The sequence below is a fragment of the Aureimonas ureilytica DSM 18598 = NBRC 106430 genome (assembly GCF_000382705.1).
Lineage (GTDB): Bacteria > Pseudomonadota > Alphaproteobacteria > Rhizobiales > Rhizobiaceae > Aureimonas > Aureimonas ureilytica.
This window is the reverse complement of sequence record NZ_ARQE01000003.1, coordinates 54,382-168,729: the sequence shown is the minus strand read 5'-3', so window position 1 is coordinate 168,729 and position 114,348 is coordinate 54,382. Positions and strand designations below refer to the sequence as shown.

The window sequence follows — 114,348 nt, the reverse complement described above, 5'->3', positions numbered from 1 at the left end:
TCATGACGTCGTCAAATACATCAAGAGCATCGGCGTCACCTCGGTCGAGCTTCTGCCAATCCACGCCTTCGTGGACGACAGCTATCTCGTGGAGAAGGGCCTTCGGAACTTCTGGGGCTACAACACGCTCGGCTTCTTCGCGCCCGACCCGCGCTACATGTCGACGCCCTTCGTCAACGAATTCAAGGAGTTCGTCTCGACCTTCCACCATGCCGGGTTGGAAGTGATCCTCGACGTCGTCTACAACCACACGGCCGAAGGCAACGAGAACGGGCCGACGCTCTCCTTCAAGGGCATCGACAACGCCTCCTATTATCGCCTCCTGCCCGACAACAAGCGCTACTACATCAACGACACGGGCACCGGAAACACCGTCAACACCTCGCATCCGCGCGTCATGCAGCTCGTGATGGACAGCTTGCGCTACTGGGCGGGCGAGATGCATGTGGACGGGTTCCGCTTCGATCTCGCGACCATCCTGGCGCGCGAGCCGACCGGCTTCTCGGAGGAATCCTCCTTCCTCCACGCCACGATGCAGGACCCGCTGCTCGCGCGCACCAAGCTCATCGCCGAGCCCTGGGACTGCGGTCCGGGCGGCTATCAGGTCGGCCGCTTCCCGCCGGGCTGGGCCGAGTGGAACGACGGCTATCGCGACACGGTGCGCGCCTACTGGAAGGGCGACCAGGGCAAGATCCCGGCCATCGCCTCGAAGATTTCGGCCTCGGCCGACCTCTTCGACAAGCGCGGCCGCCGGCCCTGGGCCTCGGTGAACTTCATCACCGCCCATGACGGTTTCACGCTGCACGACACGGTCTGCTACAACGACAAGCACAACGAGGCGAATGGCGAGGACAATCGCGACGGCCATTCGCACAACCTGTCCTACAATTACGGCGCGGAAGGCCCGACCGAAGACAAGGCGATCAACGAGGTCCGCTTTCGCCAGCTTCGCAACTTCTTCTCCACGCTCCTCTTCTCGCGCGGCACGCCGATGATCCTGGCGGGCGACGAGTTCGCGCGCACGCAGGGCGGCAACAACAACGCCTATGCGCAGGACAACGAGATCGGCTGGGTCGACTGGAACGTGACGGAAGAGGGGGTCGAACTCGCCGAGTTCGTCCAGAAGCTCATCATGCTGCGCCAGTCGCTGCCGATGCTGCGCCGGGGCCGTTTCCTGCATGGCACGTTCGACGAGGAGATCGGCGCCAAGGATGTGACGTGGATGTCGCCGTCCGGCAACGAGATGCAGGATGCCGAATGGAACGACGCGGGCGCGCGCTGCTTCGGCGTGCTGCTCGACGGCCGCGCCCAGTCGGAAGGCATCAAGCGCCTCGGCTCCGACGCCACGATGCTGCTCGTCCTCAACGCGCATGACGACGTTGTGAACGTGAAGCTGCCCTCGGCGCCGGGCGGCAAGCGCTGGGCCTGCATCATCGACACCAACCTGCCCAATCGCGACGAACTCGTGCCCTTCGAATTCGGCACCGACTACATGGCGACGGGCCGCTCCTTCCTCGTCTTCCTTCTGGAGCCGGAAGATGGCGGCGCGGCCTCGGACGACGCGCATCAGGCCTTCGCCCATGTCGGCGAAGCCTTCCGCACCGCCGCGGTGGACCGGGTGCATTTCATCCGCCCCGAGGGGCAGGACTGAGGGCCGGGAGCTCCGGCTCGACGCCACGTGCACGGAACTGAACTGACGAGACCGCGCCTTCGGGCGCGGTCTTTTCGTTTGTGGAGATGGGAAAGCGTCCGAGCTGCGAGAGGCGGGCCGCGACCCGCGTCGCCACACAGCGTCGACCTTGCCTCGCTGCAAGGCTTGGCTTCGATGGCGGCTCACTCCCGCAGAACGCGCCTCGCGACGCCGGCGGCCAAAGAAAAGGCCCATCCGCGAGGATGGGCCTGATCGAGGCGTTGGGGAGAGGGGTTCGCGGCTTAGAGCCTGGGACAGAACCCTTCGGGTCGATCCGCCGGGTCTTTCCGTCCCCGATCATCGTTGCCGATGCTCGTCGATGCGCTGCATCGCCTCCGCTCGGCGCCTCGCCGGGAACGAAAATCCCTCGCCGGCTCTCCGCCGCAGGGTTCTGTCCCAGGCTCTAAAGCGCCACGGCGGAAGCTTCCGCCTCCACCCGGTTCGCAGGGACCGCCGGGGGCGGCGCGGGGCGAGGGGCGGGCGTCTGCACGCCGCGCTGGCCGGACATTTCGAGCGCGGCGGCGAGCGCCTTGTTCAGCGTCGTCACGAGAGCGTCGGCATGGACGCGGCGTTGCAGTTCCTGCAGCATGGCCGGGTCGCGCTGACGCCAGATGCCGATCATGATCCGGGCCTTGGGCGCGACGCGATGCACTTCGCGCACGGCCTGTCGCAGATGCACGGTGGAGAGCGGCTCGATGAAGGACAGGACCACCAGCGCCACGCCCTCGGCATCCTTGCGCGCGGGCGGGTTCTTGCGCAGCTCCGACAGGGAGATGTGGCGCGCGCCGAGCCCATGGCGTTCGAGCACCTGCACCAGCATCGTGGTGACGGCGGGGTCCAGCGCATTGTTGCCGGACAGGCAGACCACAGGCGTCGGGCCGCGCCATTCGGGAGCGAGGTCCTCCTTGCGCTGGACGATGCGTGTGACCTCCTGATCGGGGCCGACCGCGTCGACGGCGGCGGCGGCCTCGGCGGTCAGATGGGTCTTGCGGCGGCGGCGCGAGGGGCGCAGCGTCCCGACATCCTCGACGAGTTCCAAGGTCGCGGCGCGCAGCGTTTCCAGCCGCTCGCCCTTCACCGCGAAGCGCGCGACGTCCTCGTGCGCGATGCGCAGGCCCTCCAGCGCCACCTCGTCGTAATAGGTGGCGAGTTCGCGCTCGCGCAGGAATTCGCGGGCCTGATCGGCCGCTTCCTGCGGCGCGCCGGCGAGCATGCGCTGATAGAAGATCTGCGGCGGCGAAAGGGCCGGGCGGTCGCCGAACATCACGTCGATAAAGGCGAGGCGCGGCACGTGCCGGCCCATGACCACGAGGCAGATGGTGAGCGGCGTCGCCAGAATCAGGCCGACCGGCCCCCAGAGCAGCGCCCAGACGGTGGCCGCGAGCAGGATCGCGACCGGCGAAAGCCCGGTGGAATGGCCGTAGAGCACGGGCTCGACGACATTGCTGAGCAGCGCCTCGGCGCCGAGATAAAGAACCGCCGTCCAGATCACCATGGACCAGCCCGGGTCCACCGCGAAGGCCAGGAGCATGGGCAGGCCCGCGCCGATGAAGCCGCCGACATAGGGGATGAAGCGCAGGATGCCGCCGAGAATGCCCCAGAGAACAGGGCTCGGCACGCCGAGCAGCCAGAGGCCGAGCGCCGTCATCGCGCCGAAGGCGGCGTTGACGCCGAGCTGGAACAGGAGGAGCTTCGACAGGCGCTTGGCCGCGTCGTCGATCGCGGCGGTGGTCTGCTGGAGATCGTCCGTTCCGGCGAGGCGGATGAAGCGGTTTCGAAGGTCCTCGCGCTGGAGGAGGATGAAGATCGCGAAGATGATGACGACGCCAAAGGTCGCGATGGGCGACAGGAGCGGCAGGGCCACCGCGCTGATCGTCTGGAACAGGCTGCTGGAATCCTCCACCGTCACGAGAAGGGGCTTGGGTGCGTCGGCCGCGCCTTCGGCCGGGGCGGCGATGGTCTGGATGTCGGCGGCCATCTCCTCCAGCGCCACGGCGGCGCGGCTGAACGGGCCGCTTCCTTGCGACTGCGCCGATTCCGACAGGGAGCGCAGCTTGCCCTCGACCGTCGAGCGGTAGGACGGAATTTCGCCGACCAGCGCTGTCACCTGCGTCGCGATCAGGAAGCCGAGGCCGAGAATCACGACGGTGGCGACGAGGATCGCGCCGGAGATGGCGAGAATGCGCGGCACGCGGTGTCGCTGCAGCTTGATGACGATCGGGGCGAGGATGAAGGAGAGGAGAATTCCGAGCGCGAAGGGCACGAAGATTTCGCGCCCGAGATAGAGGATCGAGGACACGGCCAGGATCAGCACCGTGACCGCCAGTGCGGTGAACAGGGGCAGCGCGCGCCGAAGCATTTGCGAGGTGACGATATCCAAGGCAGCATCCTTCGGTCGCGCGAAACCGTTCGCAGCGTCAACCTCGCCGAATGCCGGAAACGGGGCGAGGTTCCTTGGCCGGCTCGAAAATCGCTCGGCAGCCTGCGATGCCTGCCATTCGGTGCGGCTCGCGCTCCTGTTAATCCGCTGAAAGCATGGCCCAGCGTCCCGTCTGGTGCCGGGCTGAGGGGGCGGGCTGTCGCGCTGGTCTCGATCGCCGGGAGCCGTCCCGATCTGCCGCTCGGATGGCAATGGCTCGGTGGATCGTGAGGGGGAAGGGCTCTGTCGTGGAGGCTGAGAACCTCTCTCTGTTTCCGACGAGGAAGCGACATCCCTCGGCATGCCCTGCCTGCGAAGCCCCGATCCTCCCCGGTCAGCCGGCCGTTCCGATGAAGGAAAGGCTTTCTTCACCAATGTCGAAGGACCTACATCGTGCTCACCACGCGGAGAAGCATGGCTTGAAGCAAGATCGGCGTGGAAACGCAGCGAATTCAAACGATTTGATCCAACGTGCCCGCCAGGTCTCTCATTTCTGCATGGCTCCCTCGCCTTGGCGCCTCTTCTAAGCGCGAGGCGAAACGCCCATCTTCATCTCAACAGATCGAGGAGAAGAGTGATGAGCCAGATGTCCCGCATGCGCCAGTTCGGTAGCCAGATCCGCAGCTTCACCAACACGGTCAGCGGTGCGGTCGCCTGCGCCGCCGCCGCCGAGGCCGGCAAGCGCCCGAGCCGCGCGGCGCTCCAGTCCGTCGGCATCGACCCGGAAGCCTTCTACGGCATCAAGCGCGGCTGAACGGCCTCACACCTTCCCGAAATGAAAAAGGGCAGCCCCTCGCAGGGCTGCCCTTTTTGCATGGCTTCCATGTGGGAAGCGATCAATCCTCGTCGGAGGCCATCGCCGCCAGGAGCTTGCCCCGGCCCCGCGCGCGCAGGATCATCGGCACCACCAGCGCCAGAACCGCGAGGGTCAGGAGCGTCACGGCCAGAACCGAGTGCACGAGGACGCTCGGGTCACCCTGGCTGATCGCCAGCGCGCGGCGCAGCTGCTGCTCGGCCATGGGCCCGAGGATCAGGCCGACCACGACCGGCGCGATCGGATAGCCGAAGCGGCGCAGCATGTAGCCCATCAGGCCGAACAGGAGCAGCATCCCGAGTTCCACCGCCGACGGGTTGGCGCCGATGCAGCCGAGCGTCGCGAAGACGAGGATGCCCGCATAGAGCCAGGGACGGGGGATGGTGAGGAGCCGCACCCAGAGGCCGATCAGCGGCAGGTTGAGCACCACCAGCATCAGGTTGGCGATCAGAAGGCTGGCGACGAGGCCCCAGACGATCTGGGGGGAGGTGATGAAGAGAAGCGGGCCGGGCTGGAGCCCGAACTGCTGGAAGGCGGCGAGCATGATCGCGGCCGTGGCCGAGGTCGGCAGGCCAAGGGTCAGCAGCGGCACCAGCGTGCCGGCGGCGGACGCATTGTTGGCCGCTTCCGGACCCGCGACGCCTTCGATCGCGCCCTGGCCGAACTCTTCGGGATGCTTGGTGAGGTTCTTCTCCATGGAATAGGAGAGGAACGTGCCGATCTCCGCGCCGCCCGCCGGCATGGCGCCGATCGGGAAGCCGACCGCCGTGCCGCGCAGCCAGGGCTTCCAGGAGCGCTTCCAGTCTTCCTTCGTCATCCAGAGCGAGCCCTTCACGGCCTCGATCGTGTCGGGCGTGCGGCTGGCGGCGGCCGCGACGACCAGCGCCTCGCCGATGGCGAAGAGCGCGACGGCCAGCGTCGTCACCTCGATGCCGTCGAGGAGATTGGCCGAGATGCCGCCGAAGAGCGAGGACAGGCTTTCCCAGAGCGAATGGAGCGGCGCGGCCGGGTCGGCGGCCAGTTCGCGGAAATACTTGGCGACCGGGGTCAGCGTCAGGCGCGCCTGTCCGGTCTGGAGATCGATGCCGACGAGGCCGAGCGTCAGGCCGAGCGCGAGGCTGGTGAGGCCACGCAGCGCCGAGTCGCCGAAGGCCGCCGACACGGTGACGAAGGCCAGGATCATCAGAGCGAAATATTCCGCCGGGCCGAAGGAGAGCGCGAAGGAGACGATGATCGGCGCGAGGAAGGCGAGACCCAGCGTCGCGATCAGGCCGGCGACGAAGGAGCCGATGGCGGCCGTCGCCAGCGCGGGGCCGCCGCGCCCCTTGCGGGCCATCTTGTTGCCTTCGAGCGCCGTGATGATCGAGGCGCTTTCGCCCGGCGTGTTCAGGAGGATCGAGGTGGTCGATCCGCCATACATGCCGCCATAGTAGATGCCCGCGAACATGATCAGCGAGCCGGCCGCGTCGAGCTGGTAGGTGACGGGCAGAAGCAGCGCGACGGTCAGCGCCGGGCCGATGCCGGGCAGGACGCCGACCGCGGTTCCCAGCGTCACGCCGATCAGCGCGTAGAGAAGATTCATGGGCTGGGCGGCCGTCAGAAGGCCTTGTCCCAGAAGCGCGAATGTATCCATCGGCAGAACCAATGCGAAAAAGGAACGAGCCGCCCGAGGCGGGCGAAGGCGAAGCGGGGCGATGGCCTTCGCGCGGGGAAGGCGAGCCCTTCGGCGCGTCGAACCCCCATCGGGGGTCGGCTCACGCCGTCAGAAGAACAGGCGTTCCAGCGGTCCGGCCGGCAGCGACAGGCGCAGGACCTGCGAGAACAGGACCCAGATCGCGAAGCTGATCAGAATGCCGAGCGGTATCGAGACGTAGAGCCGGCGCTTGCCGAAGGCGCGCGCGGTGGCCGCGAAGAGAAGGCCCGTCGCGATCGAGAAGCCGGCCGTGTTCAGGAGCAGGAGCTGCGCGGCGAGGCCGCCGACGATCCAGACGATTGGTCCAGTTTCGTCATGGTCGCGCTCGGGAAACTGGCCCCGCCACGCTTCGATCACGGTCCAGACCGACAGCGCCAGCAGAACTGCCGCGATCACGTAGGGAAAGGTCGCCGGTCCGATGCGCGCATAGGAGCCACCGCCGATGCCGCGCGCGTCGAGCCCGACCAGAAGGCCGAGAATGCCGAGCGCGACGCCGATGGCAAGCGCCGCCCAATCGGGGCGGCGCGCGGTTTGCGTGGAGACGCTCATTACTGGACGAGACCGATCGCCGTCAGCACCTTCTTGGTGTCGGCGATGTTCTTGGCGAGTTCGGTCTGGAAGGCGTCACCGGCCAGGAACGTGTTGGTCCAGTTGTTGCGCTGGAGCACCGCCTGCCATTCCGGAGTGGCGACCATCTTCTCGAGATTGGCGATCAGCGCGGCCTTCTGCTCGGCCGTGATGCCCGGCGCGCCGGCGACCATGCGCCAGTTCTGCAGGGCCATGTCGATGCCCGCTTCCTTCAGCGTCGGCGCTTCCGAGCCCGTCACGCGCTTTTCGCCGGTGGTGGCGAGAAGGCGCAGCGTTCCGGCCTTCACCTGGGCTTCGAACTCGCCATAGCCCGAAATGCCGGCCGCGACCTGCTGGCCGAGAATGGCCGCCAGCGCCTCGCCGCCGCCCGAGAAGGCGATGTAGTTGATGGCCTTGGGGTCGGCGCCGACGGCCTGGGCGAGGAGGCCGGCCGCGATGTGGTCGGTGCCGCCGGCCGAGCCGCCGGCGATGGCGACCGCGCCCGGGTTCTCCTTCATCGCCGCGGCGAGATCGGCGATCGTCTTGTAGGGCGAGGAGGCCGGCACCACGATGGCCTCGTCCTCACCCGTCAGACGGGCGAGCGGCGTCACGTCGTCGAGGCTGACCGGAGAATTGTTGGTGAGGATCGCGCCCACCATGACATAGCCGCCGACGAGCAACGCGTCCGGGTTGCCGGCCTTGGAGGCCGTGAACTGGGCGAGGCCGATCGTGCCGCCGGCGCCCGGAACGTTGACCACCTGCACGTTGCGGGCGAGCTTGGAATCCTGAAGCGTGGCCTGCATGGCGCGGGCCGTCTGGTCCCAGCCGCCGCCCGGCGAGGCCGGCGCCATGATCTCGTAGGCCGGGGCGCTCTGCGCCAGGGCCGAAGTGGAGGCGAGGGCGAGGGCGACGAAAGCGCCGACGATCAAGGACTTCATGCTGGGTTCCTCCCGAAAGCGAAAATAGGCCGAAAGCGACAAGGCGGCCTGCGACGAGGCCGATGCTTCTTGGGCCGGGGCGTGACACGACACGCTTCGCGGGGGGATAGAAAAACGGAACGGATCGCGGGACGGTCTGCCGGCGTGTCCCTCCAGACACCGCGCGGACGGGCGCACGCGCGCTCCGCCAACTCTCCCAAAGATGCGCCTCAAGCCTCCCCGGCCATCCCCAGCAGACTAGACCGGACGACCTGTCAAAAACCTGTCAGGAGGCCGCCGCCTTGAGAAATCGTTCATCTTTGATCCGTGGCAGCGCAGCATGAACCTTGCGCTCGCCGGGGTTGGAATGCATAGGGAAAGCACAATCCTAGAAGAAGGCGCCGCGCCGCCATGCCCGCAAACAGCCGTGCCGATGACCTTCGGAGCGCCATCGTTGAACTCGTGGAAGCTGAACTCGGCTCCGCCGGTATCGAGAGTATCGACGTGATCGAGACCGAAGACCACGATGGCGACCCTGCGCTTCTCGTCGAGATCCACTATTCGGGCGATGACTCGGCGTTCGATCCCAAGCGCGCGTCCACGCTCGTGACCAAGCTGAATGATCGTCTGTTCGAGTTGGGCGAGAAGCGCTTTGCCTATGTCGAATACGGCGCCTCGGACGCAGACGTGGCATCGTCGCCGGCCTTCTGATGAGTGACGATTTGCTGGGAACCGCGCGGCGATTGGCGAAGGCAAGTCCCAAGAAGCCTCGTCAGGCCGATCTCAAACGCTCGATCAGCACAGCGTATTACGCTCTGTTCCATGCCGTAGCGCGCGATTGCGCTGATCGACTAGTCGGGACTGGCCAAAATCGCGCCGATAAAGCTTGGCGCCAAACCTATCGGGCGCTCAATCACGGCGAGGCGAAGACGGCTTGTGCGCAACTTCGCAATCTTGGGTTCCCGCCCGACCTCACCCAAGTCGGCGACGCCTTCAGGACGCTGCAGGAACAGCGGCACAAAGCGGATTACGATCCTTTCCACCGCGTTAATCGAGCGACCGCTCTGACTGCAATCCAATTGGCCGAAACGGCGATCAGCAATCTGCGAGCGGCCGGCTCGAAGGACCGGATTGCGTTCGCTATTCAACTCTTACTGAAACAGCGCCCCTGACGCATGTTTCCCTTTCAGTGCGGCGAGACGATTTCGCGCCAGGTGGCGAGGAAGCGTTCGCGCCGCTGCCGATCGAGGCCGACGAGAAGCGAGGGGCTGAAGCGGATGGGCTGCACCGCGCCCTGGCCGAGGGCGGCGATGCGCTCCGCCGTCCAGCGCCCGTCGCCGCCGAGCAGGGCGCCGAGCGCGGCGGGGCCCGCCAGCACCGCCTGACCGGCGGGAGAGAGCGTGAAGTCGATGAAGGCTTCGGCGAGATCGGGCCGGGGCGCGCCCTCCGGGATCAGGAAGGAGCGCGAGAAGACGAGCACGTAGTCGTCCGGCACGATGATGCCGATCGGCGCTCCGGCGTCCTGCCGCGCGAAGGCGTAGGAGCCGATGATGTTGTAGCCGATGGCGAGCTCCCCGGTGACGAGCCGGTCGAGGATCGCGGGGCTGGAGGCGGTGAGCTGCACGTCGATGCGGCCGAAGGCGGCGGCCAGACGCCAGAAATAGGAGGAGATGGCCTGATCCTGCGTCGCCAGGAGATAGCCGACGCCGCTGCGCGCCACGTCGTAGGTGCCCACGCGCCCCGTGAAGCGCCGGGCCTCGCGCTCCAGAAGCTCGGCGAGCTGAAGATGCGTGCGCGGCGCTTCGGCCTCGGACACGAGATTGCGGTTGTAGACGATCACGGCGGGCTCGAAGCTGAAGCCGAAGACCTCCGAGCGCCAGCGCGCCCAGTCCGGAATGCTGGCGAGCCGCTCGGGCGCATAGGCGCGCGCCAGTCCCTCGTTGACGAACTTCACCTGAAGGTCGGAGGCAGAGCTGACCACGAGATCGGGCGCGGCGGCGCCGGGCCGGACGAGCCGGTCGTAGACGGCGCGGGTCTCGTCTTCCTCGTAGATGACGGCGACGTCCGGCCGCTCGCGCTGGAAGGCGCGGATGAGATGGGAGAAGAGGCCGGTGTCCGTCGCGCCGGCAATCCGGAGGGTGGCCGCCGCCGGCTGCCGGCGCGCGGCGAACTCGGCCGCGGCCCGCGCGCGGCGGGGGAGGGCGAGCGTCGCCGCCGTCAGCGCCAGCCCCGACAGGACGTGGCGACGCCCGAGCGCCTGTCCCTGCTTCGGCGGCGCGCCGGTGGGAAGGCGCAAGTGCACGTCGAGCCCGCCGCCCGGCCGGTCCAGAAGCCGAACCTCGCCTCCCTGCGCCTCTGCGACGCGCGCGACGATCGCTAGCCCCAGGCCCGATCCGCCCCGGTCGCGCCGCGTGCCCGTTTCGCCGCGCCGGAAGCGGCCGAAGACGAGCGGCTTCTCGTGGTCGGGAATGCCAGGCCCCCGGTCCATGACGCGAAGAACGAGCGCGTCGTCGCCCCGCTCGACGCGGATGTCCACGTCCTCGTCGCTGTAGCGCAGCGCATTGTCCACGAGATTGCGGATCGCCTCGCGCAGCACCACGCGGTCGACGCTGAGCTCGGCCTCCGCCGCGTCCGGCGCGATGGCGAGATGCACCCGCTCCGACAGGTCGGGGCTGAGGCGGCGCACGACTTCCTGCGCGAGCGGCGCGACGGGGGTCGGCTCCGGCTGGTTTTCGAGGCGATGCGTCACGGTCGCGTCCATCAGAAGCTGCGAAACGAGCTGGCTCGCCTGCACCGCGCCCTCGTGGATGCGCTCGACATCGCGGCGCAGCGCCGCCGGGTCGCGCTCGGCCAGCGCCAGCTCGGCCTGGGCGCGCAGCGAGGCCAAGGGCGTGCGGACCTCGTGCGCGGCTTCCGCCACCAGCGCTTCCAGCCGCTCGCGCGCGAGCTTCAGCCGGGCGGTGAAGCCGTTCAGGGCGCCGACGAGCTGCGCGGTTTCGAGGGGGGCGGGCAGATCGACCGGCGAGAGATCGTCCGGCGAGCGCCCGCGCAGATGCCGCTCCAGCGTCAGAAGCGGGGCGAAGACCCGGCCGATGCCGACCCACAGAAGCAGCAGCGCCAGAAGCGTCATCAGGAGAACGGGCAGAATGGCGTTGTTGAGGATTTCGCGCGCCAGAGCGTTGCGCTCGCCCCGCGTTTCGGCGACGCGGATCGTCACCCAGCCCGTGCCCTCGGCGGTGGAGACGAGCCGCCCGACGCTCGCGACCCGCACCGGCTCGTCGCGATATGGCTTGTCGGCAAAGACCGGATCGCTCGCGCTGGCGGGCGGCAGTCCGGCGGACAGATCGGTTTCGCCCGTGACATTCTCGCCGAGCGGCGATTCCACGGCGTAGAAGATGCGGTCCTCGCCCGAAAACATGGCGAAGGAGGCGAGCGGCAGTTCCACGGTGACGCGGCCGTTCTCGAGCTGCACCGCGCCCGCGATGGTCAGCGCCGAAGCGCCGAGCAGCCGGTCGAAGGCGCGGTCGGAGGAGCGCTCGGCATAGTCGCGAATGAAGAAGACGAGCCCGACGGCGGCCAGGAGCAGCAGCGCGCCGGCAAAGACCAGAATGCGGCGGCGGATCGAGACGGGCCGGCGGGCTCGGTCGGCCGGCCGCGCGGCGGGCGGCGCGGGCGCGTCCATCAGGCGTTTTTCCGGTCCTCGGCCGGTTTGGCCGGACCGGAATCGTTGATGCGCGCGACATAGCCGGCGCCCCGCACGGTGGCGATCTCGACGGAGGCGCCCTCCAGCTTGCGGCGCAGGCGCGAGACGTAGAGCTCCAGGGCGTTGGTGGAGACCATTTCGTCATAGGAGAAGAGCTGCGCCATGAGCTGCTCCTTCTGCACGACGACGCCCGGCTTCGACAGGAGGATTTCCAGAAGACGGAACTCGCGCCGGCCGAGATCCACCGCCCGCCCGCCAACGGTCACGAGATGGCCGGCCATGTCCATCTCGACATCGCCGACGCGCGCGACGCTCGTGGTCTGCCCGGCCGGGCGGCGCAGAAGCGCGCGCAGCCGCGCTTCCAGTTCGCGCAGGTCGAAGGGCTTCACGAGATAGTCGTCGGCGCCCTGATCGAGAAGGCTGATCTTGTCGTCGATCTCGGCCCGCGCGGTGACGACGAGGACGGGAACGGTGGAGCGCCCGCGCCTGAGTTCGGCGATCACGGACAATCCGTCGCGCCCCGGCAGATTCAGGTCGAGAATGACGGCGTCGAAGGGCTCGATCTGGAAGGCCTCCAGCGCGTCCTCGCCCGAGCGCACCCATTCCACGGAATGGCCGGCATTGCGCAGATGCCGGTTGACCGCGTCGCCAAGGCCCTCATTGTCTTCCACCAGAAGCATGCGCATGGCGAGGGGTGCCTGTCCGATCCCTGTGACGTCGGTGTGAGCATAGGGAGCGCCCGGCGCTTTGCAAACGGGCGCGCGTCCCCCTTGCCGCAGGGTGCGATGCGCCGCTTGCGCGCAAGGAGGTTGATCCCGAACGGCAAGACCCCTTATCCCCGCCCGAGGCCGCGTCGCTCGGACGGGCAGGGATGAGAAGGAATCGGCCATGGACCGGATCGCGCGGGTGGGCCTTGCGGCCGAACTTCTGGCCTATGCGGACGAGCGGGGCCCGGTCACGGTGGGTCTGGCCGGCGCCGGCCAGATGGGCACCGATCTCATGGTGCAGCTTCTCCTGATGCCGGGCGTCCGGCTCGGCGCGGTGTCCACCTCCAAGGCCGACCGGGCGCGCGAGACCTTGCGCTTTGCCGGCTACGAAGACGGCGCGGGGCGCTCGGCCGACACGCCCGCCGCTGTGGATGCCGCGATCGAGGCCGGCGCGGTCGCGATCGTCGAGGATTTCCGCACCTTCTGCGCGGCGGGGCGGATCGACGTCGTGATCGACGCGACGGGCAGCCCGAGCGCGGGCACGCGCATCGCGCTCGACGCCTTTCGCAACGGCAAGCATGTCGTCATGCTGAATGTCGAGGCCGACATCACGATCGGCCGCTATCTCAAGGCCGAGGCCAAGCGCGCGGGCGTCGTCTATACGGGCGCGGCCGGCGACGAGCCGCAATCCACGATCGAGCTGATCGGCCTCGCCCAGTCGCTCGGGCTCGACATCGTCTGCGCCGGCAAGGGCAAGAACAACGCGCTCGATTTTTCCGCCGTGCCCGAAGATTACGAAGCCGAGGCGATCCGGCGCAACATGAACGCCCGGATGCTGGTGGAGTTCGTGGACGGCTCCAAGACCATGGTGGAAATGACCGCCATCGCCAATGCGACGGGCCTCAAACCCGACGTGCCGGGGATGCACGGGCCGGACGCCTCGTCCGAGCGCCTTGCGCAGGTTCTCTGCTCCAAGGAGGACGGCGGCATTCTCTCGCGGCCCGGCTGTGTCGATTACACGATCGGCAAGGGCGTCGCGCCCGGCGTCTTCTGCATCGTGAAGCCCAAGCACCCGCGCGTTCTGGAGCGCATCGCCGATCTCAAGGTCGGCCCCGGCCCGTGCTTTGCGCTCTACCGCCCCTTCCACCTCACCTCGATCGAGGTGCCGCTGTCGGCGATCCATGCGGTGATGCGCGGCGCGCCGCATCTGGAGCCGCTCGACCATCCGGTCGGCGAATGCATCGCGGTCGCCAAGCGCGATCTCGCTCCCGGCGACACGCTCGGGCGCATCGGCGAAACCCAGTATCGCGGCTTCGCCATGACCTGGGAGGACGCCCGCGCCGCCGGCGGCCTGCCGCTGGGGCTCGCCGAGGGCGGCGTGGTGACGCAGGCCATCAAGGCCGGCGAGAAGCTGACCTATGCCAACTGCACGCCCGATGCCTCGCTGGAAGTGACGCAAATCCGGCGGCTCTTGGACGAGGCGGATGCGCGGTTCGTGGGCGCCGCGGCGTAAGCCACAAGCCGCCCCTCGCCAAGATCCGACCCCCTAGCCACTGATCCAGTCGTCTTGTAAAAGAGACGAATGGATCATTTGGTGGACGATTCGGAGCGCCGGCTGGCGCAGCATATTCGCGCCGAGCGCGAGGCGCGGAACTGGTCGCTGGCGGATCTCGCTGAGCGCTCGGACGTGTCCAAGGCCGCGATCAGCAAGATCGAGCGCGGCGAGGTCAGCCCGACGGCCGGCGTCCTGGTTCGGCTGGCCGAGGCCTTCGGCCTGACCCTTGCCGGCCTCCTCGTGCGCGCGGAAGGCGACGAGAAGCGCTTGCAGCGCGCGGGCGAGGAAGCCTGGTGGACCGACCCGGAAACCGGCTATCGCCGCCGACAGGCCTTCGCCCGCTCCTGGCACCCGGTCGAAATCGTGGATGTGGAACTGCCGCCCGGCGGGCGCGTCGTGCTGCCCGCCTCGTCCTATGCGCGCATCCGGCAGGTGGTTCGCGTCGTGGAAGGGCATCTGCGCCTGCACGAGGGCGGCGACCTGTTCGACCTCGGCCCTGGCGATTGCCTCGGCTTCGGCGCGCCCGGTGAGGTCATCTTTTCCAACGAGACCGACCGATCCTGCTTCTACTGCGTCGCCCTCACACGGAGCTGAACCCATGTCCGACTGGTGCATCCGTCCCATTGCCGCGACGCCCGCCGCGCTCGACGATCTCGCCTCGCTTCTGGTGGAAACGGTGGCGAGCGGCGGTTCGGTCAGCTTCCTCCATCCGCTGGCGTTCGAGGAGGCACGCGACTTCTGGACGGGCTCGCTGGAAGCGGCCGGGCGCGGCGAGCGCGTGGTCCTCGGCGCGTTCGAGGGGGAGCGGATCGTCGGGACGGTCACGCTGTTCCTCGGCTTTCCGCCGAACCAGCCGCATCGCGCCGAGATCGGCAAGCTCATGACCCGCCTGTCGCATCGCGGGCAGGGCATCGCCAGCGCGCTTATGGCGGCGGCCGAGACCTTGGCGTGCGAACGCGGCAAGAGCCATCTCGTGCTCGACACGGCCGAAGAGGAGGGCGCGGCCTCGCTCTACGAGCGGCTCGGCTTCGAGCGCGCCGGCCTGATCCCGCATTTCGCCTTCACGCCCCACGGCCGGATGTCCAGCACGATCCTGTTCTGGAAGCGGATCGCACCGCTTCCCGGTTCGCCGGCCCGCGCCAGCGCGCGTCGGTGATCGGCCTGCCGGGCCGGGCCGGTTCGGCAAGGGCGTGGCCATGGGCGGAAGCGCCCCCCGTGTCTCGTCACGGTCCGCGCGACGCGCGCCAGGGGCGTGACTATGGGCGCGGTCAGGCGGCCTGTCGGATCCGCGGACGCCCATCGCCGGGCCGGGTCACCGGTGAGCCGCCGTTCAACTTGTGAAGCGCCTCGTTGATCTGCTGTGCGCCGATATTCTGCTCACCGCAGGCGGACGAGATCTCGCGCACCAGCTCTGTGGTCTTGTCGATGTCGGGCATCAGATCCGCGAGCATCCGGCTGGCCTGTTCCGAGAGCTTGAGGGTTGTCGACGACAGGGTTCCGATATCGGTCGCGGCGACCTGCGATCGCTCCGCCAGCTTCCGCACCTCCGAGGCAACCACGGCGAAACCCTTGCCGTGCTGACCGGCGCGGGCGGCCTCGATGGCCGCGTTGAGGGCGAGAAGATCCGTCTGGCGCGCGATTTCCTGGATGATCCGGATCTTCTCGGCGATGATCCGGATCGAGCCGACCGCTTCGTTCACGGATTGGCGGGTCTGTTCGGCATTGCGTGAGGCATGGGCGGCCACCTTCTCCGTTCGGACCGCGTTGTCGGCATTCTGCGCGATGTTGGCCGCCATTTCCTCCATGGCCGAGGAGGCGGCGCTGGTGGCCAGCGTCTGCGCGTTGCGGAACGCCTCGAGTTCCATCAGCAGGCATTTCTCGTCGTGGAGGTCGCGAAGCGCGCCGCCCAGGCGAAGAACCTTGCCGGCCGCATCGCGCAAGGCGCCGCCGGTGGAGCTGAACCAACGATACGAACCGTCGCCGACGCGCAGCCGGAACGTCATGGTGAGACGAGCCTCGCCGGTCCGATCCGCGACGAATGCGCCGAGATCCGCAAAGGAACGTTCGGCGTCGTCGGGATGGATACTGTTCGTCCAGGAGGCCATACTGTTCGGAAACTCGGCTTCCGTGCGGTAGCCGAGCATTCGCCGCAGGTCCGAAGAGTAGCGCCATTGGCTGTTCGGGTCGGCGGGATCGCCTTCGGCGACTTTCACGTCCCAAAGCCCGATCCCGCCCTGCTCTTCGAGCAGGTGCAGCCGTTGTGCGTTGGATTCGATTTGTTCCGCATCGCTGACAAGGGTGCTTTTGGAGCGGCTTCGACCGAACATGAAAAACCTCTTTGAGCAGGTTTTATTCCATACCCGGCAAACAATTAAGTTGTCGTTTCACGCGGCTCGGCGGCTCGGCGGTCGGTATCGACCCGTATGGTCGCAAGTGAGAACGGAGCGATGTCTCCTCGCCAAATCCTGGCGCGCGAAAGCGAGCTCCGTCTTCTTTGTGTGTGGACGCGCTCCAGATCAGCTCAACGCTTGTAGGCGAGCGGCAAGGTCACGGATTTGCTGGCACCGGATGGCGGAGACGCGAACGGACTGGCGCGGCGCACGACGTCGAGCGCGGCCTGATCCAGAACCGGATTGCCGGACGAGCGCGCCACGCGGATGCCTGACGCCGTGCCCGATGGTCCGACCGTGAAGGACACCGTCACCGTACCCACTCCACCGCCGCGGGGCGTGCGCGTGAAGCGCATGACGCGCGCTCGAACCTGCGATTGCCAACGCGCCTCTTCCGAGGCGGAGGCCTGAGTCGCCCCTTGCGTCGATTGCGCGCTGGACGCCTGCGAGGCGCGGGAAGGGGGCGGCGCGGCGCGTTGCTGGCGCTGCGGCCGGGGTTTGGCCTCTTCGCGCGGACGCTCGCGGCGCGGGCGCTCCACCTTGCGCTCCGGCGGCTTTTCGGCGACGCGCGGGCGCGGCGGCGGCGTCGGGCGCGGCAGCGGCACGGGCGCATTCAAGGCCGCTTCCGGCGGCGCCTCCATCTTCGGCAGGTCCGGCACGGGCTCGGGCTCCACCACCGGCTCGGGCTCGGGCGGCGGCGGTTCGGGCAGAGCGGGCTCGGGCGGGAGCGGCGCCGGTTCGGGCGGCAAGGGGGCCGGTTCGGGGTCGGGTGCAGGTTCCGGCTCGGGCGGGGTTTCGGCGAGGGGCTCTTCGGTCGGCGGCGCCTCGGCGGCCGGCGCGCTTGGCGGCGGCGCGGGCGGGGCGAGGTCGATCAGGACGGCGGCTTCCGGCGTGCCCAAGGGCGGCGCGGGCGGCGGCGGAGGCATCTGCGAGACATAGAAGGCCGCGCTTGCATGAAAGGCGACGACGGCAAGCGCCGCCGCGCCCCAGCGCAGGGCACCGAGGCCCGATCCCTCGCGCTCGCCTCCCTGGATGTGAAGAAGCGTCATGGCTGCGTGGCGGGGGCCGTTGGGGCGGGTGCGGGCGTGGAGGTGGGCGCGGGCGCCGATTCCAGCCCGACCAGGGCGATCTTCAGATAGCCGGCCGAGCGCAGGAGGTTCATGACCTCCATCAGATCGCCATAGGCGACCGTCTCGTCGGCGCGCAGGAAGATGCGCTCGTCGCGCTTGGCGCCGGTCTTGGCGTCGAGCGCGGCCTGCAGCGCGCCGCGCTCCACCGGCTGTTCGCCCATCACGAGGTTCAGATCGTCCGAAACGGTGAGAAACAGCGGCTCGGTCGGTCGCTCCTGCGGCTGGGCGTTTGAGACCGGCAGGTCCACCGGCACGTCGACGGTGGAAAGCGGCGCCGCCACCATGAAGATGATCAGGAGAACCAGAACGACGTCGATGAAGGGCGTGACGTTGATGTCGGCGACTTCGCCGGTCTCGTCGTCGTCACCGCTGCGAAGGCTGACACCCATCTTCGCCTCACTCCGCCGCGACGCGCGCGGGGCCGCGCAGGACGGCGCCCGACTTGGCGCGGTCGAGATCGCGCGAGAGGTGCTGGAGAACGCCGGCCGAGGCATCCGCCAGAACCGCCTTGTAGCCGGCGATGGCGCGGGCGAAGACATTGTAGATGATGACGGCGGGAATGGCCGCGACCAGGCCGATCGCGGTGGCGAGAAGTGCCTCGGCGATGCCGGGCGCCACGACTGCGAGATTGGTCGTGTTGGCCTTGGAGATGCCGATGAAGGAATTCATGATGCCCCAGACCGTGCCGAACAGGCCGACAAAGGGCGCCGTGGAGCCGATCGTCGCCAGAAGCCCGGTGCCGCGCGCCATGCGCCGGCCGGCCCGCGCCTCGATGCGCTGAAGCGCGGTCGCGACGCGCTCCTTGACGCCCTCGGCCGGCAGGCCGCTGGAGCGCTCTCGCTCGGCGACGGCCGTGCGCACCATGTTGGCGACCGGGCCGCGCCGCCAGCCGGCGCCCTCCAGCCCGTCCGCCCCCGGCAGGCCGCTTGCCTCGCCGAGCCGCCGGACACCCGACTGCGCCCGGCGCCGCGCGCCCGCGAGCTCCAGAACCTTGGCGAGCCAGATCGTCCAGGTAACGACCGAGGCGAAGGCAAGACCCGCCATCACCGCCTTCACGACGATGTCGGCCGCCATGAACATGCCCCATGGCGACAGGTCGTGCGCGGGCGCTTCGCTGGCTGGCGCTTCGCTGGCCGGCGCGTCGCGATCGCCGGCGAAGGCGGGCAGGGTGGTTCCGCTGGCAGTGGCCGTGTCGGGCGCGGGCTGTGAAGCGGGGCTCGGCGTCGCGGCGGACGCGGCGGGCTCTGCCGCTGGCGCGGGCGTGCTCGGGGCGGCCGGAGCCGGCGTGGTGGACGCGGCAGGCGCCGTCGGCGCTGCGGCCGGCGCTGGCGCGGGGGACACGGCGGGCGCCGCCGGCGCGGCGGTCGTGGCTGCGGGCGCGCTCGGCGCGGGCACCGCGCCGCCGTCCTGCGCGAGGGCCGGCGCGGCGAGGAGGAGCGAGGCCAGAAGCGCTGCCGAAACGCGGCTGTGCCGCGCCGCGCCCTTGGCGCTCCGCGCGGCTGTGTTTCGAAGTCCGGTCATGGCGGGCCTTCCAATGCGGGACGCCGGCTTCGATCGGGTGGGAGGCCCCGTCGGCGGCGTGCGTCAATACATGATAAGTTATGTCATGTTTTCCATAGGCCAGGGATTGTGTCGTCGGCAAGTCCCTTTCTGAGCATGGATTTTCCTGTCCCCGCCCATCGACTCGCGGCGCGTGCGCCCCATCTCCGGGCTCGAGTTTCCGGTCGGCCGCAGCCTCCGCCCCTTTCGGGTCCTGCCCCCGTCCGCCTCCAAGCGTTTCGTCCCAACGACGAAGGATTTCGCCCATGAGCGCCCTCGAAAAGACCCAAGCCCACCCGAGCGACGGCTTCCCGCAACAGGTGATCGACACGATCCGAACCCTGTCGATGGATGCCGTGCTGAAGGCCCATTCCGGCCATGTGGGCGCGCCGCTGGGTCTCGCGCCGACCGCCTACACGCTGTGGTCGGAGTTCATGCGCTACGACCCGGCCGCGCCCGACTGGCCCAATCGCGACCGCTTCGTCCTGTCGGTCGGCCATGGCTCCATGCTGCTCTATTCGGTGCTGCATCTGGCCGGCGTCGAGGAGATCGACGCCGATGGAAAGAAGACCGGCCAGCCGGCCGTGTCGCTGGAGGACATCGAGCAGTTCCGCCAGCTCTCCTCCAAGACGCCGGGCCACCCGGAATATCGGATGACCACGGGCGTCGAGACGACCACCGGCCCGCTCGGCCAGGGCTGCGGCAATTCGGTCGGCATGGCGATCGCCGAGCGCTGGCTGGCCGCGCGCTACAACAAGCCGGAGGCCACGCTCTTCGACCATGACGTCTTCGTCCTGTGCGGCGACGGCGACATGATGGAGGGCGTGTCGTCCGAGGCCGCCTCCATGGCGGGCCATCTGAAGCTCTCGAATCTCTGCTGGATCTACGACAACAACCGCGTGTCGATCGAGGGCTTCACCGATCTCGCCTTCTCCGAGGACGTCGCCGAGCGCTTCCGCGCCTATGGCTGGAAGACGCTCCATGTCGCCGACGGCAACGATCTCGCCGCGATCCGCCGGGCGGTCGAGGAGTTTCGCGCCACCGACGACCGGCCGACCCTCATCGTGGTGGACACGGTGATCGGCTACGGCCTGCAGAAGCAGCAGGGCACGGCGTCGGCCCATGGCGAGGCCTTCGACGCCGAGGACGTGAAGGGCGCCAAGCGCTTCTATGGCTGGCCGGAAAACGAAAGCTTCCTGGTGCCGGACGGCGTTCTCGACGGGTTCCGCTCGGCGATCGCTGAGCGCGGCCGGCCGCTGCGCGAGAAGTGGGAAGCCGATTTCGCCCGCTACCGGCAGGCCCATCCCGACCTCGCGCGGCAGATCGACGCAATGCGCGCCGGCCGTCTGGTGGAGGGCTGGGACGCGGCGATCCCGAGCTTCGAGCCGGATGCCAAGGGCATGGCCTCGCGCGATGCCGGCGGCAAGGTGCTGAACGCCATCGCCGAGAACGTACCCTATCTGATCGGCGGCTCGGCCGACCTCGCCCCCTCCAACAAGACCAAGCTCGGCTTCGAGGGCGCGGGCTCCTTCGGGGGCGACGCCTATGGCGGGCGCAACCTGCATTTCGGCATTCGCGAACACGCGATGGGCTCGATCGCCAACGGCATGGCGCTGTCCTATGTGCGCCCCTACGCCTCCACCTTCCTCGTCTTCTCCGATTATATGCGCGCGCCCGTGCGCCTGTCGGCGATCATGGAGATCCCGGTGGTCTGGGTCTTCACGCATGATTCCATCGGCGTCGGCGAGGACGGGCCGACGCATCAGCCGATCGAGCATCTGGCGAGCCTTCGCGCCATTCCCGGCCTCAACACGATCCGCCCCTGCGACGCCAACGAGACGGCGGAAGCCTGGCGCATCGCCATGGAGCAGACGCACGAGCCGACCGCGCTCGTCCTGTCGCGCCAGCCCCTGCCGACGCTCGACCGCTCGAAATATGCCGCCGCCTCCGGGCTCAAGCGCGGCGGCTACGTGCTGGCCGGCGATCCCGGCGAGACGCCGGACGTGATCCTGATCGGCACCGGCTCGGAAATCGCACTCTGCCTTGCAGCCTACGAGACCTTGAGCGGCGAGGGCGTGAAGGCCCGCGTCGTGTCGCTGCCCTCCTGGGAACTCTACGAGAAGCAGGACCAGAGCTATCGCGACAGCGTCCTGCCGCCCGACGTCATGGCGCGGGTCGTCGTGGAGCAGGGCGCGTCGATCGGATGGGATCGCTATGTCGGCGCCAAGGGCGCCAAGGTCACGATGTCCACCTTCGGCGCCTCGGCCCCGCTCGCCAAGCTTCAGGAGAAGTTCGGCTTCACGCGCGAGGCCGTGGTCGCCAAGGCCAGGGAGCAGATCGCCGCCCGCAAGGGCTGACGGCGCTCTTCGTCCGGCCCCGGGGGACAACCTCGGGCCGGGCCGTTTCGCGACGGGTTCGGCCGAAGGGGAGGGCGGCCGGGCCTTCTTGTTTTCCCCAATTCTCGAAGAGACACCCATGCAGATCGCGATCATCGGCCTTGGCCGAATGGGCGGCAACATCGCCCGACGCCTGATGAAGCACGGCCACGAGGCCTTCGTGTTCGACCGCAATGCCGAGGCCGTCTCGGCGCTGGAAACCGAGGGCGCCAAGGGCGCCGCCTCGCTGGAGGCGCTGGCCGGGCAGTTTTCCGGCCGCCGCGTCTTCTGGGTCATGCTGCCGGCCGGCGAGCCGACCGAGGCCACGATCCGCGACCTCACCCCGCTCTGCCGCGAGGGCGACGTCATCATCGACGGCGGCAATACGTTCTACAAGGACGACATCCGCCGCGCGGCGGAGCTGGCCCCCCATGGCATCCACTATGTCGATGTCGGCACGTCCGGCGGCGTCTGGGGCCTGGAGCGCGGCTATTGCATGATGATCGGCGGGCCGGTGGACACGGTGCGCGATCTCGACGCGATCTTCGACGCGCTGGCGCCGGGCTATGGCGACATCGAGCGCACGCGCGGCCGCGACGCGCCGGACGACCGCGCCGAGCGCGGCTATATCCATGCCGGCCCGGCGGGCGCGGGCCATTTCGTCAAGATGGTCCACAACGGCATCGAATACGGCTTGATGCAGGCCTATGCCGAGGGCTTCGACATCCTGAAGTCGAAGAATTCCGAGAACCTGCCCGAGAACGAGCGCTTCGATCTGAACCTGCCCGATATCGCGGAAGTCTGGCGGCGCGGCTCGGTCATCTCGTCCTGGCTGCTCGATCTCACCGCCATCGCGCTGGCGGGCGACCAGAACCTGTCGCGCTTTTCCGGCAATGTCGCCGATTCCGGCGAAGGGCGCTGGACGCTGGAAGCCGCGATGGAAGAGGCCGTGCCGGTCAACGTGCTCTCGGCCGCGCTCTATGCCCGCTATCGCTCGCGCCAGGACGCGACCTTCGGCGACAAGATGCTGTCCGCCATGCGCTTCGGCTTCGGCGGCCATGTCGAGATTCCGCAATAAGCGATAATGGAGGCGGCGGGCCTTCCGGCTTGCCCAACCGCCAAGCCATCGGGGCGCGGCTTCGGCTGGACGGGGTCCAGCGCCGCGCCCTTCGTTCGTTCTGCCTTTCCAGAGGGTCCCATCGTGCTCGATCCCAAGCTCGCCGCCTCCATTCGCCTCGTCGTGTCGGATATCGACGGAACGCTGGTGCGCAACGACAAGAGCCTGTCGGAGCGCACGATCGAGGTGGTTCGGCGCGCGCGGGACGCGGGCATCGCCTTCACGCTGATCAGCGCCCGGCCGCCGAGCGGCCTCGGCGCGCTCATCGACCAGCTCTCGCTCGCCGGCCCGGTCGGCGCCTTCAACGGCGGCACCCTGTTCGAGCCGGGCGGGCGGATCGTCGAGGCGCATCGGCTCGAACCTCACGACGCGCGCCGCGCCGTCGCGATGCTGGACGAGGCGGGAATTCCGGTCTGGTTCTTCGCCGACGGCCTGTGGATCGCGCGCGACGAGACCTCGCCGCACACGGACTTAGAGCGCCGCGCGGCGCGCCTGGAGCCGACGCTGACGGAGGATTTCGAGCGCTGGTTCGAGCGCGCCGACAAGGTGGTCGGCGTCAGCGACGATCACGCCGCCGTCGCGCGGATGGAGCGCGAGATCGGAGCAGTGCTCGGACCCAGCGCCAATGTCGTGCGCTCGCAGCCCTATTTTCTCGATGTGACCACCGCCGTCGCCAACAAGGGGGCGGGCGTCGAGGCGCTGGCGCGCGCCTTCGGCGTTCCGCTGGAGGCGACGGCCGCGATCGGCGACATGCCGAACGACGTGCCGATGTTCGCCCATGCCGGCCTGTCGGTCGCCATGGGACAGGCGCCCGAAGAGGTGCGCGCCAAGGCGCGGCATGTCGCGGACACGAATGAGGCGGACGGGGTCGCTCAGTTTCTGGAGCAGCTGATCGCCGCCCGGTCCTGACGGCATTCGCGAAAAAGGGCGCCCGAGGCGCCCTTCTTCGCTGGTACGGTCATTCCGCCGGCACGGCTCGCGTATCGGGGGCCGTGTCCAGCGTGTCGATGTCGCCGATGCGGTTATAGGCGACCTCGTCCAGCAGACCCTGCCGCTTGGCGACGAGCGTCGGCACCAGAGCCTGGCCCGCAACGTTCACCGCCGTGCGCCCCATGTCGAGGATCGGGTCGATGGCGAGGAGAAGTCCGACGCCTTCCAGCGGCAGGCCGAGGGTCGAGAGCGTCAGCGTCAGCATCACTGTCGCGCCGGTCAGGCCTGCCGTCGCCGCCGAGCCGATCACGGCCACGAAGACGATCAGCACATATTCCGTCAGGCCGAGCGACAGGCCGAAGAACTGCGCGACGAAGATCGCGGAGATCGCCGGGTAGATCGAGGCGCAACCGTCCATCTTGGTGGTGGCGCCGAGCGGCACGGCAAAGCTCGCATATTCGCGCGGCACGCCGAGACCCCGTTCCGTGACGCGTTCGGTGATCGGCAGCGTGCCAATCGAGGAGCGCGAGACGAAGGCGAACTGAATGGCCGGCCAGGCGCTCTGGAAGAAGCGCAGCGGGTTGAGGCCGTGGGCCAAGAGAAGTGCCGGGTACACGGCGAGAAGCACCAGCGCGAGACCGATATAGATGGCGACCGCATAAGTGCCGAGCTGCGCCAGCGTCGTCCAGCCATAGACCGCCACCGCATTGCCAAGAAGGCCGACGGTCGCAATCGGCGTGAGCCGGATGATCCACCAGAGGACCTTGTGGACGATCTTCAGGAAGGCGCGGTTGAAGGCGAGGAAGGGCTCGGCCGCATCGCCCACCTTCAAGGCGGCGATGCCGATGGCGATCGAGATCACCAGGATCTGCAGGACGTTGAACGAGAGGCTGGTCGTGGCGCCGCTTTCCTTCAGGCTGGTGGAGGCCTGAAGACCGAGAATGTTGGAGGGGATGAGCCCGGTCAGGAAATCGAGCCAGGATCCCGAGCGCGACGGCGCGGCTGCTGCGGCCTGCGTGACCGAGGTGTTGAGGCCCGGCTGAAGCAGGAGGCCGAGGGCGATGCCGATCAGCACCGCGATCAGCGCCGTCACGGCGAACCAGAGCAACGTCTGCCAGACGAGGCGCGCGGCGTTGTTGAGTTCGCGCAGGTTCGCGATCGAGGCCACGATCGCCGTGAAGATCAGAACCGGGACCACGGTGCGCAGGAGCGACACGAAGCTGGAGCCGATCGTGGAAAGGGTCTGCACCAGCCAGTTCGGCCCGCCCGAAGGCGAGGGGCCCATGTCGCGCGCGACGAGGCCGAGCCCGAGGCCGACCAGGAGCGCCACGAGAACCTGAAAGCCGAACGAGGCGTAGAAGGGCCGGCGCGCGCTCGGGCGGGCCGGGGACGGGGCGGGACTTGGCATGACGGCATTCCTGATCGACGGCCGAAAGGAGATCGGCGCCTCTGGTGCATTCGATACGCCTTACTTAAGGCTCCCGCGTCGAGTCGCCGAGGAACGTTCCTTCTGCCGCAAGACCTCCTCGTAGAACTTTATTTCCTGCCCACCGCGCCAGTTGCGGCCATCGCCCGTCGGATAAGGTCGCGCTCGCCAAGCCTTGTCCATTCATATAAAGCGATCCTTATATGACGATGGCGCGGAAGCCTGCGCCGATCCTCGGAGCCGTGCCATGAGCCTTGTCAGCGACACTCTCTTCGCTTCGCCCAGCCGCCCGCGCGAGGATGTCTGGACGGCGCTGCGCAAGGCGGCGGCCGAGCGCATCCTGATCCTCGACGGCGCGATGGGCACGCAGATCCAGGGGCTGGGGCTCGAAGAGGAGCATTTCCGGGGCGATCGCTTCCATGATTGCACCTGCCATCTGAAGGGCAACAACGACCTTCTGGTTCTGACCCAGCCGAAAGCCATCGAGGACATCCACTTCGCCTATCTCATGGCGGGCGCGGACATCGTCGAGACCAACACCTTCTCCGGCACGACCATCGCGCAGGCCGACTACGCGATGGAAGCGGCGGTCTACGACATCAACCACGAGGGCGCGGCCGTGGCCCGGCGCGCGGCGCTGCGCGCGGAAGCAGCCGATGGCCGCCGCCGCTTCGTCGCGGGCGCCATCGGCCCGACCAACCGCACCGCCTCGATCTCGCCCGACGTGAACAATCCCGGCTATCGCGCCGTCACCTTCGACGATTTGCGCGTCGCCTATGCCGATCAGGTGCGCGGTCTCGTGGACGGCGGCTCGGACATCATCCTGATCGAGACGATCTTCGACACGCTGAACGCCAAGGCGGCGATCTTCGCGGCCGAAGAGGTCTTTGCCGAAAAGGGCCTGTGGCTGCCGGTCATGATCTCCGGCACGATCACCGATCTTTCGGGCCGCACGCTGTCGGGCCAGACGCCGACGGCCTTCTGGCATTCGGTGCGCCATGCCAAGCCCTTCACGATCGGCCTCAACTGCGCGCTCGGCGCCGAAGCCATGCGCCCGCATCTCGCCGAGATTTCGAGCGTCGCCGACACGTTCGTCTGCGCCTATCCCAATGCCGGCCTTCCCAACGAGTTCGGCCAGTATGACGAGACGCCGGATGCGATGGCGCGGCAGGTGCGCGGCTTTGCCGAAGAAGGGCTGATCAACATCGTCGGCGGATGCTGCGGCTCGACGCCCGAGCATATCCGCGCCATCGCCGAAAGCGTCGCCGGCTTGACGCCGCGCGCGGTGCCGAAACTCGCGCCCATGATGCGCCTGTCGGGCCTCGAGCCCTTCACGCTCACCAAGGACATTCCCTTCGTGAATGTCGGCGAGCGCACGAATGTCACGGGCTCGGCCAAGTTCCGCAAGCTGATCACCGCCGGCGACTATGCCGCCGCGCTGGATGTCGCGCGCGATCAGGTGGCGAACGGCGCGCAGGTCATCGACGTCAACATGGACGAGGGCCTGATCGACTCGAAGGCCGCGATGGTGGAGTTCCTCCATCTCGTCGCCTCCGAGCCCGACATCGCCCGCGTGCCGGTCATGATCGACTCATCCAAATGGGAGGTGATCGAGGCGGGCCTGCAATGCGTGCAGGGCAAGCCGATCGTCAATTCGATCTCGATGAAGGAAGGCGAGGAAGCCTTCCTCCACCATGCCCGGCTTTGCCGCCTCTATGGCGCGGCCGTCGTGGTCATGGCCTTCGACGAGGAGGGGCAGGCCGATAGTTTCGAGCGCAAGGTCGCGATCTGCTCGCGCGCCTACAAGCTCCTGACCGAGAACGGCTTTCCGCCCGAGGACATCGTCTTCGACCCGAACGTCTTCGCGGTCGCGACCGGCATCGAGGAGCATGACGGATACGGCGTCGCCTTCATCGAGGCGACGCGCACGATCCGCTCGAGCCTGCCGCACGCCCATATCTCGGGTGGCGTCTCGAACCTCTCCTTCTCGTTCCGTGGCAACGAGCCGGTGCGCGAGGCCATGCACGCCGTGTTCCTCTACCACGCCATCCAGGCGGGCATGGACATGGGCATCGTCAATGCCGGCCAGCTCGCGGTCTACGACACGATCGACGCCGAGCTGCGCGAGGCCTGCGAGGACGTGGTGCTGAACCGGCCGGGCCGCGAGGGCAAGAGCCCGACCGAGCGCCTTCTGGAGATCGCCGAGCGCTATCGCGGCACGGCGGGCAAGGAGGCCAAGGCCAAGGACCTCACCTGGCGCGAGGGCACAGTGGAGGAGCGGCTGTCCCACGCGCTCGTCAACGGCATCACCGAATATATCGACGCCGACACGGAGGAAGCGCGCCTCAAGGCCGAGCGCCCGCTCCATGTGATCGAAGGCCCGCTGATGGCCGGCATGAACGTCGTCGGCGACCTCTTCGGCGCGGGCAAGATGTTCCTGCCGCAGGTCGTGAAGTCCGCCCGCGTCATGAAACAGGCCGTCGCCCATCTCCTGCCTTACATGGAGGAGGAGAAGCGCCTGAATGGCGGCTCCGAGCGCTCCAGCGCCGGCAAGATCCTGATGGCGACGGTGAAGGGCGATGTCCACGACATCGGCAAGAACATCGTCGGCGTCGTGCTGGCCTGCAACAATTACGAGGTGATCGATCTCGGCGTCATGGTGCCGGCCGCCAAGATCCTCGAAATCGCCAAGACCGAAAAGGTCGACGTGATCGGCCTCAGCGGCCTCATCACCCCCTCGCTCGACGAAATGGTGCATGTCGCCTCCGAGATGGAGCGCGAGGGCTTCGACGTGCCGCTCCTGATCGGCGGGGCGACGACGAGCCGCGTTCATACGGCGGTGAAGATCGACCCGCGCTATCGCAAGGGGCAGACGGTCTATGTGACGGATGCGAGCCGCGCGGTCGGCGTCGTCTCCAATCTCCTGTCGCCCGAGGGGCGCGCCGGCTATGCCGAGGGCATCCGCCGCGAATACGAGACGGTGGCGCAGAAGCACGCGCAGGCCGAGGCCGAGAAGCAGCGCCTGCCGCTGGAGCGGGCGCGCGAGAACCGTCAAAAGATCGACTGGTCGGCCTATCGCCCGGTGAAGCCCTCGTTCCTCGGCACCCGCCGCTTCGACACCTGGGACCTTGCCGAACTCGCCCGCTATATCGACTGGACACCCTTCTTCCAGACCTGGGAGCTGAAGGGCCGCTATCCCGCGATTCTCGAAGACGAGGCGCAGGGGCCGGCGGCGCGCCAGCTCTGGGACGACGCGCAAGCCATGCTGCGCCAGATCGTGGAGGAGGGCTGGTTCCGCCCGCGCGCCGTGGTCGGCTTCTGGCCCGCCAATGCGGTGGGCGACGACATCCGGCTCTTCACAGACGACGCGCGCACGACGGAGCGCGCGACCTTCTTCACCCTGCGCCAGCAGCTCTCCAAGCGCGGCGAGCGGCCGAACGTGGCGCTCGCCGACTTCGTCGCCCCGAAGGAGACGGGCCTTGCCGACTATCTCGGCGGCTTCTTGGTCACGGCCGGGATCGAGGAGGAGGAGATTTCCAACCGCTTCGCCAAGGCCAATGACGATTACGCCGCGATCATGGTCAAGGCGCTGGCGGATCGCTTCGCCGAAGCCTTCGCCGAGCGGATGCACGAATATGTCCGCCGCGAGCTCTGGGCCTATGCGCCGGACGAGGCCTTCTCGCCGGACGAGCTGATCGGCGAGCCCTATGCCGGCATCCGCCCCGCGCCCGGCTATCCCGCCCAGCCGGATCACACCGAGAAGGTGACGCTGTTCGAGCTTCTCGACGCCGAGGCGCAGACCGGCGTGACGCTCACGGAAAGCTACGCGATGTGGCCGGGCTCCTCGGTTTCGGGCCTCTATCTCAGCCATCCCGAAAGCTATTATTTCGGCGTCGCCAAGGTGGAGCGCGATCAGGTCGAGGATTATGCCGACCGCAAGGGCATGGCCGTGGCCGACGTCGAGCGCTGGCTCGGGCCGGTTCTGAACTACGTGCCGGCGGCGCGGGGATAGCGAAGGCCGCTCCCCGGCGTCAGGCACCCTCAAGGGGCAGGCGGAGGGTTTCATGAGCGACGTCGAGATCACCACCTATCCGGGCCTCGACCCGCGCGTCAGCATCGTCCGCCTTGGCGAGACCGTGGATGCGGTCTTCGTTCGGACGGCGCGCTTCAACGTCCTCGTCGATACGCTCGATACGCCGGACGCGTGCCGGCAGGCTCTGGCGCTTCTGGAAGGGCCGGTGCGCGATCGGCCGCTCGTCGTCGTGAACTCCCATATGGACTGGGACCATTTCTGGGGGAACGCGGCGGTCGGCGACCGGGCGGTCATCATCGCGCACGAAACGGCGCTCCAGCGCTATCGCGACCCCTCGGTGCGGGCGGTCCTCCGAGAGAAGGCGGAGGAGGAGGAGCGCTATCGATCCGTCGAATTGCTGGCGCCGAGCGTGACCTTCTCCGGCTCCATGCGTCTGGACGGGGGCGACCTGACGCTCGAACTTCTCCACACGCCCGGCCACACGCCGGATCACGTGGCCGTCTGGATTCCCGAACTGAAGACCTGCCTTGCCGTCGACGCCGTGGAAGACCCGATCCCGGAGGTCTGGAGCGACGACCCGAAGCACTTGCGCGCGCTTCTCGCCTCCCTCTCGCTGATCCAGGGATTGGGGGCCGAGCATGTCGTCCTCGCGCATGGACAGACGAGTTCGCCCGCCACCGTCGCGGAGAATCTCGCCTATTTCTCCGAGCTGACGCGCCGAGCGAAGGCCGTCGACTGGGGCGCGCATGCGAGCGACGATCTCCCGCTCCCGGCCGGCCTCGGGCTCTTCGACGTCACGGCGGAACCGCCGGGCTTCCCGCCGGAGATGCGCGCCTTCTATGACGCGTTCCACCGCTCCAATCTCCGGGCGGTGGTGAGGACCCTTCGCGAAGGCGATGCCGCGCGAGGCTAAGGGACGGCGCGGCGTGGCGAAGGCCGGGTGCTGCGCTTGATGAGCGCCGTTCGCAAGCGACGAATCACGGAAATTGCTGCCTTCGATCAGCAAAATCCATTGGCCGGACGCTAAGTGGCGCGATAGCGGAAGCAGGTCTCTCGTCTTGCTCGGGGCCGCCGCATGAACATCCTGTCGATCCAGTCCCATGTCGCCTATGGGCATGTGGGCAATTCGTCCGCCGTGTTTCCGCTTCAGCGGCTCGGGGTCGAGGTCTGGCCGATCCACACCGTGCAATTCTCCAACCACACGGGCTATGGGGCATGGCGCGGCGAGGTGTTCGACGCGGCCGTGATCGGCGAGCTGATCGAAGGCATCGCGGAGCGCGGCCGCCTCGGCGCCTGCGACGGTGTCCTGTCCGGCTATCTGGGGTCGGCCGGGATCGGCGAGGCCATTCTCCAGGCCGTGGAGCGTGTGCGCGCGGCCAATCCGGGCGCGGATTATTGCTGCGATCCGGTCATGGGCGATATCGGGCGCGGGCTGTTCGTGCGCCCCGGCATTCCCGATTTCATGCGGGATGCGGCCGTGCTGGCGGCCGATCTCGTGACGCCCAACCAGTTCGAGCTGGAACTCCTGACGGGCCACGCCATCGCCACGCGCGCGGATGCGCTGGCGGCCTGCGAGCGCCTGCATGCGATGGGGCCGAAAGTGGTTCTCGTCACCTCGCTTCTGACCGACGAAACGCCGGACGACGCGATCGATCTGATGGCCTCCGGGCCGGACGGGCGCTTTCTCCTGCGCACGCCGCGTCTCGACGTGTCGCTGAACGGGGCGGGGGATGCGATCGCCGCGCTCTTCTTCCTCCACTGGAAGCGGACGGGCTCGGCGGCGGCCGCTCTCCAGGCCGCCGGCTCGTCGATCTACGGCCTGCTGCGGCGGACCTTCGAGGCGGGCTCGCGCGAATTGCTGCTGGTCGAGGCGCAGGAGGAGTTCGTGCAGCCCTCGACGCTGTTCGAGCCGCACAGGCTTTGACGCACGAAAGGGGCGGCGCCCAGGGCGCGCCCCTGCGCTGACCGTCCGCGCATGAAAAAGGCCGCTCCTTGAGGGAGCGGCCCAATCTTCAACCAGGGTGTGGACGAAACGTCCCTGGTTTCGTTCCGACTTGCTGGAGGCAAGATTACGATGCCGGAAACCCGGCAGAAGAGCCTGCGGGCCGAAGCCCGCAGGGGGTGCTTGGATTAGAAGTTGCGCTGGAAGCGCAGGAAGCCCGAAACCTGGTCGACGTCGCCAGCAGGACCGCCGAAGTCGACGTTCTTGTAGGAGACTTCGCCGAGCGTCGCGAAGTTGTTGGTGATCTGGTAGCCGACGTTGGCGACGGCAGCCCAGTACTCGCCCTGGTCGACCGTGGTGCGGCCGGTGCGCGGGTTGAAGATCGCGACGTCGAAGGTCTCGCCGTACTGACCCGAAACCGCGAGGCCGAGCTTGCCGAACTTCTGCGCGTAGCCCGCACCAGCGGCCCACTCGAGGAGGATCGGAACGCCAGCGTTGGTCAGGCGGTTCGTGGCGAGCGTCGAGAGCGTGTTGATGCCCGTGATGCCGGCGTAGCTGGTGGGGTCGAAGGCGTAGTGACCTTCGATCTTCAGCTGCGAGTCAGCCGCGATCAGGTTCTTCAGGAGCACGCCGCCCTTCAGAGCGAAGGCGTCGTTGTTGCCGTCCTGGAGGAGCGTCGGGAACGCGCCGTTGATCGCGACGGTCACGCCGTTGATCGTGACAACGCTGGGCAGGTTTTCGCGGTTGTAGGTCTCGTCATAGACGGCCGACAGGTAAGCACCGCCCCAGGCGCCCGAGTAGACGAGCTTGGCATGGACGTCGGGAACGACGTCGCCGGTGCGGTCGTCTTCGAGGCCGATCGTGGCCGAGAAGCCGTTCGCGGCGAACGTGTAGCTGATCTGGTTGGTGCCGAAGTCGCCGACGACGAGGTCCGTGTCGGTGAGCAGGCCGTCTTCCAGGCCGCCGATGCCGGAGGTCCAGAGCGTGTCACGGTAGCCCATGAGCAGGCCGCCGAGCTGGATATAGGCCTGGTCCATCACGTAGCTGGCGCCGAGCGACGAATCCTGCTGCGCGACCGTGTTGTTGGTGGCCTGGACGCGCGCGAAAGCGCGCAGCGTGCCGAGCTCGGTTTCTTCGCGGGCGTCGAAGTTCAGACGGGCGCGGACCGAAGAACCGGCCTGATAGTCGTCGCCTTCCAGGTTACGAGCCGGGTCGCCGGCGACGTTGTACTGGAAGCGGACATAACCGCCGATGCTGAGGCACGTCTCGGTGCCCGGGATGTAGTAGAAGCCCTTGCCGTAGACGTCGCAGACGCGGACGTAGTCGACGGGCTCGGGCTCGGCAACCACGACAGCGTCAGCCGCGCGAGCGCCGGTCACTGCCACGAGGGCCGCAGCGGAGCCAAGAAGAAGGCTCTTGATGTTCATGTTCTTATCTCCAGCAGACAGTCTTCGGATAGGTTCGTTATCAGCCTTTATCCACAGCCGATCCTTATCGAATCAAATCGAAGAAAGACACTGGAAATGTCCTGTTTTTGCGGTTGCGAAGACGCCTAAGGGATGAGTCGATGCAGAAATGCAACGAATCTCTAAGTGGGGATGCTCAGGATGACGATTTTATAATGGGAAAATTACTGCCTATGCGGCGCAGCTGCAACATCGTGCCCGTAGAGCACTTAATCTGACTGAAAACGGGCACAATGCCCTAGCGCGAGGCGCTGGTCTCGCTCGGCGGCGAGGAGGGGCGGGATTCGCCGCGCCCTGATCTTACGCGCCCCGGACGGCCCGGAAAAGGCGGGTTCGGCACAGGGCGCCGGACCGACGAAGCGGTCTCGCCGACCTTGTTCCGGCGGGAACAGATAACAGCGCGTTCCTTGCGCCGGGCCGACCTGGCCGATCGCGCCTGCCGGAGCGGAAAGGGGGCGGGAGGGCGATGCCCCCACGACCCCCATGATGAAGCGTTCCGTCGCCTCAGGCTGCGGCTCGCGCCGTTCCACTGACGCTCTCGACAGGCATGCCGGGCTCCGCCCGCGCCGGATGCTTCGTGTCTCGCGAGGTGAGGTCTTCGACCGGCGCGTCGCGCGTCTCCTCGCCGAGCGTGAAGAAGGCGGCGCGGTCGTTGAGCGCGACGGCCTGACCCGCCAGGGCTTCGGCGGTCGAGGTCATTTCGAGCGCCGCGCCCGCATTGGCCTGCGTCACCTGATCGAGCTGAACCACGGCCTGGTTGATCTGCGCGATGCCGATCGACTGCTCGCGGCAGGCGGCCGAAATCTCGCCCACGATCTCCGACGTGCGCCGGATGTCGGGCAAGAGGTTCTCGAACAGGATGCCTGCCTCCTGCGAGGTCGCGAGGGTGCGCTCCGACAGCGTGCCGATCTCGCTCGCCGCGGCCTGCGAGCGCTCGGCGAGCTTGCGCACTTCCGAGGCGACGACCGCGAAACCCTTGCCGTGCTGGCCGGCGCGCGCCGCCTCGATGGCGGCGTTGAGGGCCAGGAGATCGGTCTGGCGGGCGATGTCCTGGACGACGCGGACCTTCTCGCTGATCTCGCGCATCGCATCCACCGAGTTCACGATCGCGTCGCGGCTGCGCTCGGCGCCATCGGCCGACTGCGCCGCGATCTTCTGAGCCTGCGCGGCGTTGTCGGCGTTCTGGCGCACATTGGCCGACATTTCCTCGACCGCCGCCGAGGTCTGCTCGGAGGCGGCGGCCTGTTCGGTGGAGCCCGAGGAAAGCTGCTCGGCCGTTGCGGCCGACTGGCGCGACCCCGTCGCCACATGGGCGGCCGACAGGAGAACGTCCGACACGATCGCCGACAGCTGCATGCTCATCGCGTTCATCGCGCGAAGAAGCTCGGCGATCTCGTCCGTGCCGCGGGCGCGCTCCCGGCGCGAGATGTCGCCCGCTCCGATCGCCTCGGCAAGGCCGACCGCGCGGTCGAGCCGGCGCGAGATCGAAAGCGACAACCAGACCGCCGCCGCCGCGCCGATGCCAAGGCCGCCGAGAAGGACGGCGAGAAGCTTGAGTTTGGTCTTCTCGTATTCTTGATCGGCGGTCGCGATACTGTCACTCACGACCCGCTCGATGGCTTGATCGATGAGATGAAGATTGTCCGCCAGCGCGAAGGCCGCCGGCTTCAACTCGGTGTTGAGGTAGGTGCCTGCCTCGCGGGTCTGGCTGATGACGCTCGCCTCGGCTGATCCGAGATCGGCCTCTTTGGCGAGCCGCATGGCCTTGTCGCTGACGGCGCGGAACGCGGCCGCGAACTCGCGCAGCTTGCCGAGTTCGCTCGCGCCGGCCTGGGAGCCGATGGCGGACAGACGGCCGAGCCCCGCGTCGATCGTGGACCAGGCTTCGTCATATTGCGTCGTCAGGGCCGGGCGAAGGCTCCGGTCGGCGGCATAGGCCATCCAGATGATGCGCCGGATTTCCTCGATCCGCGTGCGGGTTTCGCCCACGATCTTGGTCTGCTCGAACGGCTCGTTCACGAAGCTCGTGAGACGCGCGTTGGTGTCCGCGGTGCTCTTGTAGCCGAACGCGCCGCTTGCGGCGGACAGGCAGAGAACCGCCGCAAAGGAAGCCGCGATTTTGGTCTTCAGCGTCAGGCGCATCGGGAGGTCCATCTATTGCGGCCCCGGATGGACCCGGGGCGTCTCGGCGTAAAGAGAAAGCACAGGCTGCCTAGTTTGCAGGCCCCGGTTTGGCCTTCTTGCCTGTTCGAGTGTCGAAACGACCGCGCGAAGGCGGCGTCGAACACGGCAGAAGGCTCGCTCTGAAGACCAACAAGACTTGTATTACGCTGCGATCGCTTTCGAAAAGCTGAAGGCGGCCCCGAGACGCGCGGCATTTGCTTGTAGATGACTACGCACGCAGCCACCGTGGCGATCGCTGAAAGAGGCCGGCACGGCCCCTTCACGCAACGGGAGCGGACGCCCGGTCTTCGCCGGATAGACGTGTCTGCGCTCCGTTTCGGCCCTTCGCACCCCGCGCTTTCGACACCCTTTCGCATTGCGGAAAATTCACTTGCGAAACGGTCTGTCTGGCTTCCAATGGAGATCACGGCCCTTTCACGGAGGCGTGAAGGTCGTTGCAGGGGCTTCGAGTTCGATGTTGCGCTGGTTGGTTCTTCTCGCCCTGGTGGCGGGCGCGGTGTCCTATGTGGAGCGCGATCGCCTCGCCCCCTATGCCCCGCCCGCCATCGCCTCGCTCTTGCAGGGGGTGGGCTCGTCGGACTCTAGCGCGCAAGGGGCGGGCGCCGGCAAGTCGCAGGGCGCGGGCGGTTCGCGCCGTGGGCGCGGCAACGGCGCGCCGGTGGCCGTCGAAGTCGCCACGGCCGAGACCGGCTCGCTGCCGATCCTGCGTCAGACGATCGGCACGATCGTGCCCGTCGCCTCCACGGTGATGACCAGCGAGACAACCGGCACGGTTGCCGCGATCGCCGTTCCCGACGGCGCGCAGGTGAAGCGGGGCGATCGTCTCGTTTCGCTCGACGATCGCACCGCGCAGGCGCAGATCGGCCGGGACGAGGCCGCGATCGCGCGCGATCAGGTGACGCTCGATCAGGCCAATCGCAATCTCCAGCGCGCGCAGTCGCTGGTGAAGTCCGGCGCCTACACGACCCAGCAGGGCGAAGACGCGCAAAGCGCCGTGGCGAGCGCACAGGCGGTGCTGAACGTCGATCGCGCCGCGCTCGCGGCCGACCGCGTGGCGCTCGACAAGCTCGAGATCACCGCGCCCTTCGACGGGCGGCTCGGCGCGTTCCAGGTGTCCACCGGCGCGCTGGTGACGCCCGGCACGCCCATGGTGACGCTGACGCAAAGCTCGCCTGTCTATGCCGCCTTCACCCTGCCGCAGGAGGATCTCTCGCTCCTCCAGAAATCCTTGAGCGAGGGCACGCTGTCGGTGACGCTGCGGCCGGCGGGCGCCTGGCACGACGTGATGGAAGGCAAGGTCGCCTTTATCGACAACGCGGTGGCCTCGACGTCGGGCTCCATCGCGCTGCGCGCCGTGATCGACAATCCCAAGGGCACGCTCGTCGCCGGCCAGTCGATCTCCGCCGTGGTGAAGGCGGGCGAGATGACGGGTCTCGTGCTGGTGCCGACCGTCGCGGTCCAGCCCCGCACCGACGGCAGCGTCGTCTATGTCGTGAAGGACGACGGCACGGTGACGATCCGCAAGGTGGACGTCGCCTTGCGCGTCGGCGACGAAACGGGCCTGAAGGGCGGTCTGAAAGTCGGGGAGCGCGTGGTGACGGAAGGGCAGGGCGCGCTCGCCGAGGGCAGCCCGGTCAAGCCCGCCGACGGGGCACCGACCGCCGACCAGACCTCGAGCAAGGGCTCGGGCGAGGGAGGCGGCAAGGGCGCGGGCAAAGGCGCGGGCTCCAAGGCGGGCAAGGGCCACGTGGCCGAGGCCGCGACGCCGAGCGCTTCGGATGCCACGGGCGCCGCCGAGACGGCCGCCGCGAAAGGGGAGGGCGCCCGGTGAGCTTTTCCACGCTCTTCATCCGCCGTCCGGTCGCCACGCTTCTTCTGTCGCTCGCGGTTCTGATCGCGGGCCTTGCCGCCTATCGTCTCCTGCCGGTCGCGGCCCTGCCGCAGGCCGACTATCCGACGATCAGCGTTTCGGCGCAGCTCGCCGGCGCGTCGCCCGACACAATGGCGAGCGCGGTGGCGACGCCCCTCATCAAGCAGTTCCAGACGATCGACGGCGTCGACACGATCACCGCGCGCTCCTCGCTCGGCAACACGCAGATCACCGTCCAGTTCGTCCTGTCGCGCAACATCGACGCGGCGGCGGCCGACATCCAGGCCGCGATCGCCCGCACCGCCCGGCAATTGCCTGATAACATGGCCTCGCCGCCGAGCTACCGGAAGGCCAACCCGGCCGACGCGCCGGTTCTTCTTCTCGACCTCGTGTCGGACGGCACGCCGCTGACGCAGGTCGACGATCTCGCCGAGAACATCATCTCGCCTGCGCTCTCCACCATTCAGGGCGTGGCGCAGGCGCAGGTCTATGGCGGCAAGACCTATGCCGTGCGCGTGCAGGTCGATCCCGACAAGCTCGCCTCGCGCGCGCTGGGAATGGCGCAGGTCGCGAGCGCCCTTTCGGCCGCCAACAGCCAGACCCCGGTCGGCACGGTGCAGACCGGCGGGCAGGCGCTGACGCTGGACAGCCCGACCCAGCGCACCAATGCCGAGGAGTTCAAGACGCTGGTGATCGCGCGGCCGAACGGCGTTCCCGTGCGCCTGCAGGACGTGGCCGACGTCGTGGACAGCGTGTCCAACGTCAACCAGGGAAGCTGGCTCGACGGCAAACCCTCGATCGTGCTCGCCGTGCAGCGCCAGCCGGGCGCCAACACGGTGGAGGTGGTGGACGCCATCAAGCGCAAGCTTCCCGAACTCGAAGCCTCGCTGCCGGCCTCCGTCCACATCGCCGTCGTCAACGACGCCTCCACCGCCATCAGCGCCGCTATCGCCGACGTGGAGGAAACCCTGGCGCTGACGATCGGCCTCGTGATCCTCGTGATCTACCTGTTTCTCGGCCGCGTTTCGGCGACGATGGTGCCCGCGCTCGCCGTGCCGTTGTCGCTGGTCGCGACCTTCGGCGCCATGTATCTTCTCGGCTTCTCGATCGACAATCTCTCGCTTCTGGCGCTGACGCTCTCGGTCGGCCTCGTGGTGGACGACGCCATCGTCATGCTCGAGAACATCGTGCGCCATGGGGAAGAGGGCATGGCGCCGATGGAGGCCGCGCTGAAGGGCAGCGGCGAAGTGGCGGGCACGATCGTCTCCATGTCGCTGTCGCTCGTCGCCGTGTTCCTGCCGATCCTCCTCATGGGCGGCGTCGTCGGGCGCGTCCTCAACGAGTTCGGCATGGTGGTGACGCTGTCGATCCTCGCCTCGGCCGTCGTTTCCCTGACCCTGACGCCGATGCTCGCCGCGCGCCTGCCCGCCACCCACGCGCCGACGCGCGGCATCGCGGCCGGCTTCTCGCGCGGTTTCGACCGCGCGACCCATCTCTACGGCCGGATGGTGGATTGGTGCCTGAGGCGCAACGGCTTCATCATGGCCGTGTTCGTGCTCTCCTTCGCCGCCTCGGCCTATATGATCGCGACCCTGCCGCGCTCCTTCTTTCCGCAGGAGGACAACGGGCTGCTGACGATCTCGACGCAAGGGCGGCAGGACATTTCCTACCCCGCCATGAGCGCGCTCCAGGCCAAGGCGGCGGCAGCCGTGCGGGCCGATCCGGCCGTGTCGGCCGTCACCTCGACGCTCGGCGGCGGCCCCGGCGGGGCGACATTCAATTCCGGCTCCATGTTCGTGCAGTTGAAGCCCAAGGACCAGCGCCCGCCCCTGGAGCAGACGCTGGCCTCGCTGCGCCGCAGTCTCGGCGCCATTCCGGGCCTCAAAAGCTTCGCGACGCCGGTGCAGAGCCTGCGCTTCGGCGGGCGCTCGACGCAGAGCCAGTATCAGCTCGTGGTTCAGTCGCTCGACGCCAGTGCCGCGCGCGAATGGTCGGCCAAGCTCCTCGACGCCATGCGCGCCGACCCCGCCCATTTCGTGGACGTGGCGACCGATCTGCAGGACAACGGCCTGCAGGAGCGGGTGAAGGTGCGCCAGGACCGCGCCGATGCGCTCGGCATCTCCTCCGGCAATCTGCGCGCCGCGCTGGAAGCGGGCTTCGGCACGCTCACCGCGACGCAGATCCAGGCGACCGGCAACAGCTACGACGTCATCCTGGAATACGATCCCGACCGGCCCTGGACCGACGAGCGCCTCGCCTCGATCCGCGTGCCCGCCTCGGACGGAACGCTGGTGCCGCTTTCGAGCTTCGCGCGTCTCACCCGCGAGGCCGGGCCGGTGACGGTGAACCAGACCGGGCAGCTCACCGCCGTCACGCTGTCCTTCAACCTGCCGGCCGGCCTGTCGCTCGGCACGGCGACGGCGGCGGTGGACGCGATCAAGGCCGATCTCGGCCTGCCGACCAATGTCACGACCTCCTATGCCGGCACGGCGCAGGTCTTCCAGCAGGCGACCGGCAATCTCGGCCTCCTGATCGGCGCGGCCGTGCTCGTGATCTATATCGTGCTCGGCATTCTCTACGAGAGCTTCATCCACCCGCTCACCATTCTCTCGGGCCTCCCGTCTGCCGCCTTCGGCGCGCTGGCGGCGCTGCAATGGTTCGGGCTCGATCTCTCGATCATCGCCGTGATCGGCCTTCTCATGCTGATCGGCATCGTGAAGAAGAACGCGATCATGATGATCGACGTCGCGCTCGAAATGGAGCGCGAGGGCGGGCACACGCCGGAAGCGGCCATTCGCGAGGCCTGCGTGCGCCGCTTCCGGCCGATCATGATGACGACCTTCTGCGCGCTGCTCGGCGCCCTGCCGATCGCGATGGGCACCGGCGCGTCGTCGGAACTGCGCCAGCCGCTCGGCATCGCCGTCGTCGGCGGCCTCCTGGTCAGCCAAGTGCTGACGCTCTTCATCACGCCGGTGATCTTCGTCGAGATCGAGCGTCTCAGACGCTTCACGGGGCGCGTTCTTGCGCGCCGCACTGCTGCGCCGCACCACACGACTCCCGCCGCGCACGGTTGACGACAGGGCCTTCGCTCGCCCAATTGAGCCGGGTTGTGCGGTTTCCCGCACAGCCCGGTTTGGGAATGCGGGGAAGGAAACAACATGGCCGAGACGACGCGACGCAGCGGCATTCGCACCACGGACGCGGAGGCGCTGGCCTTCCACGCGGACGGGCGGCCCGGCAAGCTGGAGATCACGCCGACCAAGCCGATGGCGACCCAGCGCGACCTTTCGCTCGCCTATTCGCCCGGCGTCGCCGTGCCGGTGAAGGCCATCGCGGAAGACCCGGCGAAAGCCTTCGACTACACGACGCGTGGCAACATGGTCGCCGTCATCTCCAACGGCACGGCCATTCTCGGCCTCGGCAATCTCGGCGCGCTCGCCTCCAAGCCGGTGATGGAGGGCAAGTCCGTCCTCTTCAAGCGCTTTGCCGACGTCGATTCGATCGATCTCGAACTCGACACCGAGGACCCCGACAAGTTCATCGACGCCGTGCGCTATCTCGGCCCCTCCTTCGGCGGCATCAATCTGGAGGACATCAAGGCCCCCGAATGCTTCATCATCGAGCAGCGCCTGCGCGAGTTGATGGACATTCCCGTCTTCCACGACGACCAGCACGGCACCGCCATCATCGCCGCCGCCGGCATCATCAACGCGCTGCACCTCACGGGCCGCGAGATGAAGGACATCAAGCTCGTCTGCAACGGCGCGGGCGCGGCGGGCATCGCCTGCGTCGAACTCGTGAAGGCCATGGGCGTCGCCCATGACAATGTCATCCTCTGCGACACAAAGGGCGTCATCTTCCAGGGCCGCACCGAGGGCATGAACCAGTGGAAGTCGGCCCATGCCGCCGCCACCGACGCGCGCACGCTGGAAGACGCGATGCGCGGGGCCGACGTCTTCTTCGGCGTGTCCGCCAAGGGGGCGCTGACGCCCGAAATGGTCCAGTCCATGGCCCCGAACCCGATCATCTTTGCCATGGCGAACCCGGACCCGGAAATCACGCCCGAAGAAGCCCATGCGATCCGCGACGACGCCATCGTCGCCACCGGCCGCTCGGACTACCCGAACCAGGTCAACAACGTCCTCGGCTTCCCCTACATCTTCCGTGGCGCGCTCGACGTGCGCGCCACGCAGATCAACGACGCGATGAAGATCGCCGCCGCCGAAGCCCTCGCCTCGCTCGCCCGCGAGGACGTGCCCGACGCCGTGGCCTCCGCCTACAAGGGCTCGGGCCGCCCGAAATTCGGCCGCGACTACATCATCCCCGCGCCCTTCGACCCGCGCCTCATCACGGTCGTTCCCGAGGCCGTGGCCAAGGCCGCGATGGAAACCGGCGTCGCGCGCCGCGACATCGCCGACTGGGAAGCCTATCGCAACCAGCTCGCCTCGCGCCGCGATCCGACCGCCGGCACGTTCCAGAACATCTTCGCGTCTCTCCGCCAGAACCCACGCAAGGTCGTCTTCGCGGAAGGCGAGGAGGAGCAGGTCATCCGCGCCGCCGCGTCCTACGTCAACCAGGGGCTCGGTCAGGCCGTCCTCGTCGGCCGTGAGGACCGGATCGAGGAAACCGCGCGCTTTGCCGGCGTCGAGCTCAAGAGCGGGCTGGAAATCCAGAACGCCAAGCTCTCCAACCGCACCAACGCCTATTCCGAGCATCTCTATGCCCGGCTCCAGCGCGAGGGCTATCTCCAGCGCGACTGCCATCGCCTGATCAACACCGACCGCAACCATTTCGCCGCCGCCATGGTGGCGCTGGGCGATGCGGACGCGATGGTCTCCGGCCTCACGCGAAACTACTCGGTCGTGCTCGACGACGTGCGCCACGTCATCGACCCCAAGCCCGGCCGCGCCGTGATCGGCATTTCCATCGTCATCGCCAAGGGCCGCACGACCTTCGTCGCCGACACCGCCGTTCACGACATGCCGAGCGCCGCGCAGCTCGCGCGCATCGCCACCGAAGCCGCGCGCTTCGCCCGCAAGCTCGGCCACACGCCGCGCGTCGCCTTCCTCGCCCATTCCACCTTCGGCCATCCGGCCTCGGAGCGCTCCGAGCGCGTGCGCGAGGCCGTCGGCCTTCTCAACCAGAACAGCGTGGATTTCGAGTTCGATGGCGAGATGGGCGCCGATGTCGCCCTCAATCCCGAACTCATGGCCCTCTACCCGTTCTGTCGTCTCACCGGCCCGGCCAACGTCCTCGTCATGCCGGCCTTCCACTCCGCCTCGATCTCCACCCGCATGGTGCAGGAACTCGGCGGCACCACCGTCATCGGTCCCGTCCTCGTCGGTCTCGAAAAGCCCGTGCAGATCGTGCCCCTCGGCGCCAAGGACACCGACATCGTCAACATGGCCGCCTTCGCGGCCTTCTCGGCGGAGGGGTAGGGCAGGGCGGTAGGCGGGGCTGCCGCCCCGGACCCCGCTCGGGAAGGACTTCCCGAACCCTTCCTTTCATTTGACGATTCTCCAAAAGCAAAGGGGGCCGCCGGCCCCCTTTGCTTTTGGACATTTCCTCAACTGGAGAGGGGTTCAGGGGAAATCATTTCCCCTGACGGGGTGCAGGGGCAGCGCCCCTGCTATGCCCCGCCCTATCCCTCCCTCACGCCCGCGCCGCGAGGTTGGTGCGTTGGGTGAGGAGGCGTTGGAGGGTGATGAAGGCGAAGAGGAGGATGCCGATGGCGATCTTGGTCCACCAGGAGGAGAGGGTTCCGTCGAAGACGATATAGGTCTGGATGAGGCCCGAGATGAGGACGCCCACGAGCGTGCCGGCGACGAAGCCGACGCCGCCGGTGAGCAGCGTTCCGCCGATGACGACGGCCGCGATGGCGTCGAGTTCGACGCCGACGGTGGCGAGCGAATAGCCCGAGGACGTGTAGAGGGCGAAGACGACGCCTGCGACGCCGGCGAGCAGGCTGGACAGGGCGTAGATGCCGATCGTGACGCGCGCGACGGGCACGCCCATGAGTTCGGCCGAGTTGCGGTCTCCGCCCAGCGCATAGACATAGGTGCCGAAGCGCGTCTTGTGGGCGATGAGAATGCCGATGGCGAAGACGGCGAGCATGACCATGGCGACGAAGGACAGGCGCCCGCCGGAGGGAATGACCCAGTAGATGCGCTTGAGCGCGTCGAAGGCGGGATGGTCGATCGGGATGGATTCGGTGGTGAGGAGGTAGCAGCCGCCGCGCGCCAGGAACATGCCGGCGAGCGTCACGATGAAGGGCGGGGTCTGGAGATAATGGATCATCGCGCCCATGGCCGCGCCGAAGAACGCGGCGATCACGAGAATGGCGATCATCATCGCATAGGGGTGCCAGCCGGCCTGGATGGTGACGGCGAGGAAGACGCCGGTAAAGGCGATCACCGAGCCGACCGACAGGTCGATGCCGCCCGACAGGATGACGAAGGTCATGCCGACCGCGACGATGCCCAGAAACGCGTTGTCGGTCAGGAGATTGGCGACGACGCGGGTGGACAGGATCGTCGGGAACTGCAGGGCCGAGAGGGCGAAGGCGGCGACGAACACCGCGACGGTGACGAAAAGGGGCAGGAACCGCGCGTTCATCGGCCGGGAACCTCGCGTATGGTCGAAACGGGGGGCGATGCCTTGGCGGGCGTCTGGGGCGGCGGCCGGCGGCGGAAGAAGCCGGACAGGCGCGCCATGGCGGGCGACTGGATCACGAGGATCAGGACGATCAGCGCGGCCTTGAGGATGAGGTTCATTTCCGGCGGGAAGCCCGACAGGAGAATGCCCGTGTTCATGGCCTGGATGATCAGGGCGCCGACGAGCGAGAGGAGGATCGAGAAGCGCCCGCCCATGAGCGAGGTGCCGCCGATCACGACCGCGAGGATGGCGTCGAGTTCGAGCCAGAGGCCGGCATTGTTGGCGTCCGCGCCGCGAATGTCGGCGGCGGCGATGACGCCGGCGACGGAGGCGCAGAGGCCCGAGGTCATGTAGGCCGAGAAGAGAACGGCGCGCGCGTCGACGCCGGCCAGCGCCGAGGCGCGGCGGTTGATGCCGGTTGCCTCGATGAGGAGGCCGAGCGCGGTGCGCCGCACGAGGAGAATGGCGATGAGCGCCACCGCGAAGGCGATGACGACCGGCATGGGCAGGCCGAAGAAGGCGCCGCCGCCGATGAAGAACAGGACGGGATCGTTGAAGGTGACGATCGTTCCGGACGTGATGAGCTGCGCGATGCCGCGCCCGGCCACCATGAGGATGAGGGTCGCGATGATCGGCTGGATGTCGAGGACGGCGACGAGAAAGCCGTTCCACAGGCCGCACAGGAGGCCGACGGCGAGCGCGGCCAGAAGCAGGACGACGATCGGATAGCCCTCCACGGTGAGCGTCGCCGCCACCGCCCCGGCGATCGCCATGACCGCGCCGACCGAGAGATCGACGCCCTTGGTGGCGATCACGAGCGTCATGCCGACGGCGAGCAGCATGACCGGCGCGCCGCGATTGAGCACGTCGATCAGGGGACCGTAGGCGCGCCCGTTCTGGACCGACAGGTCGAAGAAGGAGGGAAAGGCCAGCCAGTTGGCCAGGAGCACGAGGACGAGGGCGCCGATCTGCGGCGCGGCGCGCACGAGGCGGGTCATGAGCGGGCCTCGTTCTGCGTGCCGGCGATGGTTCGCATGATCGCGGCGGGCGAGATGTCGCCGCCCTCGAGATCGCCGAGATGGCGGCGGTCTCGAAGCACGCGGATGCGGCGGGAATAGGCGGTGAGTTCTTCGAGCTCGGAGGAGATGACGAGCATGGCCATGCCCTTGGCGCAGAGGTCTTCGATGAGGCGCACGATTTCGGCATGGGCGCCGACATCGATGCCGCGCGTCGGCTCGTCGAGGATGAGGAAGGAGGGCTCGGTCGCCAGCCAGCGGGCGAGGATCGCCTTCTGCTGGTTGCCGCCCGACAGGAGCCGGATGGGCTTTTCGATGTCGGTGGTGCGGATGTCCAAGGCCTTCACGAAATGCTCGGCGATGCGCGCCTGCTCGCGGATCGACAGGGGCTTGGCCCAGCCGCGCCGGGCCTGGAGCGCGAGGATGATGTTTTCGCGCACGGAGAGGTCGCCGACGATGCCCTCCACCTTGCGCTCTTCCGGGCAGTAGCCGAAGCCCAAGCGAATGGCGGCGCGCGGCGAGAGGATGCGCGTGACGCGACCGTCCACCCGCGCTTCGCCCGTGTCGGCCCTGTCGGCGCCGAAGACGAGGCGGGCGGTCTCGGTGCGGCCCGAGCCGAGCAGCCCGGCGACGCCGACGGCCTCGCCCGGCCGGATATCGAGGTCGAAGGGCTCGACCATGCGCTTGCGGCCGTAGTTGCGGAAGGACACGCGCGGCTCGCCGACAGCCGGCGGCGCCGCCGCATGGTGCGAGACGGCCTCGTCCAGCTCGCGGCCGAGCATCATGGAGACGATGTCCATGCGCGAGGTCTCCGCGATGGCCTTTTCGCCCACGAGCTTGCCGTTGCGCAGGACCGTCGCGCGGTCGCAGACGGCGAAGACCTGATCGAGGAAATGGGTGACGAAGAGAATGGCGAGGCCCTTGTCGCGCAAGCGCCGCATGGCGACGAAGAGCGATTCCACCTCGGCCGCGTCGAGACTGGCCGTCGGCTCGTCGAGAATCAGCACCTTGCCGGACAGGTCCACCGCGCGGATGATGGCGACGAGCTGCTGCACGGCGACCGAAAGGCTGCTCAAGGTGGCGTTCGGATTGACCGAAAGCCCGTAGGCCTGAAGCAGCTCGGTCGAGCGCCGGCGCATGGCGCGCCCGTCGGTGAAGCCGAAGCGGGTCGGCTGGCGGCCGAGAAAGAGGTTCTCGGCGACCGACAGGTTGGGCAGGAGATTGACCTCCTGATAGACCGTGCCGATGCCGAGCCGCTGCGCCTCGCCGCTGTCGGCGGGCTCGATCTCGGCGCCGTCCAGCGTGATGCGGCCGCCGTCGCGCCGATAGATGCCGGTCAGCGTCTTGATGAGAGTGGATTTGCCGGCGCCGTTTTCGCCGAGAAGCGCGTGGATCTCGCCCGCGCGCAGGTGAAGGTCGACGCCATCGAGCGCCGTCATGCCGGCAAAGCTCTTGGTGAGGCCCTGTATCAGAAGTCTGGTCATGAAGGCGATCCGCCGAGTCCGGGCAGGAAGCAACGCGGCGCCGAAAGGGCGCCGCGCGTCGGATGCAAGGAATGCGTCAGGCGGTTCGGCTCAGTAGCCGAGGCCCTTCTTGGATTCCATCACGGCCTTCGGATCGTCGGCCTGGGTGTAGAGCTTGGATTCGGTCTGGATCCACTTCGGCGGCTCCTTGCCGTCCTTCTTGTAGGCTTCCAGAGCGTCGAAGGCGGGGCCGGCCATGTTGGGCGTCAGCTCGACCGTGGCATTGGCCTCGCCCGCCGCCATGGCGGCGAAGATGTCCGGCACGGCGTCGATCGAGACGACCATGATGTCCGTGCCCGGCTTCAGGCCGGCTTCCTTGATGGCCTGGATGGCGCCGACGGCCATGTCGTCATTGTGGGCGTAGACCGCGCAGATGTCCTTGCCGCCGTTCTCGGCCTTGATGAAGCTCTCCATGACTTCCTTGCCCTTGGTGCGGGTGAAGTCGCCGGTCTGCGAGCGGCCGAGCTTGATGTTGTCGTGGCCCTTGATGGCTTCCTCGAAGCCCTTCTTGCGGGCGATGGCGGGCGAGGAGCCCGTCGTGCCCTGAAGCTCGACGACGTTGCAGGGCTTGGAGCCGACCTGCTTGACGAGATAGTCGCCGGCGACCTTGCCTTCGTGCACCTGATCGGACGTGACGGCCGTCAGGTAGAGCGAGGGGTCCTTGGTGTCGATGTTGCGGTCGAGAAGCACGACCGGGATCTTGGCGTCCTTGGCTTCGCCGAGCACTTCGTCCCAGCCCGTCGCGACGACCGGAGCCAGCAGGATCGCGTCCACACCCTGCGCCACGAAGGAGCGGATGGCCTTGATCTGGTTTTCCTGCTTCTGCTGCGCGTCGGCGAACTTGAGATCGATGCCGCGCTTTTCGGCTTCCTGCTTGGTGACGGCCGTTTCGGCCGCGCGCCAGCCCGATTCCGAGCCGACCTGCGAGAAGCCCACCACCATGTCCTTGGCGAACACGGGGCTCGTCAGGACCGTCGCCAAGGCGAAGGCGGCGGCAAGGCTACGTCTGATCGTCATTTCGTCTTCCTCCCAAGAAGCGGCGGTGCCGCCAAACCGAACCGGACTCCCAACCGGTGAAACGCATCGGACCACCCGGCCCGTGCATTCGTCTCGCAGCGTTTCGTCTGCGAATAACTCATACAAAAACATCGCTTCCCGTTCGTCAATCCGATTCTTTGAACCGAGCGTTGTGCAATGCAACAGGGCTCGCTGCGGCGCGACAGGTGGGTTCCGACGGCGGGCGCCCTAGCTCCCCGGGCGAAGTGGGGGAGGCGGGATGTTCAATCTCTGGTATAAGAACGCGGTGGTCTACTGCGTCGACGTCGAGACGTTTCAGGATTCGGACGGCGACGGGATCGGCGACTTCAAGGGCCTGACGAGCCGGCTCGACCATATCGAGGCGCTGGGCGCGACCTGCATCTGGCTGCTGCCCTTCTATCCGAGCCCCAATCGCGACAATGGCTACGACGTCGCCGATTATTACAATGTCGATCCGCGCCACGGGACGCTCGGCGATTTCGTGGAATTCGCCCATGCCGCGCACGAGCGGGGCCTGCGCATCCTCGTCGATCTCGTGGTCAACCATTCCTCGATCGAGCATCCCTGGTTTCAGGCGAGCCGGGCGGGCGATCCGAAATATCGCGACTGGTATGTCTGGCGGAAAACCAAACCCGACGACGCCGAGAAGGGCGTGATCTTTCCGGGCGTCCAGAAGACGACCTGGACGCGCGACACCCAGCGAAAGGAATACTACTTCCACCGCTTCTACGAGCATCAGGCCGATCTCAACATCGCGAACCCGCAAGTGCGCGAGGAGATCGAGCGCATCATGGGCTTCTGGCTGGCGCTCGGCGTGTCCGGCTTTCGCATGGACGCCGTGCCCTTCATGCTGGAGGACCTCTCGTCGGCCCATTCCGGCTGGGAACCGCATCGCTACCTGTCGCAGCTCCAGACCTTCCTGTCCTGGCGGCGGTCCGAGGCGATCCTCCTCGCCGAGGCCAACATCCCGATGGAGGAGGCTCCCGACTATTTCGGCACCGGCGACCGGCTCCACGTCATCTTCAACTTCCCGCTGAACCAGAAGATGTTTCTCGCCTTCGCGCGCGGTGACGCGGGGCCGGTCGCGGATTTCGTGAAGGCGCTGCCCGATATTCCGCAGACCGCCCAATGGGCGACCTTCCTGCGCAATCACGACGAGATCGATCTCGGCCGGCTGGAGGACGGGGAAAGGGAAGAGGTCTTCGCCGCCTTCGGGCCGGAGGAGGACATGCAGCTCTACGACCGGGGCCTGCGCCGGCGCCTCGCCCCGATGCTCGGCGGCGACGAGCGTCGGCTCGCCATGGCTTTCTCGGTCATGCTGGCGCTGCCGGGCACGCCGGTCGTCTGGTACGGCGACGAGATCGGCATGGGCGAGGACCTGAGCCTCTCCGAGCGCCATGCCGTGCGCACGCCCATGCAATGGCGCGCAACCTTGCCGAACGGCGGCTTTTCGGATGCCGCGCCGAAGGATTGCGTGCGCCCGGTGGTGGCGGACGGCCCGTTCGGCTACCGGCATATCAATGCCGAGCGGCAGATGCTCGAGATCGACTCCCTGTTCTGCCGGGTGCGGAATCTGGTGCGGGCGCGCCGCGGGGCCGCGGAGATCGGCTGGGGAAAGCCGGAGGTGGTGGATGTCGGCGACCCGGCCGTCCTGGCCCTGCGCACCGGCTGGCAGGACGGCGAGGTGCTGACTGTCCACAACATGGCCGACCGACCGGCGCTGGCGAAGCTGCCGGACGGGCTCGACCTGTCCGACGTGCGCCCGCTCCTCAGTTCGGGTGCGCGGATCGACGACAAGGAACGCACGCTTCGGCTCGACGCCTACGGCTTCGAGTGGTTCCGATTGAAGGGGAAGTGACGGCGGGAGCCGAGCGAGGCCTCGGCGGGTTCGCCGGGGCCAGGGGTCAGGGGTCAGGGGTCAGGGGTCAGGGGGCGGGGGTTCAGGCGATGTAGAACGGAAGTTCCTTCGGGTCCTTGCTCATGTGCTTGGCGAACCAGGAAAAGGGCTTCTTGCGCTCTTGGCCGTGCCAGGGGTCGGCGATCAGAACGGTCTCCTCGACGATGCCGTGGACGATGATCCAATGCCCCCAGCGATTGCCGAGGAACCGCGCGAACTCGCCGGACCACATCAGCGGCCCGCACTTGTGCAGCCCGGCGGCCAGGCGCATCGGGTTCAGACCCGAGAAGTTCTCCCCATCCTTGCGCCACGAGGGGCGCCACCGGGTCAGCGAGCCGCCCTTGTTCGTGCCGAATTTCTCGACGATGTCGCTGTTGTCCATGCCCTCGAAGACACCGCGCAAGTTGATGTTCAGGTTATTGGGGGGCGTCTTGCCATGGTAGGCGTAGAGCATGTTCACGCAGGCGTCGCCGCACATGTTGATATGCTTCTGCGCCTGGAACTCGATCGGGAGGATGATGTAGGGAAACATCTCGTCGCGATTGCTCGGCGAATATTTGTCGCTCGCGTTGTTGATGGGGAGAGACGGCATATTGGATGCGGTCGAGGCCTTGGCGCGCTTGTTGAAGATCGCAGCGCCGATCTTGAGCTGAACCATGCTATAACCCCTTGTTGCGTCAGGGAGCGCCTAACGAGCGGGGGCTTTCGGTGCAATGGTCCTTGACGCGTCTCGTCCGCCATCGAAACGGAATGCCCGCTCCTGAGATGGAGAGGCAAAAGGGCGGGTCGGTTCGAAGGGGCGACGCCCGAGCCGCGCCCGTGCCGCGAGAAAGCGACGGCGCTCTTCCTGGTGCTCCGTGCCGCTTGTGAGAACGGGCGTTCAGGCGCCGCCCGCGACCTCGACCTCTTCCAGCACTTCGTCTTCCTCGGCCTCCAGCTCGGGCGCTTCGGAGGGCTCCAGGCCGAAACGCGCGGCGACGTCGGGGGCGTAGCGCAGGAGGTCCGGGCGCAGGCGCAGGAGGGCGAGGTCCTTGGCCTTGGCCTCCAGCATGATGTCGAAGTCGAGCCCGTCCAGCGTGCGCATCAGCGTCGAGAACTCGAACGGATTGACGAAATCGGCGTGTCCCGTGAACACCGGCGCGACATGGACGGTTGTCTTCTTCTTGGTCTTCTTGTCGACGCGCACCTGCTCGCGAAGTTCGGTGCGCGGGCAGGAGAAATGCATCTTGGGCTGCTGCCCTTCGGGCCAGGTGGCGAGAATGCGCTCCACGGTCTGGCGGAGATCGGCGCGCTCGGGATTGAGGCACCAGAAATGCTGGTAGTCGAAGATCAGCCGAACGCCCGTGTGCTCGTGAATCCAGAGGACGTCCCCGGCCGAGAAGCGCAGATCGTCATGTTCCAGCACCAGCCGCCGCCGCACGGGCTCGGGCAGCGTGGCCCAGGTCTCCACCCAGCGCTGGCGCGAGGCGGGAATGTCGCCATAGGTGCCGCCGACATGGATCACGAGCACCGCCTCGGGTGGCAGACCCATGATGTCCAGCATTTCGGCCTGGGACACGAGATCGGCGATGCTCTTCTTCACCAAGGCCGGATCGGGGCTGTTGAGGACGATGAACTGCGAGGGGTGGAAGGACAGGCGGATGCCCAGATCCATCGCCTTCCTGCCGATCGCCTCCAACTCGCTGCGGCTTTCGCCGACCATGCCGTGGAACTGCGGCATGTCAGGGTGGGTGGCATAGGGCGCGAGGTCCGACGACATGCGGTACATCAGGATGTCGTGCTTCACGAGATGGTCGAGGATCGCGTCGATATAGGTGAGCGAGACCTTCAGATGCGGATTGCTGGCGGCGCGGCGGGCGTCGTTGCTCTTCAGATCGTCGCGCGCCATGACCTTGACGGGAAAGCCGAGCTTGGAAATTCGCGTCTGCATCATCTGGCTTTCTGAGGGGACATCCGCGCCTCCGGCCCGAAGCCGAGCGAGGCGACGAAGTGGTTCCAGTCGTCGAAGGTGAGGGCGCCGCCGGAGGCGAGGCGATGGCCGTTGCCATATTGCTCGGTCGCGCCGGGCGGGCGATGCTCGGCGAGGAAGGCCAGAAGATCGCGATCGGCCGCCGTGCGCGCGGCGAAATGGACATAACCGTCGCGATAGCCGCTATTGGCTGATATCACGATGCGATCCTTGATCCGCCCGCGCCAGGCCTGGGCGACAAGGGGATGAATCTGCGTCGGCGAGGAGAAGAGGACGAGCGCGACCTCGCCCGCGACTTTCGGGCCGATCTTGCGCGCGGCGTCGAGCTCGCGGTTCACCTCGGCCTTGGCGTCGAGAAGTGCCTGCGTTTCCTTGTGCTCGCCCGACAGGACCGCCTTCGCCCCGTCCGCCTTCAGGAGAAGGTCCAGTGCGGCGGTGGCATCTCCGCTTGCCGTGCGGCGCGGGGCGTTGACCAGCGACACGGCCTTGCGCAGCGCCGTGATGCCGAGCTTGCGCGCCGCTTCCATCTCCGGAAAGCCCTCGCCATCGGCCATGTCGCCGATGATCCCGATCGCTGCGAGCCAGAGGAGACCGTCGGCTTTCCCGAGCGCTTCGGCGCAGCGATAGGCAAGGAGCGAGGAGGTCGGGATCGGGTGGTCGTGAACGCCGGTGATGATCGCGACCTTGTCCGGCAGGCCGCTCGGAACATGGTGGTCGATCAGGATCGTCGGCAGGTCAGGGCGCGGCACATGGGGCGCGACGCCGAGATCGGCGATCACCATGCCGTCGGCCCGCGTCTTCGCCATCTCCTCGCGGAACGCCTCGGAATAGGCGTTCTCGCCCTTGCCGACGATGCGCAGGAGGGGCTCGCGGCCGGTCCGGCGGAGCGCGTGAAGAAGGATCGCGCCGGCGCTCAAGCCGTCGGCGTCGTTGTGGCAGACGACGAGCGGCGCGGGACCGAAGGCTTCGAGCGCGAGGGGAAAGGCCGAGGGCGGCTGAAGGCCGGTCGGAAACGAGGCGGGAAGCGGCACGGGCAGGGGACCTGTCGGAAAGGAGGCGGCGCGACACCGCGCCGCCGGAGGCAAGACCGGGCGTCGGTCAGCGCTGCTGGGGCTGGTCCTGCGGCGGGATTTTCGCGAGCGCTTCGTTCAGCTCGTCCTGCTGCGACTGCTGCGCGGCCTGATCGGCGTCGCGATCCTGGTTGTCGGCCTGGTCCTGCTGGTTGTCGAAACGGTCTTCGGGAATGCGGCTCATGGCGCGGGGCTCCTTGTGTCGAGGAGGCAACGCGGCACGGGCCAAACGGTTCGACACGGCCGCGACCGTGAGGCGAGGCAAGCCAAGTTTTCCCCGAAGCGCGATCGTCCGTCAGTCCTGCCCGGCGCCGAGCCCCAGAAGCGCGGCGCCGACGAGCCCGGCTTCGGGGCCGAGTTCGGCGGGCCGGACGATCGGCGCGTCGCTGCGCCGCAGGATGCTCGCGCGCAGGCGCGCGTCGAGGGCCGTGAGAAGGTCCGGCGCGTTGGACAGGCCGCCGCCGACCGGCACGACGCTCGCGCCCGTCGCGTTGAGCACCAGCGCCAGCGGCCCGGCGAGCCGGCCGAGCCAGGTCTCGACAGTCGATTGCGCGTCCGCTTCGCTGAGGCGCCAGGCCTCCACGATGGCGCGGCTGTCGCGCGCGGGGCGCTCGGGGTGAAGCGCGGCGTCGATGCGCTCCATGCCGCGCGCGCTGCCGCTGGCATCGACGCAGCCGACCTGCCCGCAGCCGCAGGCGAAGGCCGGCACGGTTCGGCCCGCCACCACGAGATCGGTCAGGACGGGGCCATGGCCCCATTCGCCGGACACGCCGCCCGCGCCCTCCAGAATGCGCCCGTTCCAGATCAGCCCGCCGCCGACGCCGGTGCCGAGAATGACGCCGAACACGGTGCGATGGCCTTGGCCTGCACCGCGCAGCGCTTCGGCGAGGGCGAAGCAGTCGGCGTCGTTGGCGGCATCGACGCGCCGGCCGAGCGCCACTGTGAGTTCGCGCTTCAGCGAGCGCCCGGTGATGCAGGAAATATTGGCGGCGAGCGACGCGCCCGTGTCGGGGTCGATCGTGCCGGCGACCGAGAGGGCGAGGGGCAGCCGGCGCTCGGGGTCGGCGGCGTCGGCGAGGGCGCGCAGCGTTTCCACGAAGTCCGGCCAGGACTGCGCGGGGTTCGGCAGCGAGGCGCGGGCGAGCGGCAGGGCGTCGGCGCCCGCGCCCGCGAGCTTGACGAAGCTGCCGCCGATATCGGCGGCCAGAACATGGGCGCGCCCGGTTCCGGCAAGAGCATGAAGCGGGGCAAGCGGATCGGTCATGGACGGGCGTTCCGACGATCGGGCATCGCTGCCCGTACTAAGGGGACCATCTCATCTCGAAGGGCGAGCCGGACCGGCCTGTCCACCCCCCAGGACGCGTCGAGCGACGAGCCGGGCTTGGAGCCGGACGTCGCCGTTCGAGGGACTGCTCTAGAGATTCGCCCGCAGGCTGGCCAGAGGCGAGGGGTCAGGAAAGCTGGCTGAGAAAGAGGACGTCGGCGATCGGCCGGCGTATCATGCCCCAATGGCCGAAGCTCACGCGGCTGATCGTCTTCCGCTCGATCTGGATGACGTCGTGATGGCGCGGGTCGCGCGCGATGGTCTCGTACAAGGCCTGGACGCGCTCGGTCGGCCCTTCCAGAACCTGCATGATGCGCCGTCCCTCGAAGGCGATGCAGCCGGTGATGCCGAGCGACAGGTTGCGACTGCGGAAGGATTCGAGATCCCGCACGAGATCGGCGAGCGAAGCGTCCTCGGCCAAGGTGCTGACATAGCTGAGATGCAGGAGCGCCATCGTGGGGTGTGCGTGTTCCGACCGAGCCCGTCGAGACCGGGCGAGACTTCAACCTGTGTGCGCCGTCCGGAGGAGGCCGGCGGAAACGCGATCCGGCGATTAGATGGAGAGATCGCGGACGCCGACCAGCCCCGGCGCTGCGCAGAGTTGGAAACGCACCCATCTGGCCGGCGTGAGGTGGTCTCGCATCATCCATCGCGCCCGGTCTTCGCGGCTCGCAGCGTGAGGAGACGCGCGAAAAAGCCGCGCTTTCGCCGGAGATCGGGGGGCGTGCGAGGATGGGGAGGCTCGCGGCCGGGGGCGCCCCCGTTGGACAGCGCTCCTGGCCCCGCGAGCTCGGGTCATCCCCGAGCGCCTTCGTCGAAGGGCCGTCCGGCCAGTCGCGATCCGTGCGCCAGCGACAGCGCCGCCCGCCGGCGACGCAGGCCGTCAGGCGATGTTGGAGGCCTGCAGGGCGTCGCGCACGCGCAGGATGGAACGGCGCAGAAGCTCCAACTCGTCGTCGGTCTTGCCGGTCGCCTCGCGGATTTCGGCCGGAACGCTGCGCGCCGCCGTGGCGAGGGCGCGGCCCTGGTCGGTGAGCGCGATGTCCACCACGCGCTCGTCCCGTGTGGAGCGGGTGCGCGTCACGAAGCCGCTGGCCTCCAGCCGCTTCAGAAGCGGCGTCAGTGTCGAGGAATCGAGCAGAAGCCGCTCGCCCAGGCTGCCGACGGTCTGCGGCTCGTCCTGCCAGAGCACCATCATCACCAGATATTGGGGATAGGTGATGCCGAGCGCGTCGAGACGGGGCTTGTAGAGCCGGTTGAAGGCATGAGCCGTCGAATAGACGGCAAAGCAAAGCTGTTCGTCGAGATGGAGGTGCTTGTCGATCATCGAAGGGCCGCTCCCGTTCTGGCCGGTCGGCCGCTGCATCGCTGGCTCACAATGTGTCACCCAAGTGAAAGGTGCGCGATGTTTCACACGATGTCATTATCAAAGTCCAACATTTCTCGCGATAGCTCTTCTAGGCGACCGAACTGGTCGGCTGGGGCGCCGCCGGCATGAGCGGCGGCGCGGCCCGGGCGGCCAGCGCCACGCTGCGGCCGAGCCCCTGCGCGGCGCGCACCAAGACGTGGAAGCCGCTGCCGCTGGTTTCCTGCGCGATCTCGGCCCCGAGGCTCGCCGCCATGGCGCGCACGAGCTTGGTGCCCGTGCCGGTTCCCTTGGGCGAGGCCGACGGGTCGCAGCCCTGTCCGTCGTCCTCGACCCGAAGAACGAAGCCCGTGCCCTCGGCACGCAGATCGACGCGGATTTCGCCGCCCGCGCCTTGCGGATAGGCATATTTGAAGCTGTTGCTGACGAGTTCGGCGACGAGAACGCCCATCGACACCGCCTTGTCGGTTTCCAGGCGGATCGGCTCGGCCGAAAGGATCAGCCGGTGCGGCGCCTGGGGCGTCGACCAGGTGGCCTCCACTTCGGCGAGCAGCGTCGCGAGATAGTCCGACATTTCCACGAGGTCGAGATCGTCGGAATTGTAGAGGCGGCGGTGAACCTGCGCGATCGCCGTGATGCGCTGCTGCGTGTCGCGCAGCGCCGAGCGGGCTTCCTCCGATGTCGCGACCGAAGCCTGAAGGCGGACGAAGGCCGAGACGATCTGGAGCGAATTGGCGACGCGGTGATTGGCTTCCTTGAGAAGCGCCTCGGTGCGCTCGTAGGCGGCGCGCAGCTTGGCCTCGGCCTCGGCCTTTTCGGCCAGAAGCCGGCGCCGGTCGAGAACCTGCCGGAAGGTGGTTTCGAGAAGCTCGAAGAACTCTTCGCCGAGGCTCTTGACGATGTAGTCGGCGGCGCCCGCCTTGAGGGCCGCGATGGCGACCCGCCCTTCCTCCGAGCCGGTGACGTAGATCACCGGCGGCGGGTCGGGCAGGCGGGCGATCGTCGCCAGCGTTTCCAGCCCGTCCATGCCGGGCATGTAATGGTCCACCGCCACGAGGTCGAACTGGTCGTGCCGCAGGCGCTCCAGCCCCTGCGCGCCGTTCGCGGCGGTTTCCACCACGTGGCCGCGCCGCGCCATGGCACGGCTGATCAATCGGCACAGGCCTTCGTCGTCGTCGATATAGAGCACCCGCGCCATGGCGTCAGAGACCTTCGCCGGCCGCTTCGGGGATCTGGATCACCGACAGGAACAGGCCGAGCTGGCGGATGGCCTGGGCGAAATTCTCGTAGTTCACCGGCTTGGTGATGTAGACATTGGCGCCGAGATCGTAGCAGCGCTGGATTTCCGTGCGGTCGTCCGTCGTGGTCAGGACCACCACCGGCGTGCGGCGCAGCGGTCCCGCGCTGTCCTCCTTCATCCGCATCAGGATGTCGGTGCCGCTCATGTCGGGCAGGTTGAGGTCGAGAAGCACGAGCGCCGGCATGCCCTGGCCCGGCCCCTCCGGGTCTTCCGTCAGGAAGCGCAGGGCCGTGGTTCCGTCCGTGAAATGACGGATCGGATTGTGGACACCCGCGCGGCGAATGTTCTTCTCGATGAGGCGCGCATGGCCCTCGTCGTCCTCGATCATCACGATCGTCACGCTACGCGGAGAGTTCAAGGCGCTCTGGCTCCTTCGTCCGAAAGATCGGCCCGCATGGAAAGGCGGAATGTCGCACCCGCGTCAAGCGCGGATTGACACGATATGAGGCCGCCGAGACGATAGACCATGGCGCGCACATGCGCGAGGCCGATGCCTTCGCCCGGCTGATCCTGCGCGCCGGAGCGCCGGAACAGGTCGAAAATCCGGTCGTGATCCTTCGGGTCGATGCCGCGCCCGTTGTCGGTCACCTCGAACACGGCGCGCTCGCCCTCCAGCCAGCCGCGCACCTCGACCACCGGCGCGCGATCCGGGGTGCGATACTTCAGTGCGTTCTCGATCAGGTTGGAGAAGATCTGCTCCAGCCCGACGCGGTCGCTGACCAGCGAGGGAAGCGGCGAGACGCGAACCTCGCCGCCGAGATCCTGCAGCTTGTGCTGGGAACTTCCCACGATGCCCGACAGAAGCACGGTCATGTCGATCGGCTCGGGCGCCAGAATGCGCCGCCCCTCGCGCGACAGGCGCAGGATGGCGTTGATGAGGCGGTCCATCTTCTGCGTCGAGGCGCGGATGAAGCCGATCGCCTCCGGCAGGTCCTCGCGGACGGCGAGCTTGGCGTCCTGCGACACCGCAAGCCCGCCTTCTTCGGCCCGGTCCACCAGTTCGCTCAAGGGGCGGATCGTCGCCTCCATCTCGCTGGTGAAGCCCATGACGTTGACGAGCGGCGAGCGCAGGTCGTGGCTGACGATATAGGCGAAGCGCTGGATTTCGTCGTTGGCGCGCTGGAGGTCCACCGTGCGCGCCCGCACCGCGCCTTCCAGATCGTCGTTGAGGCGCGCCAGTTCGTCGCCCGTGCGGTGCAGGGCCAGAAGCGTGCGGCGCGTGACCCAGATCGTGCCGGCCGCGACAAGGATCAGGAGCAGCGCGGCGAGCGCGATGACGGAGTAGGTCACGCGCTGGCTCGCCCTTTGCCGCTCGATGCGCTCGTTCAGAAGCGTTCGTTCCGCGTCGCTGAGACTGACGGCCAGCTGGCGGACGGTCTGGATGAGCTGGGTCGTACGATCCCAGGAAAAGGGGACCGCGTTGGGCAGGGCGGCGGCCCGCCGCTGAGCCATGGACCGGCGGATGAGGATCATGTGCTCGCGATTCGCCGCCGCGAGCTGGCCGACGAGCGTGGTCTGTTCGGGATTGTCGCGCACCATCGACCGCAATTCCTCGAGCGCCGGTCCCATGTCTCGCGCGATGCCCTCGATCGTGCGCACGAAGCGCAGGTCGGGCTCCAGAAGGAAGCCGCGCCGCGCCGTTTCGGCCTGTTCCGACAGCGTGCGGAAATGCGACAGCGCCAGCTCGACCCGCAGCGAATGCGAGACGAGCTCGGTGTTGTCGGCGACCCGCGCCACCAGCCATGCGGTCGCCCCGCCCGCCACCACCAGAAGAGCGAAGCCGGCCGTCACCGCGCCGACGGTCACACGCGACAATCGCTTCACGAACGCGCTCTCCACGCGGCGGGAGCAGGCGAAAGCGAGGCGTGAGTTAATTTCTCAGACATTTCGGCCATGGGTGCGAAAACAGCGGTTCCAACGGAGATGGAAGGTCTATAGGAAAGCGCCAGTCTTCCGGAAGCGCCACTCTTCCGGAAGCGTCTGCTTCCAGCCATGGCGGAGGAAAACCATGACCATCCAGGGCGAACTCATCATCGGCCACACGCTGGCCAAGGGAACGGCCGGCGAGATCTTCGGCGTCGAGGCGGCCAGCGGCCAGCGCGTCGAGCCGGGCTTCGGCGGCGCCACCAAGGACGATCTGGACAAGGCCTGCCGCCTCGCGGACGAAGCGTTCGACACCTATCGCGAAACGAGCCTGGAGGATCGCGCCCGCTTCCTCGAAGCGATCGCCGACGAGATTCTGGCGCTCGGCGACGAACTGGTGGAGCGCTGCTGCCAGGAAAGCGGCCTGCCGCGCCCTCGCGTCGAAGGCGAGCGCGGCCGCACGATGGGCCAGCTTCGCATGTTCGCGGGCGTCCTGCGCGACGGCGGCTTCCTCGACGCGCGCGTCGATCCGGCCATGCCCGAGCGCCAGCCGCTGCCGCGCCCGGACCTGCGCCTGCGCAACGTGCCGCTCGGGCCCGTCGCCGTGTTCGGCGCGTCCAACTTCCCGCTCGCCTTCTCGGTCGCCGGCGGTGACACGGCCTCCGCGCTCGCGGCCGGCTGCCCCGTCGTGGTGAAGGCCCATTCGGCCCATCCCGGCACGTCTGAGCTCGTCGGCCGCGCGGTTCTGACTGCGGCCAAGCGCTCGAACATGCCCGAGGGCGTGTTCTCGCTCCTGTTCGACGCCAGCCGCGAGATCGGCCAGGGCCTCGTCGCCGACCACCGCATCAAGGCCGTCGGCTTTACCGGCTCGCGCGGCGGCGGCACGGCGCTGATGCAGATCGCCGCCGCCCGCCCCGAGCCGATCCCCGTCTATGCCGAGATGAGCTCGATCAACCCGGTGATCCTCTTCCCCGGCGCGCTCACCGAGCGGGCCGAGGCGATCGCCAAGGGCTTCGTCGCCTCGCTGACGCTCGGCGCCGGCCAGTTCTGCACCAATCCGGGCCTCATCCTCGCCGTGGAAGGCGAGGGGCTGAAGACCTTCGAGGCCGCCGCCGCCAAGGCGCTGGCCGAGACCTCGGCCGCCGTCATGCTGACGCCCGGCATCTGCAAGTCCTATGCGGGCGGCGTCGCCAAGCTCGCCGGCCATGCCAAGGTCGAGACGCTCGGCCGGGGCCAGGAAGGCGGCGAGCTGCGCGGCCAGTCGGCGCTCTTCGCCGTGTCGGCTTCGGACTTCCTCTCCGACGCGCACCTGCAGGAAGAGGTGTTCGGCTCCGCCTCGCTCGTCGTGCGCTGCCGCGACGAGGCGGAACTCGCGAGGGTAATCCAGGGTCTCGAAGGCCAGCTCACCGCCGCGATCCACATCACCGAGGCCGATCACGCGGCGGCGCGCAAGCTCCTGCCGCTTCTGGAGAAGCGCGCGGGCCGCATCCTCGTCAACGGCTTCGGCACGGGCGTCGAGGTCGGCCACGCCATGGTCCATGGCGGTCCCTATCCGTCCACGGCCGATGGCCGCTCGACCTCGGTCGGCTCCAAGGCGATCGAGCGCTTCCTGCGCCCCGTCTCCTATCAGGACCTGCCGGACGCGCTGCTGCCGGACGCTTTGAAGGACGCGAACCCGCTGAAGCTCTGGCGTCGCCAGGACGGCAAGCTCGTCGCGCCGAACAGCTAAGACGCATGACCGATCTCCAGCCGGTGCAGCCGTTCCGGCTGGAAACGCTCGGGAGCCATGAGGCTCTCGCCCGCGTCGCCCTCCACCGGGGCGGCGCCTTCGATGGCGCGGACGCCGTCGCCATCCTCCCCGCGCGGGACGAGGCCGAGCGCATCGAGGCCACCTTGCGCGCCTTGCTGGCCGAGCTTGCGCCCGGCGAGGGCGTCGTCCTCGTGGTCAATGGATCGAGTGACGACACGCTCGCGCGGTCTCTTGCCTTGTTCGAAGCCGGCGACGCGCCGTTTCTCCTCCTCGATGTGGACTGGCAGCCTGGCCGAGGCTCCGCGCCGCTCGCCCGGCGTCTCGCGCTGGACCTCGCCTTCGAACTAGCGCCGGGGGCGCATCTCCTGTCGATCGACGCCGATACCGTGGTTCAGCCCGGCTGGCGCGACGGCTACCAGGCCGAGTTCGCGGGCGGCGCGGCGCTGGTCTGCGGCGCGATCGGCTTCGACCCGGCGGAAGCCGCCCTCCTGCCGCCGACCGACGAGGCCGCCGAAACGGTGCTGCGCGAATGCCGCTCTGCTGCGCGCGAGATCGAGGCGCGGCTCGACCCCGATCCGCTGAACCCCTGGCCGCATCACGGCAATATCGGCGGCGCGAATTTCGGCCTGCGCGCGGGTGTCTATGGCGCGGTCGGCGGCTTGCCCGTCACGAGCTTCGGCGAGGATCGCGCGCTCCTGCGCCGCGTGCGCGCGCTCGGGCTGCCCGTTCGGTTCAGCGAGGCGCCGCTGGTCTGGACCTCCTGCCGGCTCGACGGGCGGGCGCGGGGCGGGCTGTCGGACGAGCTGAAGCGCTCGCGCGACGAGGCCGACCCGCTGGTGGACGAAGCCTTGGAGCCGGCCGAAGCGCTGGAGCGTCGCATTCGCGCGCGGCGGGCTTTCGCGCGGGCCAAGGAGCCGGGCGAGCGCGCCCGCATCCTCACCATGCTCGGCCTGACGCCAAGCCAGATCGAGGCGGTGACGGCCGTCGCGATACCCGGCGAAGCGTGGACACTTGTCGAAGACCTCAGCCCCGCCTTGAAGCGCGAGCGCCTGCGTCGCTCGCAGCTCTCCGCCGAGCTGCCCGGTCTTCTCAGGCTTCTCCAGGCGGCGCGCGAAAGCGCAGCAGATCCAGCCGGTAGCAATCCCGCCTGACCGAGCGCTCCAGCGTCATCTTCTCGGCCGCGACCATGCAGAGGAAATCCGCCGCGTCGTCGCCCGACAGCGGCGTCTCGGTGGGGCCGAGATAGTTGACGAGAAGGAGCCCCGCGCCCGGCCGCGACCGGCGGCAGGCGCTCGACAGAAGCGTCTCGATCTCGGGCTCGGTCAGGAAATAGAGCATCTCCGACAGAACCAGGAGGTCGAAGGGCCGATCGGGAAAGTCCTGCGGCATCCGCCCGACCTGGAATTCCACGCGCCCCGGCGCGCCATGGCGCTCAACGGCGCGCGCGACGATGTTGGGGTCGAGGTCGAAGCCGGACACATCAGAGAATTGCTGGGCGAGCGCCGCGGAGAGATGGCCCTCGCCGCAGCCGATCTCGATGGCGCGGCCCCGCCATTCCTCGCCGAGAAAGCGGATCACGTCCTCGCGCTTCTCGACCTCGTAGGCGCTGTCGCGCGCGCCCCAGGGGTCGTTGTCGCCGCGATAGAGCGTCTCGAAATGCTCCGCGCCCGGCGGCGTGCCGGGCATCCTGTGCCAGAACACGCATTCGAACGGGCCCTGGTGGTGGCGCAGGAACCAGTCGGGCAGGGCGAAGCCGTCCGGGTCGTCCGTCACGATGCCGCCCATCTGCGTTTCGTGCCGGGCGATGGCGCGCGCCTTTTCCACGATCGGCGTCTCGACGCGGAACGGGTGCAGGCCCTCGACATCGACCTCCCTGTCCTCGGGATGCCGCAGCGACCAGACCGGGTAGGACAGAAGCCTCAAGTGCGGGCGCAGCTGATGCACGGCCTGCGCCAGGAGCGCGGCGGCTTCGTGGTCCGGGTGCGGGTCGAAGAGAACGGTGGAGGCGAGCGCCGTGGCAGAGGTTTCGTCGCAGAGCGCGGCGACCTTTTCGGCCGCGCCCGCGAAATCGTCGTGCCAGCGGGATGCGCCGTCCGGCAGGGCAAGGCGCAGCGTGCGGGCCTCTTCGCAGCCCAGCTCCGCCATGGCGAGTGCCTGTTCCTCGCGCCGGCGCGCGGCGAGCCGCTCGGGCGGCCATTCGGCCGAGCCGCGATGCGAGCCCTCGCCATCGGTGAGGGCCACGAGGCCGACCGCGCGGCCGGCTTGCGCGGCGGCCAGAAGCAGGCCGGAGGCGCCGAGTGCCTCGTCGTCCGGGTGCGGCGCGATGACGACCAGTCCGCCCGCGCCGATCAGGAGCAGCGGGTCCACGACGGGGGCCACATCGTGGCGCGCGCACCAGTCGCCGTAGCGGCTCATCTGAAAATCTCCGGCAGGCGCGCGGACAGGCGGCGCGCATGGTCCAACAGCGCGGCGTCCGGATTGGCCTGCCGCAGATAGGTTGATAGGTCGCGAATCGGGCGCGCCAAGGGATGGTCTTCCGCGAAGGCCGAAAGGCCGAGGCCGCGCTCGGCCAGCGCGATCACGGCGAGCCCCGCCGATTCCACCCGCAGCCGCGCGAAGACGGCGAGCGAGGCGGCAAGCTCGGCCTCCTCGCCGCCCTCCACCGCACGCGCCGCCGCCTCGACCTGAAGCCTTGCGTCGCGCGCCGCCAGGATCGCCTCGCCGACCCGCGCGCTCTGGAGCGGATGGTCGAGCCGGCCTGTCTCTCGCAGGCCCTCCACCAGTCCGCGCACGATCCGCTCGATCGCGCCGAGCTGCACGGCCGCGCAGCGCCAGATGCCGCCCATGAAGAAGGGCTCGCGGCGATAATCGTCCGGCGCGCCGAGCGCGGCGCCAGCGGGGATTTCCATGCCGTCGAATCGGAACGTGCCCGAGCGCGAGGCGCGCATGCCGCGCATGTGCCAGCTGGAGAAGTCCAGTCGATCGGGCTCGTCCACATCGATCAGAAACAGACACAGCCGCCCTTCCGCGTCGGTCAGCGGCACCAGCGCCAGCGAGACGGCGCCGAGGCCCGAGGCGTAGCGCTTGGAGCCCGCGAGGCGCAGCGTGCCGTCCTCCGTCGGGTGGGCGGCGAAGGGCGGCCGCCCGTCCGCACCCCAGACGCCCATCAGCGCGCCCGCCTCGACGCGGGCGCGCACGATCGCCTTCTGCTCCGCGTGGCCGAAGAGCGACACGAGCTGCAGCGCGTTCGCATGGCCCTCGAACAGGCGGCCGAGGCTGAGATCGGCGCCGCCGAGCGCGACGAAGACGGGCAGGGCGCGCCGCGCGGGGTAGTGATACACGAAGCCCGCGCCGTCCGGGCGCAGCGGGGCGCTCAGGCAGCCGTGGCGGCGCAGCGCGTCCAGCTCGTCCGTCGGATCGGCCTCGTGCCCGTCCGCTCGCGCGGCGGCCAGTTCCTCGATCTCGCCAAGCGCGCGCCAGACGCCGTCGATCATATCGCCTGCAAGCTCGTCCATGCCGCGTACTCGTCACTCGAAGGGCTGAAAGGGGCCGGACGCGGGAAGCCTTCAAGCGCGAACCGCGCCTTAGAGCCGGGGACGAAACCTCGCGGGGTCGGAAGGTCGGATCTTTCCGTCGCTCTCTTTGTCGCGAATGCTCGCCGATGCTGACCTCGCATCGACTGCGCTTCGCTCCTCGTGATCGAACGAAAATCTCTCGACCCTCCTCTGCCCGGAGGTTTCGTCCCCGGCTCTTAAACCGCCCGTCCGGGCTCGAAAGGCCGATGGACGGCCTTTCCCGAAGAGCTAGATGCCGGCTCACCCGTGCATAGGACCGATTTGGATGGCCAACGAAACTCTTTTCTCCGGCGAGCCCGCCGCGCCGCGCTGTTTCCTGTGCGGCGCGCGAATGTGGGACCGGGCGGGGCGCGCCCTCCGCTGGGGCGGTGAGCTTCGCCATTTTGCCTTCGCCTGCGGCTCCTGTGGTGTCCTCACGGATCGGCCGGAGGCGGGCGAGGCCTGCGCGGACGATTGGCGCCGCGCCTGCCGGGAGGGCGAGGTCGCCTGCGCGCCGGACGGGCTCTACGGGTTCGACGCCTACACGCTGCGCTCGGCCGCGACGCGCCATGGGCTCTGGGCCGAGCCCTCCGATGATGCCCAGCGCGAGGCGCTGCGCGCGCCCCATTCGACGCTGCCGGGTCAAGCGCGGATGGAGCCGCTCGGCGCCGGCCCCAGAGCCGCCTTCAGCCTCGCCGTCCTCTGCCGCGAAGGGGAGCGGGACGCGGCGCTGGCGCTGGCGGGGGAGGCCGAGCGCTGGTGCGACGACGTGGTGATCCTCCTCGACGGCGAAGGCGCGGCGGAGGAGCGGCCGGGCCTGCGCCTTCATCGCCGCCCCCTGAACGGGCATTTCGGCGAGCAGCGCAACGCCGCGCAGCGCCTTGCGCGGCATGACTGGGTGCTGCAGCTCGATGCCGACGAAAGCTTGGAGGAGGGCGCGATCGCCGGCCTGCCGGGGCTGCTCGGCCGGCTCGACGAGACGGTCGTGTCGGTGGGGCTTCGCCGGGTGAATCTCGTGGACGGCGTCCAGGCCGACCTCTTTCCCGACACGCAGTATCGGCTGAACCGCCGCGATGTCGTCTTCGAGGGGCGTGTCCACGAGCGCCCGGCGCGGCCCTGGCAGCACAGCCTCCTGTTTCTGGGCGGCGGCATCCGGCATCACTTGAACCGCGCGCATGTGGAAAGCCGCTCGCGGCGCTACGAGACGATGGCGCCGGGCGGCGGTCGGCTCTTCGAGGAAGCCGACCTCCTGCGCCCCTACCGGGCCTGAAGCGCCCGCTCGTAGAGCGCGCGGGTTTCCTCGCCGAGCGTCGTCCGGTTGAAGCGGCCGGCGGCCTTCCGGGCATGGGCGCGCAGCGTCTCGCGCAAGGCGGCATCGGTGAGGATCGGGCGGATCGCTTCCGCCAGCGCCTCGCCGGTGTCCTCGGCGGCCATGCGCCCCGCCCCGGTGTCGCCGACGAATTCGCGCCCGCTCGCGTCCATCGCATTGGCGACCATCGGTCGGCCATAGGCGATGCCCTCCTGATAAACGAGGCCGAAGCTCTCGTAGCGCGAGGGCGCAAGGATCGCGTGCGCGCCCTCGTATTCGGCCGCAAGCGCCTCCTCCCGCATCCGTCCGAGCGGTCGCAGACGCGCGCGCGCCGTGGGCGCGAGATCGGCCGGCAGATCGCTTTCGGGCACGCCGACCAGGCGGATTTCGAAGGGGCGCAGCGCGCCGGCGTCCACCTCGGCGCCGAGGATCGCGGCGGCGCGGGTGATCATGTCGAAGCCCTTGCGATGCTCCGCGCGGCCGACGAACAGAAGCCGCATCGGCGCATCCGGCTCCACCGCCGGATAGGCGGCGGCGCGCCCGCGCTCGATCAGGGCGGGCGGCAGGCTGAGGCCGATCACGGCATGGGGCTGCGCGCCCGAAAGGCCGTATTCCGCCGCGATGCGCCTTGCATGGTCGCCGGTGTTGGAGATCAAGGCGGCGCTGCCGCGCGCCTGACGCGCTTCCAGCCGATCCGCCGCCCAGCCGTCGAACCGGTCGCGGGCGGTCGTGGCGGGATCGCGCGAGAAGGCCGCGGGCGTGGAATTGCGCGTCACCAGCGCGAAGCCGTGCCGCCCGGTCAGAAGCGCGGCCGGCGCGTACCAGTTCGTCGCCTCCACGATCTGGAAGGGCTCGCGCAAATGCTCGGCAAGAACCGCGCGGCGAAAGGCGAGCGGAGCGGCGAGATGCCCCGCGCCGCCATAGAGCCGCAAGCGCCCGAGCGCGCTCCCCTGCGGCAGCGGACAGCCGATCACGGTGACGCCGTTCGCTTCTTCCCGCCCTTCGCGATCGAGTGTGAAGACGCTCGTGCGGCAACCGGCGAGCACAAGGCTCTCGGCGATCTCGCGGGCTGCGGTGGAAAGGCCGCTCGGGGAGGGGGGGTAGTCCCAGGCGATGAGGGCGGTGCGCATCAGCGGGCCAGGAGCTGTCGATAGAGTTCGACATAGCGTTCCGCCATGTGGCGGCTGGTGAAGCGCTCCTCGAAGCGCGCGCGCACGCCGGCCCGGCTGATCGAGCCGATGCGCCCCAGCGCCTCCACGGCTTCCGCCTCGCTGTTCACCACGAAGCCGGTCACGCCGTCCTCGACGATTTCCGGCACGCTGCCTCGGTTCCAGGCGATGACCGGCGTGCCGCAGGCCATGGCCTCGATCATCACGAGGCCGAAGGGCTCGGGCCAGTCGATCGGGAAAAGCAGCGCCTCGGCGCCGCCGAGCAGCGTGTTCTTGGCCACGTCGTCCACCGGGCCGACATATTCGGCGCGGTCGGACAGAAGCGGGCGCACCTCGCGCTCGAAATAGGTGGGATTGCCGACATCCACCGTGCCCGCCAGCCGGATGGCGCGACCGGCGGCGTTGGCGACGCGAATGGCGGTGTCCGGCCGCTTTTGGTCGGTCATGCGGCCGATAAAGGCGAGATAGCGCCCCGGCTCGGTCCGGAGCGTGTAGCGCGATCCGTCGATCCCGTGATGAACGACACCAGCGCGGTTGGGTGCGGGGATGCCGCTTTCCTGCGCGGCCGAGATCGCGGCGACCGGCAGGTCCGGGAAGGCGGCGAAGAAGAGCTGCCGGTCCAGCTCGTCCACCCGCCAGTGGATCGTCGTCAGGCTGTGGCGCCGCCGCTCGCCCAGGAGCGCGGCGTGGAAGAATTCGCCATGGCAATGGACGATGTCGAAATCCCCGAGGCGCCGGCGCAGATGCTCCATCTGCACCGCCTCCAGAACCGCCGGAATCGACGGGGGAACTTTGCCATATTGAGTCTCCAGCGCCTGAAGACTCGGGAGCGAACCGACGATCGGCCCATTCGCCGCACTGTCCGTCGGCGCGAAGAGCGTTACCTCGTGACTAAGACTTCGCAATGCTCCCGTCAATTCTTGGACGATTCTTTCCGTCCCTCCGTGATTTAAAGGCGGAACCGGAAAAATGTTAGGCGCGACTTGAGCGATGCGGAGCATTTGAGGACCTGAACGAATCTCTATCTCGCTCATTATGGGCGGCAAGAGGGGTTGGAAAGGGAGACGGCCATGTTCTTGCTTCATGTCGCCCTGCAGGGCTGCCTGCGCGCAGACAATGTCGAATACGGACTGACGGCGGATACGGGGGGCCATATCCGCTATCTCCTGGATCTGGTGAAGGCCTCGTCGGCCGCCGGTCCCGTGCGCCGCACGGTGATCGCGACGCGGGGCTTCGAAAGCGATCTGGGGGCGGAATACGCGCCCGCGCCCGTGCGCGCGGAAGCGGGCGTCGAGATCCTGCGGCTTGCCACGCGCAGCCCGCATTACCTGCCCAAGGAAGAGCTTTGGGCCGAGACCGAGAGCTTCGCCGAAGGGCTGATCGCCTGGATCGAGGCGCAAGGCCAGCGCCCGGACATGCTGCACGCCCATTACGCGGACGCGGCGAGCGTCGCCGCGATCGTCGAGGATCGCCTGGGCATTCCCTTCGTCTTCACCGCCCATTCGCTCGGCCGCGTGAAGGCCGATGTCATGGGCGCGCGCGCCGCCGAGGTGCCGCATCTCGGCAAACGCATCGAGATCGAGGAAGCGGCGATCCGCCGCGCCTCGCTGGTGATCACCTCCTCGCGCGACGAGGCCGAGGTTCAGTATGCGGGCTATGCCGGCTACGATCCCGGCCGCATCCGCATCCTGCCGCCCGGCAGCGATCTCAGCCGCTTCGGCGCGGCGACCGCCTGCCCCGAGGTCGAGGCCTCGATCAACCGCTTCCTCAGCGAGCCGGACAAGCCCGTGCTGCTGGCGCTGGCGCGGCCCGTGGCCAAGAAGAATCTCTGCGCCCTCGTGCGCGCCTTCGGCGAGAATGCCGAGCTGCGCCAGCGCGCCAATCTCGTGATCATGGCCGGCAATCGGCAGGACCTCGCGGCGCTCGACGGTGAGATGGCCGGCGAAATCCGCGAGATCCTCTGCCTCATCGACCGCTACGATCTCTACGGACAGGTCGCCTATCCCAAGACGCACCGGCCCGACGACGTCGCCGCGATCTACGCCTATGCGCGCGACCGGCGCGGCGTCTTCGTCAATCCCGCGCTGAACGAGCCTTTCGGCCTGACGCTCCTGGAAGCCTCGGCCGTCGGCCTGCCGCTGGTCGCCACCGACAGCGGCGGCCCGAACGACATCATCGAGATGTGCGGCAATGGCGAACTGGTGGACCCGCAGTCCACGCAGGCGATCGCGGAAGGCGCGCTGCGCATCCTGCGCGATCCCGCGCTCTGGGATCGCTATGCGAAAGCCGGCGCCAAGGCGGTCGCCGCCTATAACTGGAGCCGCCACGCCACCCGCTATCACGAGCTTCTCCAGTCGCTTCTGGCGCAGCGGCCCGAAACCATCGCGCCGCGACCCGATCAGCTTCTCATCTGCGACATCGACAACACGCTGGTCGGCTGCGACATCGGCGTGCGCCGCTTCTCGCAATGGCGCAGCGAGCAGGAGGGCATGGTGTTCGGCGTCGCCACCGGCCGCTCGTTCCACAGCGCCATGTCGATCCTGGAGCAGCGCGACGCGCCGCGTCCGCAGGTGATGATCACCTCGGTCGGCTCGGAAATCTACCATCTCGACGCCAACGGCACGACCTACACGGCCGATCCCGACTGGCGCGCCATCGTCCAGCGGGGCTGGAACCGGCAGGCGGTCCTGCGCGCCCTCAAGGGCCTGCCGGGCCTCCAGCCGCAGGCCGCGCTCGAGCAGCGCGCCTTCAAGCTCTCCTATTTCAGCGATGGCGACCGCGAGATCACGGCGCGCGTGCGCGCCCGGCTGGAAGTCGCCGGGCTGCAATGCTCGGTGATCCACAGCCACGGGCGCTATCTCGACATCCTGCCGGTGCGCGCCTCCAAGGGAACGGCTGTCGATTTCGTGCGCCGCCGCTACGGCCTGCCCGAGAACGCCGTCTTCGTCGCCGGGGATTCGGGCAACGATATCGAGATGCTGCGCACCATTCCGCAGGCGATCATCGTCGCCAACTTCTCCGACGATCTCGCCAGCCTCCCGGCGCTGTCGCATTCCTATGTGGCGCGGGCCACCCATGCGCGCGGCGTCATCGAGGGCGTTCTTCACTTCCGCAACAAGGCGCGTTCGGCATGGCAATCAGCGCGCTGACGCTCGTTCGCGGTCGCGAGCGCCATCTCGCCAATCTCATGAAGAGCCTTGCGCTCCAGACGCGGAAGCCCGACGAACTCGTCATCGCCTGGATGCAGGAGGAGCCGCACGAGGGACTTCCCGAGATCGGGCTCCCGGTGCGCCATGTCTTCGTGCCGGGCGACCCGATGCCGCTCGCTGCCGCCCGCAACCGCGCGGCGGACGCGGCCCGGGGCGAGGTGCTCGTGTTTCTCGATGTCGACTGCATCGCGGGTCCGGGCCTCGTGGAGGCCTATGGCGCGGCGGCCGGGGAACGGGACGGGCTGTTTCTCGGCGAGGTCCTTTATCTGCCGGAAGGCGTGGTCGGCGAGCGCATCGACTATGAAGCGCTCGACCGGATCGGGCAGGCGCATCCGTCCAAACCCGACATGCCATCCGCCGGCGTGCGCGAGGAGCCCGATTCCGGCGAGCTCTGGGGCCTGTCCTTCGCGCTCCGGCGCGAGCGCTACCGGGCGCTCGGCGGCATGGACGAGAGCTTCCACGGCTATGGCGGCGAGGAAACCGACTTTGCCGCGCGCGCCGGAGCCTCCGGGCTTCGCTTCTACTGGACGGCCGGGGCGCGGGCCTATCACCAGCACCATCCCGTCCACGTCCCGCCGCTGCACCAGTTCGACCACATCCTGCGCAACGCCGCGCGCTTCCGCGACAAGCACGGGCGCTGGTGCATGGACTATTGGCTCAGCCAGTTCCGCGACGAGGGGCTCATCGCATGGGACGAGAGGGCCGATCGGATCGACGTGAAGCGCCGACCAGAGGCGCACGAGATCGCCGGCGCGCTGCAGCCCGGCGAGCGCCTGTTCAGTTAGGCAGCGTCTCGATAGCGGCTGAAGATGAGGCTTGCATTCACCCCGCCAAATCCGAAGGCGTTGGTTAAGGCGTGCTCGACATCAGCCGCGCGCGCCTCGCTTCGCAGGAGATCGAACCCCTCCGCGCCAGGCATCGGCCTTTTGATGTTGAGACCGGGAGGCAGGGTCTGCGTTTGTAGCGCAAGGACGCAGAAGGCGGCTTCGATCGCGCCAGCCGCTCCTAGCATGTGGCCGGTCGCCGATTTGGTGGAACTGATCGGCACTCGCCCATGGGCCTCCCCAAGGAGGCTTCGCAGGGCCGCCAGTTCCGCGGCATCGCCGATGGGCGTCGAGGTCCCATGAGCGTTGACATAGCCGAGCTGCGTCGCATCAAGACGAGCCATAGCCAGAGCTGCCTGCATCGCCCGGCAGGCTTCGCGGCCATCCGGCCAGCCTGCCGTGACGTGATGGCCGTCTGTCGTGGTGCCGTAGCCCGACAAGACGGCGAGCGGACGCGCGCCGCGACCTTCGGCGTGAGACAGACGCTCGATCACCAGCATTGCCGCCCCTTCGGACAAGACGAAGCCGTCGTGATCGCTGTCGAACGGTCGAGACGCACACTGGGGATCATCGTTGAACTGTGTGCTCAGGGCCTTGGCGGCCGTGAAACCACCGATGGCGACGGGATCGACGCAAGCCTCGGCGCCGCCGCATAGCGCTATGTCGACCTCGCCCGACCGGATCATCCGCAGCGCGTCCCCGATCGCCTGGGCCGAGGCCGCGCATGCGGTCGTCGGCGCGCCGCTCGGGCCGTGGAAGCCGAAGCGGATGGCGATCTGCCCCGCCGCGAGATTGGGCAGGAACGAGGGTACGACGAAGGGAGACAGACGACGAACCCCGGACGCGCGGATCAACTCGGTGGCCGACGTGATGGCCGGAATGCCACCGACGCCCGTCGCGACGACGGTCGCCGTTCGCCGCCTCTCTTCCGGTCTCTCGGGATGCCAGACGGCCTGATCCAGCGCCTCTTTGGCGGCGGCCATCGCATACTGAATGAAAAGATCGTTTCGCCGCAGCTCACGGCTATCCATCGCGGCTTCGGGGGCAAAGCCCTCAGCGTCCTCCGCAAACGAGGGAACGAGGCCGGCCACACGGCACTTCCAGCCCTGTGTATCGAACCGCGTGTTCTCGCGGATCCCGCTGCGACCCGCGACGATCCGTTCCCAGTTGGCGTGCAGCCCAACACCCAGCGGCGAGACGGAGCCAAGACCAGTGACGACAATCGGTTCGAGCATACGTATCTTCCTTAATGTGTAATTGCACTGTGCATATACACATTAATGGGCGCAAGGGTCATTTTTCGACCGCGCCGACTGACTTGTCGGCAAGGTGCCGCGATACGCGCAGGTAAGTTTCGATGTCGTCGGTGGAAAGGCCCTCATGTATCTCGGACTGAGCCTCTCGCCATCGCGACAAAAGGCGGTCCAGCAGACCGTCCCCCTCCGGCGTGAGTTCGCAGACGCGCGCCCGCCCTCCTGCGTCTTCGGCGCGCCGGACCAGAGCTTTGCGCTCGAGCAGATCGAGATTGCGGATGAGGCTGGTGCGGTCAAGATGGATGCGCTGTGCCAGACCCGTCACCGATTCTCCGGGATGGAAGCGGATGGCCGCCATGAGAGAGAATTGCTGAACCGTCGCCCCGAAAGGCTTGAACCCGGCATCACCCAGCCGCAGCAGCGTTCGCGCGGCCGAGACCGTGTTGAGAACGAGGCAGTTCGCGAGCGCGTCGGGCATGGTCATGGTCGATGTCATGCCCTTTCGCTTCGCGAAAATCGATAGGTCGGTCGAATATCCGCTCTACCTCTCGCGTCCGGTTCGCTCTTGAGATGGGCCTGATGCCGATCCGCGATCAACTCTGCCGGCCGACCGGCCGGATGCGTTGTTCAAAGTGCCCGTGCCTTGCTCAGGCCACTACACTCAGCGTCCGCGCGGCATCCCGCTCCGTTTCGGCCTGCGCCTCTGACGCGCCCGTCCACAATTCGTCGCAGAGCCCTTCCAGCCAGCCGGCCGCCTTGCGGGCGGCGTCGGGGTCGTAGAGCGAGGCGATGGCCTGCGTGTCGAGCGCCCGGGCGCGTTCCAGAAGCGATTGCCAGCCGGCGAGATCGCCCGGCCAGGCCGGCGCGCTGACCGCCGCGCCGAGGCGCACCAGGGCTTCGGCCTTGCGGGTCTGCTCGCCGAAATAACGCCATTCCGGCATGACCACCAAGGGCCGGCCGACGCGGGCGATCTCGTGCACCGTGTTGTCGCCCGCCGAGGCGATCACGATGTCGGCGGCGGCGAGATAGTCGGTCACGCCGCGCACCCAGCCGAGCTCGCGGCAATTGCTGAAATCCGTCTCGTGCCCTTCGCGATGCGTGGGGCCGAGCACCAGCCAGAGCGCGTCCGGCGCGGCCCGCGCGGCGACCGTGAGCGGCGCATAGGGCGTGCCGCTGCCACCGCCCCCCGTCAGCACCACGACGATCTCGCGGGTCGGATCGAGGCCGAGCCGCGCGCGCGCCTCCGCCTTGTCCGGCACCGCGTCGGCCGTGGTGCAGAGGCCACCGGAATAGAAGGTCTTGGCGCGCAGTTTGGCGGGATAATCGTCCTGCTCCATGCGCTCGTCGAAGGGCGCGAGCATCCCGACAGCCGCCTCGTAGGCGCCGACATGGCCGATATCGGCGCGGTCGCCATGCATGCGGATCTGGATCGAGGGAACGCTCGCCACCCGCGACAGGAGCCCGATCTCGGAGGAGACGTCCACCACGAAGAGCCCGGTGCCCCGGTCGTCCAGATGATCGAGAATGGTGCGCATGGTCCGGCGCATCTCGGCAACGCCGAGCGGCACGCAATGCATGACGCTCGGCGTCGGCTCGGCATAAAGCCGCTCCGTCGGCACGCCCGCGCCGATCATGTTGGGCAGCGGCACGATCTCGATGTCGCGCGCGAACCCGTCGAAGAGATGGGGGCCGGCGGTCAGCACGGACACGGGCCGGTCGCGAGCGAATTCCGAAACGAGGGCCATGGTGCGGTTGGCGTGGCCGCGCCCCTGATGATGGACGAAAAAGGAGATGGGTTTCTTCAAGGGGTGCCGGGCTCCGGAGACGCGCGCGAAAAAGGGCGCGAGAAGGAGTCGGGATATCGGCCACGGGGGCGCGAAGACGAGACCCGCGATGCGTGGCAGGGAAGCGATCGGGCGCGCGCTATCGTCGCGGCGTGGTGCGAGCGATGCGACGATGCGGCGGGTCGGGCCTCGTCAGCGGGTGAACAGCGAGGGCTTGTCGAAACGCGGCTGCGCCGTGCCGTCGCTCGCCTCGGGCGTCGGCGGCGTGCCCGGGGCCGGAGCAGAAGGCACCGCGGCGGCGGACGAAGCGGGCGGCGAAGGGGCAGCTTCGGGCCGATGGTCTGCGCTGCCGCCGCCGAGCGGCGCTGCACTGCCGCCGAGCGGCGCTGCACTGCCGCCGAGCGGTGCGGGCAAGGCGGCGAGCAGCCGATCGGCCCGCTGGCGCTGTGCCGGGCTCAGCACCGCAACAAGAGCGTCGAGCGCGCGCGCCAGCTCTGCGGCAGCCTCGCCCTTGCGCGTCTCGATCTCCAGCAAAAGCTTCAAGCGCGGAACGCCTGCCGGCGCGAGGTCGCCGCGATCCGGGCCGATCTCGGCAAGGCGCAGCGCGGCCTCAACGAAGGCGCGCCATTGCGGGCGCTGCTCGGGCGCGATGCCGAGCGCGAGCTCGGCGGCAACCAGATTTTCGGCGACCGGCCAGAGCGCGCCGGCGCTCGCCGCATCCGGCTTGGCGGCCGGCATAGGCTCGGCGGCCATGGCCGGAAGCGCGGCAAGGGCGAGCATCGCGCCCAGCGAGAAGAGGCCGATCGGCTGGCGCATTCTGGACAGTCTCCTTGGGCAGAGCCGACGCCTCTTGGGCGCCCGATCCGGCCGAAACAGGGCGCGTCGGCCTCGCGGCCCTCGATCTCAGAGCGCGCGCAGCACCACGGAGAGCGCGTAGCCGCAATTGGCGAGGATCAGGCAGAACACGGCAAAGGAGCCGAGATCCTTGGCCTGCTTGGCGAAGTCGGAAATCTCGGGCGACACGCGGTCGACGATCACCTCGATCGCGGTGTTCAGCGCCTCGCCGGCCATGAGCACCAGCATGAGAACGATCTGCAGGAGAAAATCGAGCGGGCTCGCGCCGATGAGGGCGAAGACGAGGAGAAGAGCCGCGCCCGCCATCAGCTCGTGCCGGAAGGCCGTCTCGCCGAGAATGCGTCGGAAGCCGCCGAAGGAATAGCGGAGCGCCGCCAGAAGATGGCCCGGACCGCGCTTCTTGCCGGGGGTGGCCGGCCGGTCGATCGAGAATTCGAGGCTCATGGGCGAAATCCGAAAGGCGCTGGATGGGAAACCGGGTCCTACGGCACGATCCTGTTTCCGGTATGGAGGAGGCTCTAAACCGCTTGGGAATCGCCTCGCAAGGCCAAAAAACCGTGAGCGCCCCGCCGCCCGACGCGGCAAAGGCCGGCCCCCGCGAGGGAGCCGGCCCGTTCGATGGTGCCAGGCGGAGGGGATCAGCCCTCGAAGCGTTCCTTGCGCAGCGAGCCGTCGAAGTTCAGCTCCACCACGACGTCGCGGCCCGCCTTGTCCTTGGCCTCGGCCGAGACATGGCGCGGATGGGCCTCGTAGTCGCCGACATAGGTGTAGCCGAGCTTCTCCACGGCGGCCTTCACGCCCGCCTCGTCCAACGGCGCGGCATAGGGCTCGCGCTCGTCGATCTGGTTGTCCTCGTCGACGCGCACCGACCAGCGCTGGCCGCCGGCGTCCGTGGCGAGGAACTCGGCATGGTGGCGCTTGGCGTCTTCCAGCGTCACGTCCTTGTAGCCGGCGTCCGTGAGCGCCTTGGCGGCGGCGTCCTTGTCGACCCGGCCGAAGTCGAACCAGCCGCCGCGATCCTCGCGATCGGCGCGCTCGCCATGCGGCGGGGGCGGCGGGCCGTCGCGGTCCGGGCCATGCGGGCCGGGGCCATGGCGACCGGGACCCCCGGGGCCTTCGCGGCCGGGCCCGTCACGACCGGGCCCATCACGACCCGGACCGTCGCGACCCGGGCCGCGATCGGGGCGCGGGCGCTCTAGGGCGATGCGCTGGCCGCCGTCCACGGTGAGACCCTCGGCATGGACCTCGCCGCCCCGGAAGGCGCCCTCGACGCCGACCGTGTCGCCGACCTTCACGAGGGGTGCGCGATCGCCGCGCGGGCCGGTCTCGACCAGCGTGCGCCCGGTCGCGTCTTCCAGGACGAAGCGGTTGCCGAAGACGTCGGTGACGCGCCCTTCGAGGCGGATGGCGTTCATGTCGCGCAGCTCGTTCACCTTGATCGCGGCGGCCGGGGCAGCCTGGGCAGCAGAAGCAGCCGGGGCGGGCGCAAGTGGGGCGGGCGCGGCGGCCGGGGCCGCCGGAGCGACCGGGGCCGGGCTCTGCGCGAAGGCGAGAGTGGAGCCGGCCAGAAGCGGGGCGGCGAGGGCCGCGAGGGCAAGGCGGCGCTTGAGCGAAAGCTTGGGGGAGGGCATTTCGAAACCTTTTCCGTGTTGCGGATGGAGGCTTTCTAGCCGCTGCCCTGAAACCGCTTCTGAACCACGCGGTTCAGCTTCCGTTCAGCCGCCGGGCTTAGGCGCGGTTGTATCTGCCGCGCCCCGTGAAACGAGGATCGATCCGATGCGCGTTCTTCTTGTCGAGGACGATACGGCTCTCGCCGGCGAGATCGCCGCCGCGCTGCGGGCCGAGAATTTCGCGGTGGACCGTGCCGCCAACGGCGAGGACGGTCTCCATCTCGGCGACACCGAGCTATACGACGCGGCGGTGCTCGATCTCGGCCTGCCCGATATCGGCGGCATCGAGGTTCTGCGCGGCTGGCGCGAGGCCGAGCGCACGCTGCCCGTCCTGATCCTCACCGCGCGCGACGGCTGGAGCGACAAGGTGCAGGGCTTCAAGGCCGGCGCCGACGATTATCTGGTCAAGCCCTTCCGCGTCGAGGAACTGGTGATGCGCCTGCGCGCGCTGGTGCGCCGCTCGCGCGGCCATGCCGACGCGCGCATCACCTGCGGGCCGATCAGCTTCGACGCGCAGGTCGGCACGTTCGAGAAGGACGGCCTGCCCCTGAAGCTCACCGCGCTGGAATGGCGCGTCCTGTCCTGCCTCATGCTGCGCAAGGAAATCGTGGTGCCGCGCGCCGACCTGATCGAGCGCGTCTACGAGGGTGACGCGGAGGTGGATTCCAATTCGGTCGAGGTCATCATCGCGCGCCTGCGCCGCAAGATCGGCCATGGCATGATCGAGACCTCGCGCGGGCTCGGCTACCGGCTGACCGCCGAGGGCGCATCGTGACGCGATCGCTGCGCCAGCGCCTGGCGACGCGCCTCGGCGGATCGCTCCGCTCGCGCCTCGTCGCCTCGGCGGCGCTGTTCGTGATCGTCGCCATTCCGCTCACCGGCCTTGCGATCGCCCATGTCATGGAGCGCGTCGTGCGCGCCGAAGTGGCCGGCCGGCTCGATCTTCAGCTCTCTCTCCTGCGCAGCGCCTTTCTGGAGGATGGGCCGCTGCCAAAACCCCTGGGGCCGCGGGGCAACGAGCGACGCCCCAAGCCCGACGAACGCGGCGAGGTAGGGGACCGGCGCGATCGCGGGCGGGACGGGGACGGCCCGCCGCCGCCTTCGCTCGATCGGATGGGGCCGGACCGCCCGCCCTTCGACCGGCCGGGCACGGGCTGGTATTGGCGCGTTCTGGTGGACGGGCGCGAGGTCGCCGCTTCGCGCTCGCTCGGAACCCTCGATCTCACCCCGGCCGAGCCGGACGAGGAGCGCGGGCCGCCGGGTCGCCTTCGCGCCGTCCGGGCCTCGGACGGCGAAGCGCTTCTCCTGCGCTCGGCCGAGTTCGAGCGAGCGGGCGATGCGGTTCGCATCGAGGTGACGGCGCCGCGCGCCGCGCTCTCGGCGCCCCTGCGCGATGCGTTCCTGATGGTCAGCGCGACGCTCGGCCTTCTCGGCCTGCTCCTGATCGGGGCGATCCTCGTTCAGGTGCGCTTCGGCCTGTCGCCGCTGGAGCGGCTGCGCGTCTCGCTCGCCGCCGTGCGCGAAGGCCGCAGCGAGCGCATCGACGGGGCGCAGCCGGCCGAGCTGAAGCCGCTGGTGGACGAACTGAACGCCCTGATCGAGCAGGACGCGGCGCATCTGCGTCAGGCCCGTCTTCACGTCGCCAATCTCGCCCATGGGCTGAAGACCCCGCTCGCGACGCTCGTCGCCGCGACCGAGCGCGTGTCCTCGCCCACGGAGCGCGCCGAGATGCAGGGGCTCATGGAACTCATGGACCGGCGCATCCGCCACCATCTGCGCCGCGCCCGAACCGCCGCGCTCGGCGGCGCGCGGCATCAGGCCGACGTCGCGCGCCATGCCGGCGACCTCGCCGCCATGCTGGAGAAGTTTCGCGAGCGCGAGGACATCCGCATCGAAACGCGCCTGCCGCCGGGCCTCACCGTCGGCGTGGACGGCGAGGATCTCGACGAGATGCTCGGCAATCTCCTCGACAACGCGCTCGCGCATGCCAGGGCGCGCGTCGTGATCGAAGCCACGGGGGATGGGCGCGAGGTGCTGATCCGCATCGCGGACGACGGGCCGGGCCTGTCGCCGGCCGAGATCGCCACCGTGCGCCAGCCCGGCCGGCGGCTCGACGAAAGCCAGCCGGGCCACGGCTTCGGCCTGCCGATCACCGCCGAAATCGCCGAGCTTTACGGCGGCCGGCTGGAACTCGGCCGCGCGCCCGAAGGCGGCCTGGAAGCACGCCTCGTCCTGCTGGCGGGGCCGGGAGCGGCGAACGATCGGGCGAGGCCGTCCTGAGCCAGGCTCAAGGTTCGGCCCTCGATACGGCCCCCCCGGCCATCCTTGCCCCGAGGATTCGCTTCACCCTCGGGCGGCTCACGCGTTTCGAGCGCAGGAGCCAACGGAAGAATGACACAACCGAAAGTAGAGGCGGACTGCTCGGTTTCCTGGCGAACCATCGGAAACGTATCCAGCCCTTGTGCAGCCCCAATCTCACGTTCTCATCATTCGCCGAGCCGAGTCGGAAAGTGGGAACTTCGGCTTGGCAGACAAGGAGCTCGTCGGAGGGGATGATAATGAAGGCGTAATATTACTGCGGAAACCGTCAACCTGTGGTCGTAAAAGTTGAGTTCTCGCAGCAACGATGGCGTCTTTTGTGAACAATTCTTAAGTGTTCGTGCGTTGCATAGGCCCTCCCGGTTGATGTAGCTCATGGGCGGAAGCTGCGTATCCGCGTTCGTGAAAAGAAGATCCTGTGACCGTTGATCCCGTGGACCTGCATATCGGCTCGCGCCTGCGAATGCTGCGTATGGAGAAGAACCTGTCCCTTCAGGCGGTTGGCGAAGGGCTCGGTGTCACCTACCAGCAGATTCGCAAATACGAGTCGGGAGACAACCGCGTGTCGGCCAGCGCGCTGTACCGGCTGGCCGCCTATTTCGGGATCGATCCGTCCTATTTCTTCCACGGCCTGCCGGGCGTCGGCGGCTCCAGCGCGGAGGCCGAGAGCGATCCGTCCATGCAGGCGGTGCTGGAGCGCATTCCCGATGTCGGGCTGCGTCAGCATCTGGAAGCGCTCCTGCGGGCCTTGGAGCACCGGCCCTATCTCGACGCCTCGCCCACGGCCGACGACGCCTGAGAAGGGCGGGGCTCGGCGTTGCCCTCGCTCGCGGCGGGGGGGGGCGGGCCTCACCCGACGATCCGCGCCTGCCCGCAGACGAGATCGTCCACCCTGACATCCATCTCTCCCAGCTTGACGCCGGCCACGGCGAGGACGGCGTTGAGAAGGTCGTCGACCGGCGGCGCGACGACGTTCCTGAGCAGATTCTCGACGAGTTTCAGATCCAGGCCGATCGGCAAGCCGAGCACCTTGAGCTTGGTTTCCCCGAGCACCGTGGCCAGAAGCCCGGTCAGGATGGACTTGGTTTCGCCACTCTTGATCGTGCCGTTGCCGATCTCGTTGCCGCGAAAGGTCACGGTCTTCACGCTCCCCGCGACCGCGACATTCGCCGACCCTTCCAGAATCGGCAGCCCGAGAAGCCGGGCCATGACGGCGGGTCCCAGGCGGTCGTGAACATTGGACTGGGGAAGCGGTTTGCCGAAGGCGCCGAGCGACAGGCGGGCAAGCCCCGGATGGATCGCGACCGTCACCTCGCGTTCCCACTGCCGATCGGAGCAGGTCACCGAGACGACCTCAGCCACGCCCCCCGCGACGACGGCTTCCAACGGAATTTCGAGCTTGCCCCCGATCACGGACAGGAGCGAACTGAGAAGGCCCGTCTCGATACGCAAGCGGAGCTGATCCGTGGCGACCCGGGGCAGGCCCTCCGCGATCGAGAGGCTGCGGCCGCCTTGAGCGGGCTCCCCGAGCATCAGGGCGACCTGCGTTCCGGCCAGACCTGCCACGCTGACGCCGGTTTCCACGATGACGCCGACCCGATCCTGGTTCAGGACCGAGTTGACGAGGCCGAGCACCGAGACGGACGAGGCCAGGCGCGCCGAGACCTGCCCGATGCTGACCTTCGCGAGCGCGGGATCGAGCGCCAGGGCCTGCCCGAGCGTGATCATGGCGGGAGAGAGCCTCGTCTGCTGCGCCAGCTTGCGCAGCGTCGCGCCCGCAGGTTTCAGCCCTTCGGCATCGACCTGACGCGAGAGAAGATCCAGAAAGACAGATAGTTGTATCGGGCGCGACAGGATATCGCCCAGAAGCGCTTCGACGGGGGGCTCGCCGAGCGTCTGCGCGAGGCCCGAGAGGAGCGATTTCAGGGGCAGCCGAGTGCTCACGAGCGTGGTGTAGTCGGCCAGCTTGAGGTCGATCGAGACGCCCAGCAGCGGTTTCAGGAGCCCGTTGACGAGCGGAGGGTCCACCGAGGCGAGGCGGCTGCCGGCCGAGAGCGAGACGACCGGCGTTCGCGACGCGTCGGCCTGCGCGCCGACGGTCTGCTCGCTCCGACCGAATATGGTCGCGAAGCGAAGCTCGACGCTCCGCGCCGCTTCCACCCGCACGGTCTGCCCGCCGGCCTCGGCCTTGAAATGGCGCGCGCCCGAGGCGTCCGGCCGGTAGGCGCCGAAGGCGAGCGTGAAACGCGCGTCGGGGAAGCCGTTCTCGTCGAGAACCCGGCGCACGATCTCGTTCGCCTTGGAGGGCTGGCCGGCGGCGGCGAGCGCGGCGACGTCGGTCGTGCCCTGCAGGGCGCGGCGCTGCACATAGACATGGCCGAGATCGGTGGCGAAGGCCGTCGCGCCGATCATCACCGGCAGCGCGAGCGCGAAGGTGAGGGCGATGCTGCCCGAGCGCTCGCGCGAAAACCGTGTCCAGAGGCCGGGGCGCGTCATGGGATGAGCACCGCGGCCGTGCGCACGAGCGACGTCGGCACCTGGGCGGAATGGCGAAGGAGGTCGGGCATCGGCAGATAGGACATGTCGTAGCGCACCGACACGCGCAGGAGATCGGCCTTCTCGTCCACCACGATGGTCAGGCGCTCGGGGTCGATCAGCGGGTAGTCCCGCCCCGTCGTGCGGAGCCAGGACTGGGCCAGCTCGCGCCGTGTGTCCGTGCTGTCGCCGACCATCGCATAGCGCGAGACGTCGGCCGCGATCTGCGCCAGCGAATGGGCGACGCCGAGATAAAGGCCGATATAGAGCGTGCCGAGCAGGATCAGGCACAGAAGAGGGGCCAGGATCGCGAACTCGACGGCATTGCTGCCCGACCGGCAGCGGGCGAACGAGGCGAGGCGGCGCGCAAGCGCGCGCCAAGAGCCGTGTCGCGAAACACGCGTCATGAGAAGATCCCAAAGCTTCGACCAGGAGTTGCTGCTTGAGCTTAGAGCGGGAAGGTTTTGCGGTAAATTGTAACTCGAAGTTATGGTAAGCATTGCGTTAATCGGGGACGCGCGGGCCTTTGTGGGATGCCGGCGAACCCGGCGCCGGCTCGCGCGACTGTCGGCCGGCGGGGGCGCGCGGGCGCGCGGGCGGGCTGTGAACTGCGACGCCCGATCGGTGCGAAGCCCCTGTTTGGGCGAGGGAATTTGCTTCCTGGCCCCTGCCGCCTTCCGCCGCGCCGGTTGATCGCGGCGTCATGTCTGGTATGAAGGCCGCACCGCCCGAGCCCGGCCGAACGCGGTGATATCCCACCCCAAGGTTCGAATGCCGCTTTTCGACGTCCTGCCGCCCGATCTGTTCAAGCCCTTGGCGTCGTCGTCGCGCCGGCTTTACGCCGACCTGCTTCTGCATCTGCACCACCGCACCTTCACCCTGTCGGGCGCGGTGCCGCGCCGGGCCGACGTGATCGCCGAGATCGACGCGTTTCTGGCGCGACGCGCGCCGGAAGACGCCAGACTCGAGGACGAGGGGCCGAACACCAAGGCCGAGGAGCGCGCCCGCACGGCCTATGAGCGCCTCGTGGAAACCGGCTGGCTCGTGGAATATCGCGAGCGCTATCTGAAGCTCGTCGATCTCGACCCGGAAGCCAGCGGCCTCCTGCATCTTCTCGCCGATATCGAGCGGGGCGACACGCTGAGCTATGGCGGCGCGGTGCTCGGCGTCCTCAGCGCGCTGGAAAGCGCCGCGAGCGACCCGGCCGAGCGCTCCGAGAACCTGCGCAACGCCCTTCGCGGGGCGAACGAGTTCATGACCCATATGCGCACGGTCTCGGTCTCGCTGCGACAGGCCGAGGAGCGCATCCTGCGCCAGCCCTCGCTGCGCGAGGTGTTCCGCCATTTCTTCGAAAGCTTCGTGGAACGCCACCTCATCCGCGACTTCAAGACGCTGCACACGCGCGACAACCCGTTCCGCTTCCGGGGCGGCATCATCCGGCAGGCGAGCGTCATGGGCGAGAGCGCCGAGCTCGTCGCCGCGCTCGGCGCCGCCTATGCGCGCGAGGGCCGGGCGCTCGACGCGGCGAGCGGCGAAGCGCGCGTGCGCGAGGAGCTCGGCATCGTCTCGGCCGTGTTCGAGGCGGCGGAGGAGCATCTCGCCGGCATCGACGCGACCGTGGCGCGCATCGAGCGCCGCATCGCCAACACCGCGCGCTACATGGACCGCATCCAGCACCGCTCCGAGGTCGGGCTGGTGGATGCGATGAAGGCCGTCGCGGCGGCAAAAAGCGACGAGATTCCGGTCTCCGCCGCGCTTCTGCCGCGCATCCTGCCGCTCGGCCCGGTGCATATCCCCGCGCCCCGCCGCGAGAAGCCGGCGATCACCCGCACCGTCCTGACCGACCGCGCGCCCGACCCCGCCGCCCTTCGCTACGCCCGGGCGAAGGAGGAATATGTCCGGCGCACGCGCGTGACGCCCGAGCGCCTGACGACCTATCTCGAAGGCGCTCTAGCCGAGCGGGGCGAGATGCGCGGGCGCGACATGCCGATCGGCAGCGTCGACGATTTCGTCGCCTTTCAGCGGCTGCGCGAAATTCCCTCCATCTTCAACGGCGCGCTGGCCAAGCGCTACGAGATCGTGCTTCTGACGGAGCGCTGCGCCAATGACTGGATTTCCTGCCAGGATTTCCTGATCCGCCGCCGCGAACCGGCGGACACGGGGGAGGCGAGCCAGAATGCAGCGTGAGATCGACGAATTCCGCGACATCGTGGACGGCGAATGGGCCGGCGGGCACATTGCCGGCCGTCGCCCGACCGGCGAGGAACTGACGCGCGCGCTGCAGGTGATGATCACACGGCAATGCGTCTATTCCCACACGCCGGGCGTCGGGCGCACCTATGACATGGTGCGCGCCTATCCGACCTTTTTCGAGCGCTATTTCGGCTCGCTCGGCTATCGGCTCGTGATCTCGCCGCGCGACCAGATGGTGGCGCTGTCCGTGCCGGCCGACGAGGCGCGCTATGACGGCGTGTTCGAGCGCCTGCGCAAGGACGAGACGCTTACCCTTCTGGCGCTCCGCCTCCTGTGGGAGGAAGCGCTGCGCGCCCATGAAGTGGGCGATGGCGGGGTGGTGGACACGACCACGGACGATCTGGTCGACCGGCTCGTCGCGGTGACGCAGACGCCGCCCCCTGAGGAAACCCGGCTTCTCGACATCCTGCGCATGTTCGCCCGCCACGGCGCGCTGCGGCTCGGCGAGCGGGATCGCACCCGGCGCGTCTCGACCCTGTCGATCCTTCCCGGAATCGCCATTCTCGTGCCCGACAGCTATGTGCGCGACCTCCTGCTCTGGGCCGTGGAGCCGCCGGGCGGGGCGCCCGACGCCGCGACGGACGGCGAAGGCGAGGCAACGGACGAGACGGCGGAGGCGATGGCGTCCGAGGGCGGCGAAGCAACGGACGAGAGCGGAAAGGAGAGCGAAGATCATGTATAGCCTGTCGCGCATCTCCCTCATCAACTGGTACCTGATCGACGCCAAGGACATCGAGATCCGGGGCGAGGCGGCGCTGATCGGCCCGACGGGCGCCGGCAAGTCCTCGATCCAGGACGCGATCCAGTCCGTCATCACCGGCGTCAACCAGAACCGCCTGAACCTCAATGCCAGCGCGTCCGGGCGCTCCTCGCGCAGCGTCCTCGAATATTGCCTGGGCATGACGGGCGATCCGGCCGAGGACGGCAAGCCCTTGCGCGCCTCCTGCGAGACGATCCTCGCGCTCACCTTCCGCAACTACTACACCGAAGAGCCGATCACGGTCGGCGTCGCCCTCTCGGCCCGCCATGGCGACTCGCGCGAAGAGGTACTCTCGCGCTTCGTCATTCCGGGACACGCCTTTTCGGTGGCGCATGTGCGCCGGCGCGCCAAGGGCGTGACGACGGTGGCACCCTGGAGCGAGATCGCCGCGTCGCTCCGGGCCGAGCATCCCGGCATGGAGGAGTTCCGCAACTCCGCCGAGAAGTTCACCGCGCATATGCTGGGCCTCATGCGCAACGGCGCGACCGTGCCCAACCCCAAGCATTTCCTGCGCGCCTTCTCCAACGCGCTCGCCTTCAAGCCGATCTTCGATCCGACGCTCTTCGTGCGCGATTTCGTGCTGGAGCCCGATCCGCTCGATGTCGAGCGCGTGCGCACGTCCATCGCGACCTGGCGCGAGCTGGAGCGCTTGATCGCCGATGTGGAGGCGCGCCACAAGCACGCCGCGCGCATCGCCGAGCGCTTCCGCCTCTGGGCCGGCGCGCGGCTTGCGGCCGACCGGCAGCGCTGGCGCGCGGCGGCGCTCGAAGCGCGGCGTCTGGCGCACGAGCTGAAGGCGACGCGCGCCGTGCTCCAGGCGCGCGAGGGCGAGCTGAAGCTCGAGCGCGGCGTTCTGGAAAGCCGACGCGAATGGATCCGGGGCTGGGACGAGGAAATCCGCTCCAAGGAAGCGCTGCTCGGCGCGGCCGGCGGCGAAGCGCAGCTGCGCCAGATCGATGCCGAGGCCAAGCTCGCCGCCCGCGATCTCGCCGAGGCCGAAAAGACCTGGGCGCGGCTGCGCGAGGCGCTGACGCATCTCGTCCGGTTGAACGACGCCCTGAAGCCCTCGGATGGCCGCGCCGCCGACGCCGCGCGCCAGGCGCTCGCCCTCGTGCCGGCCGAGCTTCCCCCCGGCGAGGCGCTGCGCGGGCGCGGCGAGCGTTTGCAGGCGTTGATCGAGGAAGCGACGCGCGCCGAAAGCTGGCAGCACGAACTGGACGAGAAGGCCGACGCCCTTCTCGACGAGACGCGCCGGCTGCAGGAGCGGCTGGAGCGCGTCGAGGCCGGCTTGCAGCGGCCCCAGGGGGCGCTTCTGTCGCGCGAGGCGACCAAGCTCCTGACCGCGCTCCAGAGCGACGGCATTCCCGCCGTGCCGCTCTGCGACGTCGTGGAAGTCGCCGACCCGTCCTGGCAATATGCCGCCGAGGCGCTGCTCGGGCGCGGGCGCGAGGCGATCATCGTCCAGCCGCCGCTGTTGCAGCGCGCCTTCGATCTCATGTGGAGCGACCGCAACACCTATTCCGGCTGCACGCTGGTGAAGACCTCGGCCACCCGCTCCACCCATGCCAACGTGGCCTCCGGCAGCATCGTGGAAGCGCTGCGCACGGCGGACGAGCACGCCAGGGCCTTTCTCGCGGTTCGCATCGGCGCCTTCCGCAAGGCCGAAACCGATGCCGAGCTCGACCGGCTCGATCGCGGCGTCATGCGCAACGGCAAGACCTCCTCGGGCATGGGGCTTTCGGTGCAGCGCGACCTGCGCGAGCTTCTGTTCGGCCGGGGCGGTGGCGGGGGCGATCTCTCCGACCTGAAATCCGAGGCGATCACGCTGCGCGCGCGGCTCACCGAAGCGCGCGACCGGCTACGCACCGTGCGCGACGCCGGCCGCCTGCTCGGGCCGCTTCTCGACACGCTGCGCGCCGAGCCCGGCCCGTTCGATCTGGAACACCGTCTGGGCGGCGCGCTGCGGCGGCGCGAAACCCTGTCGCGCGACCGCGCTCTGGTGGAGGAAAGCGACGCCAAGGGCCTGCGGGCGGAACTCGCCGACATCAGGACCGAGCGCGACGCCCATGCCGCCGAGCTGCGCGAGGAGGTCGAGCCGCGCGTTCAGTCGCTGCAGCAGATCGTGGCGAGCGCGCGCGCGAAGGCCGACATGGCGCTGACCCAGCTTCGCGCCGCCGTCACCCAGCGCCGCCGCGCCTGGGCTCTGCTCGACGCCGAGCCGAACCGCGCGCTCCTGCCGATCGATCGCGACGGGGGCGGGCAGGGTGCGCCGGCCGTCTGCGCGACGCTTCGGGCCGAGTGGCGCGCGGGCGAGGCCTCGCGCGCCGACGCCCTGTCCTGGCTGGCGAACCAGCGCAACCTGGCGCGCGCCGCGACGGAAGACGCCTCCGCCACGGCGCGGCGCGAGCAATTGTCGGCGCTGCGCGATCTCGCCGAATATGCCGCGACCTGGCGCGTCTCCGTGCCACCGATCGACGCGGACGGCATGGCGGCCGGCTGCCGCTTCGTCTTCGCGGAAGTCGAGCGGCTGGAAAACAACGAGCTGCGGGGCTACCGCGAATCCTGCGCCAAGGCCGGCGAGGAAATGCGCCGCATCCTGCGCGAGGACTTGCTGACTCGCCTGTCCGACAAGCTCGGCAAGGTCACCTATCGCCTGGAGGGCATCAATCGCCTCCTGAAGCGCCATCGCTTCACCGGCCAGACCTATGCCTTCACCTTCGCGGTGAACGGCAAGTTCCAGCGCATGCACGAGCTGGCGCTGAAGGCGGCGGAGGGCGAGCTGACCGACGAGGTCTTCGAGACCTCGATGGACGAGGTGGAGGCGATGATCGAAGGCGGCGAGGACGCCGCCCAGCTCGCCGACTATCGCCAATATTACACGTTCGAGATCGTGATGACGGACGCCAATGGCGGGCGCACGACGCTCTCTTCGCGCGCGCTGAAAGGCTCGGGCGGCGAGGCGCAGGTGCCCTTCTACGTCGCCATCGCCGCGTCGCTGGCGCTCGCCTATTTCCCCGGCCATATCGCCGGCCGGCCGGTCGGCATGGGTCTCGCGCTGTTCGACGAGGCCTTCAACAAGCTCGACGTGCCGAACACGCAGGCGCTCCTGCGCTTCTTCCGCGACCTCGGGCTTCAGGTCCTGATCGCCGGCCCGGAGGACAAGCGCGCCACCTTCACCGAGGTTCTCGACACGATCATCCTCGTCAACAAGGCGCTGGACGGGCGTGCGGTCTATATCGACACCGAGCATCCCGGCGAAGCCGCCAAGGCGGCGCTCGCCGCGCTGAACCCGGATCATCGCGGCGTCGAAGGGTTCCGCTCGGCGGCGGAATAGGCTCGCGGAAACGGGGGCGGCCCGGCCGCCCGCCGCCTCGCCTTTCCGATCGGGGGCGTCAGTGCCCCTGACGCTGGCACTCGTCCAGAACCATCTGGATCTCGTTCGGATCGGCCTGGATTTCGCTTTCCAGCCCCGCCTCGAGGCGTTTCATCGCCTCGCGATAGCGCTCGCACTGGCCGACGCGGGCAAGGTCCTCCGCGCTGTCGGGCGTGAACCAGCGATAGCTGTAGTATCCGATGCCGAGCGCGAGCGCCGCGAGCAGGAGAGCGAGGGACAGGCGGCGCGACATGGCGGAACTCTCCATAGGTCGGTGTGGCACGCCCCAGGGCGATGCCGGTGGTCGGTGCGGCACGCCCGAGGGTGATGCCGGTGGTCGGTGCGGCACGCCCCGAGGCGATGCCGGTGGTCGGGGCGGGGACATGCCGCCCGCTCGCTTGCCCGAACCTTGGCGTGGGCATGGGCCGCCTCACGGCGCTGCGCGGATTTGGACGGGAACAGGCCGGCGGCCCGCGCGCTTCCTTCTCGAATGGAGAGAAGGAGAGGACCCATGTCCGACACGAGAAAGCCTGAGCTCGACGATGCGTCCACCGGCGGCGGGATCGGGGATATCGGCCGCCAGCCGCTCGATCCCTCCTCGGAGGATGCCGGCGAGGGCGTACCCGCCGTGCAGCCCGAGAAGACCGAGGGCGGTGCCGGCCTGACGCGCGACGCCGATCCGGCGCCCTCCGGCGAAGACCCGGACGAGGCGGCCGACGACACGCTCGGCACGGTGGTCTGACGCGCCGCTCCTTCAACGCGGCCGGCCGTGTCCTGCGGCCGGCCGCCTGTCTGAACCCGAAGTCAGAGCGGATTGTCTTCCTTCACATGGGCTTCGAAGAAGTTCGAGAAGGTCGCGACGCGCAGAGGCAGGCGCTCATAGGGCGGGTAGTAGAGCGTCAGCCAGATGTCGGGCGCCGACCAGTCGGGAAGGACGCCGACCAGCCGTCCCTCCCGCAAATCCTCCTCCACAATGAAGCGCGGCAGAAGCGCGATGCCTTCGCCTTGCAGGGCGAGGCGGGCGAGAATGTCGCCATTGTTGGCGCCGAACTGGCCGAGCGCCTTGTGGCTGCGGCGGCTCGTGCCGCTCGCGAGGTCCCAGATTTCCTCGCGCGCGTCGGCCTGATAGCCGAGGCAGGAATGCGCCGGGAGATCGTCCGGCGTCGCGGGCGTGCCCTTGGCGACGCAATAGGCGGGTGAGGCGACGAGGACGCGCGGCACGAGGCAGATCTTGCGCCAGATCGTGGACTTGTCGTTCGGTGGCCCGGAAATGCGAATGGCGAGATCGTAGTCCTCCTGGAGGATGTCCACGAAACTGTCCGACAGGTTCAGCGCGACGCGCGTTGCCGGATAGAGGGTCGCAAATTGCGACAGGACGCCCGGCAGGATCTTGAGCCCGAGCGAGACCGGCGCGCTGATCCGGATCGTGCCGGAGGAAATGCCCTGCGCCTCGCGCGTTTCCTCCGCCGCGCGGGCGAGCCCGTCCGCCAGCGACGCGACGCGGGCGGCATAGACCGCGCCCGCCGAGGTCAGCGAGACCTGCCGCGTGGTGCGCACCAGAAGCTGAACGCCGAGCCGCTCCTCCAGGCCCGCGACGGTGCGCGTGACGGACGCCGGCGTCAGCCCGAGCTGGCGCGCCGCGCCGACGAAGCTCGACTGCTCCGCCACCGCCAGAAACACCCGGATCGCCTCAAGCTCGCCCATGCGTCTATTGTTGCGCCCGTTGCAATGATCAATGCCGGATTATGCGCATTCACTGGCATGGCCGCAATCGCTAGCTTTCCTCTCGACAAGAGACACGGCCGGAGGACAAGCCGATGATCACGCAAATCAGGGGTCTCCACCACACGACCTCGATGGCGGCGAACGCCCAGGAGAACAACGACTTCTTCACCAAGCGGCTGGGCCTTCGCCGCGTGAAGAAGACGGTGAATTTCGACGAGCCGAGCGTCTACCACCTTTATTATGGCGACGAGATCGGCACGCCCGGCTCGGTCATGACCTATTTCCCCTTCCCGCATATTGTGAAGGGCAAGCCGGGCGTCGGCGAAGTGGCCGAGACGGTCTTCTCCGTGCCGCGCGGCACGCTCGGCTACTGGAAGGAGCGCTTCCAGCGCGAGGGCGTCGCCGGTCTCGAAGAGCATGAGATGTTCGGCGAGAAGCGCCTGCGCTTCCACGGGCCGGACGGCGACGGTTTCGCTCTGGCGGAAATCGACGGCGACGCGCGCGCCCCCTATGCGGGCGGGCCGGTGCCGGCGAGCGAGGGCATCCATGGCTTTCGCGGCGTCACCATGCGGCTGCGCGACGAAGGCGCGACGGCCGAATTGATGAAGTTCATGGGCTATCAGGAGGTGGACCGCCGGGGCAACCTGACGCGCCTTGCGATCCCGAACGGCAACGGCGCCGATGTGGTCGATCTCGAAACCCTTCCCGGCGCCGCGCAGGCCCGGCAGGGCGCGGGCTCGGTGCATCACGTCGCCTTCGCGGTGGAGGATCGCGCCGCGCAGCTCGAAGTGCGCAAGGCCCTCATGGCCACGGGCCATCAGGTGACGCCGGTGATCGACCGCGACTATTTCTGGGCGATCTATTTCCGCACGCCCGGCGGCGTCCTGTTCGAGATCGCCACCAACGAGCCCGGCTTCGACCGGGACGAGGACACCGCGCATCTCGGTCAAGCGCTGAAGCTGCCGAGCCAGCACGCCCATCTTCGCGGCCGGATCGAACAGATCCTGACGCCGATCGTGGATTGAGGGTGGCGCCGGGGCAGAGATGCCCCGGCCGCTCGCGAGGGAACCGAACCCATGGCTTTGAACGACTATCCCCATATCGCGAAGGCCCCGGCGCCCGGCGCGCCCCTCGTCTTCGCCTTTCACGGCACGGGCGGCGACGAGCGGCAGTTCGTCGGGCTGCTTGGCGACATCCTGCCGGAGGCCGGCATCGTGTCGCCGCGCGGCGATGTGAACGAGCGCGGCGCGAACCGCTTCTTCCGGCGAACCGGGGAGGGCGTCTACGACATGGACGACCTCGCCCTGCGCACCCAAAGGATGGCCGGCTTCGTGCGCGCGCACCGCGCCGCGCAGGAGGGCGCTCCCGCCTATGGCCTCGGCTATTCCAACGGCGCCAATATCCTGGCCTCGGTGGCGATGGCGGAGCCCGACCTGTTCGACCGCCTCGTCCTGATGCACCCGCTGATCCCTTGGGCGCCCGCGCCGAGCCCCGGTCTTGCGGGGCGCGCGATTCTGGTGACGGCCGGGCGGCGCGACCCGATCTGTCCGCTGCCGCAGACGGAACGCTTCGTCGCCTATCTCGAAGCGCAGGGCGCGGCGGTGACGCTGCATCTCCACGAGGGCGGCCACGAGGTGCGGCCCGAGGAGCTGTCCGCCCTCAGTGACTTCCTGCGTCGGCGGGCCTGACCCTTTTCGCGGTTCCTTCCGGCGGGGGGCGACAACCGGCGAGCCGGTTCTGCCGTGCTCGAGCCGTGCTGTCTGGAGGAGAGCACCCATGCCGCTCGTCAATAGCGCGGGGCGGCGCGGACAAGGCGTTGGAGCGGGAGACGGAAACGCTGGGAAAACCAGGTGGTGCGGGCGGTCGGGGTCGAACCGACACTCCTTTCGGAACCGGATTTTGAGTCCGGCGCGTCTACCAATTCCACCACGCCCGCACGAAGGCCGTGGGCACCGGAGCGAACACGCGCCGGGCCGGCTCTTGAGCCTATAGCGCATCCGCGCAAGCTTTGCCACACTCCTTTGCATTGACGGAGCGCAAAAGCCGACGGGCGGGAGGGGCGGAGCGCGCGCGAATTGCGGGCCGGCCGTCCACGGCTTATGAAGGCCCGCGACCGGGCGAGGGCCCGGCAGGAGCGAGGCGAACCATGGGCAGCGACGCGACTTTTTCCCTTCGCCGGCCGACCGGCTTTCGCCAGAGCCTCAGCGCCGCGCTGGCCGGGCTCGGCATGGCCGCGACCGTGGGCGGGGCGCTCCTGTTCCAGCATGTCGGCGGCTATATTCCCTGCGCGCTCTGCCTCGAACAGCGAACGCCCCATTACATCGGCATTCCCGTGGCGCTCGCCGCCTTCGTCCTCGCGCGCCTGCGGGCCTCGCCCGTCCTGGTTCGCTCGGCCTTGCTCATCGTGGGCTTGCTGATGCTCTGGAGCACGGGGCTCGGCCTCTATCATGCCGGCGTCGAATGGGGCTTCTGGCCGGGGCCGGCGGATTGCGGGGCGGTCGGCGGGATCGATCTGTCGGGCGATCTTCTGCAATCGCTGGACGCGCTGCGCCCGCCCTCCTGCACGGAGGCGGCCTTGCGCATTCTCGGCCTGTCGCTGGCGGGATGGAACGCGATTCTCTCCGCGCTTCTGGCGGCCATCGCGCTTCGCGGCGCCTTCGCGCGCGGCGATCGGTTCGAGACGAAGTGAGCGCTCCAGGCGGAGCTGCTCACTCGGGGTCGAGTTCGGAATCCCAGTAGAGATAGTCGAGCCAGCTTTCGTGCAGGAAGTTCGGCGGGAACAGGCGTCCGTTGTTGTGGAGGTCGTGGACGGTCGGCTGGTAGGGCACCTGATGCGGATGCATCCCGGCGTCCTTGGGCATGAGGCCCCCCTTCCTGAGGTTGCAGGGCGAGCAGGCGGTGACGACGTTCTCCCAGGTGGTGAGGCCGCCGCGCGAGCGCGGAATGACGTGATCGAAGGTCAGTTCGTGCGGCGAGCCGCAATATTGGCACTGGAAGCGGTCACGCAGGAACACGTTGAAGCGCGTGAAGGCCGGGTGACGGGCCGGCTTCACATAGGTCTTCAGGCACACGACCGACGGCAGCCGCATGGAGAAGGTCGGCGAATGCACCGCGCGGTCGTATTCCGCGAGAATGGTCACGCGGTCGAGAAACACCGCCTTGATGGCATCCTGCCACGACCAGAGCGACAGCGGATAATAGCTCAACGGCCGAAAGTCCGCGTTCAGCACGAGCGCGGGAGACAAGTTGGACGGCACTGCGATCGTCAAGGATACTCTCCTTCACGCAAGGCAGCGGTATCGCAAGAACGGCAGCCGGTCCTGCGAACCGTATGCTCATGCTCGTTTCAAATGCGTCTGCACTATCGTGCTCCAACATGTCGCCTTTGTGAAGCCTTGGAAGGGGTTAGCCCCTTTCATGCACAATCGGACGCAGGCCCGGCGAAGGATTTTCCGCCGAGGCGGGCGCCGCGTCGCGCCGGGTGAGGGCGTGGTAGTAGCTCCAGAACAGCCGCGCCGCCGTTGCGCGGTGCGGCGACCAGACCTCCGCCATCGCCGCGAGCGGCTTTTCCCTGGGCCGTTCGGGGAGGGCGAGCGCATGGGCGACCGCCACCTGAAGCGCCAGATCGCCGGCCGGAAACACGTCCGGATGGCCGAGCGCGAAGAGGAGATGGCATTCCGCCGTCCAGCGGCCGACCCCGTGAATCGCCGTCATCTCCTCGATGGCGCTCGCGGCGTCGAGCCGTTCCAGCCGCTCGAAGTCGAGCGCGCCCGTCGCTACCGCCTCGGCGATGGCGCGCACGGTCCGCATCTTCGGGCGCGACAGGCCGGCGCGGCGCAGCGCCTCGTCGGAGGCCGCGCGCAGCGCTTCGGCATCGTCGAGATCGAACTCCCCGGCAAAGCGCGCGAAGATCGCATCGGCGCTCGCCCGCGACACCTGCTGCGCGACGATGGTGCCCAGAAACCCGCGCAGGCCCGGCGCCCCGAGGCGCAGCGGCACGGGGCCGGCGATGGAAATGACGGCTTCGAGACGCGGATCGGCCTCCCGAAGCGCCAGAAGCCCGGCCTCGATGTCGGCCTGCGTGCGAATCATCCGGCGCTCCCTTTCGCTCGTCTTTCCCGGCGTCCTCCCCCGGCACCTCGTGAGGCGAGTTCGATCGACCCGATCTGCGCTAGATAGGCGCTCATGAGCGCTTCCGCCCCCCGCCGCGTGTTCCGATTCGCGCCGAGCCCGAACGGGCTCCTGCATCTCGGACATGCCTATTCGGCCTTTCTCAACCACGATCTGGCGCTGGCCTGCGGCGGGCGCTTCCTGCTGCGGCTCGAGGATATCGACCGCGCCCGCTGCACGCCCGAACTGGAGGCGCGGCTCATCGGCGATCTCGAATGGCTGGGGCTCGCCCCGGCCGAGCCGCCGCGCCGGCAGAGCGAGCATTTCGCCGATTACGAGGCGGCGCTGGAGGCGCTGCGGGACGCAGGCCTCGCCTATCCCGGTTTCATGACGAGGGGCGAGGTGCGCGCCTTCGCGAGCCTTCACGAGGAGCGGGAGGGTCGGCCCTGGCCGCGCGACCCGGACGGCGCGCCGATCTATCCCGGCCTCGACCGCGATCTCTCGCCCACGGAGCGCCGCGCGCGGATCGCGGCGGGCGAGGGGTTCGCCTGGCGGCTGGACATGCGGGCCGCGCTCGATCGGCTGGGCGGCGTGTTGAGCTTCACCGAAAGCGGCGGGGGCGAGCCGGCGGAGGTGCGCGCCGACCCCGCGCTCTGGGGAGACGTCGTTCTGGCGCGCCGCGACCTGCCGACGAGCTACCATCTGTCGGTGACGGTGGACGACGCGCTGCAGGGCGTCACCGATGTCGTGCGCGGGCGCGATCTCCTGCCGTCCACCTCGGTTCACCGCCTGCTTCAGGAGCTGCTCGGCCTCGCCCAGCCGCGCTACCACCATCACGACCTGATCCTCGGCGAGGACGGGCGCAAGCTCTCCAAGAGCGAAGGCGCGGCGTCGGTGCGCGCGCTCGGGGCGGCGGGGCTGACGCCGGCCGATATCCGCCGGATGGTCGGCCTGCCCTCTCAGGCCCCGGTCATGCCCCGGTCATGAATGCGATCCAGCCGGTCAGCGTCACCGCCGCGACCACGGTGGAGACGACGATCACCGTGGCCGAAAGCCCTTCGCCGGTGCGGAAATAGGTCGCGAAGAGATAGGCGTTGACGCCGGTCGGCGAGGCGGCGGCGACCACGGCGACGGCGAGCCAGAGCGGCGGCAGGAGAAGCGAGCCGACGGCGAGCACCACGAGCGGCTGAACGAAAAGCGCCAGCGCCGTGATCGCGACCGGAGCCCGTAGCGCGCCTCGGATCGGATAGCGCGGCAGCGAGAAGCCGACCGCAAAGAGCGCGATCGGCCCCGCCGTTCCCCCGAGCAGCTTCAGGACCTCGGCGACGGGACCGGTCAGCGGCAGGCCGGTGAGGCGCCACAGCGCGCCGCCGACGAGACCGTAGACGAGCGCGTTGCGCGACAGGTTGCGGCCGACCTGCGCGAGCGTGCGGCGGACGGAAGGGGCGGGAACCGGGCCTTGCGTCACGCCCGAGCGCGCATCGGCCACGGCCGCGCGCTCCAGGAGAAGGGTCGAGACGGTCATCATGACTGGCAGATGGATCGAGATGATCAGCGCCAGGGCATCGAGCCCCTCGCGCCCGAAGGCGCGCTCGGCCACGGGAATGCCGACGAAGATGAGGTTGGAGAAGGAGGCCGACACGCCGGCGATCACCGCCCCGCGCCGATCCGCCCCCGCCAGCCGGCGCGCGATCACCATGCCGAGCGCGAAGCTCGGCACGACGCCCGCGAAATAGCTCGTCCAAAGCAGGAGCGGATGGGCGTCGCCGAAATCGGCCGTCGCGATGGTGCGGAACATCAGCGCCGGCACGGCGAAGAGGAATACGAATTGCGTCAGCGCCTCGCCGGTCTGCGCCTTCAGAAGCTCGAGCTTGGCCGCGAGCGCGCCGAGGCCGATCAGCATGAAGATCGGCGCGACGATGGAGAGGACGAGCGTCATGGGCGGCATTCCGGCGAAGCGGGACGGGATCGTGCGGCTCCCATAGCAATCGAGGCGGCGTCTGGCGATGGCGCGAGGGGCCGGGCGACGGCTGCGTCGCAGGGACGCCGGCCGCCAGGCTTGGCGACGCGACCGCTTTCGCCCACCCGCCCGGCCTGCTATCGCCGGTCTGCGATCGCCGGGCTGGGCGGTGGCGCGCGAAACGAGGTGCCCGATGACTGGCCTTGCGAACCGGCTCCTGCCGCTTTTCCCCGTGCTCTTCGTGCTGCTCTGGTCGACCGGCTTCGTGGGCGCGCGCTACGCCATGCCCCATGCCGAGCCCTTCACCTTCCTGGCGCTGCGCTTCGCGCTGGCGCTCCTGATTCTCCTGCCCGTCGCCTTGGTTCTCCTGCGCGGCAAGGGGCCGCTTCCGGTCCGCCCGATCGCCCATTCGGCCTTTGCCGGCTGCCTCATCCACGGCTTCTATCTCGGCGGCGTGTTCTATGCCGTGCGCCATGGCCTGCCGGCCGGCATCGCCGCACTGGTGGCCGGCCTGCAGCCGTTCCTCACCGCGCTGATCGCCTGGGTGGCGATCGGCGAGCGCTTGACGCGCCGCCATGCGCTGGGTCTCGCGATCGGCCTCTGCGGTGTCGCCCTCGTGGTCGCGCCCAAGCTCGGCACCGGCGCCGCCTTCGGCGCGCAGACGCTGCTGCCCGCCCTGTTCGGCGTCGTCGCCATCGCGCTCGGCACGGTCTGGCAGAAGCGCTTCGTGACCGGGCTCGACCTTCGCGTCGGCGCCGCCGCGCAATATGCCGGCGCCTTCGTGCCCTCGATCCTGATGGCGCTCGCGAGCGAGACCATGCGGATCGACTGGACCCTCGAACTCGTCCTGTCGCTTCTCTGGCTGGTGCTCGCCCTGTCGATCGGCGCGGTGATGCTGCTTCTCGTTCTCATCCGCAACGGTTCGGTGTCGAGCGTCGCCTCGCTCTTCTATCTCGTGCCCTCGGTGACGGCCTGCATGGCCTTCGTCCTGTTCGGCGAGCAGCTGACGCCGATCCAGCTCGTGGGCATCGCGGTCGCCGCCGCCGGCGTCTGGCTGGCGACGCGCGCCCCGCGCCGCCCTCGGGCCGGGGAGGCGTGAGGTCGCAACCGCTCGCGCCGGGCCTCCCTCGCATCTATATCTTGGCCACGCGCCGCCGCTTCGAAAGCCTCGCCATGTCCGCCTTCTTCACCGTCATCGCCCTCGTCCTGATGATCGCCGTCGCCATCGTGTTGCTGCTCGGCCTGCGCAACATGATGAAGGGCGGGCCCGGCAACACCTCGCAGAAGCTGATGCGCGCGCGCGTCATGCTCCAGGCGATCGCCGTCGCGGTGATCGTCGCGGTTCTGTATTTCTCGCGCTGAGAGCGGAATTCTCAGGCTAAGGCCGGGCGACCTTGCGCTTTGCCGCCCTAACTGAGATGGCGGCGGCGGACAAGCGGGGCGGGGACCATGGTGCGGCTGAACAAGATCTACACGCGGACCGGCGACGACGGGACGACGGGGCTCGGCAATGGCGAGCGGCGCTCCAAGGCCGACGCGCGGGTCGAGAGCTACGGAACGGTGGACGAGCTGAACGCCGTGCTCGGCCTCGCCCGGCTCCATGCGAGCGGCGAAACGGACACGCTTCTCGCCCGCATCCAGAACGATCTCTTCGACCTCGGCGCCGATCTCTCCACCCCTGAAACCGGGCAGCCGCTGCCCTTCGAGCGGCTGGCGATCGTCCAGTCGCAGGTGGACGTGATCGAGCGCGAGATCGACCGCCTGAACGCCGATCTCGAGCCGCTGCGCTCCTTCGTCCTGCCGGCCGGAACGGCGCTCGCGGCCCATCTCCATCTCGCCCGCACCGTGGCGCGCCGGGCCGAACGGCTCATGGTGGCGCTCAGCGAAATCGGCGGCGAGCGCGTGTCCTCGGCCGCGATCCGCTATGTGAACCGCCTGTCCGACCTCCTCTTCGTCATGGCGCGCCATGCCAACGATGCCGGAAAGGCCGATGTCCTCTGGGTGCCCGGCGCCAATCGATGAACGAGCGGGGGATGGGGGCGCGAGGCCCTCTGGCCATTGCCTTGCACGCCCGATTTGGAACGGCTCGAATTTTGACGTGAACGTAAAAGTTAGATAGCTTGAGGGCGAGGCGTCGTGCTTGCGCTTGAAGCTGGCGTGAGCGCTGCTTAAAAAGTCCCGAGCTCTGGCGGGCCGTCCCTTGGCGGGGGCCTGCCGGAGGCCCGGCCGCGAGGAAGGAACGGCATGAAGATTCTGGTCTGCGTGAAGCGTGTGGTGGACTACAACGTGAAGATCCGCGTGAAGGCGGACGGCACGGGTGTCGAGCTGGCCAACGTGAAGATGTCGATGAACCCGTTCGACGAGATCGCGGTGGAAGAGGCCGTCCGCCTCAAGGAAAAGGGCGGCGCAACCGAGATCGTCGCGGTCTCCGTCGGCCCGGCGCAGGCCGCCGACACGATCCGCACCGCGCTCGCCATGGGCGCCGATCGCGGCATCCTCGTGAAGGCCGAGGGCACGGTCGAGCCGCTCGCCGTCGCCAAGATCCTGAAGGGCGTCGTCGAGGCGGAACAGCCCGACCTCGTGATTCTTGGCAAGCAGGCGATCGACGACGATTGCAACCAGACCGGCCAGATGCTCGCGGGGCTCCTCGGCTGGGCGCAGGGCACCTTCGCCTCCAAGCTGGAGATCGCGGACGGGCAGGCCAGCGTCACGCGCGAAGTGGACGGCGGCCTGCAGACGGTCGGCCTTAACCTGCCGGCGATCGTCACCACCGACCTTCGCCTGAACGAGCCGCGCTACGCCTCGCTGCCCAACATCATGAAGGCCAAGAAGAAGCCGCTGGACGAGAAGAGCGCCGCTGATTTCGGCGTCGACACCGCGCCCCGCCTCGAAGTCCTGAAGACCGCCGAGCCCAAGGGCCGTCAGGCGGGCGTCAAGCTCGGCTCGGTGGACGAGCTCGTGTCCGCGCTGAAGGGAGCCGGGCTGGTCTGAGCCGGCCCCGGTCCATCGCCGCTTTCTTCTGATTCGAGGGTTCCCTGATGACCACGCTTCTGATCACCGAGCACGACAATGCCCATCTCTCGGGCGAGACCGCCAAGGCGCTGACCGCCGCGCTGCAACTGGGCGGCGAGGTTCACCTCCTCGTCGCGGGCGAGGCCTGCGCGCCCGTCGCCGAGGCCGCCGCCAAGCTGTCCGGCGTCGCCAAGGTGCTCGTGGCCGATGGCGCCGCCTATGGCCACGCGCTGGCCGAGCCGCTGGCCGCGCTGATCGTCCAGCTCGCCCCCGCCTATGGCGCCATCGTCGCCCCGGCCACGGCTTCGGCCAAGAACGTCCTGCCGCGCGCCGCCGCGCTGCTCGACGTCATGCAGGTTTCCGACGTCATCGCCGTTCACGGCGCCGACACGTTCGAGCGCCCGATCTATGCCGGCAACGCGGTGGAGACCGTGCGCTCGCGCGATCCGATCAAGCTTCTGACCGTGCGCACGGCGGCCTTCGCGGCGGCGCCTGAGGGCGGCTCGGCGCCGGTGGAAAGCGTCGCGGCGGCGAGCGATCCCGCCGTGTCGCGCTTCGTCGGCCAGGAGGTCGCCCATTCCGAGCGTCCCGACCTGTCGGGCGCCAAGGTCGTCGTCTCCGGCGGCCGCGCGCTCGGCTCGAAGGAGAAGTTCGAGGAGGTCATGCTGCCGCTCGCCGACAAGCTCGGCGCGGCGGTCGGGGCCTCCCGCGCGGCGGTGGACGCGGGCTACGCGCCGAACGACTGGCAGGTCGGCCAGACCGGCAAGGTCGTCGCGCCCGACCTTTACGTCGCGGCGGGCATCTCGGGCGCGATCCAGCATCTGGCCGGCATGAAGGATTCCAAGGTCATCGTCGCCATCAACAAGGACGAGGACGCGCCGATCTTCCAGGTCGCCGATTACGGCCTCGTCGGCGACATCTTCACGCTGGTTCCCGAACTGACGCAGAAGCTCTGAACCTTCAAGCGGGAAAGGTCTCGCCATGAGCGACATTCGCACGGTCGGCGTCGTCGGCGCCGGACAGATGGGAACGGGCATCGCTCAGGTGAGCGCGCTCGCGGGCTTCGACGTCGTGCTCTACGACGTCAGCCTGGAGCAGGCGCGCCAGGGCCTCGCCAAGGTCAGGGCGGGGCTCGAGCGGCAGGTGGCGGGCGGCAAGCTCGCCACCGAGGTCGCCGAGGCGGCGCTCTCGCGGCTGAAGCCGGCCGACGGGGTCAACGATCTCGCCCCTTGCGATCTCGTGATCGAGGCGGCGACCGAGAAGGAAGAGGTCAAGCGGCGCATCTTCGCGCAGGTCTGCCCGGTCCTGCGCCCGGACGCGGTGCTGGCCTCCAACACCTCCTCCATCTCGATCACGCGGCTGGCCGCGGGCACCGACCGGCCCGAGCGCTTTCTCGGCATCCATTTCATGAACCCGGTTCCGGTCATGAAGCTCGTCGAGCTGGTGCGCGGCATCGCGACCGACGACGCGGTGTTCGAAGACTCCAAGCGCTTCGTGGAGCGGCTCGAAAAGACGATCATCGTCTCGGAGGATTTTCCGGGCTTCATCGTCAACCGCATCCTGATCCCGATGATCAACGAGGCGATCTACACGCTGCACGAGGGCATCGGCTCGGTGGAATCGATCGACGCCTCCATGCGGCTCGGCGCCAACCATCCGATGGGTCCGTTCCAGCTCGCCGACTTCATCGGCCTCGATACGTGCCTCTCGATCATGCAGGTGCTGCATGACGGGCTGGCCGATTCGAAGTATCGCCCGTGCCCGCTTCTCGTGAAATATGTCGAGGCCGGCTGGCTCGGCCGCAAGACCAAGCGCGGCTTCTACGACTATCGCGGCGAGACGCCCGTTCCGACGCGCTGAAGGCGTTCGCGCGAGCCTCGCTCAAGGGCCCGCGCCGCCGATCCGAAGACGCGCGCCGATAGGGTTTCGGCCCGCGTTCGCTCGCACCCGACCGTCGCGTCGTCCCGCTTGGACGAGAAGGCGGTGTTTGAGACGCCCGGAACTGTCGGGGCGTCGACAAAAAGCTCGTCCAACCGTTAAGTCTGGTTCGCCGATGACGCAGCGACATGCCGCGTCCGCGGTGTCGAAGCGACGCGATCCGCCGGCTTCCTCCTTCAAGATGGCCACTTCCCTGTCGATCCGCCTCTACCGGCGGGGCGCCTGCTATCGCATGCCCGATTCTCAACTGGATGAGCGACGACTTTCATGGCGACCTGTCTGGACTATGCGAAGATCGCATATGCGGCCTATTTCAAGAGCAAGGCGCAGTATTACGAAGAGCCCTCCGGCCATATGGTCGACGATTGGGTGGTCCAGAAATGGGAAAACGGAACCGTCTTCGGAGACGGGTTCCAGGGCGGCATCTGGCAGAGCGAACGAGACGTGGTGGTGGGCTGCTGCGGCACCAATCCCAAGCAGAAGGGCAAGTTCCTGTCCGACATCAGCGCGGACGTTCGCATCGGTCTGCGCATTCTGCCCAATCAATGCACCTCGGCCCGCGGCATGGTGCGCGCCGCCAAGCAGATCGCCGCCGGACGGCGCGTATCGGTCTGCGGCCATTCGCTCGGCGGCGGTCTCGCGCAGGTCGTCGGCGTCTGGGAGCAGGTGCCCTTCGTCACCTTCAACGCGCCAGCGATGAAGCACGTGATCAAGGCCGCGCACGGCAATATCTTCAAGCCCATGATGATGCTGCGCACGATCAAGTCGAAAAGCGCCGACGACACGTCCGGCGTCAATTTTCGCATCCGGGGCCTCGGCTCCGACGGCATCGTGCGCGACGATCTCGTCAGCGCGCACGGCCTGGCCGGCGGTCACGTCGGCATGGTCGTCGACCTCGTCTCGAAAAGCACCACCGGCGCCCATGGCAAGGACACCTGCTGGCAGGCGGTGCTTGCGACCGACTGGTCTGACATCGATCCGTTCGGTGGCTGACTTGTCTCCGTTCTTCGTCTTGTTGTGACATGATGAAACAGGATGTTTGGCGAAGCCATTATATTATTGTAGATTAGATGTATTCTCTGCGCTGATTCTGTAATTTTGAATATAAAACTCTTCAAGGAGATTTCCATGGCGACCGTCTTTATCTGGAATAACAACAAGGTTGCGATACGTGGTCATACGTATCCAGGCCATGCGTCAATGAGTATCGACGACCAGTGGAAATTCTCTGGCTTGGCAAATTACGTCAGCTTTTGGCCTAGCAGCGATTCGTCTACGTTTACTAGCGCTGTGAAAAGCGATTACAACCTGCAGTTAAAAGACGATGTGGAGTCGGAAGGTGGGTATACGCCCGACCACGTAATTCGGCTTGCCAATTTTTCGAAAGAAAAAATGTTCGCTGAATGGTCTGCAGTGAAATTGGAATACAAAAACTACCAAATGCTGCGGAATAATTGCTCATCGGCGGTGGCGCGAGTTCTAAAAGCGGGGGGGCAAGGTGGGGGCGTCTGGCAAAGGCACAGCGTCGTATGGACGCCCTTGAAGGTAAAGCGCCTCGCCTTGGCAATGGGTGGGACGAAGATGAAATGGAGTGCGCTTCTGGACGAAATGGTCAAGGATGGCGCTTTGACCTTGGCGGCAGGCGAAGAGTTGAAGGACAACCGCAAGCGTGACGTACGCCATGGCATTGGATCGGCCACAGGCCTCGCCCGGCATGCTGGGGGAGTTCGGGTAGGACCGTCGCTTGCGCCGTCCCCCAGTTGGGCAACTCCTAGTTCCACTGTGTCAAGTGGTTCCATGCTTGGCACATCGCTTACGACCATCTTCGATACGATCGACGCCCTTGGCGGAGACGACGGCGACGACGACGATCGAGCTTCTCAGAAGAGGAAAAGGCTTGTTCGGTAGCGGCAGGGCTGCCTTCAGGTCCTCCAGGACCGTTGCAAAAGATGCCTTGTGAAATGTCGACTGGCTTTCACGCTTGGGTGGTGCGTGAACCAAGCTCATGAAAGGGCTCTGCGAACCTAATTTTCGCCGACACCGCTCTCCTGCGCGGCATAGCGCCTTCTAATCTACCCTGTGGGCGAGGCGTCCGCCCGCTTCATGACATCGACCAGAGCCAGCGCGTCCGGGCTCGACCAGTGCGCGGCGCCGTTCATCGCGGCGCGGGCGCAGCCCTCGGCATCGACCAGGAGCGTCACCGGCAGGCCGAAGGCGACGCCCGCCTTCTTCAGTTCGTTGAAGACGCCCATCGTCTCGTCGCGGAAGAAGGGCAGGGCGGTGAGCTTGGTCTCGGTGTAGAAGGCCTTGGGCTTTTCCACGTCGCCGAGGTCGATATTGATCGGCACCACGGCGAAGCTCTCGTCGCCCGCCTCCCGCTCCAGCTCGTCGAGCGCCGGCATCTCGGCCCGGCAGGGCACGCACCAGGTCGCCCAGATGTTGACGAGCAGCGACTGGCCCTTCATCGCGCCGAGGCTCGTCATCTGCCCCGCGCCGTCCTTGAAGGCGATCTGCGTGGCGTCGAAGGGCTGGTCCAGCGTCAGGAGCGCGGCGACTTCGCCCTTGGAGGCCGCGTCCAGCGCCTGCCGCAACCCGTCCTTTGCGGGGCAGGCGGCGACGCTCGCGTTGCCAGAGCGCGTTTCCATCACGTATACGCCGAACGCGCCGGCACACACGCCGGCCAGAAGAGCAAGGCCGACGATCCGGCCCGCGCGGCGCTTTTGCGTCGGCGGCGTGGTGGGGTCGAGGTCGGACATCGGCAAAGGGGCCTTTTCGTGAGCGGCAAGACAAGCAACGAAATGTGGGGCGGACGCTTCGCTTCCGGCCCCAGCGCGATCATGGAGGCGATCAACGCCTCCATCTCCTTCGACAAGCGGCTTTACCGCGAAGACATCGCCGGGTCGATCGCGCATTCGGCCATGCTGGCCGAGAAGGGCATCATCTCGCCCGAAGACGCGGCGGAAATCAGGCGCGGCCTCGAACAGATCCGCACCGAGATCGACGAGGGACGCTTCGAGTTCTCCGTCGCGCATGAGGACATTCACATGAATGTCGAGGCGCGTCTGGCGAGCCTGATCGGCCCGGCCGCCGGGCGTCTTCACACCGCGCGCTCGCGCAACGATCAGGTGGCCGTCGATTTCCGCCTCTTCGTCAAGAACGCCGCCCGCGATCTCGACCGCGCGCTGCGCCTCCTGATCGAGGCGCTGGTGGACCGGGCCGAGGAACATGCCGCAACCGTGATGCCGGGCTTCACCCATCTGCAGGCCGCCCAGCCCGTCACCTTCGGCCATCATTGCCTCGCCTATGCCGAAATGGCCGGGCGCGACCGGGGCCGCGTGCAGGATGCGATCCGGCGCATGGACGAATCGCCGCTCGGCGCGGCCGCGCTCGCCGGCACGGGCTTCCCGATCGACCGGCACCGGACGGCCGAGGCGCTCGGCTTCCGCGAGCCGACGCGCAATTCGCTGGATTCGGTCTCGGATCGCGATTTCGCGCTGGAATTCCTGTCGGCCGCCTCGATCGCCGCCATGCACCTGTCGCGTCTCGCCGAAGAGATCGTGATCTGGTCGACGCCGCAATTCGATTTCGTGCGCCTGTCCGACGCCTTCTCCACCGGCTCCTCGATCATGCCGCAGAAGAAGAATCCGGACGCCGCCGAGCTGGTGCGCGCCAAGACCGGCCGCATCAACGGCTCGCTAATGGCGCTGCTCACCATCATGAAGGGCCTGCCTTTGTCCTATTCCAAGGACATGCAGGAGGACAAGGAACAGGTCTTCGACGCGATCGACAACCTCGCCCTCGCGCTCGCCGCCGTCACGGGCATGATGCGCGATCTGAAGGTCAACGCCGAGAAGATGCGGGCCGCGGCGGGCGCCGGCTTCTCCACGGCGACGGATCTCGCCGACTGGCTGGTGCGCGAGCTCGGCCTGCCCTTCCGCGAGGCCCATCACGTGACCGGCCGCGCCGTCGCCATGGCCGAGGAGCGGCGCGTGGCGCTCGAAGCCCTGCCGATCGAGGACCTGCGCCAGCTCGACGCGCGCATCACCGACGCGATCTACTCGGTGCTGTCGGTGGACGCGTCGGTCGCCAGCCGCACGAGCTTTGGCGGCACCGCGCCCGAAAACGTGCGCGCCCAGGTGCGCTACTGGCGCGAGCGTCTCGGCAGCGAAGGCTGATCTTGCGGGGTGATTTCGCCGCGCGGACGGTCTATGGGTTGGAAAAGGCCGGACGATCCGGCGAAACGGACGGACGGCATGAACAGACGTGGGATCACCCTGGCGCTCGGTCTGGCTCTGGCGACGGCGCTCGCCGGCTGCGGCGTGAAGTCCGTGCCCGTCGCCCAGCGCGCCGACGGCCAGCCGGCGCGCACCGTTGTGCCCGCGCCGGACGGTACGGCGCGCCTGCCCAAGGCGACGCCGCTCGCCTCCAACCTGTCCGTCGTGCCGACCGAGATCACCCGCAATCCCGGCGCCGAGAAGAAACCGTTCCTTCTCGACGGTCTCCTGAACTGATTCTCCTTCCGCTCTCTTCCGCCCGGCCCCTTCCATGAACCATTTCGAGTATCGCGACGGCATCCTGCATGGCGAGGAGGTCGACATCCGTGCGATCGCCGCCGAGGTCGGAACGCCCTTCTACTGCTATTCCACCGCCACGCTGGAGCGCCATTTCCGCGTCTTCGCGGAAGCCTTCGCCGATATCGACGCCACCGTCTGCTACGCGATGAAGGCCAATTCGAACCAGGCCGTGTTGAAGACGCTGGCCCGGCTCGGCGCGGGCGCGGACGTCGTCTCGGGCGGCGAATTGAAGCGTGCGCTCGCGGCCGGCATTGCGCCGGAGAAGATCATGTTCTCGGGCGTCGGCAAGACCGCGGCGGAGATCGACGCGGGGTTGGACGCCGGCATCTTCTGCTTCAACATCGAATCCGAGCCCGAGCTGCGCGCCATCTCCGCGCGCGCCGAGGCGCTCGGTCGCACCGCGCATGTGTCCTTCCGCATCAACCCGGATGTCGACGCGCGCACCCATGCCAAGATTTCCACCGGCAAGAAGTCCGACAAGTTCGGCATCGCCTTCGAGCGGGCCGAAGCGGTCTACGATCTGGCAAGCAAGCTGCCGGGCATCACCGTGTCGGGCATCGACATGCATATCGGCTCGCAGATCACCGAGCTCGAGCCCTTCGACCTCGCCTTCGCCAAGCTCGCCGAACTCGTCGGCCGGCTGCGCGCCAGGGGGCACCGGATCACCCATGTCGATCTCGGCGGCGGGCTCGGCGTGCCCTATCGCGCCTCGAACGAGCCGCCTCCCGGCCCGCCGGCCTATGCCGAGACCGTGAAGAAGCATGTGCGCGCGCTCGGCGCCAAGGTCGTGTTCGAGCCGGGCCGGCTGATCGCGGCCAATGCCGGCATTCTCGTCACCGAAGTCGTCTATGTGAAGGAAGAGGCGGGCCGCCGCTTCCTGATCGTGGACGCGGCGATGAACGACCTGATCCGCCCGACGCTCTACGAGGCCTGGCACGAAATCCGCCCCGTGGTGGAGCCCGACGCGCATCAGGACTATGTCGTGGCCGACGTCGTCGGGCCGGTCTGCGAGAGCGGCGACTTCCTCGCCAAGGAACGCTCGCTGCCCGAGGCCAAGCCGGGCGATCTCCTGGCGGTCGCCTCGGCCGGCGCCTATGGCGCGGTGCAGGCGAGCACCTACAACACCCGCGCGTTGATCCCGGAAGTGCTGGTGAAGGGCGATCGCTTCGCCGTGGTCCGCCCGCGCTTCACGGTGGACGAGATCATCGCGCTCGACCGCGTGCCCGACTGGCTCTGACGGGCGGTTCGGAACGAAAGCTCGGTCGCTCTGCCGCCGGCCTTCCTGACGGCGCGCCGGGCCGCGTCGTTCACGCCTTCGCGACGGCCTCGTCTTCGCCATAGAAACTGTTAAGTTACTGACATGACCGGGGCAGGGTGCCGGGAGGGCCGCGCCTTTCCGGCCTTGAGCCCCTTGGGGCGGCCGGATCTGTGCCGGCCGCCGAACCCATTGGAAGCGGCGCGATGGCTGAGCCTGCCCCTGATCACTCCCCGGTCGCCGGCGCCCCCGTCCGGGCGCGGGCCGGCGCGCTGGCTTCGCTGGTTCTGGAGCGCCTTTGGCCGCTTCTCGTCGGCCTCGCCGGTCTCGTCGCGCTGTTTCTGACGCTGTCCTGGTTCGGCCTGTTCGCCGCCGCACCCTTCCTTCTGCGCCTCGCGCTGCTCGCGGGTTTCGTCCTTGCTGGGCTCGCTCTTCTCTGGCGCGCGCGCGGTTTCCGCTGGCCGCGCCGGGGCGAGATCGTCGCGCGCATCGAGGCCGAAAGCCGGCTCCTTCACCAGCCGCTGGCCGCACAGAGCGACCGGGCGGCGAGCGAGGACCCGTTCGCGCGGGCGCTGTGGCAGGAGCATCAGCGCCGGATGCGCGAGCAATTGTCGCGGCTGCGCGGCGGTGCGCCGCGCACGCGGACCTATCGGCTCGATCCGCTCGGCCTTCGCGCCCTCGTCGCGGCGCTGTTCGTCACCGCCTTCGCCTATTCCTTCGGCCCGAACGGCGGCCGCGTGGCCGATGCGCTCAGCGGCGGCGAAGTGCCGCTTCTGACGGCTGCCCGCATCGACGCCTGGGCGACGCCGCCGGGCTATACGGGCCGCGCGCCGATCTTTCTCGCCGAGGACGCGGCGGGGCCGCTGGAGGTGCCGGAAGGCACGATCCTGTCCCTGCGCCTGTCGGACGGAGACGGCACCAAGGTCCTCTTCACGCCGGAGGGCGGCGAGGCGCAGGCGCTCGTGCCCGTCACGCCCGAAACCGTCGATGCGGCGGGTGCGGCGAGCGCGCCCGCGCCTGCACCCGCTGGCGGCGCGGCGCAATACGAGCTTCCCCTGAACGCGGCGGGTTCGGTGCGCGTCGAGACGGTGCTGCGCACCTTGCGCGACTGGCGTTTCGCGGTTCTCCCCGATCATCCGCCCGTCGTGCGCTTCGACGGCGAGCCCAAGCGCGGGCGCGGCAATGCGCTCGACATGGCCTTCCTCGTGACGGACGATTACGGCGCAGCCTCCGGCAAGGCGCTGCTTCAGCTGCGCGAGCCGGTCGCCCCCGGCGCGCGGCCGCTCGTGCCGATCCCCGAGGTTCAGCTCGCCATGCCGCGCCGCACGAAGGGCGAGGCCAAGGGCCGCACCTCGCTGGACCTCACCGAAAGTCCCTATGCCGGCGCGAAGGTCGCCATGGTTCTGCAGGTGCAGGACGATGCTGGGCAGGTCGGCGAGTCCCAGCCGGTCGAGGTGACGATCCCCGAGCGCCGCTTCAGCGATCCGCTGGCGCGCGCCGTGATCGAGCAGCGCCGCATTCTGGCGCTCAACGCCCATGCCGCGTCGCGCGTGGTCGACATGCTGGACGCGGTGACGCTGCGCGGCGACGAGTTCATCGCCAAGCCCGCCGACTATCTCGCGCTTCGCGCCGCGCGCGAGCGCATCGCCTCGGCGCGCGACGATGCGACGCTTCTGTCGGCGGTGGATTTCCTCTGGGCCATCGCGCTCGGCATCGAGGATGGCGGCCTGTCGGTGGCCGAGCGGCAGCTGCGCGACGCGCAGGACAAGCTTTCCGAGGCGCTGCGCAACAATGCCGGCGAGGAAGAGATCGCGCGCCTGACGCAGGAGCTGCGCGAGGCCATGCAGCAATATCTCCAGGCCATGGCCGAGGCGATGCGCAACATGCCGCCGCAGAGCCAGAGCCAGATGGGCGAGATGCAGGAAATCCGGCCGCAGGATCTCGACCGGATGCTGGACCGGATCGAGGATCTGGCGCGCTCGGGCTCGCGCGACGCCGCGCAGCAGCTCCTGTCCGAACTCAACCAGATGATGCAGAGCCTCCAGGCCATGCGGCCGGGTCAGCAGGGGCAACAGGGCCAGCAGGCCCAGAGCCCGATGCAGCAGCAGATGAACCAGCTCGGCGAGATGCTCCAGCGCCAGCAGAAGCTGATGGACGAGACCTTCGAGATGGGCCGTCAGCAGATGCGCCGGCAGATGGAAGCCGAGCGCCAGATGCAGAACGAGGAGCAGGCGGGCCAGCAGGGACAGCAGGGACAGCAAGGGCAACAGGGCCAGCAGGGGCAACAAGGCCAGCAAGGCCAGCCGCAGGGCGGCGAAGGGCAGCCCCCGACCGCCGAGCAGCTTCAGGCGCTCAAGGACAGGCTCCAGCGCGAGCAGGGCCAGCTCCAGAAGGACCTCCAGGCCCTGCAGGACGCGATGAAGGGCCAGGGCATGCAGCCGAGCCAGGATTTCGGGCAGGCCGGCGAGTCCATGGGCCGCGCGCAAGGCGCGATCGGACAGGGGAATGACGGCGAGGCGGTCGGTCAGCAGGGCGACGCTATGGCGGCGCTGCGGCGCGGCGCGCAGGACGCGATGCGCCAGATGCAGCAGGCCATGGGCCAGGGCGAGGGGCAGGGCCAGGGGCAAGGCCAGCAGCCCGGCCAGGGGCAGCAGCCGGGCCAGGGGCAGATGGGGCAGGGCTACGGCCCCGGCCGCCAGCGCTCCGGCCTCGACCCGCTCGGCCGCGAGCGCCAGACGCAGGGTCCCGATTTCGGCAGCGATGTCGGCGTGCCCGACGAGATCGACATCCAGCGCGCGCGCCAGATTCTCGATCAGATCCGCGAGCGCCTCGGCCGCCAGCTCTCGCCTCAGGAAGAGCGCGACTATCTGGAGCGCCTGCTCCGCACGCCCTGACGGAGCGCCGCCGGCTCGGCGTCTGCTCCCGATCCCTCTCGCCCCGCGCGGGCGAGGGGTCTAAGACGGGGGCCTGACGAACAGGAGGACCCCGGTCATGGCGGATTGGAACCCGGCGCTCTACAGCCGTTTCGAGGAGGAGCGCACGCGCCCGGCGCGCGATCTTCTCGCCCGCTGCCGCCTCGGTGGCGATCCGCACGGCGCGGGGCTGCGCATCGCCGATCTCGGCTGCGGGCCGGGCAATTCCACCGAGCTTCTGTTCGAGCGTTTTCCGGAGGCCGAGATCACCGGCTTCGATACGTCGGACGCCATGCTCGAACAGGCGCGGCAGCGCCTGCCGGCCTGCCGCTTCGAGCGCGGCGATATCGGCGCCTTCGCGCCGGAGCGCCCCTTCGACCTCGTCTACGCCAATGCCTCGCTGCAATGGGTGCGCGGCCACGAGCGCTTGGTCCCCGCGCTCTTTGCCCATGTCGCGCCGGGCGGGCTGCTCGCCGCGCAGATCCCCGACAATCTCGCCGAACCGAGCCAGACGGCCATGCGCCGCATCGCGCGCGAGCCCGTCTTCGCGCCCTTCCTCGATGGGATGGACGAAGCGCGGGAGACGATCCCGCCGCGCGCGTCCTATTACGACTGGCTGGTCCGCGAGGCGCGCGAGGTGGATGTCTGGACCACGGTCTACGAACATCCGATGGACGGCGCGCTGGCGATCACCGACTGGTTCCGCTCCACGGGCCTGAAGCCCTTCATCGATCCGCTGCCGGAAAAGGAGCGCGCGCTTTTCCTCGATCGCTACACGCAGGAAATGGAGGAGCTTTACGGCGAGCGCGCCGACGGGCGCCGGCTCCTGGCTTTCCCGCGTCTCTTCTTCGTGGCGCGCCGGCGCTGAAACGAGAAAGGGCGGCTCGAAGGCCGCCCTTTCGCCGATCCATTCGTTCGCGCTCAGCCGTAGCGGCGCATCAGAAACAAGTCTTCGTCGGCCGAGGGGTCGCGCAGCGCCTGTGCCACGCGCAGCCGGATTTCGGCGAGCGTGAAGGGCTTGTCCACGACGCCAAGGATGATTTCCCGAAGGTCTTCCGCCGCCTCGCGCTGCTCGGCATAGCCGGTCATCAGGAGGATCGGCAGGTCCGGAAAGGCCGTGCGCGCGGCATAGGCCAACTCGATGCCGGTCAGCGCGGGCATGCGAATGTCGGAGAGAACGAGGTCGAAGCGACCGTTCTCCTCCGCCAGGATGTCGATCGCCATTTCGCCGTCCTCGGCCATGACGACCTCATGCCCTTCCATGCGCAACGCACGGGCCACGAGGAGGCGCACACCCGCTTCGTCTTCCGCGATCAGAATTCTCGCCATGGTCCGACAACTCCCACACACCGGATCGACCGGCCGGAAACAGGCAAACACGCGCCCGTCTGCGGATTATTCCGCGATATCCTTGTGCGAAGCCTTACGAAGCGTGGTGAAGAAAGGGTGAAATGGAACATGTCCGGTTCACCGGACATATTCCGGCTCCTCGTTCGTCGCCTCGTCCGGGCGCGAAAGCCGAGCCGGCTTTCGCTGGATGCTCGGCGACTAGCTGACGACGCGTCCGACGAAGGGCAGTTCGCGGAACGTGTGGGCGACGTCCATGCCGTATCCGACCACGAAATGGTCGGGGCATTCGAAACCGACGAAATCGGCCTCGAGTTCCACGACGCGGCGCATCCGCTTGTCCAGGAGCACGGCGATCTCGGCGCCGGTCGCCCCGCGCGAGAGCATGAGGTCGCGGGCGAATTTCAGCGTGCGGCCCGACTCCAGGATGTCGTCGACGATCAGAACCTTGCGCCCGGCGATCTGGCCTTCCAGATCGCGCACGATGCGCACGTCGCCGCCGACCGTTCCCGTACCGTAGGAGGAGAGCTGGATGAACTCCACCTCCGGCGCGATGTGGTGCTTGTGCAGGGCGCGGATCAGATCGGCCGTGAACACGAAGGAGCCCTTGAGCACCGCGACGACGAGGAGATTGTCGGGCTTGCGCGCCGCGATCTCGCCGGCGAGGCGCTCGATCTCAGTTGCGATCTCCTCTTCGGAAAACAGCGTCTCGATGGTCTTGCCGCGCACGCGGATCATGGGGCGCCTCGTCAGGGAGGAGGAGAAGGAAGCCTTCGTCAGGCCGGCCGGGCGCGGATCAGACCGCGAGGACGCCTGTCAGGTCAAGGCCGGAGCGCGAAAAGCCCTGCCTTATCCACGCGTTGCGACATCGGCGTGAACCGCCGCCGTGGCGGGCGCCGGCGCGGTGGGGGAGGTGGGCGCGGCGAGGAAGGAAAGAAGGGCGAACAGGCAGATCATCAGCCGCGTCTCGACGCTCATGTCGCGCGCGGTCCCGCGCCGGGAGCCGAGATCGCGCGAGCGCGGCGGCGGCGCGCAATTGGTGTTGGCGGTCTCGAACCCTTCCCAGCTATAGACCTCACCGGGGGCCGGCGCCGGGCTGGCTGCCGGCGCGGCGGCGGCCACGCGCCGGGCTTCGAGGTCGATCACGAGGCCGACGCTGTCGCGCCAGGGCGTCGGGTCGTAGGCATGGGCGTTGGCATGGGCGGCGGAGGAAGCCTGGCGGGAGCGCATGGGCCGATCCTGCTGAACGAGGGCGGCCGAGGAGGCCGTTTGGTCAGGAACCGGTAAGCTCGCATGGTTAACAAGGCGTAAAGAGTTTCGGGTCCGCCGGCTTGCCGGGCCGGCCCGAATGGCGCCGGAATGCTGCGCGAAACGAGGGACGAATCCGGCACCGCGACGCCGGTCAGGGAAAGGCGCAACGGATTGATCCGGTTCGAGAATGTGGGTCTGCGCTACGACATGGGCCCGGAAGTGCTGCGCGATCTCACCTTCGAGATCCGCGCCCGCTCGTTCCAGTTCCTGACCGGCCCGTCGGGCGCCGGCAAGACCAGCCTCCTGCGCATGTTGTTCCTGGCGCTGAAGCCGACGCGCGGCACGATCACCGTGCTCGGGCGGGACGCTGCGACCTTGAAGCGCACGGACCTGCCGGCCATTCGCCGCCGCATCGGGGTCGTGTTCCAGGACTTCCGCCTGCTCGACCACATGACGACCTACGAGAATGTCGCGCTGCCGCTTCGCGTGCGCGGCAAGGACGAGGCGAGCTACCGGCAGGACGTGATCGACCTGATCCGCTGGGTGGGGCTCGGCGACCGGCTGGACGCGCCGCCGCTCGTCCTGTCGGGCGGCGAGAAGCAGCGCGCGGCGATCGCCCGCGCGCTGATCGACCAGCCCGACATTCTCCTTGCCGACGAGCCGACCGGCAATGTCGATCCGCCGCTGGCGCGCCGTCTCCTGCGCCTCTTCATGGAACTCAACCGCACCGGCACGGCGGTGGTGATCGCGACGCACGATCTGGCACTGATGGAACAGGTGGAAGCGCGCCGGCTGGTGCTCGGAGACGGGCGGCTCGACATCTATGATTGACCGGCTTCTCACCCTCCTGCGGCTGCGCCCCGCCTCGGACGCTCGCTCCGCGCCGATCGTGCCGCCCGGCAATGTCGCGGGCCGCGCGCTCCTGACGGTGATCGCGATCATGACCTTTCTCGCCAGCCTCACGGTGGGCGCGGTGACGCTCGTGTCCGACACGGCGGCGCAGTGGCAGTCGCAGATCGCGCGCGAGGTGACGGTGCAGGTGCGGCCCGACGAAGGGCTCGACATGGCGGACGCTCTGCGCAAGGTTCAGGTGACGGCGCTCGCGACGCCCGGCATTCTCTCGGCCGACCTCTTGGACGACGCCGCGACGAACCGCCTCCTGGAGCCCTGGCTGGGCCAAGGGCTCGACCTCGACGATCTGCCGGTGCCGCGCCTCGTGGTGATCGCCATCGACGAGGACAACCCGCCCGACTTCGCCGCGCTCGGCCGCACGATCCGCGAGGCGGTGCCCCAGGCGAGCCTCGACGATCATCGCGCCTGGGTGTCGCGTCTCGTCTCCATGGCCCATGCGACCGTGCTGACCGGCGTCGCCATTCTCGCGCTCGTTCTGGTGGCGACGGTGCTCACCGTCGTCTTCGCCACGCGCGGTGCGATGACCGGCAATCGCCACATCATCGAGGTCCTGCATTTCGTCGGCGCGCGGGGCTCCTTCATCGCCGCCGAGTTCCAGCGCCATTTCCTGAAGCTCGGCCTGATAGGCGCGCTGGCCGGCGGCGCGGTGGCGCTCGTCGTGTTCTTTCTCTTCGGCCGCTGGACGGCGGCCAATCAGGCGACGCCGGAGGCCGACCAGATCAGCGCCCTGTTCGGCTCCTTCGCCATCGGCTGGACCGGCTATGGCGGCGTTCTCCTGCTGATCGTCCTCATTGGACTGTTGACGGCGATCACGTCTCGCATAACCGTGATCCGGCAATTGGCCGCCATCGACATGCTCTCGCCGGTGGAGGCTTGAACGAATGACCGAGAACAGACGTTGAAGGCGCATGGCCGGTACGGTTGAGCTGGAGAGGGAGCGAGCGGAACGGGACGCCCGGCGCGGCAGGCGCCGCACGAGGCGGCGCCTCGCCGTGGCCGTGCTTCTGTTCGGCTTTGCGGCCGGCGCCTATCTCGCCGGCGGCTTCGTGCGCTTCGCGCGCGACGTGGCGCTGCTCACCACGCCGCCCGAAACCGCGCGGGCGGACGGGATCGTCGTGCTGACGGGCGGCGAGCAGCGCCTGAAGCAGGGCATCGAGCTCCTGCGCAACGGGGACGGGCAGCGGCTTCTCATCAGCGGCGTCAACCGGGGCACCAGCGCCCGGGCTCTCGCCCGCACCACCGGCACCGACAATGCGCTTTTCGACTGCTGCGTCGATCTCGACTACGAGGCGCTGAACACGATCGGCAATGCCGAGATGACGACGCGCTGGGCGCGCCAGCACGGCTTTCACCGCCTTCTCCTCGTGACGAGCGACTATCACATTCCGCGCTCGCTGCTCGAAATGGCCGATGTGCCGGACGCGCCGGAAATCGTTCCCTATCCCGTCTCGCCCGACAAGCTCTGGCGGCCCGACGGTTGGCCGACGCGCCTCGGCCTGCGGCTTCTGGCAACCGAATATGCCAAGGTCCTGGCGGTGAAGGCGCGCGTCGCCTGGCACCATGTCGTGTCGCAGGAGCGCGAACATCGCGTGGCCGGGCGCGAAGACGCGCAAGCGTCCTTCAAATAGCGGGCAAAGCCTCGTAAGACGGCGGACGAGGGCTCGCGCGACCGCGCCGGGCTCCATCCCGCTCGGCCTTTGCGACCCGTTTCATGACGCTTGTTCGATCCATCACCTTCCAGATCCTGTTCTATTCCAATCTGGCGGGGCAGATGCTGCTCTATCTTCCCGTCTTCTTCCTCCTGCCCGAGCGGGCCTGCTGGTGGATCGTCAAGAGCTGGGGGCGAAGCAGCCTTTGGCTCCTGCGCCATCTGGCCGGCACGCGCTCGGTCGTGACGGGCCAGGAGAACATTCCCGCCGGCCCCGTCCTCGTCGCCTCCAAGCACCAGTCCTTCTGGGAGGTGATCGCGCTTCTGCCCCATCTGGAGAAGCCGACCTTCATCCTGAAGAAGGAGCTGATGCGCATTCCCGTCTTCGGCTGGTACGCCAAGCGGATGGGCATGATCCCGGTGGATCGCCAGCGGCGCGGCGCCGTCCTGCCGAGCCTGCTCGGCGAGGCGCGCAAGGCGATCGCGGACGGGCGGCAGATCATCATCTTTCCGGAGGGCACGCGGGCCGCGCCCGGCACGCCGCCGAACTACCGGCCCGGCATCCATTTCCTCTACGACGCGCTCCAGCTGACGGTGGTGCCGGTGGCGCTGAATTCCGGCCTGTTCTGGCCCCGGCAGGCGGTGCGCCGCCAGCCCGGCACGATCCGCGCCGAGTTCCTGCCTCCGATCGGCCCCGGCCTGTCGCGCGAGGCGCTGCTGCGCGAGATGGGCGGGCGGATCGAGGCCCGCTCCAACGCCCTGATGCGCCAGGCGCTCGCCGACCATCCGGCCCTGCCGGTCAGCCCGCTTCTCGCGGACCACCTCGCCCGCACGCCCGACGCGGCCTGAAGGGCCTCGCTCCCCGAGCCGTCCCCTTCCGCGTCTGCCGAGGGGGCGGCTCGAGACCTGCCGGCCCCGAGACCTGCCGGCCCCGAGACCTGCCGGTCTGCGGTCGGCGGTCGAAACGGCGACAAAGCAAGCGGCTCTCCGAAACGTGCGCCCCGAGCGCCCCGTGACGAGTTCGGTCGCTTCCTCTTGTCGTGTTTCCGATACGGGAGCCTTGGGTTTCCTTAAGGGTTCGAAGCATAGAATCGGCTATGCTGTCCCCTCTCGCATCCTCGATCAGCGTTGTTTCCGTCAGCCTGTTTTTCGGCGCGGCCTTGCTCGTGGCGTGGCGGCAATTCGGATTGAAGCGCTACGCGGCGATTTGGGCGCTGTCGTTTCTGGCATCGGCCGTCGGGCATGGCGTGCGCGTCGCGGGCATCCTTCTCCCCACGCATCAATCGTTGGCCGCCATGCTGGCCTGCCACGCCTCGATCGCGAGCTTCGCGCTTCTCGCATGGGGATTTCGGTCTCGGGCCGGACTGAGCGGTCCCGTCGTCCTGGCTCTCTGGGCCTCGTCCTCCCTGCTCGTGGTCCTTCTCTGGGCACTCCAGCCCTTCGACTGGAGAATGGCGTCGCGCGTCGTGACCTCCCTGACGGATGCCGCCTTCATCGCTCTGATCGTCGCCATCCCGAAGAGCGTTCGCAACATCTCTCCATCCTTGCGATGGGTCCTGACGCTCTATGGCCTCTACATCCTCAGTGTCGGGATCGCGGC

At 68.5% G+C, this 114,348-nt stretch carries 98 protein-coding genes, 1 tRNA gene and 2 pseudogenes (2 of these 101 cut by a window edge); 51 read left to right on the top strand and 50 right to left on the bottom strand.

All coding sequences use genetic code 11. The features are described from left to right. A protein-coding gene (gene glgX / locus B146_RS0108030; RefSeq protein ID WP_051091531.1) for a glycogen debranching protein GlgX crosses the window boundary here: on the top strand, positions 1–1,651 show its 3' portion. Its footprint begins 623 nt before the window's first position; only the last 1,651 of its 2,274 coding nucleotides appear in the window; the start codon falls outside the window, past its left edge; its stop codon occupies positions 1,649–1,651. A gap of 442 nt (positions 1,652–2,093) precedes the next feature. On the opposite strand, the gene B146_RS25420 is transcribed toward glgX, so the two are convergent. Then, positions 2,094–4,070 (bottom strand): AI-2E family transporter, encoded by a 1,977-nt coding sequence (locus B146_RS25420; RefSeq protein WP_019995911.1) that lies wholly within the window; start codon positions 4,068–4,070, stop codon positions 2,094–2,096. A 616-nt stretch (positions 4,071–4,686) separates the two neighbouring features. Between B146_RS25420 and B146_RS28950 the strand changes: the two genes are divergently transcribed. Beyond that, complete coding sequence (locus tag B146_RS28950; protein WP_019995910.1) at positions 4,687–4,863, top strand: hypothetical protein; 177 nt, start codon at positions 4,687–4,689, stop codon at positions 4,861–4,863. Positions 4,864–4,945: 82 nt separating this feature from the next. Here the strand turns inward: B146_RS28950 and B146_RS0108015 are convergent, their stop codons facing one another. The 3 genes from B146_RS0108015 to B146_RS0108005 all read right to left on the bottom strand — a co-directional run bounded on the left by B146_RS0108015 (position 4,946) and on the right by B146_RS0108005 (position 8,121). Next, positions 4,946–6,556 carry a tripartite tricarboxylate transporter permease gene (locus B146_RS0108015; RefSeq protein ID WP_026358443.1) on the bottom strand — a complete coding sequence of 537 codons (1,611 nt, stop codon included), beginning with the start codon at positions 6,554–6,556 and terminating at the stop codon, positions 4,946–4,948. Between the two features lie 129 nt (positions 6,557–6,685). Then, entirely contained in the window at positions 6,686–7,165 is a 480-nt protein-coding gene (locus B146_RS0108010; protein WP_019995908.1) for a tripartite tricarboxylate transporter TctB family protein, read from the bottom strand. Continuing rightward, complete coding sequence (locus tag B146_RS0108005) at positions 7,165–8,121, bottom strand: Bug family tripartite tricarboxylate transporter substrate binding protein (protein WP_026358442.1); 957 nt, start codon at positions 8,119–8,121, stop codon at positions 7,165–7,167. The genes B146_RS0108010 and B146_RS0108005 overlap by 1 nt, the downstream gene beginning before the upstream one ends. Positions 8,122–8,511: 390 nt before the next feature. On the opposite strand from B146_RS0108005, the gene B146_RS0108000 reads away from it, so the two are divergent. Further along, positions 8,512–8,811 (top strand): hypothetical protein, encoded by a 300-nt coding sequence (locus B146_RS0108000; protein WP_019995906.1) that lies wholly within the window; start codon positions 8,512–8,514, stop codon positions 8,809–8,811. Next, the gene (locus tag B146_RS28280) at positions 8,811–9,272 is read left to right on the top strand and encodes a hypothetical protein (protein ID WP_081630939.1); all 462 of its coding nucleotides are present in this window, start codon (positions 8,811–8,813) and stop codon (positions 9,270–9,272) included. Before B146_RS0108000 ends, B146_RS28280 begins: the two co-directional genes overlap by 1 nt. Positions 9,273–9,286: 14 nt before the next feature. Here B146_RS28280 and B146_RS0107990 read toward each other — a convergent pair whose 3' ends face one another. After that, positions 9,287–11,782, bottom strand: a complete 2,496-nt coding sequence (locus tag B146_RS0107990; RefSeq protein WP_019995905.1) for a sensor histidine kinase — start codon at positions 11,780–11,782, stop codon at positions 9,287–9,289. Beyond that, a complete protein-coding gene (locus B146_RS25415) occupies positions 11,782–12,489 on the bottom strand; it encodes a response regulator transcription factor (RefSeq protein WP_019995904.1) in 708 nt (235 codons plus the stop codon). The genes B146_RS0107990 and B146_RS25415 overlap by 1 nt, the downstream gene beginning before the upstream one ends. Positions 12,490–12,691: 202 nt before the next feature. On the opposite strand from B146_RS25415, the gene B146_RS0107980 reads away from it, so the two are divergent. The 3 genes from B146_RS0107980 (at position 12,692) to B146_RS0107970 (ending at position 15,221) form a co-directional block, all read left to right on the top strand. Then, positions 12,692–14,023, top strand: a complete 1,332-nt coding sequence (locus tag B146_RS0107980) for an NAD(P)H-dependent oxidoreductase (RefSeq protein WP_019995903.1) — start codon at positions 12,692–12,694, stop codon at positions 14,021–14,023. Positions 14,024–14,092: 69 nt separating this feature from the next. Next, positions 14,093–14,659 carry a helix-turn-helix domain-containing protein gene (locus B146_RS0107975; protein WP_019995902.1) on the top strand — a complete coding sequence of 189 codons (567 nt, stop codon included), beginning with the start codon at positions 14,093–14,095 and terminating at the stop codon, positions 14,657–14,659. 4 nt (positions 14,660–14,663) lie between these two features. Beyond that, on the top strand, positions 14,664–15,221 hold the full coding sequence (locus tag B146_RS0107970) for a GNAT family N-acetyltransferase (RefSeq protein WP_019995901.1): 558 nt from the start codon (positions 14,664–14,666) through the stop codon (positions 15,219–15,221). A 172-nt stretch (positions 15,222–15,393) separates the two neighbouring features. On the opposite strand, the pseudogene B146_RS0107965 reads toward B146_RS0107970, so the two are convergent. The 5 genes and pseudogenes from B146_RS0107965 to exbB form a co-directional block, all read right to left on the bottom strand. Then, positions 15,394–15,903, bottom strand: a pseudogene (locus B146_RS0107965) (methyl-accepting chemotaxis protein); the annotation flags it as partial. A 75-nt stretch (positions 15,904–15,978) separates the two neighbouring features. Beyond that, positions 15,979–16,392: pseudogene (locus B146_RS30065) on the bottom strand (PAS domain-containing protein); the annotation flags it as partial. 194 nt (positions 16,393–16,586) lie between these two features. Continuing rightward, the gene (locus B146_RS25410; RefSeq protein ID WP_019995899.1) at positions 16,587–17,504 is read right to left on the bottom strand and encodes a cell envelope integrity protein TolA; all 918 of its coding nucleotides are present in this window, start codon (positions 17,502–17,504) and stop codon (positions 16,587–16,589) included. Next, complete coding sequence (gene exbD / locus B146_RS0107955) at positions 17,501–17,974, bottom strand: TonB system transport protein ExbD (RefSeq protein ID WP_019995898.1); 474 nt, start codon at positions 17,972–17,974, stop codon at positions 17,501–17,503. The genes B146_RS25410 and exbD overlap by 4 nt, the downstream gene beginning before the upstream one ends. Positions 17,975–17,981: 7 nt before the next feature. Continuing rightward, on the bottom strand, positions 17,982–19,106 hold the full coding sequence (gene exbB / locus B146_RS0107950; protein WP_019995897.1) for a tonB-system energizer ExbB: 1,125 nt from the start codon (positions 19,104–19,106) through the stop codon (positions 17,982–17,984). Positions 19,107–19,390: 284 nt separating this feature from the next. Between exbB and tkt the strand changes: the two genes are divergently transcribed. From tkt to B146_RS0107935, 3 genes are all read left to right on the top strand, one after another. After that, entirely contained in the window at positions 19,391–21,481 is a 2,091-nt protein-coding gene (tkt, locus tag B146_RS0107945; RefSeq protein ID WP_019995896.1) for a transketolase, read from the top strand. Positions 21,482–21,599: 118 nt separating this feature from the next. Then, the gene (gene gnd / locus B146_RS0107940) at positions 21,600–22,577 is read left to right on the top strand and encodes a phosphogluconate dehydrogenase (NAD(+)-dependent, decarboxylating) (protein ID WP_019995895.1); all 978 of its coding nucleotides are present in this window, start codon (positions 21,600–21,602) and stop codon (positions 22,575–22,577) included. A gap of 123 nt (positions 22,578–22,700) precedes the next feature. Then, positions 22,701–23,525 carry a Cof-type HAD-IIB family hydrolase gene (locus B146_RS0107935; RefSeq protein WP_040408398.1) on the top strand — a complete coding sequence of 275 codons (825 nt, stop codon included), beginning with the start codon at positions 22,701–22,703 and terminating at the stop codon, positions 23,523–23,525. A 49-nt stretch (positions 23,526–23,574) separates the two neighbouring features. Here B146_RS0107935 and B146_RS0107930 read toward each other — a convergent pair whose 3' ends face one another. After that, positions 23,575–24,954 (bottom strand): dicarboxylate/amino acid:cation symporter, encoded by a 1,380-nt coding sequence (locus B146_RS0107930; protein ID WP_019995893.1) that lies wholly within the window; start codon positions 24,952–24,954, stop codon positions 23,575–23,577. Positions 24,955–25,219: 265 nt separating this feature from the next. Here B146_RS0107930 and metH point away from each other — a divergent pair, with 265 nt between their 5' ends. The 3 genes from metH to pdxY all read left to right on the top strand — a co-directional run bounded on the left by metH (position 25,220) and on the right by pdxY (position 30,929). Further along, positions 25,220–28,984 (top strand): methionine synthase, encoded by a 3,765-nt coding sequence (gene metH, locus B146_RS0107925; RefSeq protein ID WP_019995892.1) that lies wholly within the window; start codon positions 25,220–25,222, stop codon positions 28,982–28,984. A 52-nt stretch (positions 28,985–29,036) separates the two neighbouring features. Further along, positions 29,037–29,918, top strand: coding sequence for an MBL fold metallo-hydrolase (locus B146_RS0107920; protein ID WP_019995891.1), 882 nt, complete (start codon positions 29,037–29,039; stop codon positions 29,916–29,918). Positions 29,919–30,080: 162 nt separating this feature from the next. Then, a complete protein-coding gene (pdxY, locus tag B146_RS0107915; protein ID WP_019995890.1) occupies positions 30,081–30,929 on the top strand; it encodes a pyridoxal kinase PdxY in 849 nt (282 codons plus the stop codon). Positions 30,930–31,135: 206 nt separating this feature from the next. Here the strand turns inward: pdxY and B146_RS0107910 are convergent, their stop codons facing one another. Together B146_RS0107910 and B146_RS25405 are read right to left on the bottom strand one after the other, a co-directional pair. Then, a complete protein-coding gene (locus B146_RS0107910; protein ID WP_019995889.1) occupies positions 31,136–32,374 on the bottom strand; it encodes a porin in 1,239 nt (412 codons plus the stop codon). Positions 32,375–32,917: 543 nt separating this feature from the next. Further along, positions 32,918–34,555: a methyl-accepting chemotaxis protein gene (locus B146_RS25405; protein WP_244498186.1), complete on the bottom strand. Its 1,638-nt coding sequence runs from the start codon at positions 34,553–34,555 to the stop codon at positions 32,918–32,920. 496 nt (positions 34,556–35,051) lie between these two features. Between B146_RS25405 and B146_RS25400 the strand changes: the two genes are divergently transcribed. The 3 genes from B146_RS25400 (at position 35,052) to B146_RS0107890 (ending at position 41,905) form a co-directional block, all read left to right on the top strand. Further along, positions 35,052–36,428 (top strand): efflux RND transporter periplasmic adaptor subunit, encoded by a 1,377-nt coding sequence (locus B146_RS25400; protein ID WP_019995887.1) that lies wholly within the window; start codon positions 35,052–35,054, stop codon positions 36,426–36,428. Further along, positions 36,425–39,541, top strand: coding sequence for an efflux RND transporter permease subunit (locus B146_RS0107895; RefSeq protein ID WP_019995886.1), 3,117 nt, complete (start codon positions 36,425–36,427; stop codon positions 39,539–39,541). The genes B146_RS25400 and B146_RS0107895 overlap by 4 nt, the downstream gene beginning before the upstream one ends. A gap of 84 nt (positions 39,542–39,625) precedes the next feature. Then, positions 39,626–41,905: an NADP-dependent malic enzyme gene (locus tag B146_RS0107890; protein ID WP_019995885.1), complete on the top strand. Its 2,280-nt coding sequence runs from the start codon at positions 39,626–39,628 to the stop codon at positions 41,903–41,905. 214 nt (positions 41,906–42,119) lie between these two features. Here the strand turns inward: B146_RS0107890 and yjfF are convergent, their stop codons facing one another. From yjfF to ytfQ, 4 genes are all read right to left on the bottom strand, one after another. Further along, a complete protein-coding gene (gene yjfF, locus B146_RS0107885; protein ID WP_019995884.1) occupies positions 42,120–43,082 on the bottom strand; it encodes a galactofuranose ABC transporter, permease protein YjfF in 963 nt (320 codons plus the stop codon). After that, a complete protein-coding gene (locus tag B146_RS25395) occupies positions 43,079–44,119 on the bottom strand; it encodes an ABC transporter permease (protein ID WP_019995883.1) in 1,041 nt (346 codons plus the stop codon). Before B146_RS25395 ends, yjfF begins: the two co-directional genes overlap by 4 nt. Then, complete coding sequence (locus tag B146_RS0107875; RefSeq protein WP_040408366.1) at positions 44,116–45,621, bottom strand: sugar ABC transporter ATP-binding protein; 1,506 nt, start codon at positions 45,619–45,621, stop codon at positions 44,116–44,118. The genes B146_RS25395 and B146_RS0107875 overlap by 4 nt, the downstream gene beginning before the upstream one ends. Positions 45,622–45,711: 90 nt before the next feature. Then, positions 45,712–46,677 (bottom strand): galactofuranose ABC transporter, galactofuranose-binding protein YtfQ, encoded by a 966-nt coding sequence (gene ytfQ, locus B146_RS0107870; RefSeq protein ID WP_019995881.1) that lies wholly within the window; start codon positions 46,675–46,677, stop codon positions 45,712–45,714. A gap of 259 nt (positions 46,678–46,936) precedes the next feature. Here ytfQ and B146_RS0107865 point away from each other — a divergent pair, with 259 nt between their 5' ends. Then, positions 46,937–48,556, top strand: a complete 1,620-nt coding sequence (locus B146_RS0107865; RefSeq protein WP_019995880.1) for an alpha-amylase family protein — start codon at positions 46,937–46,939, stop codon at positions 48,554–48,556. An 82-nt stretch (positions 48,557–48,638) separates the two neighbouring features. Here B146_RS0107865 and B146_RS0107860 read toward each other — a convergent pair whose 3' ends face one another. The 10 genes from B146_RS0107860 to B146_RS0107815 all read right to left on the bottom strand — a co-directional run bounded on the left by B146_RS0107860 (position 48,639) and on the right by B146_RS0107815 (position 57,448). Continuing rightward, a complete protein-coding gene (locus B146_RS0107860) occupies positions 48,639–49,253 on the bottom strand; it encodes a papain-like cysteine protease family protein (RefSeq protein ID WP_019995879.1) in 615 nt (204 codons plus the stop codon). Positions 49,254–49,475: 222 nt separating this feature from the next. Further along, positions 49,476–50,528: a UV DNA damage repair endonuclease UvsE gene (gene uvsE, locus B146_RS0107855; protein ID WP_244498188.1), complete on the bottom strand. Its 1,053-nt coding sequence runs from the start codon at positions 50,526–50,528 to the stop codon at positions 49,476–49,478. Further along, entirely contained in the window at positions 50,525–51,595 is a 1,071-nt protein-coding gene (locus tag B146_RS0107850; protein WP_019995877.1) for a single-stranded-DNA-specific exonuclease RecJ, read from the bottom strand. Before B146_RS0107850 ends, uvsE begins: the two co-directional genes overlap by 4 nt. Before the next feature lie 67 nt (positions 51,596–51,662). After that, positions 51,663–51,818: a hypothetical protein gene (locus B146_RS28945; protein WP_019995876.1), complete on the bottom strand. Its 156-nt coding sequence runs from the start codon at positions 51,816–51,818 to the stop codon at positions 51,663–51,665. Between the two features lie 111 nt (positions 51,819–51,929). Then, a complete protein-coding gene (locus B146_RS0107840; protein WP_019995875.1) occupies positions 51,930–52,898 on the bottom strand; it encodes an ROK family protein in 969 nt (322 codons plus the stop codon). 187 nt (positions 52,899–53,085) lie between these two features. Next, positions 53,086–53,412, bottom strand: a complete 327-nt coding sequence (locus B146_RS25390; protein WP_019995874.1) for a BLUF domain-containing protein — start codon at positions 53,410–53,412, stop codon at positions 53,086–53,088. 429 nt (positions 53,413–53,841) lie between these two features. Then, positions 53,842–54,285: a MarR family winged helix-turn-helix transcriptional regulator gene (locus B146_RS0107830; protein ID WP_019995873.1), complete on the bottom strand. Its 444-nt coding sequence runs from the start codon at positions 54,283–54,285 to the stop codon at positions 53,842–53,844. A 130-nt stretch (positions 54,286–54,415) separates the two neighbouring features. Next, positions 54,416–55,522 carry a sensor histidine kinase gene (locus B146_RS25385; protein ID WP_019995872.1) on the bottom strand — a complete coding sequence of 369 codons (1,107 nt, stop codon included), beginning with the start codon at positions 55,520–55,522 and terminating at the stop codon, positions 54,416–54,418. 4 nt (positions 55,523–55,526) lie between these two features. After that, a complete protein-coding gene (locus tag B146_RS0107820) occupies positions 55,527–55,952 on the bottom strand; it encodes a response regulator (protein ID WP_040408392.1) in 426 nt (141 codons plus the stop codon). Between the two features lie 26 nt (positions 55,953–55,978). Next, positions 55,979–57,448 (bottom strand): sensor histidine kinase, encoded by a 1,470-nt coding sequence (locus B146_RS0107815; RefSeq protein WP_202814986.1) that lies wholly within the window; start codon positions 57,446–57,448, stop codon positions 55,979–55,981. Positions 57,449–57,632: 184 nt separating this feature from the next. On the opposite strand from B146_RS0107815, the gene B146_RS0107810 reads away from it, so the two are divergent. Both B146_RS0107810 and B146_RS0107805 read left to right on the top strand, forming a co-directional pair. Further along, positions 57,633–59,216: an aldehyde dehydrogenase (NADP(+)) gene (locus B146_RS0107810; RefSeq protein ID WP_019995869.1), complete on the top strand. Its 1,584-nt coding sequence runs from the start codon at positions 57,633–57,635 to the stop codon at positions 59,214–59,216. A gap of 5 nt (positions 59,217–59,221) precedes the next feature. After that, the gene (locus tag B146_RS0107805) at positions 59,222–60,388 is read left to right on the top strand and encodes a glycosyltransferase family 2 protein (RefSeq protein ID WP_019995868.1); all 1,167 of its coding nucleotides are present in this window, start codon (positions 59,222–59,224) and stop codon (positions 60,386–60,388) included. On the opposite strand, the gene B146_RS27640 is transcribed toward B146_RS0107805, so the two are convergent. Continuing rightward, on the bottom strand, positions 60,327–61,652 hold the full coding sequence (locus B146_RS27640; RefSeq protein ID WP_019995867.1) for a PIG-L family deacetylase: 1,326 nt from the start codon (positions 61,650–61,652) through the stop codon (positions 60,327–60,329). The two genes, B146_RS0107805 and B146_RS27640, sit on opposite strands and share 62 nt — an antisense overlap. Then, positions 61,649–62,752, bottom strand: coding sequence for an acyl-CoA dehydrogenase family protein (locus B146_RS25375; protein WP_019995866.1), 1,104 nt, complete (start codon positions 62,750–62,752; stop codon positions 61,649–61,651). Before B146_RS25375 ends, B146_RS27640 begins: the two co-directional genes overlap by 4 nt. 325 nt (positions 62,753–63,077) lie before the next feature. Between B146_RS25375 and B146_RS0107790 the strand changes: the two genes are divergently transcribed. Beyond that, positions 63,078–64,061, top strand: coding sequence for a glycosyltransferase (locus tag B146_RS0107790; protein WP_019995865.1), 984 nt, complete (start codon positions 63,078–63,080; stop codon positions 64,059–64,061). Here B146_RS0107790 and B146_RS0107785 read toward each other — a convergent pair. Continuing rightward, complete coding sequence (locus B146_RS0107785) at positions 64,049–65,230, bottom strand: glycosyltransferase family 4 protein (RefSeq protein ID WP_019995864.1); 1,182 nt, start codon at positions 65,228–65,230, stop codon at positions 64,049–64,051. The two genes, B146_RS0107790 and B146_RS0107785, sit on opposite strands and share 13 nt — an antisense overlap. Further along, entirely contained in the window at positions 65,230–66,270 is a 1,041-nt protein-coding gene (locus B146_RS0107780; RefSeq protein WP_026358433.1) for a glycosyltransferase family 4 protein, read from the bottom strand. Before B146_RS0107780 ends, B146_RS0107785 begins: the two co-directional genes overlap by 1 nt. A 69-nt stretch (positions 66,271–66,339) precedes the next feature. Between B146_RS0107780 and B146_RS0107775 the strand changes: the two genes are divergently transcribed. Together B146_RS0107775 and B146_RS0107770 are read left to right on the top strand one after the other, a co-directional pair. Further along, on the top strand, positions 66,340–68,418 hold the full coding sequence (locus B146_RS0107775; RefSeq protein WP_019995862.1) for an HAD-IIB family hydrolase: 2,079 nt from the start codon (positions 66,340–66,342) through the stop codon (positions 68,416–68,418). Continuing rightward, the gene (locus B146_RS0107770; protein ID WP_019995861.1) at positions 68,400–69,263 is read left to right on the top strand and encodes a glycosyltransferase family 2 protein; all 864 of its coding nucleotides are present in this window, start codon (positions 68,400–68,402) and stop codon (positions 69,261–69,263) included. Before B146_RS0107775 ends, B146_RS0107770 begins: the two co-directional genes overlap by 19 nt. Here the strand turns inward: B146_RS0107770 and fabF are convergent. From fabF to B146_RS27635, 6 genes are all read right to left on the bottom strand, one after another. Then, positions 69,260–70,537, bottom strand: coding sequence for a beta-ketoacyl-ACP synthase II (gene fabF / locus B146_RS0107765; RefSeq protein ID WP_019995860.1), 1,278 nt, complete (start codon positions 70,535–70,537; stop codon positions 69,260–69,262). The genes B146_RS0107770 and fabF overlap by 4 nt on opposite strands. Before the next feature lie 58 nt (positions 70,538–70,595). After that, on the bottom strand, positions 70,596–71,051 hold the full coding sequence (locus tag B146_RS25370; RefSeq protein WP_155897415.1) for a MarR family winged helix-turn-helix transcriptional regulator: 456 nt from the start codon (positions 71,049–71,051) through the stop codon (positions 70,596–70,598). A gap of 151 nt (positions 71,052–71,202) precedes the next feature. Beyond that, positions 71,203–72,360: a glycosyl transferase gene (locus B146_RS0107750; RefSeq protein WP_019995857.1), complete on the bottom strand. Its 1,158-nt coding sequence runs from the start codon at positions 72,358–72,360 to the stop codon at positions 71,203–71,205. A 171-nt stretch (positions 72,361–72,531) separates the two neighbouring features. After that, on the bottom strand, positions 72,532–73,155 hold the full coding sequence (locus B146_RS25365; RefSeq protein WP_019995856.1) for a hypothetical protein: 624 nt from the start codon (positions 73,153–73,155) through the stop codon (positions 72,532–72,534). An 87-nt stretch (positions 73,156–73,242) separates the two neighbouring features. Next, positions 73,243–73,638, bottom strand: a complete 396-nt coding sequence (locus B146_RS0107740) for a diacylglycerol kinase (RefSeq protein ID WP_019995855.1) — start codon at positions 73,636–73,638, stop codon at positions 73,243–73,245. 194 nt (positions 73,639–73,832) lie between these two features. Beyond that, positions 73,833–74,825, bottom strand: a complete 993-nt coding sequence (locus B146_RS27635; RefSeq protein WP_019995854.1) for a hypothetical protein — start codon at positions 74,823–74,825, stop codon at positions 73,833–73,835. Between the two features lie 145 nt (positions 74,826–74,970). Here B146_RS27635 and B146_RS0107730 point away from each other — a divergent pair, with 145 nt between their 5' ends. The 3 genes from B146_RS0107730 (at position 74,971) to B146_RS25350 (ending at position 77,982) form a co-directional block, all read left to right on the top strand. After that, the gene (locus B146_RS0107730; RefSeq protein WP_019995853.1) at positions 74,971–75,639 is read left to right on the top strand and encodes a response regulator transcription factor; all 669 of its coding nucleotides are present in this window, start codon (positions 74,971–74,973) and stop codon (positions 75,637–75,639) included. Next, positions 75,636–77,144: a sensor histidine kinase gene (locus B146_RS25355; protein ID WP_019995852.1), complete on the top strand. Its 1,509-nt coding sequence runs from the start codon at positions 75,636–75,638 to the stop codon at positions 77,142–77,144. The genes B146_RS0107730 and B146_RS25355 overlap by 4 nt, the downstream gene beginning before the upstream one ends. A 457-nt stretch (positions 77,145–77,601) precedes the next feature. Further along, positions 77,602–77,982, top strand: a complete 381-nt coding sequence (locus tag B146_RS25350; protein WP_019995851.1) for a helix-turn-helix domain-containing protein — start codon at positions 77,602–77,604, stop codon at positions 77,980–77,982. A 50-nt stretch (positions 77,983–78,032) separates the two neighbouring features. Here B146_RS25350 and B146_RS0107715 read toward each other — a convergent pair whose 3' ends face one another. Continuing rightward, positions 78,033–79,679: a pilus assembly protein TadG-related protein gene (locus tag B146_RS0107715; RefSeq protein ID WP_019995850.1), complete on the bottom strand. Its 1,647-nt coding sequence runs from the start codon at positions 79,677–79,679 to the stop codon at positions 78,033–78,035. After that, positions 79,676–80,125 (bottom strand): TadE/TadG family type IV pilus assembly protein, encoded by a 450-nt coding sequence (locus B146_RS25345; RefSeq protein WP_019995849.1) that lies wholly within the window; start codon positions 80,123–80,125, stop codon positions 79,676–79,678. Before B146_RS25345 ends, B146_RS0107715 begins: the two co-directional genes overlap by 4 nt. Positions 80,126–80,489: 364 nt before the next feature. Here B146_RS25345 and B146_RS0107705 point away from each other — a divergent pair, with 364 nt between their 5' ends. From B146_RS0107705 to B146_RS0107695, 3 genes are read left to right on the top strand one after another with little or no spacing between them, the layout of a single operon-like run. Continuing rightward, positions 80,490–81,905, top strand: a complete 1,416-nt coding sequence (locus tag B146_RS0107705; RefSeq protein WP_019995848.1) for a Wadjet anti-phage system protein JetA family protein — start codon at positions 80,490–80,492, stop codon at positions 81,903–81,905. After that, positions 81,895–82,653: a DUF4194 domain-containing protein gene (locus B146_RS0107700; protein ID WP_019995847.1), complete on the top strand. Its 759-nt coding sequence runs from the start codon at positions 81,895–81,897 to the stop codon at positions 82,651–82,653. The genes B146_RS0107705 and B146_RS0107700 overlap by 11 nt, the downstream gene beginning before the upstream one ends. Further along, entirely contained in the window at positions 82,646–86,065 is a 3,420-nt protein-coding gene (locus tag B146_RS0107695) for an SbcC/MukB-like Walker B domain-containing protein (protein WP_019995846.1), read from the top strand. Before B146_RS0107700 ends, B146_RS0107695 begins: the two co-directional genes overlap by 8 nt. Positions 86,066–86,123: 58 nt before the next feature. On the opposite strand, the gene B146_RS0107690 is transcribed toward B146_RS0107695, so the two are convergent. Continuing rightward, complete coding sequence (locus tag B146_RS0107690) at positions 86,124–86,357, bottom strand: hypothetical protein (RefSeq protein WP_019995845.1); 234 nt, start codon at positions 86,355–86,357, stop codon at positions 86,124–86,126. Positions 86,358–86,615: 258 nt separating this feature from the next. Here B146_RS0107690 and B146_RS27630 point away from each other — a divergent pair, with 258 nt between their 5' ends. Continuing rightward, positions 86,616–86,846: a hypothetical protein gene (locus tag B146_RS27630; RefSeq protein WP_019995844.1), complete on the top strand. Its 231-nt coding sequence runs from the start codon at positions 86,616–86,618 to the stop codon at positions 86,844–86,846. A 62-nt stretch (positions 86,847–86,908) separates the two neighbouring features. Here B146_RS27630 and B146_RS0107675 read toward each other — a convergent pair whose 3' ends face one another. Further along, entirely contained in the window at positions 86,909–87,808 is a 900-nt protein-coding gene (locus B146_RS0107675) for a LysR family transcriptional regulator (RefSeq protein ID WP_019995843.1), read from the bottom strand. Positions 87,809–87,921: 113 nt separating this feature from the next. On the opposite strand from B146_RS0107675, the gene B146_RS0107670 reads away from it, so the two are divergent. After that, positions 87,922–88,854, top strand: coding sequence for a ring-cleaving dioxygenase (locus B146_RS0107670; protein ID WP_019995842.1), 933 nt, complete (start codon positions 87,922–87,924; stop codon positions 88,852–88,854). Positions 88,855–88,905: 51 nt separating this feature from the next. Continuing rightward, positions 88,906–89,517, top strand: coding sequence for an alpha/beta hydrolase (locus B146_RS0107665; RefSeq protein ID WP_019995841.1), 612 nt, complete (start codon positions 88,906–88,908; stop codon positions 89,515–89,517). A gap of 163 nt (positions 89,518–89,680) precedes the next feature. Here B146_RS0107665 and B146_RS0107660 read toward each other — a convergent pair. Further along, positions 89,681–89,765 (bottom strand) — tRNA-Leu (locus tag B146_RS0107660). Positions 89,766–89,975: 210 nt separating this feature from the next. Here B146_RS0107660 and B146_RS0107655 point away from each other — a divergent pair. Next, the gene (locus B146_RS0107655; RefSeq protein ID WP_019995840.1) at positions 89,976–90,518 is read left to right on the top strand and encodes a disulfide bond formation protein B; all 543 of its coding nucleotides are present in this window, start codon (positions 89,976–89,978) and stop codon (positions 90,516–90,518) included. Between the two features lie 19 nt (positions 90,519–90,537). Here B146_RS0107655 and B146_RS0107650 read toward each other — a convergent pair whose 3' ends face one another. Next, complete coding sequence (locus B146_RS0107650; RefSeq protein ID WP_019995839.1) at positions 90,538–91,098, bottom strand: HNH endonuclease; 561 nt, start codon at positions 91,096–91,098, stop codon at positions 90,538–90,540. 136 nt (positions 91,099–91,234) lie between these two features. Further along, the gene (locus B146_RS25335) at positions 91,235–91,921 is read right to left on the bottom strand and encodes a DNA-3-methyladenine glycosylase family protein (RefSeq protein ID WP_019995838.1); all 687 of its coding nucleotides are present in this window, start codon (positions 91,919–91,921) and stop codon (positions 91,235–91,237) included. A gap of 93 nt (positions 91,922–92,014) precedes the next feature. On the opposite strand from B146_RS25335, the gene gluQRS reads away from it, so the two are divergent. Next, entirely contained in the window at positions 92,015–92,926 is a 912-nt protein-coding gene (gene gluQRS / locus B146_RS0107640) for a tRNA glutamyl-Q(34) synthetase GluQRS (RefSeq protein WP_019995837.1), read from the top strand. Here gluQRS and B146_RS0107635 read toward each other — a convergent pair. Beyond that, positions 92,910–93,878: an AEC family transporter gene (locus tag B146_RS0107635; protein ID WP_019995836.1), complete on the bottom strand. Its 969-nt coding sequence runs from the start codon at positions 93,876–93,878 to the stop codon at positions 92,910–92,912. The two genes, gluQRS and B146_RS0107635, sit on opposite strands and share 17 nt — an antisense overlap. Positions 93,879–94,092: 214 nt before the next feature. Here B146_RS0107635 and B146_RS0107630 point away from each other — a divergent pair, with 214 nt between their 5' ends. From B146_RS0107630 to B146_RS28940, 8 genes are all read left to right on the top strand, one after another. Then, entirely contained in the window at positions 94,093–94,998 is a 906-nt protein-coding gene (locus B146_RS0107630) for a DMT family transporter (protein WP_019995835.1), read from the top strand. A gap of 74 nt (positions 94,999–95,072) precedes the next feature. After that, positions 95,073–95,261, top strand: coding sequence for a twin transmembrane helix small protein (locus B146_RS0107625; RefSeq protein WP_026358430.1), 189 nt, complete (start codon positions 95,073–95,075; stop codon positions 95,259–95,261). Between the two features lie 87 nt (positions 95,262–95,348). Next, the gene (locus B146_RS0107620) at positions 95,349–95,921 is read left to right on the top strand and encodes a cob(I)yrinic acid a,c-diamide adenosyltransferase (protein WP_019995833.1); all 573 of its coding nucleotides are present in this window, start codon (positions 95,349–95,351) and stop codon (positions 95,919–95,921) included. A gap of 222 nt (positions 95,922–96,143) precedes the next feature. Continuing rightward, positions 96,144–96,890: an electron transfer flavoprotein subunit beta/FixA family protein gene (locus B146_RS0107615; RefSeq protein ID WP_019995832.1), complete on the top strand. Its 747-nt coding sequence runs from the start codon at positions 96,144–96,146 to the stop codon at positions 96,888–96,890. Between the two features lie 47 nt (positions 96,891–96,937). After that, positions 96,938–97,867, top strand: coding sequence for an electron transfer flavoprotein subunit alpha/FixB family protein (locus B146_RS0107610; protein WP_019995831.1), 930 nt, complete (start codon positions 96,938–96,940; stop codon positions 97,865–97,867). A gap of 25 nt (positions 97,868–97,892) precedes the next feature. After that, a complete protein-coding gene (locus B146_RS0107605; RefSeq protein WP_019995830.1) occupies positions 97,893–98,771 on the top strand; it encodes a 3-hydroxybutyryl-CoA dehydrogenase in 879 nt (292 codons plus the stop codon). A gap of 345 nt (positions 98,772–99,116) precedes the next feature. After that, entirely contained in the window at positions 99,117–99,842 is a 726-nt protein-coding gene (locus tag B146_RS0107600; RefSeq protein WP_019995829.1) for a hypothetical protein, read from the top strand. 135 nt (positions 99,843–99,977) lie between these two features. Further along, positions 99,978–100,757: a hypothetical protein gene (locus B146_RS28940; RefSeq protein WP_155897413.1), complete on the top strand. Its 780-nt coding sequence runs from the start codon at positions 99,978–99,980 to the stop codon at positions 100,755–100,757. A 164-nt stretch (positions 100,758–100,921) separates the two neighbouring features. Here B146_RS28940 and tlpA read toward each other — a convergent pair whose 3' ends face one another. Continuing rightward, entirely contained in the window at positions 100,922–101,605 is a 684-nt protein-coding gene (gene tlpA, locus B146_RS0107595; protein ID WP_019995828.1) for a thiol:disulfide interchange protein TlpA, read from the bottom strand. Between the two features lie 42 nt (positions 101,606–101,647). Between tlpA and argH the strand changes: the two genes are divergently transcribed. The 5 genes from argH to tam all read left to right on the top strand — a co-directional run bounded on the left by argH (position 101,648) and on the right by tam (position 108,458). Beyond that, positions 101,648–103,024, top strand: coding sequence for an argininosuccinate lyase (argH, locus tag B146_RS0107590; protein ID WP_019995827.1), 1,377 nt, complete (start codon positions 101,648–101,650; stop codon positions 103,022–103,024). 78 nt (positions 103,025–103,102) lie between these two features. After that, on the top strand, positions 103,103–103,360 hold the full coding sequence (locus tag B146_RS0107585; RefSeq protein ID WP_019995826.1) for a hypothetical protein: 258 nt from the start codon (positions 103,103–103,105) through the stop codon (positions 103,358–103,360). A gap of 34 nt (positions 103,361–103,394) precedes the next feature. Then, on the top strand, positions 103,395–104,660 hold the full coding sequence (gene lysA / locus B146_RS0107580; protein WP_019995825.1) for a diaminopimelate decarboxylase: 1,266 nt from the start codon (positions 103,395–103,397) through the stop codon (positions 104,658–104,660). A 224-nt stretch (positions 104,661–104,884) separates the two neighbouring features. Continuing rightward, a complete protein-coding gene (locus B146_RS0107575; protein ID WP_019995824.1) occupies positions 104,885–107,572 on the top strand; it encodes a TIGR02302 family protein in 2,688 nt (895 codons plus the stop codon). A 97-nt stretch (positions 107,573–107,669) separates the two neighbouring features. Then, the gene (gene tam / locus B146_RS0107570) at positions 107,670–108,458 is read left to right on the top strand and encodes a trans-aconitate 2-methyltransferase (protein ID WP_019995823.1); all 789 of its coding nucleotides are present in this window, start codon (positions 107,670–107,672) and stop codon (positions 108,456–108,458) included. Positions 108,459–108,511: 53 nt separating this feature from the next. On the opposite strand, the gene B146_RS0107565 is transcribed toward tam, so the two are convergent. The 3 genes from B146_RS0107565 to B146_RS0107555 all read right to left on the bottom strand — a co-directional run bounded on the left by B146_RS0107565 (position 108,512) and on the right by B146_RS0107555 (position 110,167). Further along, complete coding sequence (locus B146_RS0107565; protein ID WP_019995822.1) at positions 108,512–108,919, bottom strand: response regulator; 408 nt, start codon at positions 108,917–108,919, stop codon at positions 108,512–108,514. A 219-nt stretch (positions 108,920–109,138) separates the two neighbouring features. After that, positions 109,139–109,675, bottom strand: a complete 537-nt coding sequence (gene hpt, locus B146_RS0107560) for a hypoxanthine phosphoribosyltransferase (protein WP_019995821.1) — start codon at positions 109,673–109,675, stop codon at positions 109,139–109,141. A 111-nt stretch (positions 109,676–109,786) separates the two neighbouring features. Continuing rightward, a complete protein-coding gene (locus tag B146_RS0107555; protein WP_019995820.1) occupies positions 109,787–110,167 on the bottom strand; it encodes a hypothetical protein in 381 nt (126 codons plus the stop codon). 192 nt (positions 110,168–110,359) lie between these two features. Between B146_RS0107555 and ftsE the strand changes: the two genes are divergently transcribed. The 5 genes from ftsE to B146_RS0107530 all read left to right on the top strand — a co-directional run. After that, on the top strand, positions 110,360–111,019 hold the full coding sequence (ftsE, locus tag B146_RS0107550; RefSeq protein ID WP_026358428.1) for a cell division ATP-binding protein FtsE: 660 nt from the start codon (positions 110,360–110,362) through the stop codon (positions 111,017–111,019). Further along, a complete protein-coding gene (locus B146_RS0107545; protein ID WP_019995818.1) occupies positions 111,012–111,977 on the top strand; it encodes a cell division protein FtsX in 966 nt (321 codons plus the stop codon). Before ftsE ends, B146_RS0107545 begins: the two co-directional genes overlap by 8 nt. Positions 111,978–112,008: 31 nt before the next feature. Further along, the gene (locus B146_RS0107540; RefSeq protein ID WP_155897412.1) at positions 112,009–112,728 is read left to right on the top strand and encodes a YdcF family protein; all 720 of its coding nucleotides are present in this window, start codon (positions 112,009–112,011) and stop codon (positions 112,726–112,728) included. An 83-nt stretch (positions 112,729–112,811) separates the two neighbouring features. After that, a complete protein-coding gene (locus B146_RS0107535; protein ID WP_019995816.1) occupies positions 112,812–113,597 on the top strand; it encodes a lysophospholipid acyltransferase family protein in 786 nt (261 codons plus the stop codon). A 248-nt stretch (positions 113,598–113,845) separates the two neighbouring features. Beyond that, on the top strand, positions 113,846–114,348 hold the beginning of the coding sequence (locus tag B146_RS0107530; RefSeq protein WP_019995815.1) for a GGDEF domain-containing protein. It continues 634 nt past the right edge of the window; 503 of the gene's 1,137 nt are visible here — the first part of the coding sequence; the start codon lies at positions 113,846–113,848; its stop codon lies off the right edge, out of view.

Coding starts and splice junctions, on each gene's coding strand:
- B146_RS0107975 (WP_019995902.1), top strand. CDS start 14,093: ATGGATCATTTGGTGGACGATTCGGAGCGCCGGCTGGCGCAGCATATT.
- B146_RS0107565 (WP_019995822.1), bottom strand. CDS start 108,919: ATGGCGAGAATTCTGATCGCGGAAGACGAAGCGGGTGTGCGCCTCCTC.
- B146_RS0107695 (WP_019995846.1), top strand. CDS start 82,646: ATGTATAGCCTGTCGCGCATCTCCCTCATCAACTGGTACCTGATCGAC.
- pdxY (WP_019995890.1), top strand. CDS start 30,081: ATGAACATCCTGTCGATCCAGTCCCATGTCGCCTATGGGCATGTGGGC.
- B146_RS0107555 (WP_019995820.1), bottom strand. CDS start 110,167: ATGCGCTCCCGCCAGGCTTCCTCCGCCGCCCATGCCAACGCCCATGCC.
- B146_RS0107620 (WP_019995833.1), top strand. CDS start 95,349: ATGGTGCGGCTGAACAAGATCTACACGCGGACCGGCGACGACGGGACG.
- B146_RS25365 (WP_019995856.1), bottom strand. CDS start 73,155: ATGCGCCAGCCGATCGGCCTCTTCTCGCTGGGCGCGATGCTCGCCCTT.
- B146_RS0107780 (WP_026358433.1), bottom strand. CDS start 66,270: ATGCTCCGCATCGCTCAAGTCGCGCCTAACATTTTTCCGGTTCCGCCT.
- B146_RS0107655 (WP_019995840.1), top strand. CDS start 89,976: ATGGGCAGCGACGCGACTTTTTCCCTTCGCCGGCCGACCGGCTTTCGC.
- tlpA (WP_019995828.1), bottom strand. CDS start 101,605: ATGTCCGACCTCGACCCCACCACGCCGCCGACGCAAAAGCGCCGCGCG.
- B146_RS27635 (WP_019995854.1), bottom strand. CDS start 74,825: ATGCCCTCCCCCAAGCTTTCGCTCAAGCGCCGCCTTGCCCTCGCGGCC.
- B146_RS0107690 (WP_019995845.1), bottom strand. CDS start 86,357: ATGTCGCGCCGCCTGTCCCTCGCTCTCCTGCTCGCGGCGCTCGCGCTC.
- B146_RS0107820 (WP_040408392.1), bottom strand. CDS start 55,952: ATGATCGAGGACGACGAGGGCCATGCGCGCCTCATCGAGAAGAACATT.
- B146_RS0107600 (WP_019995829.1), top strand. CDS start 99,117: ATGGCGACCTGTCTGGACTATGCGAAGATCGCATATGCGGCCTATTTC.
- B146_RS25375 (WP_019995866.1), bottom strand. CDS start 62,752: ATGGACGAGCTTGCAGGCGATATGATCGACGGCGTCTGGCGCGCGCTT.
- B146_RS0107920 (WP_019995891.1), top strand. CDS start 29,037: ATGAGCGACGTCGAGATCACCACCTATCCGGGCCTCGACCCGCGCGTC.
- fabF (WP_019995860.1), bottom strand. CDS start 70,537: ATGCTCGAACCGATTGTCGTCACTGGTCTTGGCTCCGTCTCGCCGCTG.
- B146_RS0107875 (WP_040408366.1), bottom strand. CDS start 45,621: ATGACCAGACTTCTGATACAGGGCCTCACCAAGAGCTTTGCCGGCATG.
- B146_RS0107865 (WP_019995880.1), top strand. CDS start 46,937: ATGTTCAATCTCTGGTATAAGAACGCGGTGGTCTACTGCGTCGACGTC.
- B146_RS0107970 (WP_019995901.1), top strand. CDS start 14,664: ATGTCCGACTGGTGCATCCGTCCCATTGCCGCGACGCCCGCCGCGCTC.
- yjfF (WP_019995884.1), bottom strand. CDS start 43,082: ATGAACGCGCGGTTCCTGCCCCTTTTCGTCACCGTCGCGGTGTTCGTC.
- B146_RS0107675 (WP_019995843.1), bottom strand. CDS start 87,808: ATGGGCGAGCTTGAGGCGATCCGGGTGTTTCTGGCGGTGGCGGAGCAG.
- B146_RS0107775 (WP_019995862.1), top strand. CDS start 66,340: ATGTTCTTGCTTCATGTCGCCCTGCAGGGCTGCCTGCGCGCAGACAAT.
- B146_RS0107545 (WP_019995818.1), top strand. CDS start 111,012: ATGATTGACCGGCTTCTCACCCTCCTGCGGCTGCGCCCCGCCTCGGAC.
- B146_RS25395 (WP_019995883.1), bottom strand. CDS start 44,119: ATGACCCGCCTCGTGCGCGCCGCGCCGCAGATCGGCGCCCTCGTCCTC.
- B146_RS0107910 (WP_019995889.1), bottom strand. CDS start 32,374: ATGAACATCAAGAGCCTTCTTCTTGGCTCCGCTGCGGCCCTCGTGGCA.
- B146_RS0107610 (WP_019995831.1), top strand. CDS start 96,938: ATGACCACGCTTCTGATCACCGAGCACGACAATGCCCATCTCTCGGGC.
- B146_RS0107770 (WP_019995861.1), top strand. CDS start 68,400: ATGGCAATCAGCGCGCTGACGCTCGTTCGCGGTCGCGAGCGCCATCTC.
- B146_RS0107615 (WP_019995832.1), top strand. CDS start 96,144: ATGAAGATTCTGGTCTGCGTGAAGCGTGTGGTGGACTACAACGTGAAG.
- B146_RS0107980 (WP_019995903.1), top strand. CDS start 12,692: ATGGACCGGATCGCGCGGGTGGGCCTTGCGGCCGAACTTCTGGCCTAT.
- B146_RS25335 (WP_019995838.1), bottom strand. CDS start 91,921: ATGATTCGCACGCAGGCCGACATCGAGGCCGGGCTTCTGGCGCTTCGG.
- hpt (WP_019995821.1), bottom strand. CDS start 109,675: ATGATCCGCGTGCGCGGCAAGACCATCGAGACGCTGTTTTCCGAAGAG.
- B146_RS0107625 (WP_026358430.1), top strand. CDS start 95,073: ATGTCCGCCTTCTTCACCGTCATCGCCCTCGTCCTGATGATCGCCGTC.
- B146_RS0107705 (WP_019995848.1), top strand. CDS start 80,490: ATGCCGCTTTTCGACGTCCTGCCGCCCGATCTGTTCAAGCCCTTGGCG.
- B146_RS0107605 (WP_019995830.1), top strand. CDS start 97,893: ATGAGCGACATTCGCACGGTCGGCGTCGTCGGCGCCGGACAGATGGGA.
- B146_RS0107540 (WP_155897412.1), top strand. CDS start 112,009: ATGGCCGGTACGGTTGAGCTGGAGAGGGAGCGAGCGGAACGGGACGCC.
- B146_RS0107715 (WP_019995850.1), bottom strand. CDS start 79,679: ATGACGCGCCCCGGCCTCTGGACACGGTTTTCGCGCGAGCGCTCGGGC.
- B146_RS0107535 (WP_019995816.1), top strand. CDS start 112,812: ATGACGCTTGTTCGATCCATCACCTTCCAGATCCTGTTCTATTCCAAT.
- B146_RS0107630 (WP_019995835.1), top strand. CDS start 94,093: ATGACTGGCCTTGCGAACCGGCTCCTGCCGCTTTTCCCCGTGCTCTTC.
- tkt (WP_019995896.1), top strand. CDS start 19,391: ATGAGCGCCCTCGAAAAGACCCAAGCCCACCCGAGCGACGGCTTCCCG.
- B146_RS0108005 (WP_026358442.1), bottom strand. CDS start 8,121: ATGAAGTCCTTGATCGTCGGCGCTTTCGTCGCCCTCGCCCTCGCCTCC.
- B146_RS25385 (WP_019995872.1), bottom strand. CDS start 55,522: ATGGCGCGGGTGCTCTATATCGACGACGACGAAGGCCTGTGCCGATTG.
- B146_RS0107890 (WP_019995885.1), top strand. CDS start 39,626: ATGGCCGAGACGACGCGACGCAGCGGCATTCGCACCACGGACGCGGAG.
- B146_RS0107840 (WP_019995875.1), bottom strand. CDS start 52,898: ATGACCGATCCGCTTGCCCCGCTTCATGCTCTTGCCGGAACCGGGCGC.
- B146_RS0107790 (WP_019995865.1), top strand. CDS start 63,078: ATGGCCAACGAAACTCTTTTCTCCGGCGAGCCCGCCGCGCCGCGCTGT.
- B146_RS25415 (WP_019995904.1), bottom strand. CDS start 12,489: ATGCGCATGCTTCTGGTGGAAGACAATGAGGGCCTTGGCGACGCGGTC.
- B146_RS0108010 (WP_019995908.1), bottom strand. CDS start 7,165: ATGAGCGTCTCCACGCAAACCGCGCGCCGCCCCGATTGGGCGGCGCTT.
- B146_RS0107700 (WP_019995847.1), top strand. CDS start 81,895: ATGCAGCGTGAGATCGACGAATTCCGCGACATCGTGGACGGCGAATGG.
- B146_RS0107575 (WP_019995824.1), top strand. CDS start 104,885: ATGGCTGAGCCTGCCCCTGATCACTCCCCGGTCGCCGGCGCCCCCGTC.
- lysA (WP_019995825.1), top strand. CDS start 103,395: ATGAACCATTTCGAGTATCGCGACGGCATCCTGCATGGCGAGGAGGTC.
- B146_RS0107990 (WP_019995905.1), bottom strand. CDS start 11,782: ATGGACGCGCCCGCGCCGCCCGCCGCGCGGCCGGCCGACCGAGCCCGC.
- B146_RS28940 (WP_155897413.1), top strand. CDS start 99,978: ATGGCGACCGTCTTTATCTGGAATAACAACAAGGTTGCGATACGTGGT.
- gluQRS (WP_019995837.1), top strand. CDS start 92,015: ATGAGCGCTTCCGCCCCCCGCCGCGTGTTCCGATTCGCGCCGAGCCCG.
- B146_RS25410 (WP_019995899.1), bottom strand. CDS start 17,504: ATGACGCTTCTTCACATCCAGGGAGGCGAGCGCGAGGGATCGGGCCTC.
- B146_RS0108000 (WP_019995906.1), top strand. CDS start 8,512: ATGCCCGCAAACAGCCGTGCCGATGACCTTCGGAGCGCCATCGTTGAA.
- B146_RS25390 (WP_019995874.1), bottom strand. CDS start 53,412: ATGGCGCTCCTGCATCTCAGCTATGTCAGCACCTTGGCCGAGGACGCT.
- exbB (WP_019995897.1), bottom strand. CDS start 19,106: ATGACCGGACTTCGAAACACAGCCGCGCGGAGCGCCAAGGGCGCGGCG.
- B146_RS0107730 (WP_019995853.1), top strand. CDS start 74,971: ATGCGCGTTCTTCTTGTCGAGGACGATACGGCTCTCGCCGGCGAGATC.
- B146_RS25345 (WP_019995849.1), bottom strand. CDS start 80,125: ATGACGCGTGTTTCGCGACACGGCTCTTGGCGCGCGCTTGCGCGCCGC.
- B146_RS25400 (WP_019995887.1), top strand. CDS start 35,052: ATGTTGCGCTGGTTGGTTCTTCTCGCCCTGGTGGCGGGCGCGGTGTCC.
- B146_RS0107635 (WP_019995836.1), bottom strand. CDS start 93,878: ATGACGCTCGTCCTCTCCATCGTCGCGCCGATCTTCATGCTGATCGGC.
- B146_RS0107930 (WP_019995893.1), bottom strand. CDS start 24,954: ATGCCAAGTCCCGCCCCGTCCCCGGCCCGCCCGAGCGCGCGCCGGCCC.
- B146_RS0107810 (WP_019995869.1), top strand. CDS start 57,633: ATGACCATCCAGGGCGAACTCATCATCGGCCACACGCTGGCCAAGGGA.
- B146_RS0107670 (WP_019995842.1), top strand. CDS start 87,922: ATGATCACGCAAATCAGGGGTCTCCACCACACGACCTCGATGGCGGCG.
- B146_RS25370 (WP_155897415.1), bottom strand. CDS start 71,051: ATGACATCGACCATGACCATGCCCGACGCGCTCGCGAACTGCCTCGTT.
- tam (WP_019995823.1), top strand. CDS start 107,670: ATGGCGGATTGGAACCCGGCGCTCTACAGCCGTTTCGAGGAGGAGCGC.
- argH (WP_019995827.1), top strand. CDS start 101,648: ATGTGGGGCGGACGCTTCGCTTCCGGCCCCAGCGCGATCATGGAGGCG.
- ytfQ (WP_019995881.1), bottom strand. CDS start 46,677: ATGACGATCAGACGTAGCCTTGCCGCCGCCTTCGCCTTGGCGACGGTC.
- B146_RS0107805 (WP_019995868.1), top strand. CDS start 59,222: ATGACCGATCTCCAGCCGGTGCAGCCGTTCCGGCTGGAAACGCTCGGG.
- B146_RS0107665 (WP_019995841.1), top strand. CDS start 88,906: ATGGCTTTGAACGACTATCCCCATATCGCGAAGGCCCCGGCGCCCGGC.
- metH (WP_019995892.1), top strand. CDS start 25,220: ATGAGCCTTGTCAGCGACACTCTCTTCGCTTCGCCCAGCCGCCCGCGC.
- gnd (WP_019995895.1), top strand. CDS start 21,600: ATGCAGATCGCGATCATCGGCCTTGGCCGAATGGGCGGCAACATCGCC.
- B146_RS27630 (WP_019995844.1), top strand. CDS start 86,616: ATGTCCGACACGAGAAAGCCTGAGCTCGACGATGCGTCCACCGGCGGC.
- B146_RS0107785 (WP_019995864.1), bottom strand. CDS start 65,230: ATGCGCACCGCCCTCATCGCCTGGGACTACCCCCCCTCCCCGAGCGGC.
- B146_RS28945 (WP_019995876.1), bottom strand. CDS start 51,818: ATGAGCCGCATTCCCGAAGACCGTTTCGACAACCAGCAGGACCAGGCC.
- B146_RS25405 (WP_244498186.1), bottom strand. CDS start 34,555: ATGCGCCTGACGCTGAAGACCAAAATCGCGGCTTCCTTTGCGGCGGTT.
- uvsE (WP_244498188.1), bottom strand. CDS start 50,528: ATGATGCAGACGCGAATTTCCAAGCTCGGCTTTCCCGTCAAGGTCATG.
- B146_RS0108015 (WP_026358443.1), bottom strand. CDS start 6,556: ATGGATACATTCGCGCTTCTGGGACAAGGCCTTCTGACGGCCGCCCAG.
- B146_RS0107860 (WP_019995879.1), bottom strand. CDS start 49,253: ATGGTTCAGCTCAAGATCGGCGCTGCGATCTTCAACAAGCGCGCCAAG.
- exbD (WP_019995898.1), bottom strand. CDS start 17,974: ATGGGTGTCAGCCTTCGCAGCGGTGACGACGACGAGACCGGCGAAGTC.
- B146_RS0107740 (WP_019995855.1), bottom strand. CDS start 73,638: ATGAGCCTCGAATTCTCGATCGACCGGCCGGCCACCCCCGGCAAGAAG.
- B146_RS28280 (WP_081630939.1), top strand. CDS start 8,811: ATGAGTGACGATTTGCTGGGAACCGCGCGGCGATTGGCGAAGGCAAGT.
- B146_RS0107585 (WP_019995826.1), top strand. CDS start 103,103: ATGAACAGACGTGGGATCACCCTGGCGCTCGGTCTGGCTCTGGCGACG.
- B146_RS0107830 (WP_019995873.1), bottom strand. CDS start 54,285: ATGATCGACAAGCACCTCCATCTCGACGAACAGCTTTGCTTTGCCGTC.
- B146_RS27640 (WP_019995867.1), bottom strand. CDS start 61,652: ATGAGCCGCTACGGCGACTGGTGCGCGCGCCACGATGTGGCCCCCGTC.
- B146_RS28950 (WP_019995910.1), top strand. CDS start 4,687: ATGAGCCAGATGTCCCGCATGCGCCAGTTCGGTAGCCAGATCCGCAGC.